At 73.1% G+C, this 112205-nt stretch carries 105 protein-coding genes, 1 tRNA gene and 5 pseudogenes (2 of these 111 running past the window's edge); 66 read left to right on the top strand and 45 right to left on the bottom strand.

The features are described from left to right. Positions 1-2140, bottom strand: partial view of an isoleucine--tRNA ligase gene (gene ileS / locus ACZ60J_RS14230; RefSeq protein WP_469681795.1) — the 5' portion only. It extends 1007 nt beyond the left edge of the window; 2140 of the gene's 3147 nt are visible here — the first part of the coding sequence; it begins with the start codon at positions 2138-2140; its stop codon lies beyond the left edge, outside the window. A 555-nt stretch (positions 2141-2695) separates the two neighbouring features. On the opposite strand from ileS, the gene ACZ60J_RS14225 reads away from it, so the two are divergent. The 5 genes from ACZ60J_RS14225 to ACZ60J_RS14205 all read left to right on the top strand — a co-directional run bounded on the left by ACZ60J_RS14225 (position 2696) and on the right by ACZ60J_RS14205 (position 7617). Continuing rightward, the gene (locus tag ACZ60J_RS14225; protein ID WP_469681794.1) at positions 2696-3562 is read left to right on the top strand and encodes a TraR/DksA family transcriptional regulator; all 867 of its coding nucleotides are present in this window, start codon (positions 2696-2698) and stop codon (positions 3560-3562) included. A 208-nt stretch (positions 3563-3770) separates the two neighbouring features. Continuing rightward, complete coding sequence (gene lspA, locus ACZ60J_RS14220) at positions 3771-4334, top strand: signal peptidase II (protein ID WP_469681792.1); 564 nt, start codon at positions 3771-3773, stop codon at positions 4332-4334. A gap of 63 nt (positions 4335-4397) precedes the next feature. After that, a complete protein-coding gene (locus tag ACZ60J_RS14215; RefSeq protein WP_469681791.1) occupies positions 4398-5339 on the top strand; it encodes an RluA family pseudouridine synthase in 942 nt (313 codons plus the stop codon). A 71-nt stretch (positions 5340-5410) separates the two neighbouring features. Then, complete coding sequence (locus tag ACZ60J_RS14210; protein WP_469682424.1) at positions 5411-5833, top strand: GNAT family N-acetyltransferase; 423 nt, start codon at positions 5411-5413, stop codon at positions 5831-5833. 191 nt (positions 5834-6024) lie between these two features. Beyond that, positions 6025-7617: a Na+/H+ antiporter gene (locus tag ACZ60J_RS14205; protein WP_469681789.1), complete on the top strand. Its 1593-nt coding sequence runs from the start codon at positions 6025-6027 to the stop codon at positions 7615-7617. A gap of 15 nt (positions 7618-7632) precedes the next feature. Here the strand turns inward: ACZ60J_RS14205 and ACZ60J_RS14200 are convergent, their stop codons facing one another. Together ACZ60J_RS14200 and ACZ60J_RS14195 are read right to left on the bottom strand one after the other, a co-directional pair. Further along, a complete protein-coding gene (locus ACZ60J_RS14200) occupies positions 7633-8673 on the bottom strand; it encodes an SDR family NAD(P)-dependent oxidoreductase (protein WP_469681788.1) in 1041 nt (346 codons plus the stop codon). After that, complete coding sequence (locus ACZ60J_RS14195) at positions 8670-9872, bottom strand: UDP-N-acetylglucosamine--N-acetylmuramyl-(pentapeptide) pyrophosphoryl-undecaprenol N-acetylglucosamine transferase (protein ID WP_469681786.1); 1203 nt, start codon at positions 9870-9872, stop codon at positions 8670-8672. Before ACZ60J_RS14195 ends, ACZ60J_RS14200 begins: the two co-directional genes overlap by 4 nt. A gap of 72 nt (positions 9873-9944) precedes the next feature. Here ACZ60J_RS14195 and ACZ60J_RS14190 point away from each other — a divergent pair, with 72 nt between their 5' ends. Continuing rightward, positions 9945-10631 carry a response regulator transcription factor gene (locus tag ACZ60J_RS14190; protein WP_469681785.1) on the top strand — a complete coding sequence of 229 codons (687 nt, stop codon included), beginning with the start codon at positions 9945-9947 and terminating at the stop codon, positions 10629-10631. Next, the gene (locus ACZ60J_RS14185; RefSeq protein ID WP_469681783.1) at positions 10628-12034 is read left to right on the top strand and encodes a sensor histidine kinase; all 1407 of its coding nucleotides are present in this window, start codon (positions 10628-10630) and stop codon (positions 12032-12034) included. Before ACZ60J_RS14190 ends, ACZ60J_RS14185 begins: the two co-directional genes overlap by 4 nt. 244 nt (positions 12035-12278) lie before the next feature. Here the strand turns inward: ACZ60J_RS14185 and ACZ60J_RS14180 are convergent, their stop codons facing one another. Continuing rightward, positions 12279-13307 carry a mechanosensitive ion channel family protein gene (locus ACZ60J_RS14180; RefSeq protein WP_469681781.1) on the bottom strand — a complete coding sequence of 343 codons (1029 nt, stop codon included), beginning with the start codon at positions 13305-13307 and terminating at the stop codon, positions 12279-12281. Between the two features lie 50 nt (positions 13308-13357). Between ACZ60J_RS14180 and ACZ60J_RS14175 the strand changes: the two genes are divergently transcribed. After that, complete coding sequence (locus ACZ60J_RS14175; protein ID WP_469681779.1) at positions 13358-13927, top strand: dienelactone hydrolase family protein; 570 nt, start codon at positions 13358-13360, stop codon at positions 13925-13927. A 72-nt stretch (positions 13928-13999) separates the two neighbouring features. On the opposite strand, the gene ACZ60J_RS14170 is transcribed toward ACZ60J_RS14175, so the two are convergent. The 5 genes from ACZ60J_RS14170 to ACZ60J_RS14150 all read right to left on the bottom strand — a co-directional run bounded on the left by ACZ60J_RS14170 (position 14000) and on the right by ACZ60J_RS14150 (position 19885). Continuing rightward, the gene (locus ACZ60J_RS14170) at positions 14000-14941 is read right to left on the bottom strand and encodes a zinc metalloprotease (RefSeq protein ID WP_469682422.1); all 942 of its coding nucleotides are present in this window, start codon (positions 14939-14941) and stop codon (positions 14000-14002) included. A gap of 222 nt (positions 14942-15163) precedes the next feature. Then, complete coding sequence (locus tag ACZ60J_RS14165; RefSeq protein WP_469681778.1) at positions 15164-16843, bottom strand: alkaline phosphatase D family protein; 1680 nt, start codon at positions 16841-16843, stop codon at positions 15164-15166. Between the two features lie 114 nt (positions 16844-16957). Further along, positions 16958-17755, bottom strand: coding sequence for a DsbA family protein (locus tag ACZ60J_RS14160; RefSeq protein WP_469681776.1), 798 nt, complete (start codon positions 17753-17755; stop codon positions 16958-16960). A gap of 64 nt (positions 17756-17819) precedes the next feature. Next, entirely contained in the window at positions 17820-18509 is a 690-nt protein-coding gene (locus ACZ60J_RS14155; protein WP_469681774.1) for a hypothetical protein, read from the bottom strand. 50 nt (positions 18510-18559) lie between these two features. Further along, positions 18560-19885: a DUF2252 domain-containing protein gene (locus ACZ60J_RS14150; RefSeq protein WP_469681772.1), complete on the bottom strand. Its 1326-nt coding sequence runs from the start codon at positions 19883-19885 to the stop codon at positions 18560-18562. 158 nt (positions 19886-20043) lie between these two features. Here ACZ60J_RS14150 and dnaE point away from each other — a divergent pair, with 158 nt between their 5' ends. Beyond that, positions 20044-23589 (top strand): DNA polymerase III subunit alpha, encoded by a 3546-nt coding sequence (gene dnaE, locus ACZ60J_RS14145; protein ID WP_469681770.1) that lies wholly within the window; start codon positions 20044-20046, stop codon positions 23587-23589. A 94-nt stretch (positions 23590-23683) separates the two neighbouring features. Here the strand turns inward: dnaE and ACZ60J_RS14140 are convergent, their stop codons facing one another. Further along, positions 23684-23854 carry a hypothetical protein gene (locus tag ACZ60J_RS14140; protein ID WP_250743777.1) on the bottom strand — a complete coding sequence of 57 codons (171 nt, stop codon included), beginning with the start codon at positions 23852-23854 and terminating at the stop codon, positions 23684-23686. 244 nt (positions 23855-24098) lie between these two features. Here ACZ60J_RS14140 and ACZ60J_RS14135 point away from each other — a divergent pair, with 244 nt between their 5' ends. The 4 genes from ACZ60J_RS14135 (at position 24099) to ACZ60J_RS14120 (ending at position 28076) form a co-directional block, all read left to right on the top strand. Continuing rightward, a complete protein-coding gene (locus tag ACZ60J_RS14135; protein ID WP_469681768.1) occupies positions 24099-25445 on the top strand; it encodes an NYN domain-containing protein in 1347 nt (448 codons plus the stop codon). Between the two features lie 103 nt (positions 25446-25548). Next, the gene (locus ACZ60J_RS14130; RefSeq protein WP_469682420.1) at positions 25549-26526 is read left to right on the top strand and encodes an ABC transporter ATP-binding protein; all 978 of its coding nucleotides are present in this window, start codon (positions 25549-25551) and stop codon (positions 26524-26526) included. Further along, a complete protein-coding gene (locus ACZ60J_RS14125) occupies positions 26523-27338 on the top strand; it encodes an ABC transporter permease (RefSeq protein ID WP_469681766.1) in 816 nt (271 codons plus the stop codon). Before ACZ60J_RS14130 ends, ACZ60J_RS14125 begins: the two co-directional genes overlap by 4 nt. 51 nt (positions 27339-27389) lie before the next feature. Continuing rightward, positions 27390-28076 carry a hypothetical protein gene (locus ACZ60J_RS14120; RefSeq protein WP_469681764.1) on the top strand — a complete coding sequence of 229 codons (687 nt, stop codon included), beginning with the start codon at positions 27390-27392 and terminating at the stop codon, positions 28074-28076. A 245-nt stretch (positions 28077-28321) separates the two neighbouring features. Here the strand turns inward: ACZ60J_RS14120 and ybaK are convergent, their stop codons facing one another. Genes ybaK through ACZ60J_RS14105 form a run of 3 tightly spaced genes read right to left on the bottom strand, consistent with a single transcriptional unit; the run spans position 28322 to position 31188 of the window. Continuing rightward, entirely contained in the window at positions 28322-28810 is a 489-nt protein-coding gene (gene ybaK / locus ACZ60J_RS14115; RefSeq protein ID WP_469681762.1) for a Cys-tRNA(Pro) deacylase, read from the bottom strand. Positions 28811-28820: 10 nt separating this feature from the next. After that, entirely contained in the window at positions 28821-29558 is a 738-nt protein-coding gene (locus ACZ60J_RS14110; RefSeq protein WP_469681760.1) for an LON peptidase substrate-binding domain-containing protein, read from the bottom strand. Between the two features lie 34 nt (positions 29559-29592). Next, positions 29593-31188, bottom strand: coding sequence for an oxidoreductase (locus tag ACZ60J_RS14105; protein WP_469681759.1), 1596 nt, complete (start codon positions 31186-31188; stop codon positions 29593-29595). A 181-nt stretch (positions 31189-31369) separates the two neighbouring features. On the opposite strand from ACZ60J_RS14105, the gene hisD reads away from it, so the two are divergent. Genes hisD through ACZ60J_RS14060 form a run of 9 tightly spaced genes read left to right on the top strand, consistent with a single transcriptional unit; the run spans position 31370 to position 38391 of the window. Continuing rightward, entirely contained in the window at positions 31370-32692 is a 1323-nt protein-coding gene (hisD, locus tag ACZ60J_RS14100) for a histidinol dehydrogenase (RefSeq protein WP_469681757.1), read from the top strand. After that, entirely contained in the window at positions 32689-33831 is a 1143-nt protein-coding gene (locus ACZ60J_RS14095) for a histidinol-phosphate transaminase (RefSeq protein WP_469681755.1), read from the top strand. Before hisD ends, ACZ60J_RS14095 begins: the two co-directional genes overlap by 4 nt. Further along, a complete protein-coding gene (gene hisB / locus ACZ60J_RS14090) occupies positions 33828-34421 on the top strand; it encodes an imidazoleglycerol-phosphate dehydratase HisB (RefSeq protein WP_031148346.1) in 594 nt (197 codons plus the stop codon). The genes ACZ60J_RS14095 and hisB overlap by 4 nt, the downstream gene beginning before the upstream one ends. Position 34422: 1 nt before the next feature. Beyond that, a complete protein-coding gene (locus ACZ60J_RS14085) occupies positions 34423-34590 on the top strand; it encodes a hypothetical protein (RefSeq protein ID WP_254383598.1) in 168 nt (55 codons plus the stop codon). 5 nt (positions 34591-34595) lie between these two features. Next, positions 34596-35237 carry an imidazole glycerol phosphate synthase subunit HisH gene (hisH, locus tag ACZ60J_RS14080; protein ID WP_469682418.1) on the top strand — a complete coding sequence of 214 codons (642 nt, stop codon included), beginning with the start codon at positions 34596-34598 and terminating at the stop codon, positions 35235-35237. Continuing rightward, positions 35237-35971, top strand: coding sequence for a bifunctional 1-(5-phosphoribosyl)-5-((5-phosphoribosylamino)methylideneamino)imidazole-4-carboxamide isomerase/phosphoribosylanthranilate isomerase PriA (priA, locus tag ACZ60J_RS14075; protein WP_254383600.1), 735 nt, complete (start codon positions 35237-35239; stop codon positions 35969-35971). Before hisH ends, priA begins: the two co-directional genes overlap by 1 nt. Continuing rightward, on the top strand, positions 35968-36372 hold the full coding sequence (locus ACZ60J_RS14070) for a RidA family protein (protein WP_469681753.1): 405 nt from the start codon (positions 35968-35970) through the stop codon (positions 36370-36372). The genes priA and ACZ60J_RS14070 overlap by 4 nt, the downstream gene beginning before the upstream one ends. Continuing rightward, positions 36369-37124 (top strand): imidazole glycerol phosphate synthase subunit HisF, encoded by a 756-nt coding sequence (hisF, locus tag ACZ60J_RS14065; protein ID WP_469681752.1) that lies wholly within the window; start codon positions 36369-36371, stop codon positions 37122-37124. The genes ACZ60J_RS14070 and hisF overlap by 4 nt, the downstream gene beginning before the upstream one ends. Before the next feature lie 28 nt (positions 37125-37152). Beyond that, positions 37153-38391, top strand: coding sequence for an MFS transporter (locus tag ACZ60J_RS14060; RefSeq protein WP_469681750.1), 1239 nt, complete (start codon positions 37153-37155; stop codon positions 38389-38391). 516 nt (positions 38392-38907) lie between these two features. On the opposite strand, the gene ACZ60J_RS14055 is transcribed toward ACZ60J_RS14060, so the two are convergent. Beyond that, positions 38908-39540 (bottom strand): TIGR03085 family metal-binding protein, encoded by a 633-nt coding sequence (locus ACZ60J_RS14055; RefSeq protein WP_469681748.1) that lies wholly within the window; start codon positions 39538-39540, stop codon positions 38908-38910. An 84-nt stretch (positions 39541-39624) separates the two neighbouring features. Here ACZ60J_RS14055 and hisI point away from each other — a divergent pair, with 84 nt between their 5' ends. The 11 genes and pseudogenes from hisI (at position 39625) to lgt (ending at position 48829) form a co-directional block, all read left to right on the top strand. Continuing rightward, entirely contained in the window at positions 39625-40014 is a 390-nt protein-coding gene (gene hisI, locus ACZ60J_RS14050) for a phosphoribosyl-AMP cyclohydrolase (RefSeq protein WP_243330280.1), read from the top strand. A 31-nt stretch (positions 40015-40045) separates the two neighbouring features. Then, on the top strand, positions 40046-41536 hold the full coding sequence (locus ACZ60J_RS14045) for an anthranilate synthase component I (protein WP_469681747.1): 1491 nt from the start codon (positions 40046-40048) through the stop codon (positions 41534-41536). Positions 41537-41550: 14 nt separating this feature from the next. Next, the gene (locus ACZ60J_RS14040; RefSeq protein ID WP_469681745.1) at positions 41551-42225 is read left to right on the top strand and encodes a TIGR02234 family membrane protein; all 675 of its coding nucleotides are present in this window, start codon (positions 41551-41553) and stop codon (positions 42223-42225) included. 96 nt (positions 42226-42321) lie between these two features. Continuing rightward, positions 42322-42573 carry an HGxxPAAW family protein gene (locus ACZ60J_RS14035; protein ID WP_469681744.1) on the top strand — a complete coding sequence of 84 codons (252 nt, stop codon included), beginning with the start codon at positions 42322-42324 and terminating at the stop codon, positions 42571-42573. A 72-nt stretch (positions 42574-42645) separates the two neighbouring features. Beyond that, on the top strand, positions 42646-43116 hold the full coding sequence (locus ACZ60J_RS14030) for a DUF2752 domain-containing protein (RefSeq protein ID WP_469681743.1): 471 nt from the start codon (positions 42646-42648) through the stop codon (positions 43114-43116). A gap of 162 nt (positions 43117-43278) precedes the next feature. Beyond that, entirely contained in the window at positions 43279-44088 is an 810-nt protein-coding gene (trpC, locus tag ACZ60J_RS14025; protein WP_250743801.1) for an indole-3-glycerol phosphate synthase TrpC, read from the top strand. A gap of 8 nt (positions 44089-44096) precedes the next feature. Next, positions 44097-44306: a tryptophan biosynthesis modulator TrpM gene (trpM, locus tag ACZ60J_RS14020; protein ID WP_469681741.1), complete on the top strand. Its 210-nt coding sequence runs from the start codon at positions 44097-44099 to the stop codon at positions 44304-44306. A 196-nt stretch (positions 44307-44502) separates the two neighbouring features. Then, complete coding sequence (gene trpB, locus ACZ60J_RS14015) at positions 44503-45768, top strand: tryptophan synthase subunit beta (protein ID WP_469681739.1); 1266 nt, start codon at positions 44503-44505, stop codon at positions 45766-45768. Then, entirely contained in the window at positions 45765-46577 is an 813-nt protein-coding gene (trpA, locus tag ACZ60J_RS14010) for a tryptophan synthase subunit alpha (protein ID WP_469681737.1), read from the top strand. Before trpB ends, trpA begins: the two co-directional genes overlap by 4 nt. 140 nt (positions 46578-46717) lie before the next feature. Beyond that, a pseudogene (locus ACZ60J_RS14005) lies at positions 46718-47503 on the top strand (DsbA family protein); the annotation flags it as partial. Between the two features lie 339 nt (positions 47504-47842). Further along, positions 47843-48829 (top strand): prolipoprotein diacylglyceryl transferase, encoded by a 987-nt coding sequence (lgt, locus tag ACZ60J_RS14000; RefSeq protein ID WP_469681735.1) that lies wholly within the window; start codon positions 47843-47845, stop codon positions 48827-48829. Between the two features lie 83 nt (positions 48830-48912). Here the strand turns inward: lgt and ACZ60J_RS13995 are convergent, their stop codons facing one another. From ACZ60J_RS13995 to ACZ60J_RS13965, 7 genes and pseudogenes are all read right to left on the bottom strand, one after another. After that, positions 48913-49734: an HpcH/HpaI aldolase/citrate lyase family protein gene (locus ACZ60J_RS13995; protein WP_469681733.1), complete on the bottom strand. Its 822-nt coding sequence runs from the start codon at positions 49732-49734 to the stop codon at positions 48913-48915. Beyond that, entirely contained in the window at positions 49731-50984 is a 1254-nt protein-coding gene (locus ACZ60J_RS13990; RefSeq protein WP_469681731.1) for a CaiB/BaiF CoA transferase family protein, read from the bottom strand. The genes ACZ60J_RS13995 and ACZ60J_RS13990 overlap by 4 nt, the downstream gene beginning before the upstream one ends. Next, entirely contained in the window at positions 50984-51889 is a 906-nt protein-coding gene (gene rbsK, locus ACZ60J_RS13985) for a ribokinase (protein ID WP_469681729.1), read from the bottom strand. The genes ACZ60J_RS13990 and rbsK overlap by 1 nt, the downstream gene beginning before the upstream one ends. Continuing rightward, positions 51886-52941 (bottom strand): annotated as a pseudogene (locus ACZ60J_RS13980) (ADP-ribosylglycohydrolase family protein); the annotation flags it as partial. The pseudogene ACZ60J_RS13980 and the gene rbsK, both read right to left, overlap by 4 nt. A 1265-nt stretch (positions 52942-54206) precedes the next feature. Continuing rightward, the gene (locus tag ACZ60J_RS13975) at positions 54207-55394 is read right to left on the bottom strand and encodes an ADP-ribosylglycohydrolase family protein (RefSeq protein ID WP_469681728.1); all 1188 of its coding nucleotides are present in this window, start codon (positions 55392-55394) and stop codon (positions 54207-54209) included. Next, positions 55391-56836: an ADP-ribosylglycohydrolase family protein gene (locus ACZ60J_RS13970; RefSeq protein ID WP_469682416.1), complete on the bottom strand. Its 1446-nt coding sequence runs from the start codon at positions 56834-56836 to the stop codon at positions 55391-55393. Before ACZ60J_RS13970 ends, ACZ60J_RS13975 begins: the two co-directional genes overlap by 4 nt. Before the next feature lie 467 nt (positions 56837-57303). Continuing rightward, complete coding sequence (locus ACZ60J_RS13965; RefSeq protein WP_469681727.1) at positions 57304-58290, bottom strand: ADP-ribosylglycohydrolase family protein; 987 nt, start codon at positions 58288-58290, stop codon at positions 57304-57306. A 268-nt stretch (positions 58291-58558) separates the two neighbouring features. Between ACZ60J_RS13965 and ACZ60J_RS13960 the strand changes: the two genes are divergently transcribed. From ACZ60J_RS13960 to ACZ60J_RS13950, 3 genes are all read left to right on the top strand, one after another. Next, on the top strand, positions 58559-59290 hold the full coding sequence (locus ACZ60J_RS13960) for a VIT1/CCC1 transporter family protein (protein WP_469681725.1): 732 nt from the start codon (positions 58559-58561) through the stop codon (positions 59288-59290). Between the two features lie 377 nt (positions 59291-59667). Further along, a complete protein-coding gene (gene gltB, locus ACZ60J_RS13955; RefSeq protein ID WP_469682414.1) occupies positions 59668-64209 on the top strand; it encodes a glutamate synthase large subunit in 4542 nt (1513 codons plus the stop codon). After that, on the top strand, positions 64202-65662 hold the full coding sequence (locus ACZ60J_RS13950; protein ID WP_469681724.1) for a glutamate synthase subunit beta: 1461 nt from the start codon (positions 64202-64204) through the stop codon (positions 65660-65662). Before gltB ends, ACZ60J_RS13950 begins: the two co-directional genes overlap by 8 nt. A 275-nt stretch (positions 65663-65937) precedes the next feature. On the opposite strand, the gene ACZ60J_RS13945 is transcribed toward ACZ60J_RS13950, so the two are convergent. Next, a complete protein-coding gene (locus ACZ60J_RS13945) occupies positions 65938-66279 on the bottom strand; it encodes a DUF1330 domain-containing protein (protein WP_469681723.1) in 342 nt (113 codons plus the stop codon). A gap of 204 nt (positions 66280-66483) precedes the next feature. Between ACZ60J_RS13945 and ACZ60J_RS13940 the strand changes: the two genes are divergently transcribed. After that, a complete protein-coding gene (locus ACZ60J_RS13940; protein ID WP_469681722.1) occupies positions 66484-69054 on the top strand; it encodes a molybdopterin-dependent oxidoreductase in 2571 nt (856 codons plus the stop codon). Continuing rightward, a complete protein-coding gene (locus ACZ60J_RS13935; protein WP_469681721.1) occupies positions 69051-70004 on the top strand; it encodes an FAD binding domain-containing protein in 954 nt (317 codons plus the stop codon). The genes ACZ60J_RS13940 and ACZ60J_RS13935 overlap by 4 nt, the downstream gene beginning before the upstream one ends. Before the next feature lie 18 nt (positions 70005-70022). Here ACZ60J_RS13935 and ACZ60J_RS13930 read toward each other — a convergent pair. Then, positions 70023-70216 (bottom strand): annotated as a pseudogene (locus tag ACZ60J_RS13930) (helix-turn-helix domain-containing protein); the annotation flags it as partial. A 183-nt stretch (positions 70217-70399) separates the two neighbouring features. Between ACZ60J_RS13930 and ACZ60J_RS13925 the strand changes: the two are divergent. Both ACZ60J_RS13925 and ACZ60J_RS13920 read left to right on the top strand, forming a co-directional pair. Further along, positions 70400-70624: a hypothetical protein gene (locus ACZ60J_RS13925; RefSeq protein ID WP_469681720.1), complete on the top strand. Its 225-nt coding sequence runs from the start codon at positions 70400-70402 to the stop codon at positions 70622-70624. After that, entirely contained in the window at positions 70621-71709 is a 1089-nt protein-coding gene (locus tag ACZ60J_RS13920; protein ID WP_469681719.1) for a hypothetical protein, read from the top strand. The genes ACZ60J_RS13925 and ACZ60J_RS13920 overlap by 4 nt, the downstream gene beginning before the upstream one ends. Positions 71710-72020: 311 nt before the next feature. On the opposite strand, the gene ACZ60J_RS13915 is transcribed toward ACZ60J_RS13920, so the two are convergent. After that, the gene (locus tag ACZ60J_RS13915; RefSeq protein ID WP_469681717.1) at positions 72021-72476 is read right to left on the bottom strand and encodes an SDR family NAD(P)-dependent oxidoreductase; all 456 of its coding nucleotides are present in this window, start codon (positions 72474-72476) and stop codon (positions 72021-72023) included. A 51-nt stretch (positions 72477-72527) separates the two neighbouring features. On the opposite strand from ACZ60J_RS13915, the gene ACZ60J_RS13910 reads away from it, so the two are divergent. Continuing rightward, positions 72528-72665, top strand: coding sequence for a hypothetical protein (locus ACZ60J_RS13910; protein WP_469681715.1), 138 nt, complete (start codon positions 72528-72530; stop codon positions 72663-72665). A 320-nt stretch (positions 72666-72985) separates the two neighbouring features. On the opposite strand, the gene ACZ60J_RS13905 is transcribed toward ACZ60J_RS13910, so the two are convergent. After that, positions 72986-73453, bottom strand: coding sequence for an SgcJ/EcaC family oxidoreductase (locus ACZ60J_RS13905; protein ID WP_469681713.1), 468 nt, complete (start codon positions 73451-73453; stop codon positions 72986-72988). Between the two features lie 95 nt (positions 73454-73548). On the opposite strand from ACZ60J_RS13905, the gene ACZ60J_RS13900 reads away from it, so the two are divergent. Further along, positions 73549-74043, top strand: a complete 495-nt coding sequence (locus ACZ60J_RS13900) for a MarR family winged helix-turn-helix transcriptional regulator (RefSeq protein WP_469681711.1) — start codon at positions 73549-73551, stop codon at positions 74041-74043. A 109-nt stretch (positions 74044-74152) separates the two neighbouring features. Then, a complete protein-coding gene (locus ACZ60J_RS13895) occupies positions 74153-75691 on the top strand; it encodes a DUF1906 domain-containing protein (RefSeq protein WP_469681709.1) in 1539 nt (512 codons plus the stop codon). 36 nt (positions 75692-75727) lie between these two features. On the opposite strand, the gene ACZ60J_RS13890 is transcribed toward ACZ60J_RS13895, so the two are convergent. From ACZ60J_RS13890 to ACZ60J_RS13875, 4 genes are read right to left on the bottom strand one after another with little or no spacing between them, the layout of a single operon-like run. Further along, a complete protein-coding gene (locus ACZ60J_RS13890; RefSeq protein WP_250744927.1) occupies positions 75728-76249 on the bottom strand; it encodes a pyridoxamine 5'-phosphate oxidase family protein in 522 nt (173 codons plus the stop codon). Positions 76250-76285: 36 nt separating this feature from the next. Then, the gene (locus ACZ60J_RS13885) at positions 76286-77014 is read right to left on the bottom strand and encodes a vWA domain-containing protein (RefSeq protein ID WP_469681707.1); all 729 of its coding nucleotides are present in this window, start codon (positions 77012-77014) and stop codon (positions 76286-76288) included. A gap of 49 nt (positions 77015-77063) precedes the next feature. Beyond that, positions 77064-78251 carry an acyl-CoA dehydrogenase family protein gene (locus ACZ60J_RS13880; RefSeq protein ID WP_469681706.1) on the bottom strand — a complete coding sequence of 396 codons (1188 nt, stop codon included), beginning with the start codon at positions 78249-78251 and terminating at the stop codon, positions 77064-77066. Beyond that, positions 78248-79879, bottom strand: a complete 1632-nt coding sequence (locus ACZ60J_RS13875) for a FadD3 family acyl-CoA ligase (protein ID WP_469681704.1) — start codon at positions 79877-79879, stop codon at positions 78248-78250. Before ACZ60J_RS13875 ends, ACZ60J_RS13880 begins: the two co-directional genes overlap by 4 nt. 96 nt (positions 79880-79975) lie before the next feature. Between ACZ60J_RS13875 and ACZ60J_RS13870 the strand changes: the two are divergent. After that, a pseudogene (locus ACZ60J_RS13870) lies at positions 79976-80389 on the top strand (flavin reductase family protein); the annotation flags it as partial. Between the two features lie 47 nt (positions 80390-80436). On the opposite strand, the gene ACZ60J_RS13865 reads toward ACZ60J_RS13870, so the two are convergent. Next, on the bottom strand, positions 80437-81093 hold the full coding sequence (locus tag ACZ60J_RS13865) for a helix-turn-helix transcriptional regulator (protein WP_469682412.1): 657 nt from the start codon (positions 81091-81093) through the stop codon (positions 80437-80439). Between the two features lie 116 nt (positions 81094-81209). Here ACZ60J_RS13865 and ACZ60J_RS13860 point away from each other — a divergent pair, with 116 nt between their 5' ends. From ACZ60J_RS13860 to ACZ60J_RS13850, 3 genes are read left to right on the top strand one after another with little or no spacing between them, the layout of a single operon-like run. Continuing rightward, the gene (locus ACZ60J_RS13860) at positions 81210-82340 is read left to right on the top strand and encodes an LLM class flavin-dependent oxidoreductase (protein ID WP_469681702.1); all 1131 of its coding nucleotides are present in this window, start codon (positions 81210-81212) and stop codon (positions 82338-82340) included. A gap of 9 nt (positions 82341-82349) precedes the next feature. Next, positions 82350-83081, top strand: coding sequence for an SDR family NAD(P)-dependent oxidoreductase (locus tag ACZ60J_RS13855; RefSeq protein ID WP_469682411.1), 732 nt, complete (start codon positions 82350-82352; stop codon positions 83079-83081). After that, positions 83078-83968, top strand: coding sequence for an alpha/beta hydrolase (locus tag ACZ60J_RS13850; RefSeq protein ID WP_469681701.1), 891 nt, complete (start codon positions 83078-83080; stop codon positions 83966-83968). Before ACZ60J_RS13855 ends, ACZ60J_RS13850 begins: the two co-directional genes overlap by 4 nt. Positions 83969-83972: 4 nt before the next feature. Here the strand turns inward: ACZ60J_RS13850 and ACZ60J_RS13845 are convergent. Beyond that, positions 83973-84044 (bottom strand) — tRNA-Trp (locus ACZ60J_RS13845). Between the two features lie 67 nt (positions 84045-84111). On the opposite strand from ACZ60J_RS13845, the gene ACZ60J_RS13840 reads away from it, so the two are divergent. Both ACZ60J_RS13840 and ACZ60J_RS13835 read left to right on the top strand, forming a co-directional pair. After that, positions 84112-84429, top strand: coding sequence for a hypothetical protein (locus ACZ60J_RS13840; RefSeq protein WP_469681699.1), 318 nt, complete (start codon positions 84112-84114; stop codon positions 84427-84429). 43 nt (positions 84430-84472) lie between these two features. Then, entirely contained in the window at positions 84473-84820 is a 348-nt protein-coding gene (locus ACZ60J_RS13835) for a hypothetical protein (protein WP_469681697.1), read from the top strand. On the opposite strand, the pseudogene lepB reads toward ACZ60J_RS13835, so the two are convergent. From lepB to ACZ60J_RS13810, 5 genes and pseudogenes are all read right to left on the bottom strand, one after another. Next, positions 84816-85529 (bottom strand): annotated as a pseudogene (gene lepB, locus ACZ60J_RS13830) (signal peptidase I); the annotation flags it as partial. The gene ACZ60J_RS13835 and the pseudogene lepB sit on opposite strands and share 5 nt — an antisense overlap. A 90-nt stretch (positions 85530-85619) precedes the next feature. Continuing rightward, a complete protein-coding gene (locus ACZ60J_RS13825) occupies positions 85620-86777 on the bottom strand; it encodes an acetyl-CoA C-acetyltransferase (protein WP_469681695.1) in 1158 nt (385 codons plus the stop codon). Positions 86778-86793: 16 nt separating this feature from the next. Further along, entirely contained in the window at positions 86794-87408 is a 615-nt protein-coding gene (locus ACZ60J_RS13820; RefSeq protein WP_469681693.1) for a TetR/AcrR family transcriptional regulator, read from the bottom strand. Positions 87409-87433: 25 nt separating this feature from the next. Next, positions 87434-88228 (bottom strand): SDR family oxidoreductase, encoded by a 795-nt coding sequence (locus tag ACZ60J_RS13815; protein WP_469681691.1) that lies wholly within the window; start codon positions 88226-88228, stop codon positions 87434-87436. Beyond that, positions 88225-89373, bottom strand: coding sequence for an acyl-CoA dehydrogenase family protein (locus ACZ60J_RS13810; protein WP_469681689.1), 1149 nt, complete (start codon positions 89371-89373; stop codon positions 88225-88227). The genes ACZ60J_RS13815 and ACZ60J_RS13810 overlap by 4 nt, the downstream gene beginning before the upstream one ends. 46 nt (positions 89374-89419) lie before the next feature. Between ACZ60J_RS13810 and ACZ60J_RS13805 the strand changes: the two genes are divergently transcribed. Genes ACZ60J_RS13805 through ACZ60J_RS13795 form a run of 3 tightly spaced genes read left to right on the top strand, consistent with a single transcriptional unit; the run spans position 89420 to position 92402 of the window. Further along, entirely contained in the window at positions 89420-90274 is an 855-nt protein-coding gene (locus ACZ60J_RS13805) for an enoyl-CoA hydratase (protein ID WP_469681687.1), read from the top strand. Next, complete coding sequence (locus ACZ60J_RS13800; protein WP_469681685.1) at positions 90274-91419, top strand: acyl-CoA dehydrogenase family protein; 1146 nt, start codon at positions 90274-90276, stop codon at positions 91417-91419. Before ACZ60J_RS13805 ends, ACZ60J_RS13800 begins: the two co-directional genes overlap by 1 nt. Next, positions 91419-92402 (top strand): acyl-CoA dehydrogenase family protein, encoded by a 984-nt coding sequence (locus tag ACZ60J_RS13795; RefSeq protein ID WP_469681683.1) that lies wholly within the window; start codon positions 91419-91421, stop codon positions 92400-92402. Before ACZ60J_RS13800 ends, ACZ60J_RS13795 begins: the two co-directional genes overlap by 1 nt. Here the strand turns inward: ACZ60J_RS13795 and ACZ60J_RS13790 are convergent. Genes ACZ60J_RS13790 through ACZ60J_RS13780 form a run of 3 tightly spaced genes read right to left on the bottom strand, consistent with a single transcriptional unit; the run spans position 92384 to position 94360 of the window. Beyond that, positions 92384-92767 (bottom strand): YrdB family protein, encoded by a 384-nt coding sequence (locus ACZ60J_RS13790; RefSeq protein ID WP_469681681.1) that lies wholly within the window; start codon positions 92765-92767, stop codon positions 92384-92386. The genes ACZ60J_RS13795 and ACZ60J_RS13790 overlap by 19 nt on opposite strands. A 54-nt stretch (positions 92768-92821) precedes the next feature. After that, positions 92822-93652, bottom strand: coding sequence for a class I SAM-dependent methyltransferase (locus ACZ60J_RS13785; protein WP_469681679.1), 831 nt, complete (start codon positions 93650-93652; stop codon positions 92822-92824). Between the two features lie 54 nt (positions 93653-93706). Next, complete coding sequence (locus ACZ60J_RS13780; RefSeq protein ID WP_469681677.1) at positions 93707-94360, bottom strand: response regulator; 654 nt, start codon at positions 94358-94360, stop codon at positions 93707-93709. A gap of 228 nt (positions 94361-94588) precedes the next feature. Here ACZ60J_RS13780 and ACZ60J_RS13775 point away from each other — a divergent pair, with 228 nt between their 5' ends. From ACZ60J_RS13775 to ACZ60J_RS13755, 5 genes are all read left to right on the top strand, one after another. Then, complete coding sequence (locus ACZ60J_RS13775) at positions 94589-95743, top strand: peptidoglycan DD-metalloendopeptidase family protein (protein WP_469681675.1); 1155 nt, start codon at positions 94589-94591, stop codon at positions 95741-95743. Positions 95744-95878: 135 nt separating this feature from the next. Continuing rightward, positions 95879-96865, top strand: a complete 987-nt coding sequence (locus tag ACZ60J_RS13770; RefSeq protein ID WP_469681673.1) for a sensor histidine kinase — start codon at positions 95879-95881, stop codon at positions 96863-96865. Then, positions 96862-97074: a hypothetical protein gene (locus ACZ60J_RS13765; RefSeq protein ID WP_469681671.1), complete on the top strand. Its 213-nt coding sequence runs from the start codon at positions 96862-96864 to the stop codon at positions 97072-97074. Before ACZ60J_RS13770 ends, ACZ60J_RS13765 begins: the two co-directional genes overlap by 4 nt. A gap of 127 nt (positions 97075-97201) precedes the next feature. After that, positions 97202-97405, top strand: coding sequence for a cold-shock protein (locus ACZ60J_RS13760; RefSeq protein ID WP_112447913.1), 204 nt, complete (start codon positions 97202-97204; stop codon positions 97403-97405). Between the two features lie 120 nt (positions 97406-97525). Next, entirely contained in the window at positions 97526-99214 is a 1689-nt protein-coding gene (locus ACZ60J_RS13755) for a DEAD/DEAH box helicase (RefSeq protein ID WP_469681669.1), read from the top strand. Positions 99215-99328: 114 nt separating this feature from the next. Here the strand turns inward: ACZ60J_RS13755 and ACZ60J_RS13750 are convergent, their stop codons facing one another. From ACZ60J_RS13750 to ACZ60J_RS13730, 5 genes are read right to left on the bottom strand one after another with little or no spacing between them, the layout of a single operon-like run. Next, positions 99329-100261, bottom strand: coding sequence for a tyrosine-protein phosphatase (locus ACZ60J_RS13750; RefSeq protein ID WP_469681667.1), 933 nt, complete (start codon positions 100259-100261; stop codon positions 99329-99331). A 31-nt stretch (positions 100262-100292) separates the two neighbouring features. Then, positions 100293-101399, bottom strand: coding sequence for an NAD(P)H-dependent flavin oxidoreductase (locus ACZ60J_RS13745; RefSeq protein ID WP_469681665.1), 1107 nt, complete (start codon positions 101397-101399; stop codon positions 100293-100295). Between the two features lie 3 nt (positions 101400-101402). Beyond that, entirely contained in the window at positions 101403-102152 is a 750-nt protein-coding gene (locus tag ACZ60J_RS13740) for a CoA-transferase subunit beta (protein WP_469681663.1), read from the bottom strand. Continuing rightward, on the bottom strand, positions 102149-103000 hold the full coding sequence (locus tag ACZ60J_RS13735) for a CoA transferase subunit A (protein ID WP_469681661.1): 852 nt from the start codon (positions 102998-103000) through the stop codon (positions 102149-102151). Before ACZ60J_RS13735 ends, ACZ60J_RS13740 begins: the two co-directional genes overlap by 4 nt. Then, positions 102997-103752, bottom strand: coding sequence for an enoyl-CoA hydratase family protein (locus ACZ60J_RS13730; RefSeq protein ID WP_469681659.1), 756 nt, complete (start codon positions 103750-103752; stop codon positions 102997-102999). Before ACZ60J_RS13730 ends, ACZ60J_RS13735 begins: the two co-directional genes overlap by 4 nt. A 56-nt stretch (positions 103753-103808) precedes the next feature. Between ACZ60J_RS13730 and ACZ60J_RS13725 the strand changes: the two genes are divergently transcribed. Beyond that, positions 103809-104582: an SDR family oxidoreductase gene (locus tag ACZ60J_RS13725; protein WP_469681657.1), complete on the top strand. Its 774-nt coding sequence runs from the start codon at positions 103809-103811 to the stop codon at positions 104580-104582. A gap of 1 nt (position 104583) precedes the next feature. Then, positions 104584-105492 (top strand): SDR family oxidoreductase, encoded by a 909-nt coding sequence (locus ACZ60J_RS13720; RefSeq protein WP_469681655.1) that lies wholly within the window; start codon positions 104584-104586, stop codon positions 105490-105492. An 84-nt stretch (positions 105493-105576) separates the two neighbouring features. Here the strand turns inward: ACZ60J_RS13720 and ACZ60J_RS13715 are convergent, their stop codons facing one another. Next, positions 105577-106764: a hypothetical protein gene (locus ACZ60J_RS13715; RefSeq protein WP_469681654.1), complete on the bottom strand. Its 1188-nt coding sequence runs from the start codon at positions 106762-106764 to the stop codon at positions 105577-105579. A 195-nt stretch (positions 106765-106959) separates the two neighbouring features. Here ACZ60J_RS13715 and ACZ60J_RS13710 point away from each other — a divergent pair, with 195 nt between their 5' ends. The 7 genes from ACZ60J_RS13710 to ACZ60J_RS13680 all read left to right on the top strand — a co-directional run. After that, complete coding sequence (locus ACZ60J_RS13710) at positions 106960-107121, top strand: hypothetical protein (protein WP_469681653.1); 162 nt, start codon at positions 106960-106962, stop codon at positions 107119-107121. Positions 107122-107258: 137 nt separating this feature from the next. Beyond that, positions 107259-108041 (top strand): 2-keto-4-pentenoate hydratase, encoded by a 783-nt coding sequence (locus tag ACZ60J_RS13705; RefSeq protein WP_469681652.1) that lies wholly within the window; start codon positions 107259-107261, stop codon positions 108039-108041. A gap of 7 nt (positions 108042-108048) precedes the next feature. Continuing rightward, complete coding sequence (locus ACZ60J_RS13700) at positions 108049-108939, top strand: acetaldehyde dehydrogenase (acetylating) (RefSeq protein ID WP_469681650.1); 891 nt, start codon at positions 108049-108051, stop codon at positions 108937-108939. After that, on the top strand, positions 108936-109967 hold the full coding sequence (gene dmpG, locus ACZ60J_RS13695; protein WP_469681649.1) for a 4-hydroxy-2-oxovalerate aldolase: 1032 nt from the start codon (positions 108936-108938) through the stop codon (positions 109965-109967). Before ACZ60J_RS13700 ends, dmpG begins: the two co-directional genes overlap by 4 nt. 98 nt (positions 109968-110065) lie before the next feature. Beyond that, positions 110066-111259, top strand: a complete 1194-nt coding sequence (locus ACZ60J_RS13690) for a Rieske 2Fe-2S domain-containing protein (protein WP_469681648.1) — start codon at positions 110066-110068, stop codon at positions 111257-111259. Further along, a complete protein-coding gene (locus ACZ60J_RS13685; protein WP_469681646.1) occupies positions 111259-111489 on the top strand; it encodes a ferredoxin in 231 nt (76 codons plus the stop codon). The genes ACZ60J_RS13690 and ACZ60J_RS13685 overlap by 1 nt, the downstream gene beginning before the upstream one ends. Beyond that, a protein-coding gene (locus tag ACZ60J_RS13680) for a 2Fe-2S iron-sulfur cluster-binding protein (RefSeq protein WP_469681644.1) crosses the window boundary here: on the top strand, positions 111482-112205 show its 5' portion. Its footprint extends 374 nt past the window's final position; 724 of the gene's 1098 nt are visible here — the first part of the coding sequence; the start codon lies at positions 111482-111484; its stop codon lies beyond the right edge, outside the window. Before ACZ60J_RS13685 ends, ACZ60J_RS13680 begins: the two co-directional genes overlap by 8 nt.

Below are 112205 nucleotides of genomic sequence, written 5' to 3'. Positions count from 1 at the left end.
CGCGCTGGGTGTCGTACGCCTCCATCGCCTCGGTGACCTCGGTCGTGAGGGTGTGCAGCTCCGAGAGCAGCCAGCGGTCCAGGACCGTGCGGTCCGCGGGCGCCGGGTCGGAGGCCGAGGGGGCCCAGTTCGACGTGCGGGCGTACAGGGCCTGGAAGGCGACCGTGTTCCAGTACGTGAGGAGCGTCTTGCGGACGACCTCCTGGATGGTGCCGTGGCCGACGCGGCGCGCCGCCCACGGGGAGCCGCCGGCCGCCATGAACCAGCGCACGGCGTCCGCACCGTGAGTGTCCATCAGCTGGATCGGTTCGAGGGTGTTGCCCAGGTGCTTGGACATCTTGCGGCCGTCCTCGGCGAGGATGTGGCCCAGGCAGACCACGTTCTCGTAGGAGGACTTGTCGAAGACGAGGGTGCCGACCGCCATCAGCGTGTAGAACCACCCGCGCGTCTGGTCGATGGCCTCCGAGATGAACTGCGCCGGGTAGCGCTTCTCGAAGACCTCCTTGTTCTTGTGCGGGTAGCCCCACTGCGCGAACGGCATCGAACCCGAGTCGTACCAGGCGTCGATGACCTCCGGCACGCGGACCGAGGTGAGGGAGCAGCCCTCCGCCGTGCAGGGGAAGGTGACCTCGTCGATGTACGGGCGGTGCGGGTCCAGGTCCGACTGGTCCGTGCCCGTCAGGTCGCTCAGCTCCGCGAGCGAGCCCACGCAGGTCAGGTGGTTCTCCTCGCAGCGCCAGATGGGCAGCGGGGTGCCCCAGTAGCGGTTGCGGGACAGCGCCCAGTCGATGTTGTTGTTCAGCCAGTCGCCGAAGCGGCCCTGCTTGACGGAGTCCGGGAACCAGTTGGTCTTCTCGTTCTCCCGCAGCATCGCGTCCTTGACGGCGGTGGTGCGGACGTACCAGGACGGCTGCGCGTAGTAGAGCAGCGCGGTGTGGCAGCGCCAGCAGTGCGGGTAGCTGTGCTCGTAGGCGATGTGCTTGAAGAGCAGGCCGCGCGCGTCCAGGTCGGCGGTCAGCTTCTCGTCGGCCTTCTTGAAGAAGACCCCGCCGACGAGCGGGACCTCCTCCTCGAAGGTGCCGTCGGGGCGGACCGGGTTCACGACGGGCAGGCCGTACGCGCGGCAGACCGCGAGGTCGTCGGCGCCGAAGGCGGGGGACTGGTGGACCAGACCGGTGCCGTCCTCGGTCGTGACGTACTCGGCGTTCACGACGTAGTGGGCCTCGGCCGGGAACTCGACGAGGTCGAAGGGGCGCTGGTACGTCCAGCGCTCCATCTCCTTGCCCGTGAAGGACTCGCCGGTGGCCTCCCAGCCCTCGCCGAGGGACTTCTCCAGCAGGGGGGCGGCGACGACCAGCTTCTGCTCGCCGTCGGTCGCGACGACGTACGTGACGTCGGGGTGCGCGGCCACCGCGGTGTTGGACACCAGGGTCCAGGGGGTGGTCGTCCAGACGAGGAGCGCCGCCTCGCCCGCGAGGGGGCCGGAGGTCAGCGGGAAGCGGACGTAGACCGACGGGTCGACGACCGTCTCGTAGCCCTGGGCCAGCTCGTGGTCCGAGAGGCCGGTGCCGCAGCGGGGGCACCAGGGGGCGACGCGGTGGTCCTGGGTGAGCAGGCCCTTGTTGAAGATCTCCTTCAGCGACCACCACACGGACTCGACGTACTCGGGGTCCATGGTGCGGTAGGCGTCGTCGAGGTCGACCCAGTAGCCCATCCGGTTCGTGAGCTCGGTGAACGCGTCGGTATGGCGGGTCACCGACTCGCGGCACTTGGCGTTGAACTCGGCGATGCCGTACGCCTCGATGTCCTTCTTGCCGTTGAAGCCCAGTTCCTTCTCGACGGCGAGCTCGACGGGCAGGCCGTGACAGTCCCAGCCGGCCTTGCGGGCCACGTGGTAGCCGCGCATGGTGCGGAAGCGGGGGAAGACGTCCTTGAAGACGCGGGCCTCGATGTGGTGCGCGCCGGGCATGCCGTTCGCGGTGGGCGGGCCCTCGTAGAACACCCACTCGGGGCGTCCCTCGGACTGCTCCAGGGTCTTGGCGAAGGTCTTGCTCTCGCGCCAGAAATCGAGGACCGCGTGCTCAAGGGCAGGCAGGTCGACCTGGGCGGGTACCGGGCGGTACTGCGGCGGGTTGGTCATGAGGCTGAACTCTTCCTCCGGCGGGGTGTCACTTCCGTCCGGAGGGACGAGAGCCGAAATGGAGCTGCTCCCGCGGTACCACCCTCCTTGGCCTGCGGACCTGTGGTCCGTCGGCCCCCTCATTGGGGTGCGAAGCCGGTTCTACTCGCCCTACGGGAATCCCGGCGGGCTTTCTTCCGGCGGCTCCGGGGTGATCCTTCGCATCGCGCTCGCCCCCGGGCTCTCACCGTCCCCGGGTCGCTCCTGGCTGCGTCCGACGCTACTCGTCCCCATCCATGCCTCTCGCTGGGCCCAGTGTACGGGCCGGGGGGCCGCTCGGCAGACCGGTTTACGGGGCGTGGCGCGGGGCCCGCGGCAGGGTTCGCGGCAGGGCGCCTGCGGGGGCCGGGATGACCCGAATGGGCTGACGGGCCGGTCCGGGGTGCGGAGGGGGCGGGTGGGGCGGATTACCGGGCTCCCTGCTGGGCACAACGGATGCAGGTTGACCTCGATGGACGCGTGCCCCGTTGCCGCGGGGCCGGAGCCGATTTATCGTTCCGGCACGATTCGCGAGCAATGATCACAGTATGTGAAGGGGCCGCGGCCATGGTGGCGAAGAAGACCGCCGGGAGTACTGCCAAGAAGGCTGTCGGGAAGGCTGCGGAGAAGCCGGAGGAGGAGGTGGCGGCCGCTGGTCCGGAGGCGGCCGCGCCGGTGGAATGGGCCGCGGCCGCGAAGAAGACGGCCGCGAAGAAGACGACCGCGAAGAAGACGGCCGCCACGAAGGCGACTGCCACGACGAAGACGGGTGCCACGGCGAAGGCGGCCGCCGGGAAGGCGCCTGCCGGGAAGACGGCCGCGGTCAAGAAGACGGCCGCGAAGAAGACCACGGCCAAGACGGCCGGGGCCGAGGGGGCGGCGCAGGCCGCGCACGAGACGGGAGCCCGGAAAGTGGTTGCCAAGAAGAGCACCGGCACGGCCAGGAAGACGGCCGCCGCCGCGACCAGCGGGCTGCCCAAGGCGCGGGGTGCGGCGGGCCTGGCGCCCGGCGAGCTCGCCGTACGGCCCGGCGAGGACCCCTGGACCCCGGATGAGGTCGCCGAGGCGCGGGCCGAGCTGGAGAGCGAGGTGCTGCGGCTGCGGGCCGAGCTCCAGGCCTCCGACGCGGCCATTTCCGGGCTGATGAGGGACTCCGGCGACGGCGCGGGCGACGACCAGGCCGACACCGGGACCAAGAACATCACCCGGGAGTCCGAGCTCGCCCTGGCCGCGAACGCCAACTCGATGCTGGAGCAGACCGAGCGCGCGCTGGAACGGCTGGAGTCGGGCACGTACGGCCTCTGCGAGAACTGCGGACAACCCATCGGCAAGGCGCGCATGCAGGCCTTCCCGCGGGCCACGCTGTGCGTGGACTGCAAGCAGAAGCAGGAGCGGCGGCACTGAGCGGAGGCCGGGCACGGGCCCGGCGGGCCCGGGCGGGCCCCCTGCGGGCCTCGTACGGCCTCCCGGCGGTCCCGGCGGGCACCGGCCGGGGCGGCGGCCGGAGGGTGCCCTGACGTACCCTCGTGTCTCGTCAGGGTCCGGGAACCTGGCGGGTCGGTCGGCGCAGTACCGTTCGACAACCTGGTTCGAGCTAGTTCGAGGGACTCACGTGGCAGAGGCGGAGCGCATCATCGGTACGCCGGAGGTCGGGGAAGACGGCAGCCAGCCCGAATCCGCGGCGCCCAAGGGGCGGCGGCGGATCGTCGCGCTGCTCGTCGTGGCGCTTCTCGCCTACCTCGTCGACCTGGGCAGCAAGATGCTGGTGGTCGCGAAGCTGGAGCACCAGCCGTCGATCCAGGTCATCGGCGACCTGCTGAAGTTCGACGCGATCCGCAACCCCGGCGCCGCCTTCGGCTTCGGCGAGGCCTTCACGATCATCTTCACCTGCATCGCCGCCACCGTCATCGTGGTGATCGTGCGGCTGGCGCGGAAGCTCTACAGCCTGCCCTGGGCCATCGCGCTGGGCCTGCTGCTGGGCGGGGCGCTGGGCAACCTGACCGACCGGATCTTCCGCTCGCCGGGCGTCTTCCGCGGGGCGGTCGTCGACTTCATCGCGCCCGCGCACTTCGCGGTCTTCAACCTCGCGGACTCGGCGATCGTGTGCGGCGGGATCCTGATCGTCCTGCTGTCGTTCAAGGGTCTGGACCCGGACGGCACCGTCCACAAGGACTGATCACGGGCTGATCGCGGGCTGATCGCGGGAATGGTCTTCTGCCGAGTCCTGCATACTCGACAGGTGAGTACGATTCCCGAGATCCGCACCCTGCCCGTTCCCGATGGCCTCGAGGGCGAGCGCGTCGACGCCGCCATCGCCCGTATGTTCGGTTTTTCCCGGACGAAGGCGGCCGAACTCGCGGCTGCGGGAAAGGTGCTGGTCGACGGCAGTGTCGTCGGGAAGTCCGAGCGTGTGCACGGTGGCGCCTGGCTCGAGGTCGAGATGCCCGAACCGCCGCGGAAGGTCGAGCTCGTCGCCGAGCCCGTCCCCGGCATGGAGATCGTCCATGACGACGACGACATCGTCGTCATCATGAAGCCGGTCGGCGTCGCCGCCCACCCCAGCCCCGGCTGGACCGGCACCACCGTCATCGGCGGCCTCGCCGCCGCCGGCTACCGCATCTCCACCTCCGGCGCCTCCGAGCGCCAGGGCATCGTGCACCGGCTCGACGTCGGCACCTCCGGCCTGATGGCCGTCGCGAAGTCGGAGCGGGCGTACACCTCGCTGAAGAACCAGTTCCGCGAGCGGATCGTCGACAAGCGCTACCACGCGCTGGTGCAGGGCCACCCCGACCCGATGAGCGGCACGATCGACGCGCCGATCGGGCGGCACCCCAGCGCCGACTACAAGTGGGCCGTGACCCAGGAGGGCAAGCCCTCCGTCACCCACTACGACCTGATCGAGGCCTTCCGCGCCGCCTCGCTGCTGGACATCAAGCTGGAGACCGGGCGCACGCACCAGATCCGCGTGCACATGTCCGCGCACCGCCACCCGTGCGTCGGCGACCTCACCTACGGCGCCGACCCGACCGTCGCCAAGCGCCTCGGGCTCACCCGGCAGTGGCTGCACGCGGTGCGGCTCGGGTTCGAGCACCCGTCGGACGGGCAGTGGGTCGAGTTCGAGAGCACCTACCCGGCGGACCTGCAGAACGCGCTGGACGTGATCCGCAAGGAGAGCGAGTGACCGCGGGCGGTGCCGACGCGGGCGCCGGCGCGGGTTCCGTCGCCGTACGGGTCGTCAGCACGGACGAGGACCTGAAGGCCTGCTTCGCCGTGCGGACCGAGGTCTTCGTGGTCGAGCAGTCGGTGCCGGAGTCGATCGAGTACGACGCGTACGACGAGATCGCGGTGCACGTGCTGGCCGAGGGGCCGGACGGGGTGCCGCTGGGCACCGGCCGGCTGCTGTACGGGCCGCGGGCCCTGGGCAAGACGGGCTCCGCGGAGGTCGGCTCGCTCGGACGGCTGGCCGTCACCCGGTCCGCGCGCGGGCTCGGCGTGGGGGCCCTGCTGGTGCGGGCGATCGAGGCGGAGGCGGTTCGGCTCGGGCTGTCGGCCGTCGACCTCGGTGCGCAGACGCATGCGATGGGGTTCTACGAGCGGCTGGGGTACGAGGCCTACGGGCCGGAGTTCGAGGACGCGGGGATTCCGCACCGGGCGATGCGGCGCGCGCTGCCGTAGCCCGGCCGGGGTGCGCAGCCCTGCGGGGCCGTCCCCCACCCGCCCATCCACCGTTCCCCGGGCTGCGCCCGGACCCTCCGGGGCGCTGCCCCGGACCCCGCGCCTCGAACGCCGGCGGGGCTGGATTCGGCGGGGTTCGACACGCGGTCCGGTCCGCGTCGCCGGGGGTGGCGGGCTGGCAGGGTGTGGGAGTGGATCAGCTCCTGCTGTTGTTCGTGCTGTTGCTCGGGGCCGTGGTGACGGTGCCGCTCGGGGACCGGTTGGGGCTGCCCGCGCCGGTGCTGATGACGCTCGGCGGAGTGGTGCTCGCGCTGGTGCCGGTGGTGCCCAACGTCGACATCCCGCCCGAGTACATCCTGCCGCTCGTGCTGCCCCCGCTCCTGTACGCCTCCGTGCAGCGCACCTCCTGGCGGCAGTTCGCCGCCAACGTACGGCCCATCCTGCTCCTGGCCGTCGCCCTCGTCTTCGTGACCACCGTGGCCGTCGCCTGGACCGCGCACGCCCTCGTGCCGGGGCTCACGATCGCCGCGGCCGTCGCGCTCGGCGCGCTCGTCGCCCCGCCCGACCCGGTGGCCGCCACCGCCGTGGCGGGGTCGCTCGGACTGCCCCGGCGCATGGTGTCGATCCTGGAGGGCGAGGGGCTCTTCAACGACGTCACCGCCATCGTGCTGTACCACGTGGCCATCGCCGCGGCCGTCAGCGGCACCTTCTCCTGGCCCGGGGCGCTCGGGGAGTTCGTGCTGTCGGCCGTCGTGGCCGTCGCGGTGGGACTCGGGCTCGGCTGGGCCGCGAACCGGCTCATGGGGCGGCTCGGCGACGCCACGCTCCAGATCGGGCTGACCCTGCTCGTCCCGTTCGTGGCCTACGTGGTGGCCGAGGAGTTCACCGGCTCCGGCGTGCTGGCCGTGCTGACCACCGCGCTGTTCCTCGCCGAGTACGCGACCGACGCCGACGACGTGCTGGGCCGGCTCGCCGGGCACACGTTCTGGGAGGTCGTCGACATGCTGGTCACCGGCGTCGCCTTCGGACTGATCGGGCTGGAACTGCACAACGTGTTCGGAGCCGCCCGCGGCCGGGGCTGGGAGATGGCCGGCTGGGCGGCGGCGGTGGTCGCCGTGGTGGTCGGCGTACGGCTGGTGTGGCTGCTGCCGGCCGGCTGGCTCGCGAAACGGCTCCACTCGCGGCGCGACTACGAGGAGGAGGTCCCGCTGAGCTGGCGGGAGTCCGTGGTGATGTGGTGGGCGGGCATGCGGGGCGTGGCCTCGGTGGCGCTCGCGCTGGCCATTCCCTTCGAGACGGACGGCGGGGACCCCTTCCCGGCCCGGCAGGAGATCGTCTTCATCGCCTTCGCCGTGATCATGACCACCCTGGTGGTGCAGGGGCTGACCCTGCCCTGGCTGGTCCGCCGGCTCGGCGTGGAGGCCGACTCCGACGCGGAGGCGGAGTTCGCCCGTGCCCTGGCGATCCGCGCCGCCAAGGCCGCGAAGCGGCGGCTGAAGGAGATCGAGGAGGTGGAGGACCTGCCCGAGGACCTGGTGGAGGTGCTCTACCGCCGGGCGTACGACGTGGGCGCCAGGATCAGCCCGGACATGGTCGACGAGGAGCGGCGGGAGGCGTACGCGAAGCGGGTGGAGCGGATCCGCGACGTGCAGCGCATCCAGCGGGAGATGATGTCCGCCGCCCGGCACGAGGTGCTGGCCGCACGCAGCGAACCCGGCGCCGATCCGGAGATCGTCGACCGGGTCCTGCGTCACCTGGACGTACGCAGCCTGCGCAGCCCGTAGGCGCCCACTCGCGGGCTACACCTGGTAGCGGTCCGGGGCGAAGAGGTGGAGGTGGGCGGCGATCCACTCCGAGGTGCGGGTCAGGCCCTCCTGGAGGGAGACCTCGGGCTTCCAGCCCGCCCAGTCGCGGGCCCGGGTGTTGTCCGACAGCAGCCGCTGGACCTCGCTGCCCGAGGGACGCAGCCGGGCCGGGTCGACGACCACCTCCGCGTCCCGGCCCGAGGCCGTGATCAGGGCCCGGGCCAGGTCGCCGATGGAGATCTCCTCACCGGTGCCGAGGTTGACCACCTCGCCCAGGGCCCGGTCGCATTCCGCGACGGCGAGGAAGCCGGCCGCGGTGTCGGTCACGTAGGTGAAGTCCCGGGTGGGGGTCAGGGACCCCAGGCGGACCTCCCGGGCGCCCGAGTGGAGCTGGGCGAGGATCGTGGGGATGACCGCGCGGGCCGACTGGCGGGGGCCGTAGGTGTTGAACGGCCGGACCACCGTCACCGGCAGCTCGAAGGCGTGGTGGAAGGAGAGCGCCATCATGTCGGCGCCGATCTTCGATGCGGAGTACGGGGACTGCGGCTGGAGCGGGTGGCTCTCGGAGATCGGGGCCGTCAGGGCCGTCCCGTAGACCTCGCTGGTCGAGGTGTGGACGAGGCGGCGCACGCCGTGGCGGCGGCAGGCCTCGGCCATGTTCTCTGTACCGGTGACGTTGGTCTGGACGTACGCGCCGGGCGAGGCGTAGCTGTACGGGATCCCGATCAGCGCCGCCAGGTGGAAGACCGTGTCGCAGCCGGCCACCGCGTCGCTGACCCGGCCCGCGTCGCGGACGTCCCCGGCCCACATCTCCACCGGACCGCCCGGATCGGCCAGGTACCGGGCCAGGTGGCCCTTCTCCGCGTACGGCTTGTAGTGCACGAAGGCGCGCACCTTCGCGCCCCGCGCGACCAGCAGGTCGACGAGCGTGGAGCCGATGAACCCCTCGGCGCCCGTGACCAGGACCGTACGGCCGCTCCAGTCGGCTGCCGTGCGCGCCGGGGTGAGGGTGAGGGTGGGCGTGGGCGTGGTCATACGAGCTCCAGGGGAGTGGGGGAGAAGGAGGGGAAGCCGGCGACCCGCAGGACCTGCGAGGCCAGCAGTTCGGCGGCCCGCGCGTGCGGGCCCGGGTCGGCCGCGCCGGCCATCGCCGCCAGCCGCGCCGGGTCGGCCAGCAGCGGGGCGAGCAGGTCCGCGAGGCGTCCGGCCGTGGCCTCGGCGTCCGGCAGCAGCAGGCCGGCGCCCGCGTCGGACAGCACCCGGGCGTTGTGGGTCTGGTGGTCGCCCGGGGCGTGCGGGTACGGGACCAGCACCGCGGGGACCCCGGTCGCGGCGAGCTCCGCCACCGTCGCCGAGCCCGCCCGGCACACCACCAGGTCGGCGGCCGCGTAGACCAGGTCCATCCGGTCCAGGTACGGCACGGCCCGCGCGATCCGCCGCCCGCCCGAGGCGGACAGCCTCGCCTCGGTGTCCGCGTGCACCGCCGGCCCCGTCTTGACCAGCAGCTGCACGTCCTCCCGCGACTGCCACGCCGCCGCCAGCTCGGCCGCCGCCGAGGTCAGCCGTACGGCGCCCAGGCTGCCGCCGTTGAACACCACGAGCCGCCGCCCGTCCGGCACGCCGAGCTCCCACCGGGCGCGGGCGCGCAGGGCCGCCCGCTCGGGGCCCGGCAGTTCGGCGAGGCCCGACAGCGCCGCGGAGATCGGCATCCCGGTGGTCAGCGCCCGGTCCCCGCCCGCCAGGTGCTCCCGGCTGCGGTCGAAGGCCACCGCCATGTGCGGGGTGAGGCGGGCCGCGAACTGGTTGGCCCGGCCCGGTACCGCGTTGGACTCGTGGATGACCGCCGGCAGTCCCGCCAGCCGGGCCCCGAGCACGGCGGGCGCGCTCGGATAGCCGCCCATGCCGACGGCCACGTGCGCGCCCTGCGACCGGATCACGGCCCGCGCCTGCCCGGCCGAGCGCAGCAGCGCCGCCGGGAGGAGGTAGCGCTTGGCGCCCAGCGCCGGGTCGAAGGGGATCATGTCCACGGTGTGCAGGCGGTAGCCGGCCGCCGGGATCAGCTCGGTCTCCAGACCGCGTTCGGTGCCGATGAAGGAGATCGTCGCGTCCGGGACGGCGGCGCGCAGCGCCTCCGCCAGGGCGAGGCCGGGATAGATGTGGCCGCCGGTGCCGCCCGCGCCGATCACGACGGAGAGCGGCCAGCGTGAGGAGGAGTGAGGGGGTGAGGAGGTCATGGACGCAGACTTCCGGTGCGCCCTAAGAAGGTTCTAAGAGGTACTCCCCGAGCATTTGGGAGGCTTTGCGGTATGCAGCGGATTCTGGTGGTGGACGACGAGCCCGAGGTGCGGGCGGCCGTCGAGGACGGGCTCGCCGTCGAGGGGTACGAGGTGCGCGGTGCGGCCGACGGGCTGGCCGCGCTGTCCGAGGTGGCGCTGTGGGAGCCGGACGCGGTGGTGCTCGACGTGATGATGCCGGTGCTGGACGGGCTCGCGGTCTGCCGGCGGCTGCGCGCGGTGGGGGACCGGACGCCCGTGCTCGTCCTCACGGCCCTGGACGCGGTGAGCGACCGCGTCGACGGGCTGGAGGCGGGCGCCGACGACTACCTGGTCAAACCGTTCGCGCTCGACGAGCTCGTGGCCCGGGTACGGGCCCTCCTGCGGCGGGCCGCCCCCGACGATCCGGCCGGAGGGCGGGCGCTCCTCGGGTACGGGGACCTCGTGCTCGACCCCGCCACCCGCACCGGGCGGCGCGGGGAACGGCCGCTGGAGTTCAGCCGCACCGAGTCGGCGCTGCTCGAACTGCTCCTGCGCCACCCCGGACAGGTACTGCCGCGCGAACTCGTCCTGGAACTGGTGTGGGGCCGGGACTTCGGGCCGGACTCCAACTCCCTGGCCGTCTACGTCGGATACCTGCGCCGCAAACTGGAGGCCGACGGCGAGCCCCGGCTCGTACACACCGTGCACGGGGTCGGCTACCGGCTGGACACCGCGTGAGCGGGTGGCGGCGCAGGCGGCCGCTGCGGACCCGGCTCGCGCTGTCCGTCACCGCCGCCGTGGCCTTCGTGGCGCTCGGCGTGTGCACGGCCGCCTTCCTGGAGGGGCGGGCCGCGCTCTACCAGCAGCTCGACCTGAGCCTGGACCAGGCCGCCCGGCTCGCCGCGAAGCAGTACGGGGACTCCCCGCCGGGGACCGCCGCCTGGACCTGCCAGTACCTCGCAGCACCCGCCTGCGTCCAGATCGTGCCGCCCGACCCGCGGAAGGACCCGGCCGGCAAGCAGGAGGCTTACCGGATGCCCGTGACACAGGCCGCCCGGCAGGTGGCCGAGCGGGAGCGGGCCCCCTTCTACACGGACATCGTCGTCGAGGGGCATCCGGCGAGGATGCTGACCACTGACTTCCTCAAGGGCCGTGCCCTCCAGGTCGCCGTACGCTCCGACTCGGTGGAGAGCGGCATCGACCGGGCCGCCCGCAGCCTCGCCGGCACGGCCGTCGCCGGGGTGCTGCTGGCCGCGCTGCTCGGCTACTGGGTCTCGCGGACCGGGCTGGCGCCCGTCACCCGGCTCACCGCCACAGCCGAGCGGATCGCCGCCACCCGGGACCCGAGGCACCGGATCGAACTGCCGGAAGCAGGGCGCGGCCGCGAAGACGAGATCACCCGGCTGGCGGGGAGCTTCAACACCATGCTGGGGGAGCTGGAGCAGTCCGTCACCGCCCAGCGCAGGCTCGTCGCGGACGCCTCGCACGAGCTGCGGACCCCGCTGACGGCGCTGCGGACCAACGCGGAGCTGCTCGCTCGCGGGGACCGGCTGACGGCGGAGCAGCGGGAACGGGCATCGCTGGCGCTCGGGCGGCAGCTGCGGGAGGTGACCGGGCTGGTCAACGACCTGATCGAGCTGGCCCGCGACGAGGAACCGCAGCTGCTGGTGGAACAGGTGCGGCTGGCTCCGCTGGTGGAGTACTGCGTCGGGGCCGCGCGGGCGCACTGGCCCGGGGTGGCGTTCCGGGTGCGGGGGCCGTCGGCGTCGCCGTCGCCGTCGCCGGAGGAGGCCGTGGTGGTGGCGGGGGTGCCGGCGCGACTCAGCCGGCTGCTGGGGAACCTGCTGGACAACGCGGCGAAGTTCAGCCCGGCGGGGGCGGAGGTGGAGGTCGGCGTGGCGGTCCGGGGTGGTGGCGCGGAGGTGACCGTACGGGACCACGGGCCCGGGATCTCGGACGCGGACCTGCCGTACGTCTTCGACCGGTTCTACCGGGCGGGGGCGGCGCGGGCCCTGCCGGGGTCGGGGCTGGGGTTGGCGATGGCGCGGCAGATTGCGCGGGCGCACGGGGCGGAGCTCGTGGCGGAGGCCGCCCCCGGCGGGGGCGCGGTGTTCCGGCTGACCTTCGCCGCCCGGGGCTGAGCGTGGCCCCGGACCCGGACCCGGCCCGGACCCGGACCCGGCCCGGACCCGGACCCGGCCCTGCGGGGCGGAGTCCCCTACCCGCCCTTCCACCGTTCCCCGGGCGCTGCCCGGACCCCGGTCCTCAAGCGCCGGACGGGCTGGAGGGGGTACCGGGCTGCGCCCGGACCCCCCTGGGGCTCCGCCCCAGACCCCGGTCCTCAAACGCCGGACGGCTGGATTTGCTGCGCTCGTGCCCCGGTGTTCAGGCGGTGGGTGGGAGGGGGGCCTCCGTTGTGGCGATGTGGGGGAGGGCGTAGGGGTGATGGGTGTGCAGCCAGGTGATCAGGCGTTCTCGGACCGCGCAGCGGACGGTCCAGACGGCGTCGCCGTCCTTCGCGGTGACCACCGCGCGGACCAGGATCGTCTGCGGGGTGGTGTCCGTGACGGCCAGGGAGCCGGTGCGGCCGTCCCATTCCGGGATGTCCTGCAGGATCCGCTGGAGCTGCTCGCGCATCAGCTCCAGCGGGGCGCTGTGGTCCAGGTGCCAGAACACGGTGCCCGTCATCTGCGCGCCACCGCGCGACCAGTTCTCGTAGGGCTTGCTGGTGAAGTACGCGACCGGCATGGTGATCCGGCGCTCGTCCCAGGTGCGGACGGTGAGGAAGGTGAGGGTGATCTCCTCGACCGTGCCCCACTCCTTGTCCACCACCACCGTGTCGCCGATCCGGACGGTGTCGCCGAAGGCGATCTGGAGTCCTGCGAACAGGTTGCCCAGGGCGGCCTGCGCCGCGATGCCCGCCACGATGCCGAGCACGCCCGCCGAGGCCAGCATCGAGGTGCCGACCGCCCGCATCTCGGGGAAGGTGAGGAGCATTCCGCCGAGGGCCACCACGATCACCACGGCCGTGACCACCCGCTGGATCAGCGTGACCTGGGTGCGGACCCGGCGGACCCTGGCCTGGTCGGAGGCGTCGGCCGCGTAGCGGGCGTACGTGGAGTCCACGACGGCGGTCGTGATGCGGATCAGCAGCCACGCGGCCGCGGCGATCAGGATCAGGGTCAGCGCGTGCCCGGGACCGTCCGCGCGCCGGCGCACCGCCTGCAGCAGGGAGGCGGCCAGGACCAGCAGGAACGGCGGGCGGCAGCGGCGCAGCAGACCCCACAGCGGGGTCTCGCTGTGCCGGGCGTCGGCCCGGCGGAGCAGCCGGTCCAGCACCCAGCCCGCGAGCAGGGTGACGGCCAGGGTGCCGGCGACGGCCGCGACCGGGCGCAGAAGGGAGTCCGTGTCCATGCAGGTCAACGTAACCGGAGGGGGTCGCCCGAAACTGGCACGATGGGGGCATGAACATCATGCTTTTCCATTCGACCTACGGGCTGCGGCCCGCCGTGCTGGAGGCGGCCGACCGGCTGCGCGCGGCCGGGCACCAGGTCCAGGTGCCGGACCTCTTCGAGGGACGCACCTTCGAGACCGTCGAGGAGGGCATGGCCCACCGGGACGAGATCGGCCGTGACGAGCTGCTCAAGCGGGCGGTACTGGCCTCGGCCCCCTACTCCGACCAGGGCCTGGTCTACGCGGGCTTCTCCTTCGGCGGCTCGATCGCCCAGCACCTGGCGCTCGCCGACGAGAAGGCGCGCGGGCTGCTGCTCCTGCACGGGACGGCCGACCTGGAGGAGGGCGCGTACGTCGACGAGCTGCCGGTGCAGCTGCACATCGCCGATCCGGACCCCTTCGAGCCGCACGACTGGCTGACGGCCTGGTACCTGCGGATGCGCAAGGCCGGGGCGGACGTGGAGGTCCACGGCTATCCGGGGGCCGGGCACCTGTTCACCGACCCGGGGCTGGACGACTACGACGCCGAGGCGGCGGAGCAGGCCTGGGCGGTCGCCCTGGCCTTCCTCGACGGTCTGTAGCCGCAGTACATGACGATGGGGCCCCGCGCATGCGGGGCCCCATCGTCATGGGTGCGTCAGGGTGCCGGGGCCTCAGCCGCGGTAGGACGTCCACATGCTCTTCATGCGGGTCACCTGGCCCGCGGTGAACTGGTACATGCACGAGTCGTACGTGTAGTCCATGAAGTTGTGGATCGGGTCGGCTCCGGCAGCCGTGCAGGTGTCACGGCCGGTCGGGCACTCGAAGGCCGCGCTCTTCTCCGCCGGGGTGTCGGAGACCCCGTCGCCGCTGCCCGAGCAGCCGCCCTGGAAGGTGTGGTAGAGCCCGAGCCAGTGGCCGACCTCGTGGGTGGCGGTGTCGCCCTGGTTGTAGTTGGTGGCCGAGCCGCCGGGGATGGAGGTGTTGAGGATGACCACGCCGTCCATCTTGGGCTTGGAGGCGTAGGAGCTGGGGAAGGTGGCCCAGCCGAGCAGGCCGCCGCCGAGGTTGGCGGTGTAGAGGTTCAGCGCGTTCTTGCCGCCCTTGCGCAGGGCGTTCTTCATGTTCTTCTCGGCGGTGGTGCCGTCCGAGACGTTGTACCAGGTCGAGTTGTTGGTGTAGTCGGTCCCGGCGAGGGAGAACTGGAAGCCGGAGTTGACGTTTCCGGTGCCCTGGCCCGCGTAGGCGGCGTTCAGGACCGCGATCTGGCTGTTGATCTGTGCGGCCGTCAGGTTGCCGGCGCTGCCGGACGTGATGACGTGCACGTACACGGGGATGGTGATGACGGCGTCGGCCGCGGTCAGGCTGCGGGGGGCCTTCGAGATCTGGTCCAGCTTCGCCTTGAGGTCGGCGTCCATGGCCTTGGCCTGGGCGTCGGTGAGCTCGTTGGGCTCGGCCGCGTGCTGGTCCTTCGGGCGCGCCACGCGGGCGTTGGCCGCAGCGCCGGACGCGTCCTCGGCGCACACCTCGGCGCCGGTCTTGGGTGCGGCGGACACGACGGTGGGGGCGGCGAGCGGGGTGAAGGCCAGGGTGCCCGTGAGTACGGCGGCACCCATCAGGCGGCGGCGAAGAAGGGGGGATATGCGGGCGACAGCGCGCACGTGTGCTCCTCGCGAGTGGGGGGTCGAGCGGGAGGGATCTCCTCAGCTGGCGGGAATCTTACGTGCGCATGTCAGAAACAGGTCAAGTGGTCTACGTAAAAGATTTGTTGCTTCTGATGACGAAGGGGCGCCTGGTCTACGCCAGGCGCCCCTCCTAACAGGAAATCCGACGGAGTGTCAGCGCACCGGCTGGTCCGCCCGCTCGACCTTCTGGGTCCCGTTCAGCGTGCGGTACGAGCGCGCCCAGGCGGCCGTGGCGTCCTGGCGGCGCTTGTCCGAGACCACGTAGTAGTCCATCTGCGAACGCTCGGCCGTCACGTCCAGCACGCCGTACCCGTGGGCGTCCATGTCCAGCCACTTCACGTGCCGGTTGGCGGCCTTGATGGCCGTTTCCGCGACCAGCGAGACCGTGTCGGCCGGCACGTGCAGCAGGTCGTCGATGTTGTCGGAGGTCACCGACGTCACCACGAACTCCACGCCCGCCGACCGCGACCACGGGTAGGTGGCCGCCGTCACCGGGACGTCGTTCGCCCAGGCCATGTGGATGTCACCGGTCAGGAAGACCGTGTTGCGGACGGAACGGTCCGTCAGGTGGCCCAGCAGCTCCCGGCGGTCGTCCGTGTACCCGTCCCACTGGTCCACGCTGATCGCGAGGCCGCCCGCGGGCAGCCCGAGCAGCTCGGTCAGGGGCCCCAGCAGGTGCGCCGGCAGTGAGCCGAAGGCCACCGGCGAGATCATCACCGAGGTGCCCACCAGCTTCCAGGTGGCCTGCGAGCCGGCCAGCCCGGCCTTCAGCCAGTCCAGCTGGGCGCGCCCGGTGATGGTGCGCGCCGGGTCGTCCACCGCACCGCTGCCGATGCCCGCCTGCTGCGAACGGAAGGTCCGCAGGTCCAGCAGGTGCAGGTCGGCGAGGGTGCCGAACTGCAGGCGCCGGTAGACGGTGCCCTCGGTGGAGGTGCGCACCGGCATCCACTCGAAGTACGCCTGCCGGGCGGCGGCCGCGCGGGCCGCGAAGGAGCCCTCGGTGGCGGGGTCGTGGTTCTCCGCGCCGCCGGACCAGGTGTCGTTGGCGATCTCGTGGTCGTCCCAGATCGCGATGACCGGGTGGGCCTGGTGCAGGGCCTGCAGGTCGGGGTCGGTCTTGTACTTGCCGTGCCGGGTGCGGTAGTCGGCCAGGGTGAGGATCTCGTGCAGCGGCTCGTGCTGCCGTACGACGTACTTCGCCTCGGGGTAGCCGCCGCTCTTGTACTCGTAGATGTAGTCGCCCAGGTGCAGTACGGCGTCCAGGTCGGCCCGCGCGGCCAGGTGGCGGTAGGCGGAGAAGTAGCCGGCCTCCCAGTTGGCGCAGGAGACCACGCCGAAGCGGACGCCGGCGGGCGCGGTGCCGGCGGCCGGGGCGGTGCGGGTGCGCCCGGCCGGGGAGACGACGGCGCCGGCGGTGAACCGGTACCAGTAGGCCGTCTGCGGCCGCAGGCCCCGTACGTCGGCCTTGACGGTGTGGTCGGAGGCGGCGCTCGCGGTGACGGTGCCGCTCGCGACGATCCGGGAGAAGGCCTTGTCCTCGGCGACCTCCCAGCCCACCGCGACGGCGGGGCCCGCGCCGGAGCCCGGTACGGCGCCGGCGGTCGGGGTGACGCGGGTCCACAGCAGGACCCCGTCGGGGAGCGGGTCGCCCGAGGCGACGCCGTGCAGGAAGGAGGGGACGTCTTCGCCGGTGGCGGCGTGGGCTGCTTCGGCGCCCAGCGCGGCGATCGGGACGAGTGCCGCCGTGGCTGCCGCGGCCAGGACGACCGTACGGCGGCGGGGAGCCGGCGCGGTCGCCGATTCCGGGGCGGAAGGGGAGAGTTGACTGGTCACGGATGATCATATTACCGACGGGTACTCGCTCCGGACCAGACCCGTGAAAGCAACGGACGGGCGAACTCTGGGAGTTCGCCCGTCCGTCGGGGTGCTGCGCGAGAGGGGGAGGGGTCAGCCGGCGATGGCCTTGTCGATCGCCGCGGTGAACGCCTCGGGCGTCTGCGGCAGCGGGTCGATCTTCTTGCCGTCCATCTTCAGCGTCGGAGTGCCCGTCACGCCGCTCTTGTCGAAGGTCTTGGACATCTCCAGCGCCCACCGGTCGTAGGTGCCGTCCTCGACCGCCTTCTTGAACTCGGCGTTGCCCTTGAGCGCCGGAACCTGGTCCGCGATCGTCAGCAGGGTGGCGTCCTTGGCGAACTTGTCGTCCTTCTCCTCCGGGTGGTTCGCCGCGGAGTAGAGGGCCGTCTTGTACTCCAGGAACGCCTCGGGGCTGACGTTGAGGGCCGCGCCCAGCGCGCTCAGGGCGTTCTTCGAGCCGGTGCCGGGGAAGCCCTTGTCCAGGAAGGTGGCGCCGACGTACTGGATCTTGTACTTGCCGGCGTCGAGGTCCGTCTTGAGCTGCGGGCCGACCGCCTGCTCGAAGCTCGCGCAGACCGGGCAGCGCGAGTCCTCGTACAGTTCCAGGGTCTTCTTGGCGTCGGCCTTTCCGATGACCACCGTCGTGCCGTTGTCGCCCGAGGTGTTCTTCGGCGCGACCAGGGGCGCGTCGGCGGCCTTCTCCCAGGCGCTCGGCTGGCCGGACTGGACGACGGCGTAACCGACGCCCCCGGCCAGGGCGAGGGCGGCCACCACGCCGCCCGCCACGAACACCTGCCGGCGGACCTTGGCCTTCTTGGCCTGCTGCTCGCGCTCGATGCGAAGCCTCTCGCGGGCCGCCGCCTTGTTCGCCTGGCTGTTGCGTGCGCTCATCGTCTACTCCGTGGGGTGTGGCTCCGTGGTGGAGCCGGCTGTAAGGGGGGACTGTCCTCGTGCGTCAGGCGCGAGTGAACGCGCCGTGTGCGCGAGGAGGTCCCCGCCGTCCCACGGAGTGCACGGGGAAACGGGTACGGGCCACCGTGCTCCGCACCACCGAGAGCGGTGAGCGGCGCACCGGAGCGTGGGCCCGCGCCGCGCGGGCCGCGGCCATCCGCAGCGGCCGGAAGGCGAACGCGGACGCCGCGCCGAGCAGCCGGCCGAGCGCCTGCTCCCCGCGGTACAGCCACAGGGAGGCGAGCAGTCCGACCGATACGTGCGCGCCCAGCAGCAGCCAGGGGGCCCACGGCCCGGGTGCGGCCAGCAGCGCGGCCGGGTCGGCGGGCCCGCCCACCTCGGCCAGCGCCCCGCCCACCGGGGCGCCGCCGCAGAGGTCGGCGAGCCCCATGGCGCGCAGCGGACCCGAGACGGGACCGCCCGCGGGGCCGTAGCAGAGGTGCTGGCCGGCGGTCAGGACGGTGTCGGCGGCCAGCTCCAGCGGGACGAGCAGCCCGGCGATGCGGCCGAGGCCCCGCTCGCGTCCCGCCAGCGCGAAGGCGATCGCGAACACGGCGGCGAAGGCGCCTCCCACCAGGGCGGGAGGCAGCGGTACCCGGGACAGCAGGACGTGCGAGCCGGTCGAGAGCAGCACGACGACCGCGCTGAACAGCGCGGCCCGCAGCCCTCGGAGACCCACCCCGGATATGTCCATCGTCGCGAGTGTGCCATGAGTCCCTGTGAGGACGGGACCTCGGTCCCGGCCTAGGCCAGGATCCGGCCGTTGCGGAAGAGGTCGACGAAGATCTGGTGGTCGGCGCGGGCCCGGGCGCCGTAGGCGTGGGCGAAGTCCACCAGCAGGTCCGCGAAGCCCTCCTCGTCGGAGGCGATGGCCGCGTCGATGGCCCGCTCGGTGGAGAACGGGACCAGCGTCTGGCCGCTCTCCTGCTCGTCCGCGGCGCCGTGCATGGTCGCCGTGGCCCGGCCCAGGTCGGCGACCACGGCCGCGATCTCCTCCGGGTCGTCCAGGTCCGACCAGTCCAGGTCCACCGCGTACGGGGAGACCTCCGCGACGAGCTGGCCGGCCCCGTCCAGCTCGGTCCAGCCGAGCCACGGGTCGGCGTGCGCCTGCAGGGCCCGCTGGGAGATCACGGTGCGGTGGCCCTCGTGGAGGAAGTACTCGCGCACCGACCGGTCGGTGACGTGCCGGGACACGGCCGGGGTCTGGGCCTGCTTGAGGTAGATCACGACGTCGTTCTCCAGGGCGTCGCTGTGCCCCTCCAGCAGGATGTTGTACGAGGGGAGGCCGGCCGAGCCGATCCCGACGCCCCGGCGGCCCACCACGTCCTTGACCCGGTAGGAGTCCGGGCGGACCAGGGACTCGTCGGGCAGCGTCTCCAGGTACCCGTCGAAGGCGGCGAGCACCTTGTACCGGGTGGCCGCGTCCAGCTCGACGGTCCCCGGGCCGGGGGAGAAGCGGCGCTCGAAGTCACGGATCTCGGTCATCGAGTCGAGCAGCGAGAAACGGGTGCGGCGGCGGGCGGCGCGCAGGGCCTCCAGGAGGGGGCCGTCGGCGGTGTCCAAGGTGAAGGCAGGCACCTCGTCGTTCTTGGCGCCGGTGGCCAGCGCGTGGATGCGCTCCCGGTAGGCGGCCGCGTAGATCCGTACCAGCTCGCTGATCTGGTCGTCGCTGAGCGCCTTGGTGTAGCCGAGCAGGGCGACGGAGGCGGAGAACCGCTTCAGGTCCCAGGTGAAGGGGCCGACGTAGGCCTCGTCGAAGTCGTTGACGTTGAAGACCAGCCGGCCCTGGGCGTTCATGTAGGTGCCGAAGTTCTCGGCGTGCAGATCGCCGTGGATCCACACCCGGCCGGTGCGCTCGTCCAGGTACGGGCCGCCGTGCCGCTCGTGCTCCAGGTCGGCGTAGAAGAGGCAGGCCGTGCCCCGGTAGAAGGCGAAGGCCGAGGCCGCCATCTTGCGGAACTTGACGCGGAAGGCCGCCGGGTCGGCGGTGATCAGCTCGCCGAAGGCGGTGCCGAACACGTCGAGTATCTGCTCGGCGCGCTGCTCGTCGGTCGTCTCGGGAACCGCCATGGGGGGTGCCTCCTGGTGGCGCGGGGTGGATCGCATTTCGGACACTGTCGTTGGGTTGTGCAACGCATGACCGTACCCGCCAGTGCCCGTGATCTGTCACCGCGGCCACGTAGGATTCATTGCTGCCGCCCCCTCTCTCCCGCCCGGAGGCCCCCACCGTGACCAAGACGCCGTTCACGCACCTGCACGTCCACACCCAGTACTCCCTGCTGGACGGTGCCGCGCGGCTGAAGGACATGTTCAACGCGTGCAACGAGATGGGCATGACGCACATCGCGATGTCCGACCACGGCAACCTGCACGGCGCCTATGACTTCTTCCACACGGCGAAGAAGGCCGGTGTGACGCCGATCATCGGCATCGAGGCGTACGTCGCCCCGGAGTCCCGGCGCAACAAGCGGCGCATCCAGTGGGGCCAGCCCCACCAGAAGCGCGACGACGTGTCCGGTTCCGGCGGTTACACCCACAAGACGATCTGGGCGGCGAACTCCACCGGGCTGCACAACCTCTTCCGGCTGTCCTCCGACGCGTACGCCGAGGGCTGGCTGACCAAGTGGCCGCGCATGGACAAGGAGACGATCTCCCAGTGGTCGGAGGGGCTGATCGCCTCCACGGGCTGCCCCTCCGGCGAGGTGCAGACCAGGCTGCGGCTCGGCCAGTTCGACGAGGCCGTGCAGGCCGCCTCCGACTACAAGGACATCTTCGGCGAGGGGCGCTACTTCCTGGAGCTGATGGACCACGGCATCGAGATCGAGCGCCGGGTCCGTGACGGGCTGCTGGAGATCGGCAAGAAGCTCGGCATCCCGCCGCTGGTGACGAACGACTCGCACTACACGTACGCGCACGAGGCCACCGCACACGACGCCCTGCTCTGCATCCAGACCGGCAAGAACCTCTCGGACCCGGACCGCTTCCGCTTCGACGGCACCGGCTACTACCTCAAGTCCACGGACGAGATGTACGCGGTCGACTCCTCGGACGCCTGGCAGGAGGGCTGTGCCAACACCCTCCTGGTGGCCGAGCAGATCGACACCACCGGCATGTTCGAGGCCAAGAACCTCATGCCGAAGTTCGAGATCCCCGAAGAGGGCTACACCGAGATCACCTGGTTCCGCGAGGAAGTGCGGCGCGGCATGGCCCGCCGCTACCCCGGAGGCGTCCCCGAGGACCGCCAGCGGCAGGCCGAGTACGAGCTGGACGTCATCATCCAGATGGGGTTCCCCGGCTACTTCCTCGTCGTCGCCGACTTCATCATGTGGGCCAAGAACCAGGGCATCGCGGTGGGCCCGGGCCGTGGCTCCGCCGCCGGTTCGATCGTCGCGTACGCCATGGGCATCACCGACCTCGACCCCATCACCCACGGTCTGATCTTCGAGCGGTTCCTGAACCCCGAGCGCGTCTCCATGCCCGATGTCGACATCGACTTCGACGAGCGCAGGCGCGTCGAAGTGATCCGGTACGTGACCGACAAGTACGGCGACGACAAGGTCGCCATGATCGGCACGTACGGAAAGATCAAGGCGAAGAACGCCATCAAGGACTCCGCCCGCGTCCTCGGCTACCCGTACGCCATGGGCGACCGGCTCACCAAGGCGATGCCCGCCGACGTCCTCGGCAAGGGCATCGACCTCAACGGCATCACCGACCCCTCGCACCCGCGCTACGGCGAGGCCGGCGAGATCCGCTCGATGTACGAGAACGAGCCGGACGTCAAGAAGGTCATCGACACCGCGCGCGGCGTCGAGGGCCTGGTCCGCCAGATGGGCGTGCACGCCGCCGGCGTGATCATGTCCAGCGAGCCGATCGTCGACCACGCCCCGATCTGGGTGCGGCACACGGACGGCGTGACCATCACGCAGTGGGACTACCCCCAGTGCGAGTCGCTCGGCCTGATCAAGATGGACTTCCTGGGCCTGCGCAACCTCACGATCATGGACGACGCCGTCAAGATGGTGAAGGCCAACAAGGGGATCGACCTCGACCTCCTCGGCCTGCCGCTCGACGACCCCAAGACCTTCGAACTGCTCGGCCGCGGTGACACCCTCGGCGTCTTCCAGTTCGACGGCGGGCCCATGCGGTCCCTGCTGCGCCTGATGAAGCCCGACAACTTCGAGGACATCTCCGCCGTCTCGGCCCTGTACCGGCCGGGCCCGATGGGCATGAACTCGCACACGAACTACGCCCTGCGCAAGAACAAGCAGCAGGAGATCACCCCGATCCACCCGGAGCTGGAGGAGCCCCTCAAGGAGATCCTCGGCGTCACCTACGGCCTCATCGTGTACCAGGAGCAGGTGCAGAAGGCCGCCCAGATCATCGCCGGGTACTCGCTCGGCGAGGCCGACATCCTGCGCCGCGTGATGGGCAAGAAGAAGCCCGAGGAACTGGCGAAGAACTTCGTCATCTTCGAGGCGGGCGCGAAGGAGAAGGGCTTCAGCGACCAGGCGATCAAGGCGCTGTGGGACGTCCTGGTCCCCTTCGCCGGCTACGCCTTCAACAAGGCCCACTCGGCCGCGTACGGCCTGGTCTCCTACTGGACCGCCTACCTCAAGGCCAATTTCCCGGCCGAGTACATGGCGGGCCTGCTCACCTCGGTCAAGGACGACAAGGACAAGTCCGCGATCTACCTGAACGAGTGCCGCCGGATGGGCATCAAGGTGCTCCCGCCGAACGTGAACGAGTCGGAGGCGAACTTCGCCGCCCAGGGCGACGACGTGATCCTCTTCGGCCTCACCGCCGTGCGCAACGTCGGCCAGAACGTCGTCGAGTCGATCATCAAGAGCAGGAAGGCCAAGGGGAAGTACTCCACCTTCCCCGACTTCCTGGACAAGGTCGAAGCCGTCGTCTGCAACAAGCGCACGGTCGAGTCCCTGATCAAGGCCGGCGCCTTCGACGAGATGGGCCACACCCGCAAGGGCCTGGTCGCCCACCACGAGCCGATGATCGACAACGTGGTCGCCGTCAAGCGCAAGGAGGCCGAGGGCCAGTTCGACCTCTTCGGCGGAATGGGTGACGAGGGCGCGAGCGACGAGCCCGGCTTCGGTCTCGACGTGGAGTTCTCCGACGTCGAGTGGGAGAAGTCCTACCTGCTCGCCCAGGAGCGCGAGATGCTCGGCCTCTACGTCTCCGACCACCCGCTCTTCGGCCTGGAGCACGTGCTCTCCGACAAGACCGACGCGGGCATCTCCCAGCTCACCGGCGGCGAGCACTCCGACGGCGCCGTCGTCACCATCGGCGGCATCATCTCGGGCCTCCAGCGCAAGATGACCAAGCAGGGCAACGCCTGGGCCATCGCCACCGTCGAGGACCTGGCCGGCTCCATCGAGTGCATGTTCTTCCCCGCGACCTACCAGCTCGTCTCCACCCAGCTGGTCGAGGACACCGTCGTCTTCGTCAAGGGCCGCCTCGACAAGCGCGAGGACGTCCCCCGGCTGGTCGCGATGGAGATGATGGTTCCCGACCTGTCCAACGCCGGCACCAACGCGCCCGTCGTCCTGACCATCCCGACCGTCAAGGTGACCCCGCCGATGGTGACCCGGCTCGGCGAGATCCTGCGCCACCACCACGGCAACAGCGAGGTCCGGATCAAGCTCCAGGGGCCGCGCACCACCACCGTGCTCCGGCTCGACAAGCACCGGGTCAAGCCCGACCCGGCGCTCTTCGGCGACCTCAAGGTGCTGCTCGGGCCGTCCTGCCTGGCCGGCTAGGCACGCCCCGGCAGCCTCCGGCACCCCCGCCCCCGTACGCGGGAAGGCCCGCCCCCGTCGACAGGGGCGGGCCTTTCCGCATGCGGGGGAGGCGTCAGTTGTGGCCGAACTTCTTTTCCCTCTTCTTGCCGGCCATCTGCAGCGGGCTCGGTGCCGCCGAGGTCGAGGGCGCGGGCGACGACTCCATCGAGGTCTTCGCCGGATCCTGCGAAGCCGAGCGGTCCTGTGACTTGGCGGGCTGCTGGCGGTTCTTGTTCTTGGCCATGGGATGCCTCCGTGGGGGATTGTGTGAAGAAGACCTGTGGGGCCAGGGCCGCCTTCACACTCACACAGGGCCGTAAACGGCGCATTTTGGATCATTACCGCGCGTAGTCGGGGCTCCTGCCGGGGAACTCCGGGAGATACGCCACGCCGATGATCGAGTTCCGGCCGTCAAGGCCGTTGCCGTCGGGCAGACTCGGGGAAACCGCGAAAGACACAGAGGACCCCCAGGGAAGAGGGTGGTACGCGTGGACCGCTGCGTCGTCCTGGTGGACGCCGGCTATCTGCTGGGCGCCGCCGCGAGCCTCCTCGCAGGAGAGCCCTCCCGCTCCCGGATCACCGTCGACCATGCGGCCCTCATCCAGGGCCTGCGCGAGCGCGCCGAGGCCGACACCGAGCAGCCCCTCCTGCGGATCTACTGGTTCGACGGCGCACCCGACCGGGTGCCCCAGCCCGAACACCGGCGGCTGCGCGTCATGTCCCGGGTCACCGTCCGCCTCGGCGCCCTGACCCGCAGCGACGGCCGCTGGGCCCAGAAGGGCGTCGACGCGGCCATGCACGCCGAGCTCACCGAGCTCGCCCGCAACCGGGCCTGCTCGGACGTCGTACTCGTCACCGGCGACGGCGACCTGCTGCCCGGCCTGATGTCCGCCAAGGAGCACGGGGTCGCCGTCCACCTGTGGGCCGTCCAGGCCGCCGACGGGGACTACAACCAGTCCGAGGACCTCGTCGCCGAAGCCGACGAACGCCGCGTCCTGGACCGCACCTGGATCACCCGCGCCGTCCGCGCCCGCGACCTCACCGGACTCTGCGCCCCCGCCCCGGCCCCGCGCCCCGAGATCGCCGCCATCCTCTCCGCGCCGCTGCCCGAGGCCGCCCTCGCCGAGGCCGCCCGCGGCAACGGCAACGGAACCCGGCCCGCGGCCCCCGTGGAGCCCGAGGAGGGCGGCGTGCCCGCCACCACCGCGGCCGGCGCCCCGGGCGGCAGGACCGTCCCCACCCCGAAGGACCTCGCGGGCGCCCTGCGCGCCCCCGGACCCGCCGCCACCGCCCCCGGCCAGGCCCTCGGCGCCGCGCCGGCCGGCAGCGCCCTGCGGTGGTCCTCCGACAAGGGGTGGGTCGACCGCGCCGGGCCGCTCGGCGAGCCCGCCGAGACCGCCTCGCTGCCCACCCTCGCCCAGCTCACCTCCGCCGAACAGCGCTGGGCCGACCGCGAGGAGGACATCACCACCGTCGGCGGCGACCCCTTCGAGGTCGGTCAGGTGTTCGCCCGGCGCTGGATGGAACGGCTCCCGGAAACCGTGCACCTCCAGAAACTGGCCACCATGTACCCGCGGATCCCGCACCGGATCGACGGGGAGCTGCTGCGCTACGCCGCCCGGTTCGGACTCCTCGCGCACAAGGACGACCAGATCGACGAGCACGACCGGTACGCCATCCGGGCCGGATTCTGGCGCGAGATCGACGTACGGGCGGCCGCCGAACACGTGGCCGGAACCGGATCCCCGGCCTCCGCGGCCGCCGCCCAGGGGGCTCCCGGAGCCCCCGGTGCGGCCCCCGTCACAGTGGCGCAGACGGCCCCGGCAGCCGAGTAGGGGCCACAACCCCGTAGGCTGCTCCCTCGTGAGTACGGGGACAGCACAGGCAGGATCGCCGCGCGGGAGCAGCACGGCAGGAGCCGCGGGACCGGCTCCCGACGTGGTCTGCACGGTACGCGACCTGGTCAAGACCTATCCCGCGGTACGAGGACGGCGCGGGGCCCCGGCCCTGCCCGAGACCCGTGCCACCGACGGCATCTCCCTGGACGTGCGGCGCGGCGAGATCTTCGGGCTGCTCGGCCCCAACGGCGCCGGCAAATCGACCCTGGTCCGCCAGCTCACCGGTCTGCTGCGGCCCGACTCCGGCTCGGTGAACCTGCTCGGCCACGACCTCGTACGCCACCCCGACCGGGCGGCCCGGCTGCTGTCCTACCTGGGGCAGGAATCCACCGCCCTCGACGAGCTCACGGTCTCGCTGGCCGCCGAGACGACCGGCCGGCTGCGGGGCCTCGGGCTGCGCGAGGCACGGGCCGCCCGGGACTCCGTCCTGGAGGAGCTCGGCCTGACCGGGATCGCCGGACGCCCCCTGAAGAAGCTCTCCGGCGGGCAGCGGCGCCTCGCCTGCTTCGCCGCCGCACTCGTGGGGGAGCGGCCCGTCCTGGTGCTCGACGAACCCACGACCGGCATGGACCCGGTGGCCCGGCGGGCCGTCTGGGCCGCCGTCGACCGCCGCCGCGCCCAGACCGGCGCCACCGTGCTGCTGGTCACCCACAACGTCATCGAGGCCGAGACCGTCCTCGACCGGGTCGCCGTCATCGACCAGGGCCGGGTCATCGCCTGCGACACCCCGGCCGGGCTCAAGGCCGAGGTGTCCGGCGAGGTCCGCCTCGAACTGGTCTGGCGCGAGTCCGCTCCGCTCGGCTTTCCGGAGGTCGCGGAGCTGCGCGAGCGCGCGGTGGAGACGGGGCGGCGCTGGGTGCTGCGGCTCGGGTCCGACGAGGCGCGGGCCGCGGTGGCCGCGGTGACCGGCGGCCCCGCCTTCGCCGCCCTCGACGATTTCACGCTGGCCACGCCGAGCCTGGAGGACGTGTACCTCGCACTGGGCGGACGCACCTCGAAGGGACTGGTGAAGGCATGAGCGCCACCGCCGCCACCACGGACGCCGCCACGGCCGCGGCCGCACCCGTCACCGCCCCGGGCGTACTGGCACCCCGCGCCCGGTTCCTCCCGGCGCTGGCCGCCGTCTACCGGGCCCAGCTGTCCCGCGCGCGGGTCTCGCGGATCCCGCTGCTGTTCGTGGCCACCTTCCAGTCCGTCGGGATCATGATCCTGATGCGGGGCGTGGTCGACGGGGGCTCCGAGGCGCGGGCCGTCGTCGCCGGTTCCTCCGTGCTGGTCGTCGCCTTCGTCGCGCTGAACCTGCTCGCGCAGTACTTCGGCCAGCTCCGGGCCAGCGGCGGGCTCGACCACTACGCCACCCTGCCGGTGCCGCCCGCGTCGGTGGTGCTGGGCGCCGCCGCCGCGTACGCCTCCTTCACGCTGCCCGGCACCCTGGTGACGGCGGTCTTCGGCAGCGTGCTCTTCGGGCTGCCGATGGGCGGACTGTGGATCCTGGCCGCCGTGGTGCCGCTGGCCGGGGCCGCGCTCGCCGGGCTCGGCGCGGCACTGGGACTGCTCGCGCCGCGCCAGGAGCTGGCCACCCTGGCCGGGCAGCTCGGCATGTCGGCGGCGCTGCTCCTGGGCGTGCTGCCGCCCGAGCGGATGCCGGACGTCATCGTCTGGGCGCGGGACCTGCTGCCGTCCACGTACGGCGTGGAGGCCTTCGCCCGCACCTTCGAGCCGCACCCGGACTGGGCGGCGGTCCTCCTCGACCTCGGCGTGTGCGCGGGGGTGGGTGTGCTGTCCCTCACCGTCGCGACCTGGGCCTACCGGCGGGCCGCGGTCCGCTGACGCCCGCCGGGGCCGATCGTTAAATCAAACACTTCCTGGCACGATGTGGGGGTGACCGAAGCCGTGACCCCCTATGACAAGCCCGACCAGCCGCCGTCGGAGCCGTCTTCCGCGCAAGCCCCGGCCGGGTCCGCGCCGGAGCCCGCCTTCTCCCCGTCCGACATCCGCGACGGGGCCGCCATCGCCCTCGTGATCGGCGTGGCCGGCGTGCTCCTCGGGCTGCTGTGGGTCTGGCTCGCGCCGCGCGTGCAGTACGTCTCCAACGGCGAGGCCGTGTTCCTCCGGGACACGGAGAGCGAAGCGCGCATCGGGGCGGACGGGACCTTCCTGCTGCTGTCCGTCGGCTTCGGCGTGCTGAGCGCGCTGGGCGTGTTCCTGTGGCGCCGGGGCGGGGGTGCGGCGCAGGTGGTCGGGCTCGCGGTCGGATCGGTCTTCGCCGCGCTGGTCGGCTGGCGCGTGGGGCTGTGGCTCGGCCCGTCCTCGGACCTGGTGGCGGCCGCGCGGAAGGCGGGGAAGGGGGTTCCCTTCGACGCTCCGCTGGAGCTGCTCGCGCACGGGGCGCTGCTCGGGTGGCCGATGGCGGCCGTCATCGTCCACCTCGGCCTGACGGCGCTGTGGGGTACGCGGGATCCGGCGCCGGAGCTCGCGATGTGGCCTTCGGCGTACTACCAGGCCCCCGCGGAGCCCTCCGCCGCCCCGGCCCCGGACCCGTCCGCCACGGAGCCCCCGCGCCCGTAACCCGGGCCGGGTGGGCCGCGCCCTGCGGGGCTGTCCCCTACCCGCCCTTAGCCCGTTCCCCGGGCTGCGCCCGGACCCCTCCTGGGGCTCCGCCCCAGACCCCGCGCCTCAAACGCCGGCGAGGCTGAACTGTTCCGGCGGAGCCGGACAATCCAGCCCGTCCGGCGTTTGAGGACCGGGTCCGGGCAGTGCCCGGGGAACGGTGGAAGGGTGGGTAGGGGACAGCCCCGCAGGGCACGCCGCCGCTACGCGCGGGCGATCGGGGACAGGGTGGCCGCGGTCAGGGTGGCGAGGGTGGTCGGGGAGAGTTCGACCTCCAGGCCGCGGCGGCCCGCCGAGACGCAGATGGTGGGGAAGCCGGAGGCCGAGGCGTCCAGGACCGTGGGGAGCCGCTTGCGCTGGCCCAGCGGGGAGATGCCGCCCAGGACGTAGCCCGTGGTGCGCTCGGCCAGCGCCGGATCGGCCATCGCCGCACGCTTGCCGCCCACCGCGGAGGCCAGGGCCTTCAGGTCGAGGCTGCCCGAGACCGGGACCACCGCGACCACGAGGGAGCCGTCCACGTCGGCGAGGAGCGTCTTGAAGACCTGCGCGGGGGAGACGCCCAGGGCCTGCGCGGCCTCCTCGCCGTAGGAGGGGTGGGCCGGGTCGTGCTCGTAGGCGTGCACGGTGTACTCGGCGCCGGCCGCCGTCAGGGCCACGATCGCCGGAGTGCCCGCCGGCTTCTTCTTCGCCATGGGTCCTTCGTCAGTTGGGGCTCGTCGGGGCGCGGGTGAGGTCCACGGCCGGGAGCGAGGGGAGATGGCGGATCACGGCCGTCTCGGTGCGCAGCAGCTTCAGCTCCTCCGCGAGGCGGGTCGCCGTGTCCGGGGCCTGGAGCAGCCGCTGCTTCGCCGGGATGTCCAGCACCGCGGCCGCGGCGACCAGGTACGAGACCACCGACGGCTCGTCGGGGAGGTCCATGCCGGTCAGGGACCGTTCGCGGGCCCCCGCGAGCCGCTTCTGATACGTGCGGAACGCCCGCAGCACACCCTCCGCCAGCGCGCCCGCGCCGTCGCCCGTGTCCTCGGGGAGCTCCTCCAGCTCCGCCACCAGGAACGGGCCGGACGCGTCGACGGACAGCAGCCGGACCCGGACGGTGCCGGTGGCCATGACCTCGAAGCTGCCGTCCTCCCGCTCCCGGATCGAGGCCGCGTCCGCGATGCAGCCCACCCGGTGGAAGGCCTGGACCGGGTCCGCGCCGAAACCGGCGGCCGGGCCGCGCTCGGGCACGGCCGTCTGGTCCGGCAGGCCGGGCGCGGTCGGCGCGACCTCGCGGCCGTCGCGGATCGCGACGACCGCGAAACGGCGGGGCTCTTCCTCTCCCGCCTTCAGCAGCTCGCGCATCATGGCGCGATAACGCTCCTCGAAGATGTTCAGCGGGAGCACGAGTCCCGGGAACAGCACCGAGTTCAGCGGGAAGAGGGGCAGGCGAACGGTGGTCACGAGGCACAGGGTAGTGGCCCCGGCCGGAGGACCGTCACCCCCGCCTCAGGACGCGGGAGGCTCCCGCCGCCACGGTCGTGGCCAGGATCCAGCCCAGGATGACCAGGGCCGCCGTGCCCCACTGCCAGGCGCCGTGCAGAATCCACTGGTCCTGCTGGCCGAGGTCGATCACCGGGAGCAGCAGGTCCAGCGCGAACAGCACCGGGTTCCAGTCCGGGTGCTCCTCGGCCTTGAGCGGCGGCGGCTTCCCGTGCACCGCGAAGAGCACCGCCCCGGCCGCCCACAGCACGGCCATCCACAGCGCCGCCCGCCCCGGCCGGTAGCCGTAGACCACCGTCCAGTCCTGGAGGTACCCCCACGCGCGCAGCGCCCGCGGCAGCGTCGACCGCCGACGCCGCTGCTTGGCGATCAGCACCTCGCGGGCGTCCGCGTCCTCCCCGGAGGCCCGCAGGACCGCGGCGAGCCGCTCGTACGGTTCCGGGGAGTACTCGGGGGTGGCCGCCTCGACCCACTGCAGCCGCAGGGCCGGCGGGAAATGGCCCCGGGGCGCGAGGATCTCGTAGCCGAAGCCCTCGATGGACAGCCCGCCCGGGCGGGCCGGCCAGCTCGTGGCCATGTCCACGAGCTTGACCACCTGCGAGCCCGACAGCACCACCCGGCCCCGCTCCGGTCGCTCGCCCACGAACCGCAGCTCCGGGGTGTGGATGCGGCGCAGCGAGACCTCCTGGTCCTCCGTGAGGGTGAACCGGGCCCCGTAGAAGTCCACGGCGTCCCCGAAGCGGCCGTCGTCCAGCCGCAGGCCGCCCCGGCACTCGAAGTGCTGCGCGGGCTCGCCCCGCAGCGGGGTGTAGCCCTGCCCGTAGGGGGGAGTGGAGTCGCCCGCGGTGTAGTCCAGGGCGATGGAGGTCAGGTAGAGGGTGCGCTCGACGGTGAGCTGCGGGGCGTTCAGCGCCCGCTTCGCGGCCGGATTGCTCAGGCGGGCCCCGCGCAGGCTCATCGACACGCCGATCTTGGCGCCGCGCAGGCTCACCTCTCCGTAGGTCCGCAGCAGCTCGCCCTGGAAGTCCTGCGCGACCGACATCCCGTCGGCGGCCAGCGCCCGCCCCTTGCTGTCGCGCTGCACCACCGCCTCGCTGATCAGCAGGTCGGTGCCGATCTGCGCGTCGGTCAGCCGGATCCCGCGCGCCACCCGGCAGCGCGGCAGGTGCAGGTCGCCCTCCGTCTGCAGCCGGGCCGCGTCCAGCCGGGGTATCGCGCAGTTGACCAGGCGCAGCGTGCCGAAGCGGGTCTCCGAGAGCTGCACCTCGCCGTCGAAGCGGCAGGACTGGAGCTCCACGTACGGGGTGACCGTGCCGCCGGACAGGTCGAGGCGGCCGGTGATCCGCACGCCGCGCAGCTTCAGCGAGGCCACCCGGCCCCGCACCGGGTCCGGCCCGTGGAGCAGCAGCAGGGCCACCACCGCCGCGCGCACGCTGCGCTCGGGTCCCCACACCCGGTCGGCGTGCGGATCGTCCCGCTCGGCCGTGCGGGTGCTCAGATCGCAGACGCTGCCGGTCCGGAAGGCGTCCCACATGCGCCGTTCGGGGCCGGTCAGATCGTCCGGATCCCCGTCCGGGCGTACTTCGGCCATGGCGGCCCCCCTCCGCTCGTCCGCACGGCCGAGCCGCGCGGCCCCCCTCCGCTCGTACGCGCGGACGAGCCGCGCGTACTGCACGCTAGAGGGCTGCTGTGACATCGGGAAACGTCCGTGGCCTGTATCAGCCAGTGATACGGACGAACGGTGCCGCGAGGCGGTCTGAGAGAATTGCCAGGTGATCTCTCGTATCGACCTGCGCGGCGACACCCTCCCCGAGGGTGGCGCCCTGCGCGATCTGCTGCCCCGTGCCGAGTTCGACGTAGAAGCCGCCCTGGAGAAGGTGCGGCCCATCTGCGAGGACGTCCACCATCGTGGGACGGCGGCGCTGATCGAGTACGCGCAGAAGTTCGACGGGGTCGAGCTCGAGCAGGTCAGGGTGCCCGCCGAGGCGCTCACGACCGCTCTGGAGCAGCTCGACCCGGCCGTCCGCGCCGCCCTGGAGGAGTCGATCCGGCGCGCCCGGATCGTGCACCGCACCCAGCGCCGCACCGAGCACACCACCCAGGTGGTCCCCGGCGGAACGGTGACCGAGAAGTGGGTTCCCGTCGAGCGCGTGGGGCTGTACGCCCCGGGCGGCCGCTCGGTGTACCCGTCCTCCGTCGTCATGAACGTCGTCCCGGCCCAGGAGGCCGGCGTCGGGTCCATCGCGCTCGCCTCCCCGCCGCAGAAGGAGTTCGGGGGCCTGCCGCACCCGACGATCCTGGCCGCCTGCGCGCTGCTCGGCGTGGACGAGGTGTACGCCGCGGGAGGCGCCCAGGCCGTCGCGATGTTCGCGTACGGGACGGAAGAGTGCCCGCCCGCCAACATGGTGACCGGCCCCGGCAACATCTGGGTCGCCGCCGCCAAGCGCTACTTCACCGGAAGGATCGGCATCGACACCGAGGCCGGCCCGACCGAGATCGCGGTCCTCGCGGACTCCACGGCCGACCCGGTGCACGTCGCCGCCGACCTGATCAGCCAGGCCGAGCACGACCCGCTGGCCGCCGCCGTCCTGGTGACGGACTCCGAGGAGCTCGCGGCCGCCGTCGAGAAGGAACTGGAGCCGCAGGTCGCGGCCACCAAGCACGTCGAGGACCGGATCAAGCCCGCGCTGGCCGGCCGCCAGTCCGCGATCGTGCTGGTCGACAGCCTGGAGGACGGCCTCAAGGTCGTCGACGCGTACGGCGCCGAGCACCTGGAGATCCAGACCGCCGACGCGGCCGCCTGGGCCGCCCGCGTGCGCAACGCCGGCGCGATCTTCGTCGGCCCGTGGTCCCCGGTCTCGCTCGGCGACTACTGCGCCGGCTCCAACCACGTGCTGCCCACCGGCGGCTGCGCCTGCCACTCCTCGGGCCTGTCCGTGCAGTCCTTCCTGCGCGGCATCCACATCGTCGACTACACGCGCGACGCCCTCGCCGAGGTCACCCACCACGTGGTGACCCTCGCCGAGGCCGAGGACCTGCCCGCGCACGGCGCGGCTCTGAAGGCACGATTCGGGTGGAAGGTTCCGCAGGCATGACCGGCACGACCGACAGCACGGAGGGCACGGCCGTCATCGGCATCGACGACCTCCCCATCCGCGACGAGCTGCGCGGCAAGACCCCGTACGGCGCCCCGCAGCTGGACGTGCCCGTCCAGCTCAACACCAACGAGAACCCGTACGGTCTGCCCGAGCAGCTCGTCGCGCGGATCGCCGAGCGGGTCGCCGAGGCCGCCCGCACCCTCAACCGGTACCCCGACCGGGACGCGGTCGAGCTGCGCACCGAGCTCGCCGCCTACCTCACCCGTACCGGCAAGCACCCGGTCGCGCGGGAGAACGTATGGGCCGCCAACGGCTCCAACGAGGTCCTCCAGCAGCTGCTGCAGACCTTCGGCGGACCCGGCCGCTCCGCGATCGGCTTCGAGCCCTCGTACTCGATGCACGCGCTGATCGCGCGCGGCACCGGGACCGACTGGATCTCCGGCCCGCGCAACGAGGACTTCACCATCGACGTGGAGGCGGCCGAACAGGCGATCGCCGAGCACGCCCCCGACGTCGTCTTCATCACCTCGCCCAACAACCCCACGGGCACCGCCGTCGGGGCCGAGACCGTCCTGGCCCTCTACGAGGCCGCGCAGGCGGCCAAGCCGTCCCTCGTCATCGTCGACGAGGCCTACGTGGAGTTCAGCCACCGGGACTCGCTGCTGCCGCTGATCGAGGGCCGCCCGAACCTGGTGGTCTCCCGGACCATGTCCAAGGCCTTCGGCGCCGCCGGGCTGCGCCTCGGCTACCTGGCCGCGCACCCGGCCGTGGTCGACGCCGTACAGCTCGTACGCCTGCCGTACCACCTGTCGGCCGTCACCCAGGCGACCGCGCTGGCCGCCCTGGAGTTCACCGACACCCTGCTCGGCTACGTCGAGCAGCTCAAGGCCGAGCGGGACCGCCTGGTCACCGAGCTGCGGGGGATCGGCTTCGAGGTCACCGACTCCGACTCGAACTTCGTACAGTTCGGCCGGTTCGAGAACTCCCACACCGCCTGGCAGAAGATCCTCGACCAGGGTGTCCTGGTCCGGGACAACGGCGTACCGGGATGGCTGCGGGTCACCGCGGGCACCCCGGCCGAGAACGACGCGTTCCTGGAAGCGGTTCGCGCACTGAAGAAGGAGCAGCACGCATGAGCCGCATCGGACGGGTCGAACGGACCACGAAGGAGACCTCGGTCCTCGTCGAGATAAACCTCGACGGCACGGGCAAGGTCGACGTCTCGACGGGCGTGGGCTTCTACGACCACATGCTCGACCAGCTCGGCCGCCACGGCCTCTTCGACCTCACGGTCAAGACCGAGGGCGACCTGCACATCGACAGCCACCACACCATCGAGGACAGCGCCCTCGCGCTCGGCGCCGCCTTCAAGCAGGCCCTCGGCGACAAGGTCGGCATCTACCGCTTCGGCAACTGCACCGTGCCGCTCGACGAGTCCCTCGCCCAGGTGACCGTCGACCTGTCCGGCCGCCCCTACCTCGTGCACACCGAGCCCGAGAACATGGCGCCGATGATCGGCACGTACGACACGACGATGACCCGGCACATCTTCGAGTCCTTCGTCGCGCAGGCCCAGATCGCCCTGCACATCCACGTGCCCTACGGCCGCAACGCCCACCACATCGTGGAGTGCCAGTTCAAGGCGCTGGCCCGGGCCCTGCGCTACGCCGCCGAGTTCGACCCGCGCGCCGCCGGGATCCTGCCCTCCACGAAGGGCGCCCTCTAGCGTGAACGGGCTCAACACGATCCTGATCTTCCTCGGCCTCTTCCTGGCCGGTGGAGCGTATTCCTTCAAGAAGCAGGACATCTCCACCTCCGTCGTCGTCCTGCTCGGCCTCGCCTCCGTGATGTGCCTGGTCGCCGGAGTGCTGCGGATCCAGGGAATTTGGGAGTGAGCGCTTTGGCCCCCACCAAGAAGGTCGTGGTCTTCGACTACGGCTTCGGCAACGTCCGCTCCGCCGAGCGCGCCCTCGCGCGCGCCGGCGCGGACGTGGAGATCACCCGCGACTACGGCAAGGCCATGGACGCCGACGGACTCCTCGTCCCCGGCGTCGGCGCCTTCTCCGCCTGCATGCAGGGGCTCAAGGACGCGCGCGGCGACTGGATCATCGGCCGCCGGCTGTCCGGCGGCCGCCCGGTCATGGGCATCTGCGTCGGCATGCAGATCCTCTTCGAGCGCGGCATCGAGCACGGCGTGGAGACCGAGGGACTCGACGAGTGGCCCGGCACGGTCGGCCCGCTCCAGGCCCCGATCGTCCCCCACATGGGCTGGAACACCGTGGACGCGCCGGCCGACAGCCAGGCCTTCGCCGGCCTGGACGAGGACGCCCGCTTCTACTTCGTGCACTCCTACGCGGCCCACGACTGGTCGCTGGAAGTCACCAACCCGCTGATCAAGGCCCCCAAGGTCACCTGGGCCACGCACGGCGAGAAGTTCGTCGCGGCGGTGGAGAACGGGGCCCTGTGGGCCACCCAGTTCCACCCCGAGAAGTCCGGCGACGCCGGCGCCCAGCTCCTCACCAACTGGATCGAGACCCTGTGATGACGACGTCGAAGAAGCTCGAACTGCTCCCCGCCGTCGACGTCCGCGACGGCCAGGCCGTCCGCCTCGTGCACGGCGTGTCCGGCAGCGAGACCTCCTACGGCTCCCCGCTCCAGGCCGCCCTGGCCTGGCAGTCGGCCGGCGCCGAATGGCTGCACCTGGTCGACCTGGACGCCGCCTTCGGCACCGGTGACAACCGGGCGCTCGTCGCCGAGATCACCGGCGCCATGGACATCAAGGTCGAACTGTCCGGCGGCATCCGCGACGACGCCACGCTCGCCGCGGCCCTCGCCACCGGCTGCACCCGCGTCAACCTCGGCACCGCCGCCCTGGAGACCCCCGAGTGGGCCGCCAAGGCCATCGCCGAGCACGGCGACAAGATCGCCGTGGGCCTCGACGTACGCGGCACCACGCTCAAGGGCCGCGGCTGGACCAGCGAGGGCGGGGACCTCTACGAGACCCTCGCGCGCCTGGACTCCGAGGGCTGCGCCCGGTACGTCGTCACCGACATCGGCAAGGACGGCACCCTCACCGGCCCCAACCTGGAGCTGCTGACGAACGTCTGCGCCGCCACCGACCGGCCCGTCGTCGCCTCCGGCGGCATCTCCTCCCTCGACGACCTGCGCGCCCTCGCCGGGCTCGTCGGCGCCGGGGTCGAGGGCGCCATCGTGGGCAAGGCCCTGTACGCCAAGGCGTTCACGCTCGAAGAAGCCCTGAAGGTGGTCTCCGCATGACGTCAGAGAACAGCTCCGCCGTCCGCCGCATCTCCTCCGGCGGCCCCTACGAGGACGTCCTCGGCTACTCCCGCGCCGTCCAGCTCCCGAACGGCCTCGTCCTGGTCTCCGGCTGCACCGGGGCCGACGCGGGCGGCCCGTACGACCAGGCGAAGAAGGCCTTCTCCGTGGCCTTCGCCGCCCTGGAGCAGGCCGGTCTCGGCCCCGAGCACGTGGTCCGCACCCGCATGTACCTCACGCACGCCCGCGACGTGGACGAGGTCGGCCGCGCCCACAGCGAGCTCTTCGACAAGGTCCGCCCCGCCTCGACGCTGCTCATCGTCAACGGGTTCGTGGACCCGAGCATGGTCGTCGAGGTGGAGGTCGAGGCCTTCGGCCCCGTCGGGGAGGGCTCCGCATGAGCCTCGCCGTACGGGTGATCCCCTGCCTGGACGTGGACAACGGCCGCGTGGTCAAGGGCGTCAACTTCCAGAACCTGCGCGACGCGGGCGACCCCGTCGAGATGGCCAAGCTCTACGACGCCGAAGGCGCCGACGAGCTGACCTTCCTCGACATCACCGCGTCCTCCGGGAACCGCGAGACCACCTACGACGTGGTGCGCCGCACCGCCGAGCAGGTCTTCATCCCGCTGACCGTCGGCGGCGGCGTCCGCACCGCCGACGACGTGGACAAGCTGCTGCGGGCCGGCGCCGACAAGGTCGGCGTGAACACCGCCGCCATCGCCCGGCCCGAGCTCATCCAGGAGATCGCCGAGCGGTTCGGCCGGCAGGTGCTCGTCCTGTCCGTCGACGCGCGCCGCACGGCCTCCGGCTCCTTCGAGGTCACCACCCACGGCGGCCGGCAGAGCGCCGGCATCGACGCCGTCGAGTGGGCGCACCGGGCGGCCGAGCTGGGCGCCGGGGAAATCCTGTTGAACTCGATGGACGCGGACGGTACCAAGGACGGCTACGACACCGAGATGATCGCGGCCGTGCGCAAGCACGTCACGGTCCCGGTGATCGCCTCGGGCGGCGCGGGCAAGCTCGCGCACTTCCCGCCGGCGATCGCGGCGGGCGCCGACGCGGTGCTCGCGGCGTCCGTGTTCCACTTCGGCGACCTGCGCATCGGGCAGGTCAAGGACGCACTGAGGGAAGCGGGCCACCCGGTCCGCTGAGGTTCGCTTCGCCCGTGGGGGGCCGGTCGTGAACGGGAACGTGTGGCGGGACGGCAACGTCCTGCGCTGGCTGGCCGCCTACGGGGCCTCCCTCGTCGGGGACGGGGTCTACTTCCTCGCCCTCGGCTGGGCGGCCGCCCGGACGGCCGGCCCGGCCGAGGTCGGCCTGGTCATGGCGGTCGGCGCGATACCGAGGGCGCTGCTCTTGCTGGGCGGCGGGGTGGTCGCCGACCGCTTCGGGCCCCGGCTGGTGGTCATCTCCTCCGACGCGGTGCGGTGCGCCGTCGTCCTGACGCTGGCGCTCGTCCTCGCCCTCGGCTCCCCGGGCCTGTGGGTGCTGGTGCTGGTCGCGCTCGTCTTCGGCATCGTGGACGCGCTGTTCATGCCGGCCGTCGGGGCACTGCCGCCGCGGATCGCGGCGCCCGGGCAGCTGGTACGGGTCCAGGGGATGCGCAGCCTCGCGGAACGCGTCGGGCACACCGCCGGGCCGCCGGTGGCGGGGCTGGCGATGGGGCTGGGCGGGCCGGCGTCCGCCTTCGCGGTGGCCTCGGTGCTGTTCGGGGTCTCGCTGGTGCTGCTGATGGCGGTACGGATCGCTCCCCTCCCGGCGCCGGCACCCGGTGCGGTGGCGACGGCTTCCTCCGACGCCCCCGAGAGCCCTTGGCGGCAGCTCCGCTCGGGGCTCGGCTACATCCGGCGGCACGGGCTGATCGGACCCCTGATGCTGTCGGGGGCGCTGAGCCAGCTCGGCACGTCCGCGCCGATGACGCTGGGGCTGATCCTCGTCTCCGAGGAGCGCGGCTGGGGGCCGGGCGGGGTCGGCTGGATCATCGGCGGGATGGGCGCGGGTGCGGCGTCGAGCGCGCTGGTCCTCACCCTGATCCCGAGGTTCCCCCGGGCCGGGGCGGTCCAGAACCTCACCCTGATCGTCGGCTCGGCCGGCATCGGCGGTCTGGTCCTGGCCCCGAGCCTGCCGGTCGCCGTGGCGCTGGCCGTGCTGACGGGGCTCGTCTGCGGGATCTGCGGCGGCCTGGCCATCGCCCTCATCCAGACGGCCACGGATCCCTCGTACCTGGGGCGGGTCAGCTCCGTCATGGCCTTCACGGCGGTCGGGCTGGCCCCGCTGGCCTATCCCGCCTTCGGCCTCGCCGCCGATCTCTGGGGCGTGACCCCGGTCTTCCTGGCGGGGGCGGCGGTCTCCATGGCCGGGGCCATAGTGGGCACCTCGGCCCCCGCGGTCCGCCGCGCGGAACTGGCCCTGGCCTGAGCCGTTCCTTTTTCTGACGCGCCCCTCGCACCGCTCGGCCCTTGCGGGCCTCCCGGGCTTCGCGGCGCTGCGCCGGGCCCCTTCTTGACGCGTCGCTCGCACCGCTGCGCGGGCTTCGCGGCGCTGCGCCGGACTCCGTCCGGCGGTGGCCGGTCGGGGCTGTCGCCCCTGCCGTCCCGGCGCGCGGCCGGTGGGCGGGTGCGGCTCGGTGGGCCCTGCGGGGGCGGTGTCCCCTACCCACCCTTCGCCCGTTCCCCGGGGCTGCGCCCCGGACCCTTGCCGCGTGCGGCGCCGTTGCCGGGGGCCAGCCCCCGGACCCCCGCTCCTCAAGCGCCGGAGGGGCTGGAGTTTCGCCGGAGGCGGCGCCATCCGGCGGCGGAGGCCCATCCAGCCTCGCCGGCGTTTGAGGCGCGGGGTCTGGGGCGGAGCCCCAGGGGGTCCGGGGCGCAGCCCCGGGGAACGGTGGAAGGGTGGGTAGGGGACCTTGCCCCGCAGGGCCCAGCCGGGCCGCCGCGGCTAGATGCCGAGCTGTGCTCGGGTGAGCTGGGCGACGGCCTCCTTCGGGCCGTCCAGTTCCACCGCGGCAGCGTCCTGGCGGCCGAAGCAGAACAGGGTCAGCTCCCCGGGCTCGCCCGTGACCGTCACCACCGGCGCACCCTTGTGCGCCACCGCCGTCTGGCCGTTCGGGCGGCGCAGCACCAGGCCCACCGGGGAGCGCCGGCCCGTCAGGCGGGACAGCTTCTCCAAGCGGGACCAGAGGGAGTCGGAGAAGACCGGGTCCAGGGGGCGCGGGGACCAGTCCGGCTGGGCCCGGCGGACGTCCTCGGCGTGGACGTAGAACTCCACCGCGTTCGCCAGCTCGTCGATCTGCTTCAGCGAGTAGGGGGACAGCTTCGGCGGGCCGGTCCGGATCAACTGGATGAGTTCCTCGTACGGCTTGGCTCCGTACTCCTCCATCGCCTTGTCCAGGCGGGCCTTCAGCACGTTCAGGAGCAGTCCGCCCGCCGCGTCCGGGCGACGCTCCCGGACCACCACGTGCGCGGCGAGCTCCCGTGTCCGCCAGCCGTCGCACAGCGTCGGCGCCTCCGGGCCCGCCGACTCCAACAGGTCGGCCAGCAGCAGTCGTTCACGCTTCGCATGGGTAGACATGCGGGCCAGCCTACGGCTGGAAGCCGCCCGGTGCCTGCCCATCAGGCGGACACGGAGACTTGATCGTCCCCGCGGCCCGGCACAATGGCTCCCATGAGTACGTCCTCCCTCGATCCCGCCATCGCCGCCCGCCTCAAGCGGTCCGCGGACGGTCTGGTCCCGGCCATCGCCCAGCAGTACGACACCGGTGAGGTGCTCATGCTCGGCTGGATGGACGACGAGGCCCTGCACCGCACCCTGACCACCGGCCGCTGCACGTACTGGTCGCGCAGCCGCCAGGAGTACTGGGTGAAGGGGGACACTTCCGGCCACTTCCAGCACGTGAAGTCCGTCGCGCTCGACTGCGACGCGGACACCGTGCTCGTCCAGGTGGACCAGGTCGGGGCGGCCTGCCACACCGGTGCCCGGACGTGTTTCGATGCCGACGTCCTGCCCCTGGCCGGTCCCTCCGGCCCCACTGCCGAAGCCGAATAGCCGAAGCCGATCACGAGTAGGGTCCCACGCCATGGATCTTGAGACGTTCCGCAAGCTCGCGGCCGACCGCCGCGTCATCCCCGTCAGCCGCAAGCTGCTGGCGGACGGTGACACGCCCGTCGGGCTCTACCGCAAGCTGGCCGCAGAACGCCCCGGGACGTTCCTCCTGGAGTCCGCCGAGAACGGCCGCTCCTGGTCGCGCTACTCCTTCGTCGGCGTCCGCAGCGCCTCCACCCTCACCGTCCGGGACGGCGAGGCCCACTGGATCGGCACCCCGCCCGTCGGCGTCCCGACCTCCGGCGACCCGCTGGAGGCCCTGCGGCAGACCGTGGAGGCCCTGCACACCCCCCGGGACCTGGCCTCCGGGATGCCGCCCTTCACCGGCGGCATGGTCGGCTACCTCGGCTACGACATCGTGCGCCGGCTGGAGCGCATCGGCGAGCACACCGAGGACGACCTGCAGCTGCCCGAGCTGACGATGCTGCTCACCTCCGACCTGGCGGTCCTGGACCACTGGGACGGCACCGTCCAGCTCATCGCCAACGCCATCAACCACAACGACCTCGCCGCGGGCGTGGACGAGGCGTACGCGGACGCCGTGGCCCGCCTCGACGCGATGGAGGCCGACCTCGCGCGGCCCGCCCCGTACGCGCCGATGCCGCTGCCCGCCTCCGAGCTGCCGGAGTACTCGGCCCTGTGGGGCGGCCGGAAGTACCAGGACGCCGTGGAGGACGTGAAGGAGCGGATCCGGGCCGGCGAGGCCTTCCAGGTGGTGCCCTCGCAGCGGTTCGAGACCCCGTGCAGCGCCTCCGCGCTCGACGTCTACCGCGTGCTGCGGGCCACGAACCCGTCGCCGTACATGTACCTCTTCCGCTTCGAGAACGGCTTCGACGTCGTCGGGTCCAGCCCCGAGGCGCTGGTCAAGGTCGAGGACGGGCGGGCCATGGTCCACCCCATCGCCGGCACCCGGCACCGCGGCGCCACCCCGCAGCAGGACAACGAGCTCGCCGACGAGCTGCTGGCCGACCCCAAGGAGCGCGCCGAGCACCTCATGCTCGTCGACCTCGGCCGCAACGACCTCGGCCGGGTCTGCGAGCCGGGATCGGTGGAGGTCGTCGACTTCATGAGCATCGAGCGGTACTCGCACGTCATGCACATCGTCTCCACCGTCACCGGCCGCGTCGCCGAGGGCAGGACCGCCTTCGACGTGCTCACCGCCTGCTTCCCGGCCGGCACCCTGTCCGGCGCGCCCAAGCCGCGCGCCATGCAGATCATCGAGGAACTGGAGCCCACCCGCCGCGGGCTCTACGGCGGCTGCGTCGGCTACCTCGACTTCGCCGGGGACTCGGACACCGCCATCGCCATCCGCACCGCGCTGCTGCGCGACGGGAAGGCGTACGTGCAGGCCGGGGCCGGTGTCGTCGCCGACTCGGTGCCCGAGCTGGAGGACGCGGAGTGCCGCAACAAGGCCGCCGCGGTGCTCCGCGCGGTGGCAGCGGCGAACCGCCTCCACGGCGCCTGAGCGCGTAGGGGATAGTGGGGTACGTGAGTGCCGTACCCCCGCCCCGAACCGAACCCGCCGGTGCCGTCGCCGAGCCCGAGGCCCCCTCGGGCCGCGGCGGCCGCCGCAGCGTGGCCGTCGCGCTGCTGCTCGGCGCGCTCGGCGCCACCGTCGTCCTGCTCGCCTCCGGCCGCGTCTGGGCCCGGGGCGTCGCCGCCATCGGCGGCGGCACGCTGCCGGTGACCGCCGACGGGCGGGCCGTCACCGGCCTGCCCGCCGCCCTGGCCATCGTCGGGCTCGCCGCCCTGGTCGCCGTCTTCGCCGTCCGCGGCCGCAGCCGGCTGCTGGTCTCGGCGCTGCTCGCGCTGAGCGGACTGGGCGCGGGGGCGGCCGCCCTGGTCAACGCGGACGGCCGCCGCGCCCTGGACGAGGAGGCGGCGCGTACGACGGCCGACACCGCGGCCCACGTGGCGGGCCTGACCCATACGGCCTGGCCCTACGTGACGGCCGCCGGCGGGGCGCTGATCCTGCTGGCCGGACTGCTCGCGCTGCGCTTCGGGAGCGCCTGGCCCGCGATGGGCGGCCGCTACGAGCGTGACGGCAGCCCGCGGCCCCGCAAGGCGGCCGTGGTGGACCCGGACCGTCCGGAGGACCTGTGGAAGGCTCTGGACCGCGGCGAGGACCCCACCGGTCCGGACCGGACCCCGTGAACGAGGCCGCGGCCTGGTACGGGACAATGACCATCGAACGTTCTGCACAGCACGTGCGGCGTGCGACAGAGCACACCCGAGTACGAGGAGCAACTCATGGCGGGCACTAGCCACGGACACACCCCGGCCGCCTGGACCGGTGTCATCATCGCCTTCATCGGTTTCGCCATCTCCGGCGCCTTCATGGTGCTGGCGAACCCGTTGGGCTTCTGGGCGGGCCTCGTCGTCGTCGCCATCGGCGGTGTTGTCGGCATGGCCATGAAGGCCGCGGGCATGGGTGCGCCGAAGTCCGCGCACCAGGACCTCGCCGAGGTCATCGCCGCGAACCGCGTCGCCGCGAAGGTCTGACGGACCTGACCGGGCAGTAGCCGACAGGCGGGTTTTCGAAAGGCGCGGCCCTGTCGGGCTGCGCCTTTTGTCATGAGCGGAGAGAATCAGCGGGTGGACGCCTCCTCTGGAACGACCGGCCTCGCGCCGCCTCCCGCGCCCGTGTCCCGGGCCGGCCGGCTGGCGCGTCCGGCGCTCACGCTGGCCGCGGCCACCGCGGCCCTGGCGTACGTGGGGACCGTGGACCCGAACGAGCCCGGCCACTACCCGGTCTGCCCGCTGTTCCGGCTGACCGGGGTCCTGTGCCCCGGCTGCGGCGGGCTGCGCAGCGCGCACGCGTTCGCCCATGGCGATCTCGTGACCGCAATCGGGGCAAATGCCCTGGCGGTCGCCGGCTACTTCGTCTTCGCCGGAGTCATGATCCTGTGGCTGGTTCGCGCCTATCGGGGGGCGTCGGGCCCGAGGTTCGCCGTACGGCCGCTGTGCTGGTGGGCGATCGGTGCGGTGGCCCTGGTCTTCTCCGTTGTCCGGAACCTGCCCATGGGCTCCTTCCTGGCGCCCTGAGGTATAGCTGACGTAAAGATTCCGGATGTCCATTTAATGGGACGCCGTCAACCGCGTGCGGAGGGCGAGTCGTCCTGCGGATACCATTTGAACTGCTGACCTTGCAGTTGTACGTGTCTGCAAGGCTGCCGACCGTCATCGACCCGGAAGGGGGCCGCTCGCGTGAGTGTGCTCGACGAGATCATCGAAGGGGTCCGCGAAGACCTTGCCGAACGGCAGGCGCGCGTGAGCCTCGACGAGCTCAAGGAGCGTGCCGCCAAGGCGCCCCAGGCCAAGGACGGCGTCGCTGCCCTGCGCGGCGACAGCGTCAAGGTGATCTGCGAGGTCAAGCGCTCCAGCCCCTCCAAGGGTGCGCTCGCCGCCATCGCCGATCCGGCCGGGCTCGCAGCCGACTACGAAGCGGGCGGTGCGGCGGTCATCTCCGTCCTCACCGAGCAGCGTCGTTTCGGCGGCTCGCTGGCCGACCTGGAGGCCGTCCGCGCCCGCGTGGACATCCCGATCCTGCGCAAGGACTTCATCGTCACGGCGTACCAGCTGTGGGAGGCCCGCGCCTACGGCGCCGACCTCGTGCTGCTGATCGTCGCGGCCCTGGAGCAGGAGGCCCTCGTCTCCCTCATCGAGCGGGCCGAGTCCATCGGCCTCACCCCGCTCGTCGAGGTCCACGACGAGGAGGAGATCGAGCGTGCGGTCGCGGCGGGCGCCAAGATCATCGGCGTCAACGCCCGCAACCTGAAGGACCTCAAGGTCGACCGCTCCACCTTCGAGCGGATCGTCGGCGAGATCCCGGCCCACATCGTCAAGGTCGCCGAGTCCGGCATCCGCGGGCCGCACGACCTGATCGCCTACGCGAACGAGGGCGCGGACGCCGTCCTCGTCGGGGAGTCCCTGGTCACCGGCCGCGACCCGAAGGCGGCCGTGGCCGACCTCGTCGCCGCCGGCGCCCACCCCGCCCTGCGTCACGGGCGGAGCTGACCGCACCCATGGCCCACGACCGCCCCTCCGTCCGCACCCGACCGGGCTCCGGCCCGGCCGGAGTGCCGACGGCGCACGCGCCCCTGGCGCGCGGCTGCCGCCCTCGCGGCTGCCGCGCCCCGGCCCGGCGCGTGCTCGGGCGGCGGGTCCGGTACGTGATCGGCTCCGAGCCCGGTCAGGTCAACGGCATGCGATGGCGGCCCGGAGTCGCGTCGTAACGAGGCCCGCCGGACGGTGTACGCCGTACACCCGCGTCCGCCGGCGCCCCGTCACGGTCCGTACCCCGAGCCGCCGGCTCCGGGACGGGCCGCTCCGCACCCTCGTACGCCCATGCCCCAGCGGGGTGTGCGCCGAGCGGGCGGACGGCGCCATACGGTGAAGACATCCGCGTCGCATCCGTAGGAGTACCTGGGCATGTCCAGCGCCAGCAATTTCTTCATCCCGGACCCCGAGGGTCACATCCCCAACACCGAGGGCTACTTCGGCGACTTCGGCGGCAAGTTCATCCCGGAGGCGCTCGTCGCCGCCGTGGACGAGGTCGCCGTCGAGTACGAGAAGGCCAAGGGCGACCCGGCCTTCGCGGCCGAGCTCGACGACCTCATGGTCAACTACACCGGCCGCCCCAGCTCCCTGACCGAGGTGCCGCGGTTCGCCGAGCACGCGGGCGGGGCGCGGATCTTCCTCAAGCGCGAGGACCTGAACCACACCGGCTCGCACAAGATCAACAACGTGCTGGGCCAGGCGCTGCTCACCAAGCGCATGGGCAAGACCCGCGTCATCGCCGAGACGGGCGCCGGTCAGCACGGCGTGGCCACCGCCACCGCCTGCGCCCTGTTCGGCCTCGACTGCACGATCTACATGGGTGAGATCGACACCCAGCGCCAGGCCCTGAACGTGGCCCGGATGCGGATCCTGGGCGCCGAGGTCATCGCGGTGAAGTCCGGCTCCCGGACCCTGAAGGACGCCATCAACGAGGCGTTCCGCGACTGGGTCGCCAACGTGGACCGCACCCACTACCTCTTCGGCACGGTCGCCGGCCCGCACCCCTTCCCCGCCATGGTCCGCGACTTCCACCGGGTCATCGGCGTCGAGGCCCGCCGCCAGATCCTGGAGCGCACCGGACGCCTGCCCGACGCCGTCGCGGCGTGCGTCGGCGGCGGATCGAACGCCATCGGCCTGTTCCACGCCTTCATCCCGGACTCCGACGTCCGCCTGGTCGGCTTCGAGCCCGCCGGACACGGCGTGGAGACCGGCGAGCACGCGGCGACCCTGACCGCGGGCGAGCCCGGCATCCTGCACGGATCGCGCTCCTACGTCCTCCAGGACGAGGAGGGCCAGATCACCGAGCCGTACTCCATCTCGGCCGGTCTGGACTACCCGGGCATCGGCCCCGAGCACTCCTACCTCAAGGACGCCGGCCGCGCCGAGTACCGCGCGGTCACCGACGACCAGGCCATGCAGGCCCTGCGCCTCCTCTCCCGCACCGAGGGCATCATCCCGGCCATCGAGTCCGCGCACGCCCTCGCGGGCGCGCTGGAGCTGGGCAAGGAGCTCGGCAAGGACGGGCTCCTCGTCGTCAACCTGTCCGGCCGCGGTGACAAGGACATGGACACCGCCGCCCGCTACTTCGACCTGTACGACGCAGAGACCACCGGCAGCACCGAGGGGGAGACCAAGTGAGCGGCACCATCGAACTCCTGTCGGCCACCCTCGCGAAGGCGAAGTCCGAGGACCGTGCGGCCCTGGTCGCCTACCTCCCGGCCGGCTTCCCGACCGTGGACGGCGCCATCGAGGCCGTCAAGGCCGTCATCGCCGGCGGCGCGGACGTGGTCGAGATCGGCCTCCCGCACAGCGACCCGGTCCTGGACGGCGCCATCATCCAGACCGCCGACGACATCGCCCTGCGCGGCGGCGTCAAGATCGCCGACACGCTGCGTACGGTCCGCGAGGCGTACGAGGCGACCGGCGCCCCGATCCTGGTCATGACGTACTGGAACCCCATCGACCGCTACGGCGTCGAGCGGTTCACCGCCGAGCTCGCCGAGGCGGGCGGCGCGGGCTGCATCCTGCCCGACCTGCCGGTCCAGGAGTCCGCGCTGTGGAGGGAGCACGCGGAGAAGCACGGCCTCGCGACCGTCTTCGTCGTGGCCCCCAGCAGCAAGGACGAGCGCCTCGCCACCATCACGGCGGCCGGTTCCGGCTTCGTCTACGCCGCTTCGCTCATGGGTGTCACCGGCACCCGCGAGTCGGTCGGCAACGAGGCGGCCGACCTGGTCCGCCGAACCCGCGCCACCAGCGACCTGCCGGTCTGCGTGGGACTGGGCGTCTCCAACGCCGCCCAGGCCAAGGAGGTCGCCGGCTTCGCCGACGGTGTGATCGTCGGCTCCGCCTTCGTGAAGCTGCTGCTGGACGCGCCGGACCTGCCCGCCGGGCTGGCCGCCGTGCAGTCGCTCGCGGGCGAGCTCGCGGCAGGCGTACGCCGCAGCTGAGGCGTACGCCGGCGCCGACGGGCGGCGCGTTCGATCGTGCAGACGGACCCCTGAGCGGGTTCTGTAGCCCGATCGGGTGGAAGTAGGGGCAGGGAGGCACGAGAGTGCCTCCCTGCTTCGTTTGGCCGAACGTGAGCGACATGAACGACGGTGCGAACCGCGATGCGACGAAACGATCGGCCCGCGAGCGACTCCAGGCGGAGCGCGAGAAGCAGAAGGCGAGGGACAAGCGACGGCGGACCCTCGTCGTGTCGGCGGCGGTGGTCGGCGTCCTCGGGCTGGCGGCCGTCGTCGGCCTGATCGCGGCGAACGCCGGCAAGGGCGGATCCTCCGCCAAGGGCGGCCCGCTGGTCGCCCCGTCCGGGGCCACGGGCAAGGACGCCCTCGCCATCCGGACCGGCAAGGACGAGGCCCCCTCCACGCTGACCGTGTGGGAGGACTTCCGCTGCCCCGCCTGCAAGGCCTTCGAGACCAACTACCGGGAGACCGTCCACGAGCTGGAGGCCAAGGGCCTCCTCAAGGTCGAGTACCACCTCGTCACCCTCATCGACGGGAACATGGGCGGCACCGGCTCCCTCAAGAGCGCCAACGCCGCGGCCTGCGCACAGGACGCCGGGAAGTTCGCCCCGTACCACGACGTGCTCTTCGACAACCAGCCCGAGGAGACCAACGACGCCTTCGGCAAGAACGCCAAGCTGCTGGAGCTGGCTGGGAAGGTCGACGGCCTGGACACCCCCGCGTTCCGCACCTGCGTCGAGGACGGGACGCACGACGCCTGGGTGAACAAGTCGCAGGACGCCTTCCGCGCGGGCAAGTTCCGCGGGACCCCGACCGTGCTGCTCGACGGCAAGGACATCTTCGGGGACCAGGCCAACCCGCTGACCCCGCAGAAGCTGAAGGAGAAGGTGGAGGCGGCCGGCAAGGGCGGATCCGACACCGGTAAGCCCTCCCCGTCCGCTTCCGCTTCCGCCTCGGCGGCGTCCGGGTCCTCGGCCAAGTCCGCGTCCGGGTCGCCGTCCGCCAACGCGTCCGCGGCGGGCTCGGGGAAGGCCTCCTCCGGCCGCTCGGCCAGTCCCTCGGCCTCCGCCTCGGCCCCGTCGGCCCGCTCGGCGGGACGGCCCGCCACGGGCGGTTCGGGCTCGGGCGACGCCTCCGGGGAGCACGCCGGGATGTCCATGGACCACTGAGGGCCGTCTCGATTCGGCAGCAGCTTGCCGGGCGGGTTGCGGTCCCCACCGTCCGGCAAGGTAGCGTCGGGTCTTGCCATGAACCTTGCCTTCATTCCCAGTCCGTCGACGGGCGTGCTCCATCTCGGACCGATCCCGCTGCGCGGCTACGCGTTCTGCATCATCATCGGCGTCTTCGTCGCCGTCTGGCTCGGCAACAAGCGCTGGGTCGCGCGCGGCGGTAAGCCGGGCACGGTCGCGGACATCGCCGTGTGGGCCGTGCCGTTCGGCCTGGTCGGCGGTCGCCTCTACCACGTGATCACCGACTACCAGCTCTACTTCGGCGAGGGCCGAAACTGGGTCGACGCCTTCAAGATCTGGGAGGGCGGCCTCGGCATCTGGGGCGCCATCGCGCTGGGCGCGGTCGGTGCCTGGATCGGCTGTCGCCGGCGCGGCATCCCGCTGCCGGCCTGGGCCGACGCCCTCGCCCCCGGCATCGCGCTGGCCCAGGCCTGCGGACGCTGGGGCAACTGGTTCAACCAGGAGCTGTACGGCCGCGCCACCGATCTGCCGTGGGCGGTGGAGATCAGCGACGGCCCGAACCGGGTCGCCGGGACCTACCACCCGACCTTCCTCTACGAGTCCCTCTGGTGCATCGGCGTCGCCCTGCTGGTGATCTGGGCCGACCGCCGCTTCAGGCTCGGCCACGGGCGGGCGTTCGCCCTGTACGTCGCCGCGTACTGCGTGGGCCGCGGCTGGATCGAGTACATGCGGGTCGACGAGGCCCACCACGTCCTGGGCCTGCGGCTCAACGTGTGGACCTCGATCGTCGTCTTCGTGCTCGCCGTGGTCTACCTGGTGCTGTCGGCGAAGCTGCGGCCGGGCCGCGAGGAGATCGTCGAGCCGGACCGGGACGGGGCCTCCGCGGCCGGAGCCGAGGACGGGGACACCCCGGCCGGTGACGGCAAGGCCGAGGACGCCGACGCCAAGGGCGTTCCCGAGGCCGACGCCGAGCCGAAGGACGCCAAGGCGGAGGCCGGCGCCGAAGCCGACAAGGCAGAGGTCCCCGAGGCCAAGAAGCTCTGACCGGGGTTCCGGTCGAAACGGGAGGGGCGCCGCGCACACCGCGCGGCGCCCCTCCCGTTCGCCGTTCACCGATGCCTCGCCGGTCAGGAGGGTACCGGCGCGTCCCGGCGGGACAGGGCCACGATGCGCTCCGCGCCCGCCAGCATCGCCGGGTCGACGAAGCGGCCGTCGGGCAGGGCCACCGCGCCCGGGGTGCGGCGGGCCGCGGCCACGATCTCCTCGGCGGCGCTGACCTCCGCCGGGCCGGGCAGGTAGGCCCGCTCGATCACCGGGAGCTGGCGCGGATGGATCGCCGCACGGCCCAGGAAGCCGAGTGCGCGGCCCCGGGCGCAGGAGGCCGCCAGTGCCTCCAGGTTCCGGATGTCGGGGAACACCGACTGGGCCGGCGGCGCCAGCCCGGCCGCGCGGGCCGCGACCACCACCCGGGAGCGCGGCCAGTCCAGGCCCGACTCCGCGGTGACGCCCAGGTCGGCCCGCAGATCGGCCTCGCCCAGGGACAGGCCGCGCAGGGCGGGGTGCGCGCGGGCGATGTCGTAGGCCCGTTCCACGCCGATCGCCGACTCCAGCAGGGCGTACAGGGCCACCCCGGGGGTGCGGTCGGCGGTGGAGACGATCTGCTCCGGCGAGGAGATCTTGGGCAGGCGCAGCCCGGCGAGACCGTGGAGCCCTCCGAGGGCGCTGAGGTCGGCGACGCCCCACGGGGAATCCAGCGCGTTGACGCGGACGTGGACGGGCACCGGGTGCCGGTCGCCGAGCAGTTCGGCGGTGGCGCCGCGGGCGTACTCCTTGCGGGAGGCCGACACCGCGTCCTCCAGGTCCACGATGACGGCGTCGGCCCCGGCGTGCAGGGCCTTGAACACCACGTCGGGCCGGTCGCCGGGTACGTAGAGCCAGGTCAGGATCACAGGGCCCCCTCCGTGCGGAGAGCAGTGATCTCGGCCGGGGAGAGGCCGAGTTCGGTGAGGACGGCATCGGTGTCCGCGCCGTGCGGACGGCCCGCCCAGCGGATGGAGCCCGGGGTCTCCGAGAGCCGGAAGAGGACGTTCTGCATGCGGATCGGGCCCAGCTCCGGGTCCTCGACCTCGGTGATGGTGTCCAGAGCCGCGTACTGCGGATCGGCCATGACGTCCCGTACGTCGTGGACCAGCGCGACCGCGGCCTCGGCCTCCTCGAAGGCGGCCGTCACCTCGTCCGCCTTGTGGCGGGCGATCCAGCCGCCGACCGCCTCGTCGAGCACGTCCGCGTGTGCGGCCCGGCCGGAACCCGAGGCGAACCAGGGCTCGGAGATCAGCTCCGGACGGCCCACGAGCCGCATCACGCGCTCGGCGACGGACTGGGCGGAGGCGGAGACCGCCAGCCAGCGGCCGTCCAGACTGCGGTACGTGTTGCGGGGCGCGTTGTTGGTGGAACGGTTGCCCGTGCGCGGCTGGACGTAGCCGAGCTGGTCGTACCAGAGCGGGTGCGGCCCGAGCACGGTCAGGATCGGCTCGATGATCGCCAGGTCCACCACCTGTCCGTGCCCGGTGCGGTCCCGCCCGGCGAGCGCCGCCATCACGGCGTACGCGGTGGTCAGCGCGGCGATCGAGTCCGCGAGCCCGAAGGGCGGCAGGGTCGGCGCCCCCTCCGGCTCCCCGGTGATCGCCGCGAAGCCGCTCATCGCCTCCGCGAGGGTGCCGAAGCCGGGGCGGTGGGCGTACGGGCCCTCCTGGCCGAAGGCCGTCACGCGGGTCAGGATCAGCCGCGGGTTCGCGGCGGACAGCTCGGGCCAGCCCAGACCCCAGCGCTCCAGGGTTCCCGGGCGGAAGTTCTCGATCACCACGTCGGCGGTGGCGACCAGACGCAGCAGGGTGTCCCGGCCGCCCGGAGTCGACAGGTCGAGGGTCACCGTCCGCTTGTTGCGGCCGAGCAGCTTCCACCACAGGCCGATGCCGTCCTTGGCGGGGCCGTGGCCGCGGGAGGGGTCGGGGCGGGTCGGGTGCTCGACCTTGACGACCTCGGCGCCGAAGTCGCCGAGGAGGGTGGCGGCGAGGGGACCGGCGAAGAGGGTGGCGAGGTCGAGGACGCGGAGTCCTTGCAGGGGAGGGGCGGTGGGGGACGCGGTATCGGTACTCACGGGGCGGCTCCGGAGGAGGGGTGCGGCCAGGGGCTCGGGCATCAGCGGACGTCCTGTCCGGCCGCGAACGCGACGACCTCGGCACGGGCCGGCATCGAGTCCTGGGCGCCGGGCCGCTGTACGGACAGGGCGGCGGCCGCCGAGGCCCACTGCAGGGCCGCGGGCATCGGGCGGCCCTCGCCCAGGGCCACGGCGAGCGCACCGACGAAGGTGTCCCCGGCGGCGGTGGTGTCCACGGCCCGGACCCGCGGCGCGGGCAGGACCAGCGACTCGCGGCCGCGGGCGGCGTACAGGACCCCGGCCGCACCGAGGGTGACGACCACCTCCGGCACGTCCTGGAGCAGGGCCGCCGCGGCCAGGTGCACGTCGGTGAGCCCGGTGAGCGCGGCGGCCTCGTGCTCGTTGGGAACCAACAGGTCGACGGCGGCGAGGAGTTCGGACGGAAGCGGCTGGGTGGGGGCCGGGGTGAGGATGGTCCGTACGCCGTGGGCGCGGGCGGCGAGGGCGCCGGCGAGCACGGCCTCCAGGGGCACTTCGAGCTGGAGGAGGAGGGAGTCCGCGGCGCCGATGTGGGCGGCGTCGCCCGGTTCCAGGGAGGTGACGAGGCCGTTGGCGCCGGGGATGACGACGATGCTGTTGCCCCCCTCGTCGTCCACGGTGATGTGCGCGGTGCCGCTGGCGCCCTCGACCGTGCGCAGGGCCGCCGTCCCCACCCCGGCACCGGCGAGCGCGGAACGCAGCCGTACGCCGAACTCGTCGGCCCCGACCGCCCCGATCATCACCACCTCCGCGCCGCAGCGGGCCGCGGCGACGGCCTGGTTGGCGCCCTTGCCGCCGGGGACGGTGCGGAAGGCGCGGCCGGTGACGGTCTCCCCGAGACGGGGGGCCTTGGCGACGTAGGCGACGAGGTCCATGTTGGTACTGCCGAGCACGGCGATGGCCGTCATGAGCGGGCTGCCTCCTGTGCGGTGAGGTGGGCGAGGGTGTCGAAGCCGACTCCGTCGAAGCCGGGGACGGTGGTGGCGAGGCGGTTCTTCAGCGGGGCCCTCCAGCGGTCCGGGATCCCGTCGGGCGAGCCGGCGAGCAGCCCGGCGAGGGCGCCGGCGGTGGCGCCGTTGGAGTCGGTGTCCCAGCCGCCGGACACGGCGCGGCAGACCGAGTGGGCGAAGTCCCCGTCGGCGTGGGTGAGGGCGGCGGCGATCACGGCGGCGTTGGGCACGGCGTGGACCCAGTGGTAGTGGCCGTAGCGGGCGTGGAGCAGGTCCACGACGGTATCGAAGCCGGTGGCGGTCGCGCGTGCGTCCACGGCCGTACGGATGCCGAAGCGGACGGCCTCGGCGAGGCGGGACCGCGGCGATACGACGGCCAGCCCGGCCCGCAGCGCGGCGTGCACGTCGACCCGGCCGGTGGCCGCGGCGGCGGTGGCTGCGGCCACGAACGCGGCCGCGTGGGCGCCGTTCCCGGTGTGGGTGAGGGCGGCGTCCCGGTGCGCCTGGGCCGCGGCGGCGGCCGGGTCGCCCGGGTTGGTCCAGCCGTGGACGTCGGCGCGGATGAGGGCGCCGATCCACTCGCGGAAGGGGTTGTGGTGGGTGGCGGTGAGCGGGGGCTCCAGCCCGAGGAGCAGGTTTCGGTACGCGACCCGCTCGGCGGTGAAGGTCCGGCCGGCCGGGAGCTCGTCGAGCCAGAGCCGGCCGACGTCGGCGGTGGTGAAGCCCTTGCCGTGGCGCTGGAGGAGGAGCAGGCCGAGGAGGGCGTAGTTGAGGTCGTCGTCCTCCGGGGTGCCGTCGATGTTCTCGGCGAGGGAGGTGGGGGCGGAGCGGCGGTTCCAGGGGTGGGCGGCGAGGACCTCCGGTGGTACGCCGCGTTCGGTGAACCAGTCGGCCAGGGGCCAGTTCCCGGCGGCCCGGGCCAGGGCCCGGATCCCGTGCAGCGGCAGCTTCTCCACGGGCTTCCCGAGCACGCACCCCACAGCCCGCCCGAGCCACGCGGCCTCCAGCCTCCGGCGCAGACCGGAGCCGGCGGCGCGGCCCCCTTCGGCTCCGCCGGAAGCCGCCCCTGCGGGGCCCGCCCCGGAGCCGGGCTCGTATCCGGTCCAGGCCCCCGGCACGGTCCTGGGTGCGGGCTGCGCCTCGGTGTCGGGCTCGGCTCCGGGCCTGGGTGAAGACGGGGGCTCCGCCCCGGATGCGGACCCGGGCGGGGTGCGGGAGAGTTCCCCCACCCCGCCCCTTCCCGAAACCGGGGGCAGGCCCCCGGCCCCCTGGGCGGGGGCGTCGCCTGTCGCTCCGGCGGGAGCCGGGCTTGCGGAGCCGGGGCCCGATCGGGGGCTGAAGGCGGACCCGGCCCCGGGCCTGGACGCGGCCCCGGGCTCGGACCCGGACTCGGGCCTGGACCTGGACGCGGCCCCGGGCTCGGACCCGGACCCGGACTCGGGCCTGGACTCGGGCCCGGGCTCGGACCCGGACCCGGACTCAGACCCGGTCCAGGACTCGGGCCCGGGCCCGGGCCAGGACCCGTACTCGGAGCAGGGCTCGGATCCGGGTGGTGGTGTCGGGTCGGGGGGTGTGGGGAGGGTCGACAGGGTGGTCAGGAGGTCGGTGGCCAGGGCTCGGAGTTTTGGTGGGGCCGGGGTCGGAGAGGCACCCGCGCGGGCCGGGGCCAGGTGGCCGCCCGCCGCGAGCCAGACGCGCAGCAACGGCTCCGCCGCCTCGCCGCGGCCGTCTTCGGCGGCCTGCCGGAACTCGTGCCCGACCAGGTCCTCGGGCTGCACCCAGGTGAGCCGGACGGGCCCGGCTCCGGCCTCCGAGGCCGGTCCGGGGTCCAGGGGCTCGCCCCTGGTTTCGGGAGGGGGCGGGGTGGGGGAGATCCCGCCCCCGACCCGGTCGGGGTCACCGGGTCCGGGCGGGCACGAGCCCCCCTCCCGGACCCGGGACGCAGCGGAGGCCGTCGGGCCGGGGCCGGGAAGGGACCCGGGCGGGCCCGAGCCTGCATCCAGGACCCGGGACGCAGCGGGGGTCATCGGGGCGGGGCCGAGAGGGGGTCCGGGCGGGCCCGACCCCGCATCCCCGTGCCGGGACGCGGCGCGGGCCGTCGGGTCGGGGGCGGGAGGGGGCATGGCGGGGGGCTCGGCCCCGACGCGGGACGCAGTGGGGGCCGTCGGGTCGGGGTCGGGAGGGGGCGTGGCCGGGGGCTCGGCCCCGGCGTGGGTCGGGGTGGGGGCCGCCGGGCCAGGGGCGGGCTTTGGGGGCGCCGGGGGCGGGGGCGCGGTCATCGGGGGGCCGTCAGGGTGGTGAAGGCGGCCTCGTGGGCGCGGCGCCGGGAGCGGTCGAGGGCGAAGACCTCGCGCGCGACCGCGGCCAGGGCCGCCGCCGGTGCGTGCAGGTCCAGCCGGCTGGCCTCCGCGACCCGGTCCGCCCAGGCGGGCGGAACCGCCGCCCCGCCCGACAGGGCGCCCGCGATCGCACCGGCCATGGTCGCGATGGAGTCGCAGTCGCGGCCGTAGTTGACCGCGCCGAGCACGGAGGCCTCGTAGCAGCCGTCGGCGACGAGCAGCATGCCCAGCGCCACCGGGAGTTCCTCGATGGAGTGCAGGCGCGAGGGGCGCCGTGCGCCCAGGGACGGCGCGCGGTAGTCCGGGCCGACCGAGTCGTACGGGGCGACCGCCGCCCGCAGCGGGGCCAGTGCCGACTCGAAGTCCCGGTGCCGGGAGGCCACTTCGCAGACCGCCTCGATGGCCGCGCGGGTGCCGTCCTTGGCCAGGGAGAGGGCCGTCTCGACGACGGAGGCCGCCGTCGCACCGGGCACGCACGCCGCAGCCACCGCCGCCGCGAACACGCCCGCCGCCTCCCGCCCGTACGAGGACTGGTGCGCGCCGGTGACGTCCAGCGCCTCCGCGTACGCCCCGGCCGGATGCCCGGCGTTGACGAGGCCGACCGGCGCCATGTACATCGCCGCGCCGCAGTTGACGATGTTGCCGTTCCCGGCCTCCCGCGGGTCCGCGTGGGCGTAGTGCAGCCGGGTCACGATCCACTTCTCGGCGAGGAAGATCCGCTGGAGGGGGAGTGCGTCCGCCTCCAGTTCCGGGATCCAGCGCGGGACCGTCATCAGGTCCGGGACCAAGTGCTCGGCGATCGCGTACGCGTCCAGGTGGTCCCGTACGGTCTCGTAGACCCGGACCAGCGCGTGCGTCATCAGGGTGTCGTCGGTGACGTGGCCGTCGCCCTTGTGGTAAGGGGCGATCGGACGCGCCGTACGCCAGTCCTCGTGCCACGGGCCGACGATGCCGCGCACCCGGCCGCCGTGCCGCTCCACGATCTGTTCCGGGGTCCAGCCCTCCACCGGGCCGCCGAGCGCGTCGCCGACGGCCGCACCGACGAGGGCGCCGGTGATCCGGTCCTCCAGGGCGGGGGAAGTGGTGGTGTCCGGGGTCGTTTCCACGGGGGTCAGGGTCGTCATGTCCGGGGCTTTCCTTGGGGCTTGGGTGAGGTGAGTTCCGTACGGGCCAGCAGCGCGGCCAGTTCGACGAGGTCGGTGCCCGCCAGCCGCGGGAGGGCGCAGCCGGAGAGCGTGCGGCACGCTTCGCGCCAGGCGGCGGGGAGCGAGTCGCCGCCGCCGAGGGCGCCGGTCAGCGCACCGGCGAGGGCGGGGGCGGAGTCCGCGACGCGCGACAGGCAGGCCGCCGCCGGGACCGCCTCGCCGACCCGGCCGCGGGCGGCGGTGGCGAGGGCGAGGGCCACGGGGACGGTTTCCGCGGCGGCGATCCCGTAGCTGTAGACGTGGTCGACGATCTGGTGCTCCAGGAGCGGGACGATGGCGAAGGCTCCGCCGGTCGCGTCCCTCTCGGCGCGGGCGAGCTTCACGGCGTGCCGGGCGTTGCGGCCGATCTCGGTGGACTCCGGGAGCTGGGTGAGGGCGGCGTCCACGGCGGCGTCGGTGTCCGCGGCCGTACAGGTCCCGGTGGAGGCCAGGGCGGTGGCGATGGCGGCGGCCATGGCGCGGGCGCCGTGGACCCCGTCGCCGTCCTGGGTGTAGCGGGCGTCGAACTCGGCGAGGTCCGCGGCGGCGTCGGGGTCCCCGGGATGCACGACGGCGAGGACGCAGGCCCGGATGCAGGCGGCGTCGTCGAAGTAGTGCGGGTTGTCGTGGCCGGTGGCGGGCGGGCGCAGGCCGGCGGCGAGGTTGCCGAGGCCGGCGCGGACGGAGATCCGGGCGCGGAGCGGGAGGACCGCCGACTCCACCTCGGGGGCCCGCTCGGCCGCCGCCGCGACCTCGCTGGCCAGGGCGTTCCAGGCGAGGTCGATGGCGGCGCGCATGCGGCGGGACCGGGAGAGGTCGCTGAGCAGCACCCCGGCGGCGGTGAGGACGGACTCGGCGGCGAAGGCCGCCCACTCGGCGTCGTCGCTCGGGCCGAGGCGGAGCGGTTCCGGTGGCTGGTTGAGGGCGATGGGGACGGGGAGGGTGGTGGTGGCGTTCTGCTCCGCGAAGGTGTCGAGCTCGCGGGTGAGGCGGCGGGTCCATTCGGGCATGCGGCTGGCCCGGTGGCGGGCCGCGGGCCAGCCGGCGGCGTCGCCCGCGGCGAGCCCGAGGAGCAGCCCCTCGATCCGGCGGGGCCCCTCGGGGGCGGCCCCGGGGGCCGCCTGGGGGCGGGGCTGCGGGGTTGGCGGCGGCGTGCCGGATCCCGGCGGGGCGAGTGCCCCGGGCGTGGCCGTACGGGGCTGCGTGTGCGGCGGGGCGAGTGCCCCGGGGACGGTTGCGGGCGTGGCCGTACTGGGCTGCGTGTGCGGCGGGGCCGTGGGTGTCCCGGTGAGGGCTGCGGGCGCGGCTGTACGGGGCTGCGTGTGCTGCGGGGTGTCCGGACCGGCGGGGGCCGGCTCCGGGGCGGGAGGGTTCTCCCCCACCCCGCCCCTTCCCGAAACCGGGGGCAGGCCCCCGGGCCCCCGTACCGCGGGACCGGAGCGGAGGAACTCGGGCACCGGCGGGGCCGGGTCGCTCCGCGGAGGCGGACCGGCCGGGGAGGCGGGCTCCCGGGCCGGGGCGTCCTGCGGGGACGACGGGCTCGTCGCGGCCGGGCCCGCCGAGGTGGCCCGGGGGGCCGGGGCATCCCCGGCGGCCGGATCGGCCGGACTGGCCGGGGCGGCCGGGGCGGCGCCGGTGTCCGGGTCGGACGGGGTGGCCGGGGTAGCCGGAGGGGTGTGGGTGTCCGGGCCGGACAGGGCGGCCGGAGCGGCCGGACTGGCCGGAGTGGCGCCGGTGTCCGGGTCGGCCGAGGCGGCCGGGACGGCCGTAGTGGTGCCGGTGTCCGGGGTGGCCGGAGTGGTGCCGGTGTCCGGGGCGGACGGGGCCGCCGGGGTGGTGGGGGTCAGGGTCATCGGGGGGTCTCGGTTTCCGGGGTGAGGAGGTCCGCGATGTCCAGGACGTGGTAGCCGCGCATCGAGGGGAGGCAGCTTCCGCGGACCGGGCCGATCGCCGAGGACCAGGCGGCCGGGATGGCGGGGGCGCCGGACAGCGCTCCGGCGAGCGCGCCCGCCACGGCCGCCGTGGTGTCCGCGTCGCGGCCCATGTTGACCGCCATGAGGACGGAGGAGGGGAAGTCGCCGCCGCACGCGGCGAACGCGCCGAAGGCCAGGCCGACCGCTTCCGGGGCCAGGTCCGTCCAGGGGTAGCCGCCGATGACCACCGCCGAGCGGACCGCCCGTTCGCCGCGGGGGGCGGCCGTCACGGCCCGGCGCAGGGAGCGGGCCGTCCAGGAGTCCGAGGGGATGACGGAGAGGGCCGCCGAGACGACGGAGGCGGCCGAGCCTCCCGCCATCGCCGCAGCGACCCCCGCGGCGACGGCCTGGCCGCCGTAGATGCCCTCGCCGTCGTGGCTGACGCAGCCGTCGATGGCGACGAGCCGGGCGGCTTCGGCGGGCCGGCCCGCCGCGAAGACCCCGAAGGGGGCGGCCCGCATGGCCAGACCGTCCGACCAGGCGTGCCGGTGCTGGGCGGAGATGGGGGCCGCCAGGCCCCGGCGGAGGTTCTCCAGGGTGCCGCGTTCCGAGAAGCCCGCACCGCGGAAAGGGCCTTCGTCCAGGTCCGCGATCCAGTGGTGCCACGCCCGTTCGACGTGGGCGACCGTCAGCGCCGACCCGTGGCGGGCCAGCAGCAGGCCCGAGAAGATCGCGTACTCCGTGTCGTCCGTGCCCGCCGGGTCGTCCGAGACGAAGCCCTCGATCCGGCCCCACTTGGCCCGGATCTCCGACGGCTTCATGTTCTCCGCGGGGGCGCCCAGCGCGTCACCCACCGCGAGTCCGAGAAGAGCGCCCCGGGCCCGTTCGAGGAGGACCTGCGGATTGCATGCAATCAGCTCCATGGCGCGCCTCTCCACTTGATGGGACCCATATTGAGCCCTTGGGGGATTTGTGCCATGGCATGTGGTTTGTCGCTCGTCGCGAAACACCCGCCGCGGGTCGCCGTCACCCGGTCGCCGTGGCCCAAAACCCCAGGTAAGTACGGCCTTCCTTGCTGGCGGAGGGCAAAAATCGTGCGTAGTTTCGAGGTGTTCAGGGGGAGTGGGTGTCCGCGCGTCGTCCATGGCACAGCTCTGTGCACCCACTCGTACAAAAGGGGAGATAGTCGGCATGTCCATCATTGATATCGAAGCGCCGCTCCACACCGCCCACCGCGACAACCACACCCACCGCGATGTCAACGGCGGATGGCTGCGCCCGGCGGTCTTCGGCGCGATGGACGGACTCGTCTCCAACCTCGCCCTGATGACCGGCGTGGCCGGCGGCGCAGTCGCCCCGCACGTCATCGTGGTCACCGGCCTGGCCGGCCTCGCCGCCGGCGCCTTCTCCATGGCGGCGGGGGAGTACACCTCGGTCGCCTCGCAGCGCGAGCTCGTGCTCGCCGAACTGGACATAGAGCGCCAGCAGTTGCGCAAGCACCCCATCGACGAGATGGAGGAGCTGGCCGAGCTGTACGTCTCGCGCGGCGTCGAGCCGGCGCTGGCCCGCGAGGTGGCCATGCAGCTGTCCCGCGACCCGGAGCAGGCGCTGGAGATCCACGCCCGCGAGGAGCTCGGGATCGACCCGGACGACCTGCCGTCGCCGATGGTCGCGGCCGTGTCCTCCTTCGGGTCCTTCGCGCTCGGCGCGGTGATCCCGCTGCTGCCCTACCTGCTCGGTGCGACGCTCCTGTGGCCCGCGGTGCTGGCGGCGCTGGTGGGCCTCTTCGCCTGCGGCGCGGTGGTGTCCCGGGTCACGGCCCGGTCCTGGTGGTACAGCGGACTGCGCCAGCTCGTCCTGGGTGGCGCGGCCGCGGGTGTGACGTACATCCTGGGAACCTGGATCGGCGGGGCCGTAGGCTGACCGTGCAGGGAGTGAGACACTATGCAGCAGGCAACATAAGTAGTCAGTTACTCGGCGGTTTCGAATCCGTGTCCGCCGGGCACAGACCCCCTGGGCGCCGGGCAATGAGGCCCGCCCCGCACCGGGACCTTCGTCCCGTGTCCCGATGGCAGGACACCTGCGAAAGTCCCCTCTTGCCTGCTCCGTGCAGTGTCCGCATGCTGGAATGACATATCCGCTTCGCGGGATTGTCGTCATCATGTAATCTGCACGAAATTTCGCAGAGGGCCAACGTCGTCCCTCGGCTATGCACATATGCCACGACGACGACGGGAGAGCCGATGCGTTCCGCATCCACGCACTCCGCGACCGGCCTCAGCAACACCGCCTGGTCGCCCATGGACGGTCGCCCCGCCCAGCAGGGCATGTACGACCCGCGCAACGAGCACGACGCCTGCGGCGTCGGCTTTGTGGCCAACCTCACCGGCGAGGCCAGCCACACGCTGGTCGAGCAGGCGCTGACCGTATTGCGGAACCTCGAGCACCGAGGCGCCACCGGCTCCGAGCCCGACTCGGGCGACGGCGCCGGCATCCTCTCCCAGGTCCCGGACGCGTTCCTGCGCGAGGTGGCCGGTTTCGACCTCCCCGAGGCCGGCGCGTACGCCGTCGGCATCGCCTTCCTCCCCGCCGACGGCACCGCACAGGCCGTCGCCGTGGAGCAGATCGAGGCCATCGCCGCCGAGGAGAACCTGACGGTTCTCGGCTGGCGCGAGGTTCCGGTCACCCCCGACCTGCTCGGCAACGGCGCCCGCGCCACCATGCCGGCCTTCTCGCAGCTGTTCGTCAGCAACGGGACCTCGGGCATCGAGCTGGACCGCAAGGCCTTCGTGCTGCGCAAGCGCGCCGAGCGCGAGGCCGGGGTCTACTTCCCGTCGCTCTCCGCCCGCACGATCGTCTACAAGGGCATGCTGACCACCGGCCAGCTGGAGCCCTTCTTCCCGGACCTCTCCGACCGCCGCTTCGCCTCCGCGATCGCCCTGGTCCACTCCCGGTTCTCGACGAACACCTTCCCGTCGTGGCCGCTGGCCCACCCGTACCGCTTCGTCGCGCACAACGGCGAGATCAACACGGTCAAGGGCAACCGGAACTGGATGAAGGCCCGCGAGTCCCAGCTGGCCTCCGGCCTCTTCGGCGAGGGCGCCCTCGAGCGCATCTTCCCGATCTGCACCCCGGACGCCTCCGACTCGGCCTCCTTCGACGAGGTCCTGGAGCTGCTCCACCTCGGCGGCCGGTCCCTCCCGCACAGCGTGCTGATGATGATCCCGGAGGCGTGGGAGAACCACACCTCCATGTCGCCGGCCCGCCGCGCGTTCTACAAGTACCACTCCACGCAGATGGAGCCGTGGGACGGCCCCGCCTGCGTCACCTTCACCGACGGCACCCAGGTCGGCGCGGTCCTCGACCGCAACGGTCTGCGCCCCGGCCGCTACTGGGTCACCGACGACGACTTCGTCGTGCTCTCCTCCGAGGTCGGCGTCCTGGACATCGACCCGGCCAAGGTCGTCAAGAAGGGCCGCCTGCAGCCCGGCAAGATGTTCCTCGTCGACACCGCCCAGAAGCGGATCATCGAGGACGACGAGATCAAGGACGCGCTGGCCGCCGAGCACCCCTACGAGGAGTGGCTCGAAACCGGCGAGATCGAGCTGACGGACCTGCCCGAGCGTGAGCACATCGTGCACACCCACGCCTCGGTCACCCGCCGCCAGCAGACCTTCGGCTACACCGAGGAAGAGCTCCGCATCATCCTCGCGCCGATGGCCCGTACCGCCGGCGAGCCGCTCGGCTCCATGGGTACGGACTCCCCGATCGCGGCCCTGTCCGAGCGCCCCCGGCTGCTCTTCGACTACTTCACCCAGCTCTTCGCGCAGGTCACCAACCCGCCGCTGGACGCCATCCGCGAGGAGCTCGTCACCTCGCTGCTGTCCTCGCTCGGCCCGCAGGGCAACCTGCTGGAGCCGACCGCCGCGTCCTGCCGCAGCGTCACGCTGCCGTTCCCGGTGATCGACAACGACGAGCTGGCCAAGCTCATCCACGTCAACGCCGACGGCGACATGCCGGGCATGAAGGCCGCCACCCTCTCGGGCCTGTACCGGGTCTCCGGCGGTGGCGCGGCCCTGGCCGCCCGCCTCGAGGAGATCCGCGGCGAGGTCGACGCGGCCATCGAGAACGGCGCGCACCTGATCGTCCTCTCGGACCGTCACTCCGACGCCGAGCACGCGCCGATCCCGTCGCTGCTGCTCACCTCCGCCGTGCACCACCACCTCATCGCCACCAAGCAGCGCACCCAGGTGGGTCTGCTGGTCGAGGCCGGCGACGTCCGCGAGGTCCACCACGTCGCGCTGCTCATCGGCTACGGCGCGGCCGCGGTCAACCCGTACCTCGCCATGGAGTCCGTCGAGGACCTGCTGCGCGCCGGTACCTTCCTGTCCGGCCTGGAGCCGGAGCAGGCCATCAAGAACCTGATCTACGCGCTCGGCAAGGGCGTCCTGAAGGTCATGTCCAAGATGGGCATCTCCACCGTCGCCTCCTACCGCGGCGCCCAGGTCTTCGAGGCCGTCGGCCTCGACGAGGAGTTCGTCGCGGCGTACTTCCAGGGCACCGCCACCAAGATCGGCGGCGCCGGCCTGGACGTCATCGCCAAGGAGGTGGCCGCGCGCCACGCCAAGGCGTACCCGGCCTCCGGCATCTCCGCCTCGCACCGCGCGCTGGAGATCGGCGGCGAGTACCAGTGGCGCCGCGAGGGCGAGCCGCACCTGTTCGACCCGGACACGGTCTTTCGCCTGCAGCACGCCACGCGCAACCGCCGGTACGACATCTTCAAGCAGTACACGGACCGGGTGAACGAGCAGTCCGAGCGCCTGATGACGCTCCGCGGACTCTTCGGCTTCAAGACGGAGGACCGGCCTTCGATCTCCATCGACGAGGTCGAGTCGGTCGCCGACATCGTCAAGCGCTTCTCCACCGGCGCCATGTCGTACGGCTCCATCTCCAAGGAGGCGCACGAAACCCTCGCCATCGCCATGAACCAGCTGGGCGCCAAGTCCAACACCGGTGAGGGCGGCGAGGACCCGGACCGCCTGTACGACCCGGCGCGCCGCTCCTCCATCAAGCAGGTCGCCTCCGGCCGCTTCGGTGTCACGAGCGAGTACCTGGTCAACGCGGACGACATCCAGATCAAGATGGCGCAGGGCGCCAAGCCCGGCGAGGGCGGCCAGCTGCCCGGCCACAAGGTCTACCCGTGGGTCGCCAAGACCCGTCACTCCACCCCGGGCGTCGGCCTGATCTCCCCGCCGCCGCACCACGACATCTACTCCATCGAGGACCTGGCTCAGCTGATCCACGACCTCAAGAACGCCAACCCGGTCGCCCGCATCCACGTGAAGCTGGTCTCCGAGGTCGGCGTGGGTACCGTCGCGGCGGGTGTCTCCAAGGCCCACGCGGACGTCGTCCTCATCTCCGGCCACGACGGCGGTACGGGCGCCTCCCCGCTCACCTCGCTGAAGCACGCGGGCGGTCCCTGGGAGCTCGGCCTCGCCGAGACCCAGCAGACCCTGCTGCTCAACGGGCTGCGCGACCGCATCGTGGTCCAGACGGACGGCCAGCTCAAGACCGGCCGCGACGTCATCATCGCCGCGCTGCTCGGCGCCGAGGAGTTCGGTTTCGCGACCGCGCCGCTCGTCGTCTCCGGCTGCGTCATGATGCGCGTCTGCCACCTGGACACCTGCCCGGTCGGCATCGCCACCCAGAACCCGGTCCTGCGCGACCGCTTCTCCGGCAAGCCCGAGTTCGTCGTCAACTTCTTCGAGTTCATCGCGGAGGAGGTGCGCGAGCTCCTCGCCGAGCTGGGCTTCCGCTCGATCGAGGAGGCCGTCGGTCACGCCGAGCTCCTCGACACCAGCAAGGCCGTCACGCACTGGAAGGCGCAGGGCCTCGACCTGGAGCCGCTCTTCTACGTGCCGGAGCTGCCCGAGGGCGCGGTCCGCCACGCCCTGATCGAGCAGGACCACGGTCTGGAGAAGGCGCTCGACAACGAGCTCATCCGCCTCGCCGCGGACGCGCTGAACGCCGACTCGGCCGAGACCGCGCAGCCGGTCCGCGCCCAGGTCGCGATCCGCAACATCAACCGCACGGTCGGCACCATGCTCGGCCACGAGGTCACGAAGAAGTTCGGTGGCGCGGGCCTGCCCGACAACACCATCGACCTGACCTTCACCGGCTCCGCCGGCCAGTCCTTCGGCGCCTTCCTGCCGAAGGGCGTGACCCTCCGCCTGGAGGGCGACGCCAACGACTACGTCGGCAAGGGCCTCTCCGGCGGCCGTGTCGTGGTCCGTCCGGACCGCGGCGCCGAGCACCTGGCCGAGTACTCGACCATCGCGGGCAACACGATCGGCTACGGCGCCACCGGCGGCGAGCTGTTCCTGCGCGGCCGCACCGGCGAGCGCTTCTGCGTCCGCAACTCCGGCGCCCTGGTCGTCTCGGAAGGCGTGGGCGACCACGGCTGCGAGTACATGACCGGCGGCACCGCGGTCGTCCTCGGCGAGACGGGCCGCAACTTCGCGGCGGGCATGTCGGGCGGCGTCGCGTACGTCATCGACCTCGACCCGGCCAACGTCAACGTCGGCAACACGGGCGCGGTCGAGGCCCTGTCCGACACCGACTCCCAGTGGCTGCACGATGTCGTGCGCCGCCACGAGGAGGAGACCGGCTCGACCGTGGCCGCGAAGCTCCTCGCTGACTGGACCGCCTCCGCGGCCCGCTTCAGCAAGATCATCCCGACCACGTACAAGGCAGTGCTCGCCGCCAAGGACGCCGCCGAGCTGGCCGGACTCTCCGAGTCCGAGACCACCGAGAAGATGATGGAGGCGGCGACCAATGGCTGACCCGAAGGGCTTCCTCACCACCCCCCGCGAGACCGCCTGCTCCCGTCCCGTGGCCGAGCGCCTCAAGGACTGGAACGAGGTCTACGTTCCGGGCTCGCTGCTCCCGATCATCAGCAAGCAGGCCGGCCGCTGCATGGACTGCGGCATCCCGTTCTGCCACAACGGCTGCCCGCTCGGGAACCTGATCCCCGAGTGGAACGACTTCGCGTACCGCGAGGACTGGACCGCCGCCTCCGAGCGGCTGCACGCGACGAACAACTTCCCGGAGTTCACGGGCCGTCTGTGCCCCGCTCCCTGTGAGTCCGCGTGCGTGCTCGGCATCAACCAGCCGGCCGTCACCATCAAGAACGTCGAAGTCTCGATCATCGACAAGGCGTGGGACAACGGGGACGTCACCCCGCAGGCGCCCGAGCGCCTGTCGGGCAAGACCGCCGCGGTCATCGGCTCCGGCCCGGCGGGTCTCGCCGCGGCCCAGCAGCTGACCCGGGCCGGCCACACCGTGGTCGTGTACGAGCGCGCCGACCGCATCGGCGGGCTGCTGCGCTACGGCATCCCCGAGTTCAAGATGGAGAAGGTGCACATCAACCGCCGCATCGAGCAGATGCGCGCGGAGGGCACCAAGTTCCGTACCGGCGTCGAGGTCGGCCGCGACATCACCGCCACCGACCTGCGCAAGCGGTTCGACGCGGTCGTCATCGCGGCGGGCGCCACCGTCTCCCGCGACCTGCCGGTCCCGGGCCGCGACCTCAAGGGCATCCACTTCGCGATGGAGTACCTGCCCCTCGCGAACAAGGTGCAGGAGGGCGACTTCATCGAGCCCCCCATCACCGCCGCGGGCAAGCACGTGGTCGTCATCGGCGGCGGCGACACCGGCGCGGACTGCGTGGGCACCGCCCACCGCCAGGGCGCGGCCTCGGTCACGCAGCTGGAGATCATGCCGCGCCCCTCCGAGGACCGGCCGGCCGGCCAGCCCTGGCCGACCTTCCCCATGCTGTACAAGGTCACCTCTGCTCACGAGGAGGGCGGCGAGCGGATCTACTCCGTCTCCACCACCCACTTCGAGGGCGACGAGGACGGCAACGTCCAGGCCCTCCACCTGGTCGAGGTCGCCTTCGAGGACGGCAAGCTCGTCCAGAAGCCCGGCACCGAGCGCGTCCTCCCCGCGCAGCTGGTCACCCTGGCGATGGGCTTCACCGGCACCGACCAGGAGAACGGCCTCACGGGGCAGTTCGGCCTGGCGATGGACGCCCGCGGCAACATCGAGCGCGACGCCTCCTACGCGACCAACGTCGACGGCGTCTTCGTCGCCGGCGACGCCGGCCGCGGCCAGTCGCTGATCGTCTGGGCCATCGCGGAAGGCCGCTCGGCCGCCCGCGGCGTGGACCGCTTCCTGACCGGCACCAGCACCCTCCCGTACCCGGTCAAGCCGACGGACCGCTCGATCACGGTCTGATTCTCGACGCCGTGCTCGCACCGCTCGGCCGCAGGCGGCCTCCCGGGCTTCGCCCGGCTGCGCCGGCCTCCGGCCGTCGGAGCGACGGCTGAGCTCCAAGCGGTACCCCCGGCCCAGGCCGGGACCCCTCATACGGTCCGTACAACGAAGTACGGCACTCGACACAACGCCCGCCACGTCCCCGACCAGGGGTGGCGGGCGTTGTGGCGTTCCGGGGTCGGCAGGGTCACCGCGCCGCCCCGAATCTGTGCCGTGCCGGCCGGTGGTGTGCTCGCTCAGTCGAGGGTCGTTCGCAGCTTGTGGGCTCGTTCGGACGGGTCGTAGTGCGGGCCGACGCCTTCGATCAGGAGGAGGTCGCCCTCGATGTGGTCGGTGCGCAGGTGACGGATGGCCCGGTAGGGCGGAGAGGCGTACCAGGCACGGGCCTCCGCGAGGCCGGGGAACTCGATCAGCACCATGCTGCCGGGCCAGCTGCCTTCCACGACTTCGGCCGGCGGACCGTGGATGACGAAGCGGCCCGCGAAGGGGGTGAGGGTCGCCTGGACGCGCTCCAGGTACTCGACGACGTCGGAGTGGTTCCGGCGGCTGCGGAGATGGGCGAAGCCGTAAGCGGGCACCACGGTGCTCCTTCGTTCCGGGGGTGAGCGGTGACCGCGAACGTAGCCGAGGCCGGGCGGGCGGGGCGATTACCCCGGAGGTCATGGCCGCGGGGGTGAGGCGTGTGCCGAGCTGCGGGGTGGGTGGGGGCGGGTTATCAAGGGGGTGAAGGCGGGCCCGGGTGGTGTGGGGGCGTCGCCACCCGCGGCTGAGGAGTGCGTCTCGTGGAGTTCGAGGTCAATGGCGTTCCGTGCGCGGTGGACGTGGACGGTGATCCGGCTGCCGTGGAGCTGGTACGGGAGCGGTTGGGGCTGACCGGGGCCAAGGTGGTGTGCGGCGGCGGGGTGTGCGGGGCCTGCACGGTGCTGGTCGACGGGGAGCCGCGGGTGGCGTGTCTGACGCCGGCGGTGCGGTTGGCCGGGCGGCGGGTGACGACCGTGGAGGGGCTGGCCGGTCACCCGGTCGGGCGTGCCTTCGCCGGTGAGGACGCCCTGCAGTGCGGTTACTGCACCCCCGGGTTCGTGGTCGAGGCGGCCGCGTTCTTCGAGCGGTGGCGGGCCGCGCACGGGCGGAGCCGGCCGGGGCGGGAGGAGATCGCGGAGGCGCTGGCCGGGCACCTGTGCCGGTGCGGGGCGTACGAGGGGATCTTCAGCGCCGTGGCCGCCGCCTGTGCGGGGGAGTACGACGGCGAGGCGGTGGCCGCCGTCCCGCGCGCCGAGGCGGCCGAGAAGGCCGACGGGTCGGCCCGGTACACCACCGATCAGCGGCCCGAGGGGGTGCTGGAGGGGGTGATCATCCGGTCGCCGCACGCGCATGCGTACGTACGGTCCCTTGAGGCCGGGGACGCGGGGGTGGTGCCCCTGCTGCCGCCCGACGGGGTGGTGCGGTACGTCGGGCAGCCCGTGGCGGCCGTCGCCGCGGCGGACCGGGCTTCGGCGCGGGCGGCCGCCGAGCGGGTCACGGTGGAGTACGAGGTGCTGCCGGCCGCCCTCGACGTGGACCGGGCCCGGGCCGGCGAGGGCCCGCTGGTCTACGAGGACAAGGCGGCGCGGAAGCTGGCGCCCGGATCCGGGGAGGCGCCGCAGCTGACGCCCGCCCGCTGGCGCGGCAACCGGCGGGGCCCGTCCGCCATGAGCAGGCGGCCCGCCACGGCCGTGCGCCGGATCACGGAGGCCCGCAAGAGCAGCCCCGAGCGGGTGGTCGAGGGGCTGTTCACCACCGCCGCGCAGACGCACACCCCGCTCGAACCGCACGCCTGCCTGGCCCGGTGGGAGGAGGGGACCCTCCACATCGAGGTGTCCACGCAGTCGGTGAAGCAGGTGGCCGTCCTCGCCGCCGAGCGGTTCGGCGTGCCCCTCGACCGGGTGGTGGCCCGGGCCGTCCACGTGGGCGGCGGCTTCGGCTGCAAGATGGGACTGACCGCCGACGTGGTCGCCGCGGTGGAGCTGGCCCGGCTGCACGGCGCCCCGGTGCGGGTGGTGCTGGACCGGGACGAGGAGCTCACCGACGGTGGCTACCGGCCCGGCACCCGGATCCGGCTGGCGATGGCCGCGGACGCCTCCGGGGAGCTGAGCGCGCTGGCCATGGACGCGGACACCGACGGCGGGGTCTCGGTCGGCGGCACCGTCGCGGCGCTGGCCCGCTTCATGTACGGCAAGGCCCCGCGCCGGCTGCGGGACTTCGACACCGTCACCCACCGGCCGCCGGGCGCGCCCTTCCGCGGCCCGGGCGGACCCACGATGTGCTGGGCCCTGGAACAGGCCGTCGACGAGATGGCCCACCGGCTGGGAGAGGATCCCATCGCCCTGCGGCGCCGCTGGGACGGCAACCCGAAACGCCATGCGCTGTACGACCTGGCCGCGGCCCTTCCGGCCTGGTCGGGCACCCGCGGCGGTACGGGACGCTTCCGCCGGGGCGTCGGCGTCGCGGCGGCCAACTGGCTGTACTTCCTGGACCCCGCCACCGAGGTCGAGCTCACCGTCGAGGACGGGATCGTCGTCGCCCGCTGCGCCGTGCAGGACATGGGCACGGGCTCGCGCACCGTACTGCGCCGGGCCGTCGCCGAAGGACTCGGCGTCCCCGAGGACAGGGTGCGTGCCGAGGTCGGGCACAGCGACGCCGTCCACGGCCCCACCTCCGGCGGCAGCCGCACCACGCCGTCGATCGTGCCCGCCGCCGCGGACGCCGCGCAGCGGCTGCGCGAAGCACTCGGCGGCGGTGACGGCGACTTCGCCGCCCGGCTCGACGCGGCCGGGGCGCACGGCGTACGGGTCACCGGCCGGCGCCGCCGCGACCGCCGGGGTTTCGTGACCCCCCTCAACCTGACCCTGGGCGGTCTCGCGATCGGCCGCGGCTTCACCGGATCGGTGCAGGTCGCCGAGGTGGAGGTGGACACCCGGCTCGGCCGGATCCGGCCGCTGCGGGTGTGGAGCGGCATCGCCGCGGGCCGCATCCACGAGGAGCGGCTCGCCCGCAGCCAGTGCGAGGGCGCCGTCGTCCAGGGCGTCGGCTACGCCCTGTTCGAGGAGCGGCGCACCGACCCGGCCACGGGCCGGGTGCTGACCGACAACCTGGAGGACTACCGCATCCCCGGCATCGGAGACACCCCCGAGATCACCGTCCACTTCCATCAGGAGGGCTTCGCACACGTCCCGGGCGGCGGAGTGGGCCTCGGGGAGATCGCCACGCTGCCCACCGCGGCCGCCCTGGCCAACGCGGTCCGCGACGCGACCGGCCGGCGCCCGTACGACATGCCCATCCGCCCCGACCGGCTCCTGGAAGGACTGGCCACGTGAGCACCGAGCCCACCCTCACCGACCTCTCGGCCGCCGTCCTGGCGCGCGGCGGGGAGCTGCGCGCCGGCGGCACCGACACCACCGCCCGGCAGCGCTCCGGCATCGCCCCGGGCCCGTTCACCGACCTCGACGCCGCGGGCGGCCTGCGCGGCTGTACGCCGCTGCCCGGCGGCGGGCTGCGGATCGGCGCCCTGACCACCCTCGCCGCGCTGGCCACCGATCCGCGGGTGCGCTCCGGCTGGCCCGCCCTGGCGGTGTCCGCCGGGACCGCGGCGACCCCGCAGATCCGCGCCGCCGGCACCCTCGGCGGCAATCTGCTCCAGCGCAACCGCTGCTGGTACTACCGCAGTCCGCACTTCGGCTGCCTCCAGAAGGGCGGCTCCGGCTGCCCCGCGCGCGAGGGGGACCACCACTTCGGAGTGGTCAGCGGCGACGGCCCGTGCGTCGCCCCGCACCCGTCGACCCTGGCGACGGCCCTGCTCACCTACGACGCCGGGGTCGAGGTCCACGGCGAACCACCCCGCACGGTGGCCGAGTTGTACGGGGACGGCGAGCAGCTCCACCGGGCCGACCACCTGCTGGCACCGGACCGGATCCTCACCGCGGTACTGCTCCCGCCGCCCCTGCCCGGCGAACGGGCCGCCTACCACCGGGCCACCGGCCGCGCCCACGGCGAATGGCCCCTGGTCGAGGCCACCGCCCGGCTCGCGCTCGACGGCGCGACCGTCACGCACGCCGCCGTCGCGGCGGGCGGCGTGGCGCGGGTTCCGCTGCGCCTTCCGGAGGTGGAGGCCGCCCTGACCGGCCGGGAGGCCACCCCCGAGGTCCTCGCGGCCGCGGCCGCGACGGTGCTCGCCCGCTGCCGCCCGCTGCCGCAGACCGGGTACAAGACCACGCTGTTCCGCGACACCGTGCTGGAGGTACTGGAGCGGGCCGCGGCTCCCGCGTAGCGCCGCGCTCCGGCCGGCCTACGCCTGCCGCAGCCGCGCCGTGGCCCGGTAGGCGGACGGGGTGAGGCCCGTGGCGCGGACCAGGTGGGTGCGCAGGGAGTCCGCGGTGCGAGGCCGCTCCGGGCCGCCAGCCGGTCCACGGGCAGGGCGGTGGTCTCCAGGATCTCGCGGGCTCGGTGCAGGCGCTGGTGCAGGAGCCACTGCAGGGGGCCGCGCCTGGCACGTGCCGTCCACCTCGGAGCTGTCCGTCCGGGACCCGGCCTTCCGGCTCGCCGCGGCCGGTGCGCCGGAGCTGCGCCCGAGGGCGGCCTTACCCGCGAGTATTGACTATTAGTCAATTCGGGCCCACGCTCGACCCGAGCCGTCGTGTCGTCTCTGGTGTGGGAGGTCGTCCCGTGCGTACAGATGAGGAAATGGGCCGGTTGAGCGGGGAGTTGGGGGGTGCCCGGCCTCCCGCGTCCTTCGGGGAGCTGGATGCCGGGGAGCTCGCGGGGCTCGCCGAGGCGCTCAACGCGGAGCGGGCCCGCCAGGCCGAAGGCCTGAACCAGGCCGCCGAGGAGGCGCTGGGGCTGGTCCCCGCCCTCGCCCGCGGGGCCGTGCGCAAGGTGCTGTTCCGGTGAGCCGCGCCGAAGTGGAGAAGATCGCCCGGCTGGTGGGCGCGGACGCCGGGGAGCTCGGCTTCCTGCGCGGGCTGCCGGACGAGGACGTACGGGCGTTCCGCGAGCAGGTCAGCGGCGTACTGAACGACGGCGCACCCGAGATGCTCGACCGGATCGCCGCCGCGACCAAGCTGGTGCCGGCCGGGGTGGCGGCCGCCATCTCGCAGAAGGCGCTCGGCCCCCGGCTGGCCGCCGGGGTGGCCGGCCGGCTGGAGTCGGGCCGGGCCGCCGCCATCATCGAGAAACTGCCCGTCCCCTTCACCGCCGAGGCCTGCGGACACCTGGACCCCCGGAAGATCTCCGGGATCGTCGACCGGCTCGACGAGGGGCTCGTCGTCCGCATCGCCACCACCCTCGCCGAGAACCGCGACCACCTCACCATGGGCCGGTTCGTCGGCCACATGCGGGACCAGGTGCTCCGCCGGATCCTGGACCAGGTGGACGACGAGGCGGTGCTGCGCGCCGGCTTCTACGTCGACCAGCCCGAGCGGCTGCCCCGGATCCTGGAGCTCATGGGCGACGACCGGCTCGGCGCGATCGTACGGGCCGCTGCCGCCGGGGGGCTCTGGGAGGAGGCCCTCGGCGTCGCCGCGATGGTCGGCGGCGACCAGCGGCTGCGGATCGCCGAACTCACGGCCCGCCTCGACGCGGCCGAGCTCGACTCGCTCGTCGGGGTCACGCACGCCCAGGGGCTGTGGGAGTCCCTGCTCCCGCTCGTGGCGCTGCTCGGTGAGGAGGACCGGCTCGCGGTGGCCCGGCTGGACTCCCTGCGGGACCCGCTCGTGCTGGCCGGAGTGGTGCGGGCCGTGGTGGCGACCGCCCTGTGGGGAGCGTTCCTGCCGCTGGTCGGCGTACTGCCCGAGGACGCGCGCAAGGTGGTGGCCGATGCGGCGGCCGGGCTGGGCGACGCGGAGCTCGACGGACTGGTGCGCGAGGTCGACAAGCAGGACCTGTGGGAACTGGTGCTGCCGCTCGTCGAGCTGATGGAGGAGTCGGGGAAGGAGCGGATCTTCGCCCTGCCCGCCTTCCAGGAGCAGCAGGAGTAGCGGAACCGGCGCGCTACCGGCCGAGCAGCGCCGGCAGCGTGCGGCGCGGGCGAAGAGGGAGTTCGCACGCCCGGGGACGACGGTGGGGCGGGTGCGGCGCCGGTCCGGGGCGCGCAGGGCGGCACGCACCACGGCTTCCGGGCTCTGCACCAGGGCGGCCGGAGCGTCCTGGTGCCGCCGGGGCGGGGCCGCGGACGTCGGCTCCGCCTTCGCCTCCACCTCCGGGGCCGCGGCGGTGGGGCCGGGGCAGAGGGCCATGACGTGGACGCCGCGGGGGCGTTGCTCGTGCCAGAGCGCTTCGGAGAAGGCGGTCACGAAGGCCTTGCCGGCGCTGTAGACGCGAGGCCGGGGGAGGGGGCGCTGCCGAGGGTGGAGGAGACGTTGACGAGGGCGTCTCCGCGGCGGGCCCCGGAGAGGAAGGCGTGCGCGAGCGTGATGACGGCGTCGCAGCCCAGGTGGGTGGCGGCGAGGGCGTCCCCGGAGTCGGAACCGGCGAAGGGTCCGTGGTGCGCGGTGCCGGCGCTGTTGACCAGCAGGTTGACGGGGCGCCGGCGCAGCTCGGCGGCGACCAGCCCCTGCCCCTCGGGGGTGGACAGGTCGGCGGCCAGGTGGCGGTGACCGGCTCCGAGCTCGTGCGCGAGGGCGCGCAGCCGGTCCTCGCCCCGGGCCACGAGGGTCACGGTCCAGCCGGCCGCGGCCAGTTCGCGGGTGAAGGCGAGGCCGATGCCGGAAGTGGCCCCGGTGACCAGGGCGGTGCGGGCCGTCACTGCTCGGCTCCGGGCACCGTGCCGGGCGACAGCAGGAAGGACCCCCGTTCCATGACCGGCTGCCGCCGGGTGTTCCGGAACGCGGCGATCCGCCACTGGCCGTCGCCCTCGCGGGTCAGCGTGTACGTCTGGACCTGCGACAGCTCCGCCGGCCGCCCGCCCTCGTACGTGTCGCCGCGGCCCTGGTAGTGGGTCCCGACGTACGTCGTGTACGTGGCGTCCGGCGTGAAGAGGGCTCCGGACGCGTCGGCATCGGCGGCCCCCCCAGGCCCCGGCGAGCGAGGCCGGTACGCCGCAGACGGCGTCGCGGTCGCCCGTACGGCCTTCGGTGCCGGACTCCGTGGCGGCGACGGCCGTGCAGGCGGCGGAGCCGGTGACCTCGACCTCCGAGGTGGCGTCGAGCCGCAGGTGGCCGCCGCCGGCCTTGAGGCCGAGGGCGAGCGCGGCGCCGGTCAGGGTGCGCCGGCGGGAGCGGGACGCGGGGCCGGGTGCGGGGGCGCGGTGCACGGTCAGCGCTCGGCGGCCGGGACGAGGCCCGGGGCGAACCGGTAGGACACGGCCTCCATCAGCGGCTTGCGCTTGGTGTTCTGGAAGGCGGCGATCCGCCACGACCCGTCCTGGTCGCGGACCAGGGTGTACGTCTGGATCTTGGTGAGCTTCGCCGGGCGCTTGCCCTTGTAGGTGTCCCCGCGGCCGTTCACCACGGCCGCGTCGGGCCCGTAGAAGCGGACGTCGAGGATCTCGTCCGCCAGCCGGGTGCCCTTGAGGAAGCCGGCGAAGAGGGTGCGGTGGCTGTCCGCAATGTCGCGGCGGCCGCGGTAGAAGGTGCCGACGTAGGTGATGTACGTGGCGTCCTCGGTGAACAGCTCGCCGTAGGCCTCGGCGTCGTGGCGCTCCCAGGCGGCGACGAGCCGGTCGAGCACGGCCCGGACGGAGGCGGTGGCGGAGGCGGGGGACTCGCTGGTGGGCTGCTGCATGACGGACCACTCCCCATTGGCTAGACTGAAGCAGATACTGACTCGGCGCAGTATCTGCATGCGTGCAGATATAAATGTAGGAGGCGATCCAGAGAATGGCAACGGGTGGCGGCGCACCGGACGCGCACACGACCTTCCGGCAGTACCTGGACGCCGTCGGGCTCCAGGGCCTGGCCAGCGCCGAAGCGGCCGGACTGCACACCTCCGAGTGGTACGCGCTCAGCCTCATCACCCTGGAAGGAGGGCTCTCCTCCGGCGAGCTCGCCACCCGCACCGGGCTGACGACGGGCGCGACGACCCGGCTCATCGACCGCCTCGAACGGGCCGGTTACGCCCGCAGGGCCGCCGACCCGGGGGACCGGCGCCGGGTCATCGTGGAGCCCGTACCGGACGCACTGGACCGCATCGAGGACGTGGTCGGACCCGCCCGACGGCACGTCGCGGCCGTGATCGGCTCCTACACCCCGGAGCAGCAGGCCCTGCTCTTCGACTACTTCGCCCGCGCGGCGCCCGCGTTCCGCGCGGCCACGGAAGAGATCCGCGGCGCCACCGCACCCCGCCGGAGCAAGAGCCGCCCGGCAGCCCGGTAGCGGACCGGCGGGACCGGCCGCACCGCCGTGCGGCCGTCCCGTCAACAGGTGGCCGCGGGCTCTCGTGCCTCTGTGTCATCCTCCGGGCCTTCTGGTAACAGTGGGTCACATGCTCCCCTCCCACATGATGTTGAGCTGCCTGCTGGGCGCCGCGCTGCTGGCCCCCGTCCCCCTCGGGGCCGCCGACGGCCGCCCCGCCGAGGGCCGCAGCGCCGACGGCCGCACCGTCGACTACCGCGGGCTGCGCCTCACCGTCCCCGCCGACTGGCGGGTCGTCGACCTCGACCGCAACCCGGACGCCTGCCTTCGCCTCGACGTGCCCACCCTCTACCTCGGACACGCCGGCACCCAGGGCGAATGCGGTGCCGCCCGCGCCGCCGCCCCCCGCTCCGACACCCTGCACCTGGAGCCGCTCGACGGCGCCCCGCCGCGCGCCGACATCCCCACCGTCGGAGGCGACGAGGGCGACCCCCTGCCCAAGGTCCGGGGCGACAGCAACGAGATCCGCTACGCCCTGCGCCGCGCCGGAGTGATGGCGACCGTCTCCTACGGGTCCACCCCCGAGGCCGTCCGCGGGGTCCTCACCCGGGCCCGCGCCCTCGCACCCCCGGCCGCCCCCGGCCCGGTCCCCGTCGATCCGGTCGGCGTGGTCGGCGGGGGTTCCCGGACCACCGTCCAGACGCCCTTCACCGGCGAGGGCTTCGACGCCTGCACGGCCCCGACCCAGCGCACCATGAACGCCTGGCGGGCCGACTCGCCCTTCGGCGCCGTCGGCGTCTACATCGGCGGCCGCGCCCGTGCCTGCGCCCAGCCGCAGCTCACCGCGGGCTGGGTGAGCCGGCAGGCCGAGGCGGGCTGGCACCTCATGCCGATCTGGGTGGGCCCCCAGCCCTGGAACAGCTCCTCCACGGGGCTCTCCACCGACCCCTCCGAGGCCAACGAACAGGGCCGGGCCGAGGCCGAGGGCGCGGCCCACGCGGCCGCGGCGCTGGGCATGGCCGAGGGCACGGTCCTCTACAACGACCTGGAGAACTACACGGACCGCGCCACCTGGGACGCCCCGGTCGTCGCCTACCTCACGGCCTGGACGACGCGGCTGCACGAACTGGGCTACGGGGCCGCGGCCTACGTCGCGGCGAGCTCCGGCGCCAAGGCGCTGAACGCCCACTACGACCAGGCCCCGGAGGCCATGCCCGACGTGCTGTGGGTGGCCCGCTGGAACGGCGCGGCCTCGGTCGCCGACGCCGAGATGGGCCTGCCGGCCGGGACCGACCGGTGGACGGGGGGCCGCCGCGCCCACCAGTTCCGGGGGGACCACGACGCCACGTACGGCGACGTGACGCTCAACATCGACCGGAGCTGGCTGGACGTCGGCGCCCAGACCCCGGCCCCGGCCAAGGCCCCGAAGACCCCGGGCAAGGCCCCGAAGTCTCCCGCCAAGTCCCCGTCCAAGCCCTCGCCGAAGTCTCCGGCCAAGTCCCCCGCCACATCCCCGGCGAAGACCCCGGCCCAGGCGTCCCCGGTGAAGTCCCAGGCCCCGGCCAAGTCTCCCGCCCAGGTCCCCGCCAAGTCCCCCTCGAAACTCCCGGCGGCTGTCCCCGCCAAGACCCCCGCGGTCGTCCCGGCGAAGGCCCCGGCCAGGGTCTAGGGGGCGCCGGGCCGCAAGCCCCTCACGCCCCCGGGCTCAGCCCGCCGCAGGCTCCTCGCGGGCCGGTTCGTCGTCGTTGCCCCGGCGCAGGGTGCGCAGTCCGTGCTCCGGGGTCCACGAGCGGACCACCAGGTCGTCGCCCTCGACCCCGACGTGGACCACCTCGGTCAGCTCGGCGCGGAACAGGTCGAAGGGGTGCGGGGTGTCGTTCTCCTCGGCCTCCTCCGCGTACCGGTGGAGCTCGGGCTGTTCCACGATCTCCACCGCGCGCCCGGCGATCCGCACGTCCCCGTCGGGCATGGTCTCGCCCGGGCCCGGGTTGGTGTGCAGGGCGAAGCGCCCGTCGCGCCGCAGGTCCTTCCCCTTCATCGACCCCGGCATCATGCCCAGCCACAGCTCACCGCCGCGGATCTCGACGTTCAGTCCGGTCGCGCGCGGGGAGCCGTCCTTGCGCAGGGTCGCCAGGACGTGGTGCGGGAACTGAGCGAAGCGGGCCTGGACGGCCGCCGCGAATTCCGGTTCCGCCTTTTCGAATACGGCCCAGTTGTTCGTCGTCATACGCCCATCAAAGCGCGAGGTGATCGCCCCAGCCGGTCAGGCGCGCACGATTCCCGCCGCCCGGGCCGCCGTCAGCCAGGCCGGGAACTCCCCGACCAGGCGGTCGTACAGCTCCGGGTCCGCGACGGTCCGCGGGTCGGGACCGGCGTGGAAGTAGCCCGCGTTGTCCACCACCCGCTTCTGCGGGACGGGCAGTTCGTCGAGCCTCCGCAGGAAGTCGAACTGTGAGCTGCGGGTGTTCCCGAAGCCGACGAACTGCCAGAAGAGCGGCAGCCGGGCCGCCTTGCACAGGTACTTCTCGGCGGCGAGCTTGTTGATCGGGCCGCCGTCGGTCTGGAAGACCACGAGCGCGGGGAGGGCGGATCCCGAGTCGAGGTAGTGGTCGATCACCGCGTCCATCGCCGCGTGGTAGGCCGTCTTGCCCATGTGGCCGAGGCCGGCGGCGATCGCGGTGACCCGCCCCTCGTGGCCGGCCAGGGAGATCTCCTCGACCGCGTCGACCTCGGTGGAGAAGAACACGACCGGCACGCGGGCGTCGTCGTCCAGGTGCGCGGAAAGCCCCAGCACCCGGTCGGCGAGGGCCTGCACGCTGCCGTCGTCGTAGTACGGGCGCATCGAGCCGGAGTAGTCGAGGACCAGGTAGACGGCGGCCCGGCCGCCGTCCAGGCCGTGCTTGCGGAGCGAGGTCCCGGCGCTCTTGTACAGGCTCACCAGCGCCGGGGCGGTCTCTTCGATCTTCCGGAGGTCCATCGCGCTGCCCGTCATGGGCCGAGCGTACGACAGCCCCCGCCCCCCACGCCCCCGGCCGGGTGCTTCACCCGGCCGGGACGAACCCCAGCCGGGCCGCGAGCCGTTCGCGGTGTGCGGCGGGGGAGCCGAAGAGCAGGGCCGATCCGTGGGCCCGCTTGAAGTACGCGTGCGCCTCGTGCTCCCAGGTGATGCCGATGCCGCCGTGCAGCTGGATCATCTCGCCCGCCACGTACGCGCCGGCCTCCGAGCAGGCCGATTTGGCGGCGGCCGCCGCTTCCGGGGCCGCGTCGGCGGCGGCCGCCGCGAGGGCGAGGGAGCGGGCTCCCTCCACCGCGGTGTGCAGGTCGGCGAGCCGGTGCTTGACCGCCTGGAAGGAGCCGATGGGCCGCCCGAACTGCACCCGCTCCTTCGCGTACCGGACCGTCGCCTCCAGCGCCCGCGCCGCCGCCCCCGCCTGCTCGGCGGCGAGCGCCGTGCAGGCCAGGTCCCGGACCCGGGCCAGGACCCCGGCGCCGTCGGCCGAGAGCAGCCGGGCGGGGGTCCGGTCCAGGGTCAGCTCCGCGAGGGGGCGGGTGCGGTCCATCGTGGACCGTACGGTGAAGTCCGCCGGCGCGGCGAGCAGCTCGAACAGCCCGAGCCGGCGCATGCCCTGGCCGGGCGGGACGGGGGTCCCGGGCCCGGTTGCCGCGACTGCCTCGGCATCGGCTCCGGGTCCGGCATGCGGTCCGTCGGAGGGACCCGGACCCGGTTCCAGCCGGGCGAACGCGAGGAGCAGGGGCGGTTCGGCCGGGCCGGCCAGGACGTACCGCTTGGTGCCGGTGAGCAGCCAGTCGGCCCCGGCGGGCGCGGCCCGGGCCGACAGGTCGCCGTCCTCCCACCCGCCCTCCGGGGCGAGCGGGTCGCCGTGGTCCTCCGCCCAGGCCAGGGCGCCGACGAGCGTGCCCTCCGCCAGCTGCGGGAGGTGCTTCGCGCAGGCTTCCCGGTTCCCGGACGCGAGCAGGGCCGCCACCGTCAGCACCGCCGATCCCAGGTACGGTACGGGGCTCAGTGCGCGCCCCAACTCCGCCATGACCACCCCGACTTCGGCCGGCCCGCAGCCCAGCCCGCCGTACTCCTCCGGCACCGCCAGCGCGGCGGCGCCGATCTGCGCCGTCAGCGGAGCCCAGGCCGTGTGGCCGGGGTGGCGGGCCAGGACCGCCCGTACCGCGTCGCGCAGTTCCTCCTGCTCCCTGGTCAGCTGCAGCGGCCTCACGCCGACTCCCCTCGCGCCGTGCGGCGCAGCTCGGTCTTCAGCAGCTTGCCGCCCGCGTTGCGCGGGAGCTCATCCATCCGGGTGAACCGCCGCGGCACCTTGAAGTTGGCCAGCCGTTCCCGGGTCCAGGCGGTCAGCTCCTCGGAGGTGACCGGCCCGGTGGTGACGACGTAGGCCACCCCGACCTCGCCGAGCCGCTCGTCGGGGGCGCCGACGACCGCCGCGTCGGTGATGGCGGGGTGGGTCAGCAGCACGTTCTCCACCTCCGCCGGATAGGCGTTGAAGCCGCCGACCACGTACATGTCCTTCAGCCGGTCGGTGATGGCGAGGTAGCCGCGCCCGTCGAGCACGCCGATGTCCCCGGTGCGCAGCCAGCCGCCGGGCAGGACGGCTTCGGCGGTGGCCGCCGGGTCGTCCAGGTAGCCGGGGGTGACGTGGTAGCCGCGGACCTGGACCTCGCCGGGCTCCCCGGCGGGCAGCACGGCGCCGAGCGGGTCGGTGATCCGTACCTCGGTGTCCGGGAGCGGCAGGCCGACGGTGTGGGCGAGGGTCCGGGCGTCGGCGTCGGTGGGGCAGACGGACACGACCCCGCCGGACTCGGTGAGCCCGTACGCGGTGAACACGTCGGGCGCCCCCAGTTCGGTGCGGATCTCCTCGACGAGGGAGGCGGGCACCGAGGCCGCTCCGGTGCCGGCCAGGCGCAGCGCGGACAGGTCGTGGGCGGCCCGCGCCGGGTGGCGGATCAGGCCGTGGAAGACGGTCGGCGGGCCCATCAGGCAGGTGACGCGCTCGGCGGCCATGCGGTGCAGGATGCGGTCGGTGTCGTAGACGGCTTCGGGGAGCATGGTGACCCCGCGCAGCAGGCAGGCGAGCACCCCGGCCTTGTAGCCGAAGGTGTGGAAGAAGGGGTTGACCAGCAGGTACCGGTCGCCGGGGCGCAGGGTGACGAGGCCGGACCAGGAGCCGTAGAGCCGGACGGTCTGGCCGTGGGTGGTCATGACGCCCTTGGAGCGGCCGGTGGTGCCGGAGGTGTAGAGGATGTCGCTGAGGTCCCCGGGGCGTACGGCGGCCGCGCGCGCGGCGCGCTCCGCGTCGGGGACGGCCTCGCCGGCGCGCAGGTACGCCTCCCAGGAGACGGGCCCGGACGGCCCGTCGGTGCCGGTGTCGTCCTTCCCGTCGCGCCCGTCGCGCCCGTCGCGCAGGATCACCGTCGAGCCGAGCACCCCGAGGTCCTCGCCGGAGGCGTGCAGGTCGCGGGCGTAGTCGGTGCCGAGGAACCCGCGCTCGGTGAACAGGACGCGGGAGCCGCTGCGCCGGATGATGTCGGCGGCCTCCGCGGGCTTGTAGCGGGTGTTGACCGGTACGAGGACGGCGCCGGCGCCGACCGCGCCGAGGGCGGCGGTGATCCAGCGGCGGCTGTTGGGGGCCCAGATCGCGACCCGGTCACCCGGGCGGATGCCGTGGGCGATGGCGGCGCGGGCGGCCGCGGAGATCTCGGCGGCGAGGCGGGTGAAGGTCCAGCGGACCTCTCCGTCGGCGAGCGCCTCGCGCTCCCCGTACGCGGCGGCGGCGTACTCGGGGAGCCGGGCGAGCGTGGCGGGCGGCTGCGGCTGGGGTGGTGGTGGCATCGGACCCTCCCTACTTGACGAGCGAGCGTGGGCGGTATCCAATCACAGCTGTTTCGGTTAGGCATATACCTAGTAGAAATAATCAGGGAGGTTCCCATGAGGGAGGCAGCCATGTCCGACATGAAGTCGGTCCTGTCCAGCTTCTGTACCGGTGTCGCCGTCATCACGGCACGCGGAGCCGACGGTCGTCCCGTCGGGATGGCCGTCCAGTCCTTCTCGTCCGTGTCCCTCGACCCGCCGCTGGTCTGCTTCTGCCCGGCGCGCACGTCCACCACCTGGCCCCGGATCCAGGCGGCGGGAGCCTTCGCCGTCAACATCCTCGCCGCCGACCAGCAGGAGCTGTGCCGCCGGTTCGCCGTCACCGGGGGCGACAAGTTCGCCGGCGTCCCCTGGCGGGCCGGCGGCAACGGTGCGCCCCTGCTGGACGGGGTCCTCGCCACCGTGGAATGCGGCCTGGAGGCCGTCCTGGACGGCGGCGACCACGCCATCGCGCTGGGCCGGGTCACCGCCCTGACGGCGCACCGCGAAGGCGCGCCGCTGCTCTACTTCCGGCGCACCTACGGGCGCTTGCCCGGCGCCGCATCCGGCTCCGGTGCCGGGGCCGGCGCGGGGTTCGCGGTGCGCCCGCTCTCCAGTGCCGCGATGTCGTCGAGCATGGCGGTCGCCAGGTCGCGCTCGGAGGCGTAGTACCGCTCCGCCCACTTGAGGGTGAGCGTCGGGTACGCCCACGAGGCCTCTTCCCGCGCCCCGTCCGCGTCGGCCACCGCGCGCCGCCGCATCTTCTCCGCGAACTCCTGGTGCTGTACGAGGACTTCGCGCATCTGCTCCGGCTCCAGCAGGTGGCCGAGCCACAGCCGCAGCATCGGCCCGTGCTTGAGCACCGGCGGGTCGACGGGCGCCTCGCGCGCCCAGCGCCGTACGGCCGTCATGCCCTCGTCCGTGATCCGGTACACCCGCTTGTCGCGGGTGCCGGTCTCCTGGGCGACCATCCGCGAAGAGGCGTAGCCGGCCTTCTCCAGCCGCTTGAGCTCGCTGTAGATCTGGCTGAAGGACGGGCTCCAGTAGAAGAAGCGCAGGGACCAGTCCGACCACTTCTTCAGGTCGTAACCGGAGAGCTCCTCCCCGAAGGAGAGCAGCCCGAGCACCGCCCAGCTGGTCGCGGGGAGCGTGCGCCCGTTCGTCTCTTCTGCCGCCTCGTTGGTCACGCAGCGCAGTCTACGACCGGTCTTGGCAGCGGCCCTTCCCCCGGTCCAGTATGACTGCTAGAAGTATTCCTATTCGAAATACATCACCGACGTGCCGTGCGCAGCGCACGGCTGGGAGGCACCCCGTGAAGTTCTCGATGATCTTCGAGGCGCAGCTCGTCGACCCGACGCCCGAACGCGAGCGCCAGGTCATCCACGACTGCGTCGAACAGGCCGTGTTCGCCGAGGAGATGGGCTTCGACCGGATCTGGGCCGTGGAGCACCACGCCCTCACCCAGTACGCCCACATGAGCGCCTCCGAGATCTTCCTGACCTGGGTCGCCGCCCGGACCGAGAAGATCCGCATCGGCCACGGCGTCGTCACCATGCCCTTCGGCTACCAGCACCCCGTGCGCGTGGCCGAACGCGCCGCCATGCTCGACGTGCTCTCCGGCGGCCGCGTGGACATCGGCGCCGGCCGCGGAGCCACCCGCCAGGAGATGTCCATGTACGGGGTCCGCCCCGAGGACACCTACCCGCAGATGGAGGAGGCGCTGCGGATCTTCTCCTCCGCCTGGCGCGAGGAGAAGTTCGAGTGGCACGGCTCCATCGACATCGGCCCCGGCGCGGTCCTGCCCCGGCCGGTCCAGGACCCGCACCCGCCGCTCTTCATGGCCTGCTCCAAGCACGACACCCTCAAGCTCGCCGCCGAACTGGGCATCGGAGCACTCGTGATGGGCTTCGCCGGCGCCGACGACGTCCGTACGATGCGCAAGGTCTACGACGAGGCCATCGCCACCCGCAGCGGGGACCGCTTCGTCTCCACCGAGGTCAACGACCACCTCTCCGCGCTCTGCCCCACCATCGTCCTCGACGACGCCGAGCGCGCGCTGCGCCTGGGCACCCGCGGCCAGCGCTTCTTCGCCGAGTCCATCGCCCACTGGTACGGCAACGCCCCGGAGCCCACCGGCTACTCCGAGGACGAGACCGCCGAGGAGCACGTGGCCGCACTGGAGAAGGGCCGCGAGGAACTGGTCGCCAAGCTCCACGAGGCGAACATCCCGGCCCGCCCCGTAGACACCGGCACCTACAACGCCGAGCATGCCTACGGCGATGCCCGAACGGCCATCGCCTACGTCGAGCAGCTGCGCGAGATCGGCGTCGACGAGGTCATGTGCCTGATCCAGATGGGCACCGTCCCCCAGGAGGCCTGCATGGAGACCATCCGCCAGTGGGGCGAGACGGTCATCCCGCACTTCCGCGCCCTGGAGGGCTGACCCGTGAGCCTGAGCCCCTCCCTGGACGGCAAGGTCGTCGTCATCACCGGCGCCGGACGGGGCCAGGGCGCGGCGGAGGCCCGGCTCTGCGCCGAGGCCGGCGCGCGGGTCGTGGTCACCGACATCCGGGAGGAGGAGGGCCGCGCGGTCGCCGCCTCACTCGGCGACCAGGGACTCTACGTCCACCACGACGTGGCCGACGCCGACAGCTGGGCGGCGGTGGTCCGCGAGGCCGTACGCACCTTCGGCACGGTCTCCGCCCTGGTCAACAACGCCGCGCTGTGGCGCACGGCCCACGTGGAGCGCCAGGACCTGGAGGACTTCGAAGCCCTCCTGCGGGTCAACCTGCTCGGGCCCTTCCTCGGCATCCAGGCGGTGGCCCCGGTGCTGCGCGCCGCCGGAGGCGGCTCCATCGTCAACGTCTCCTCCACCGCCGGGCTGGTCGGCATTCCGGGCCACGCGGCGTACGGATCGACGAAGTTCGCCCTGCGCGGGCTCACGAAGTCGGCCGCGCTGGACCTGGCGGGGGACCGGATCAGGATCAACTCCGTGCATCCGGGGGCGATCGACACCCCGATGGTCAGCGGGGCCGTCGCGGGACGGGACTGGTCGCACCTGCCGCTGGGGCGGATCGGGCGGCCCGAGGAGGTCGGGGAGCTGGTCCTCTTCCTCTGCTCGGACGGCTCCTCGTACATCACGGGCGCGGAGTTCGCGGTCGACGGGGGGATGACGGCGCGATGAGCGGCACCGATCGGCTGTCCCCGGCGGCCCGCCTGCTGTGCGACGTGATGGCGGCCGCCTTCCCCGGACCGGGTGACGTGGCGGCCCTGCGGGCGGCGGCGTCCGGAGCGCGGGGCGGGGGAGCGGAGGTGGCCTCGGTCCGGGACGCGGTCGCCGACGGGGTCCCCGTCCGGATCTACGACCCGGCGCCGGGCACCGCGGGCCGCCCCCTCGCCGTGTTCTTCCACGGCGGCGGCTGGGTGATGTGCGGCCTGGACACCCACGACGCGCTGTGCAGGGCCCTGGCCGTGGCCTCGGGCGCGGTGGTGGTCTCCGCGGACTACCGCCTCGCGCCCGAACACCCCTGGCCGGCCGCGCCCGACGACGCGCTGACGGTGCTGGTGTGGGCCCGGGCGCGGGCGGCCGCACTGGGCTGCGACCCCGAGCGGCTGGTCGTCGCCGGGGACTCCAGCGGAGGCAACCTCGCGGCCGTGACGGCCCTGCGGGCCCCCGAACTGGTCGCCGGCCAGCTGCTGTTCTACCCGGCGCTGGACGCCTCGATGGAGCAGCCCTCGGTGGCGGAGTTCGCAGCGGGGTACTTCCACACCGCCGCGCACATGGCCTGGTACTGGGACCAGTACGGCGGCGACCCGGACCACCCCCACGTCTCCCCGCTGCGGGCCCCGGACCTCTCGGGGCTGCCGCGCACCCTGCTGGTCCTGGCGGACTGCGACGTCCTGCGGGACGAGGGCCTGGCCTACGGGCGCCGGCTGGGCGGGGCGGGCGTGGACTGCGGGGTCCACCTGGTCCCCGGGGTCTTCCACGGCTTCCTCGGCCTGCCGCTCCCGGCGGGGGCCGCGGCGATCGGGACGGCGGGCGCGTGGGTGGCGGCGACGCCCGCGAAGTAGGGGGGTGGGGCGGCCGGATTCGAACCGGCGTCCTCCTGCGATGGTGCAGGTGCGTTGCCTCTGCGCTACGGCCCCGCCCTGCCCCGGATCCTAGGCGCGGCCCCGCCGGACGCACACGCGAATATCCCCGGCATGATGTGCGCATGTCGATATCGGCCCCGGGGGCCTTCGCGCGCAACTCCCTCGCCCTCGCAGCGGAGTTCGCCGCCGCCCTGCTGATGCGCGGCTCCCAGCCGCACTGGCTGCCGGTCCTGCTCGGCCTGGTCGCCCTCGTGTCCGGACTGCCGCACGGCACCGACGCCGGCTTCGTCCACCGCACCGCACTCGCCCTCGGCGCGGTGGCGATCGCCCTGTCCGCGGCCCGGGCCCTGGACGCCCCCGACCCGCTGCTCTGGCAGCTCCTGACCGGCGCCCTCGTCCTGACCCAGACGGTCTCCCTGACCCGCCTCTCCCGCACCTGAAAACCGCTGGTCGGGCGCCTTGTCGCCCGCCTACGCTGCGCCCATGTCCCCCACTACGACCCTGTGGCGCCCGACGGGCCCGACGGAACTGGACCTGGTCCGCGAGCTCGACTGGCGCGCCTGGCCGCCGCGGCTGCCGGACCAGCCCATCTTCTACCCGGTCCTGAACGAGGACTATGCGGTCCGCATCGCCAGTGACTGGAACGTGAAGCACAGCGGATCCGGCTACGTGACGCGCTTCGAGGTGGACTCGGCGTTCCTGGAGCGCTACCCGGTCCGGCAGGCCGGCGGGGAGACCATCCTGGAGCTGTGGGTCCCGGCGGAGGAGCTGGACGAGTTCAACGCGCACATCGTGGGCCGCATCGAGCTGGTCAGGGAGTTCCACCGCTGATCCCCGGCTGCCCGAAGGCGTCCGGGACGGGGAGGGTCGACCAGCGGGGCACGGGCCAGGCGACGGCGACGGCGCGGCCGACGACCTCCGACACCGGTACGAAACCGTGGGTCTTCGGGTCGTTCTGGTGGTAGCGGGAGTCCGAGGACTTCTGGCGGTGGTCGCCCATGACCCAGAGCTTCCCGGCGGGAACGGTGACCGGCCCGAACGGCTTGTCGCCGCACGGGGTGTTCCCCGGGAAGACGTACGGCTCGTCCAGCGCCTTGCCGTTGACCTCGACCGGTCCGTTCCCGTGGCATTCGACCGTGTCGCCACCGACCGCGATGACCCGCTTGATCAGGTCCTTCTCGTTGGCGGAGGGCATCAGGCCGATGGCGCTGAGGGCGTTCTGGAGGACGTTGCGCTCCGGGACGGGCTCGCCGTCCAGCCAGTCGCTCGGGTCGTGGAAGACGACGACCTCGCCGCGCTCGGGCTCCGAGCCGAACCAGGGGGTGAGCTTGTCGACCAGGACCCGGTCCCCGCGCTGGAGGGTGTTCTGCATCGAGAGGGAGGGGATGGAGAACGCCTGGAAGAGGAAGGTCTTGATCAAGAACGCCACCACGAGGGCGACGGCGACGAGCAGCGGCAGCTCCTTCCAGAACGGTCGCCGGGAACCGTCCTGCGCGTCGGCTGGGTCGCCCATCGAGGCCTCCGATCGTGTGTCGACCAGGACCACGAAACACGTGGGGCGGTGTGCCGACGGTAAAGGCGGCCCCCGGGAGCGGTGTCCCGGGGGCCGTTTCTGCGGGGAGGGAGGGCGCTACAGCCGCTCGATGATGGTGACGTTGGCCTGGCCGCCGCCCTCGCACATGGTCTGGAGGCCGAACCGGCCGCCCGTGCGCTCCAGTTCGTGGAGCAGGGTCGTCATCAGCTTGACGCCCGTCGCGCCCAGGGGGTGCCCCAGGGCGATCGCGCCGCCGTTGACGTTGACCCGCTCCGGGTCCGCGCCCGTTTCCTTCAGCCAGGCCAGGGCCACCGGCGCGAAGGCCTCGTTGATCTCGACCAGGTCGATGTCGGCGAGGGACATGCCCGTCTTCTTCAGGGCGTACGCCGTCGCCGGGATCGGCGCCGACAGCATGCGGATCGGGTCCTCGCCGCGCACCGACAGGTGGTGGATGCGCGCCCGCGGGCGCAGCCCGTGTTCCCGTACCGCCCGCTCCGAGGCCAGCAGCATCGCCGCCGCGCCGTCCGAGACCTGGGAGGAGACCGCCGCCGTGATGGTGCCGCCCTCCATGACGGGCTTCAGGGTCGCCATCTTTTCGAGGGTGGTGTCGCGGCGCGGGCCCTCGTCCACCGCCACCGCGCCGTACGGCACGATCTCCCGCTCGAAGCGGCCCTCGTCGATCGCGCGCAGCGCCCGCTGGTGGGAGCGCAGGGCGAACTCCTCCATGTCGAGGCGGGAGATGCCCCACTTCTCCGCGATCAGCTGGGCCCCGTAGAACTGGTTGACCGGGGAGTCGCCGTACCGGGCGCGCCAGCCCTGCGAGCCGAGGTACGGGCCCTCGGTCAGGCCCAGCGGTTCCGCTCCCTGCCGCGAGGCGAAGGCGATCGGGACCATCGACATGTTCTGGGTTCCGGCGGCCACCACCAGGTCCTGGGTCCCGGACATGACGCCCTGCGCCGCGAAGTGCACGGCCTGCTGGGAGGACCCGCACTGGCGGTCGATGGTGACGCCGGGGACCTCCTCGGGGAGTCCCGCGGCCAGCCAGGCGGTCCGCCCGATGTCGCCGGCCTGCGGCCCGACGTTGTCGAGGCAGCCCATCACCACGTCCTCCACGGCCGCCGGGTCGATCCCGGACCGTTCGACGAGCGCCTTCAGGACGTGCGCTCCCAGGTCGGCGGGGTGGACCTCGGACAGTCCTCCCTTGCGCCGCCCGACGGGGGTGCGTACCGCTTCGACTATGTAGGCCTCGGGCATCGGAACTCCTCAGGGGTTACGTACGGGTGGCGATTCCGTCCAGGACCATCGACAGGTACTGGCGGGCGATCTCCTCGGGGCTGTGCTGGCCGCCCGGCCGGTACCAGGACGCCGCCACCCACACCGTGTCGCGCACGAAGCGGTAGGTGAGGCGGATGTCCAGGTCGGCGCGGAAGACCCCGTCCGCGACCCCGCGCTCCAGCGTCCCCAGCCACGCCTTCTCGAACTTGACCTGCGAGTCGGAGAGGTAGTGGAAGCGGGGCTGGACCGACAGGGTCCGGGACTCCTTCTGGTAGATGGCGACGGCGGCGCGGTGCCGGTCGATCTCCCGGAACGATTCGGTGACGAGGGCCTCGATGGTCTCCCTGGGTCCGAGACCGGCGGCGAGGACGGTGTCGTACCCCTCCCACAGCTCGGTCAGGAAGGCGGAGAGGATCTCGTCGAGCATCGATTCCTTGGAATCGAAGTGGTAGTAGAGGCTGCCGGCGAGCATGCCGGCGGCGTCGGCGATCTTGCGGACGGTGGTGGCGTTGTAGCCCTGCGCGGCGAAGACCTCGGCGGCGGTGTCGAGGAGTTCGCGGCGGCGTTCGGGCGACGCCGTCACCTGTGTCTTCTTCTTGTTCGTTGGCACGCGCCTATTCTGGTCATACGGCGGCCTAGGCGTGCTGACTGCTGACCGACACCGTCTCGCCCGTCATGTACGACGAGTAGCCGCTGGCCAGGAACACGATGACGTTGGCGACCTCCCAGGGCTCGGCGTACCGGCCGAAGGCCTCGCGGGCGGTGAGTTCCGTGAGCAGTTCCTCGCTGGTGACCTTCACCAGGTGCGGGTGCATGGCCAGGCTCGGCGCGACCGCGTTGATCCGTACGCCGAACTCCGCGGCCTCCAGCGCCGAGCAGCGGGTCAGTGCCATCACCCCGGCCTTGGCGGCGGCGTAGTGGGCCTGCCCGGTCTGGGCGCGCCAGCCGACGACGGAGGCGTTGTTGACGATCACGCCGCCCGTTCCGGAGGCCTTCATCGCGCGCATCGCGGCGCGGGTGCAGCGGAAGGTGCCGTTCAGGGTGACGTCGAGGACGCGGGACCACTGCTCGTCGGTCATGTCGACGAGGTGGGCCGTGCCGCCGAGCCCGGCGTTGTTGACGACGAGGTCGAGGCGGCCGTGGAGCCGTTCGGCGAGCGCGAAGAAGGCGCCCACCTGCTCCTCGTCCGTGACGTCGCAGGGCAGGGAGGCGACCCGGTCCGCGCCGAACTCCGCGGCCAGTGCCTCCTCGCTCTCCTTGAGGCGCCGGGCGTGCGCATCGCCGATGAGGACGCGGGCCCCCTCTTCGAGGAAGCGGCGCGCGGTGGCCCCGCCGATGCCGGCCCCGGCGGCCGCGGTGATCACGGCGGTCCGGCCGGCCAGCAGTCCGTGCCCGGCCACGTACTCGGGTGCGTTGCCCGTCGGGTTCACGCCCGTACCTCCTTGGGAAGGCCGAGGATGCGCTCGGCGACGATGGTGCGCTGGATCTCGTCGGAGCCCGCGTAGATGGTGTCCGAGCGGGAGAAGAGGAAGAGCCGCTGCCAGTCGTCGAGGTCGTACGGGTCCCCGTGCTCCCCGGCCGCGAGCAGCGAGGCGGCTCCGCAGACGTCCATGGCGAGTTCGCCGAGGTCCCGGTGCCAGCGGGCCCAGTACAGCTTGGCCGTGGACGGGGCGACCCCGGGCCGCAGCGCGGAGGCGCGCATGGTCTCCAGGCCGATCCAGGCCCGGACGAGCCGGTCGCGGATCAGCGGATCGGCCATCGCGCCGTTGCGCTTGGCCAGTGCGGCCAGCTCCTCGAGCTCGCGGCGGAAGCCGACCTGCTGGCCGAGGGTGGAGACGCCGCGCTCGAAGCCGAGGGTGGCCATGGCGACGGCCCAGCCGTCGCCGGGCGCGCCGACCACGTGGGCGGCGTCGGTGCGGGCCCCGTCGAAGAAGACCTCGTTGAACTCGGAGGTCCCGGTCAGCTGCACGATGGGCCGGACCTCCACCCCGGGCTGGTCCATCGGGACCAGGAGGTAGGACAGTCCGGCGTGCCGGCGGGAGCCCGGTGCGGTGCGGGCGACGACGAAGCACCACTGCGCCTCGTGGGCCAGGGAGGTCCAGATCTTCTGGCCGTCCACCACCCACGCGCCGTCCACGAGGGCGGCCCGGGTGCGGATGTTCGCCAGGTCCGAGCCGGCGTCGGGCTCGCTGTACCCCTGGCACCACAGTTCTTCCACGGCCCGGATGGGCGGCAGGAAGCGCCGCCGCTGCTCCTCGGTGCCGTGCGCGATGAGGGTGGGGCCGAGGAGCTGCTCGCCTATGTGGTTCACGCGCGCGGGCGCGTCGGCCAGCGCGTACTCCTCGTGGAAGGCGATCTGCTGCGCGGTGCTCGCGCCGCGGCCGCCGTACTCGACGGGCCAGCCCACGCAGGTCCAGCCGTGCGCCGCCATGTGCCGTTCCCAGGCGAGGCGTTCGGCGAAGGCCTCGTGCTCCCGGCCCGGTCCGCCGCGGCCCTTGAGGGCGGCGAACTCGCCGGTGAGGTGGGCCCGTAGCCAACTCCGAACCTCGGTGCGGAACTCCTCGACGCTGCTCATGGCCGTACGTTAACCTACCAAACACTTGTTAGGGAAGGATGCAGCGATGCCCGGAGAGATGTCCGACGAACCCCCCGTGCTCTACGAGCGCCGCGGCCCGGTCGCGTACGTGACCATGAACCGCCCCCGGTACCGCAACGCCCAGAACAGCGCGATGACCTACGCCCTCGACGACGCCTTCTACCGGGCCGCCGACGATCCCGCGGTCAAGGTCGTCATCCTGCGCGGGGCAGGCGAGCACTTCTCGGCTGGCCACGACATCGGCACCCCCGAACGCGACGCCCACCTGCCCTTCGAACGCCGGGCCGGCCTCTGGTGGGACCACTCCGAGCGCACCGGCGCCGAATCCCGCTTCGCCCGCGAATCCGAGGTCTACCTCGGCATGTGCCGGCGCTGGCGCGAACTGCCCAAACCCGTCATCGCCTCCGTCCACGGCGCCTGCGTGGCCGGCGGACTGATGCTCGCCTGGATCTGCGACCTGATCGTGGCCAGCGAGGACGCCTTCTTCGCCGACCCGGTCGTCCGCATGGGCATCCCCGGCGTCGAATACTTCGCCCACCCGTGGGTCATGCCCCCGCGCATCGCCAAGGAATTCCTCTACACCGGCGACCGGATGCCCGCCCGCCGCGCCCACGAGATCGGCATGGTCAACCGCGTCGTCGAACGCGCCGACCTGGCCGGAGCCACCGACCTGCTCGCCCTGCGGATCGCCGAGATGCCCTCCTTCGGACTCGCCCTCACCAAGCGGGCCGTCAACCAGGCCGAGGACCTCCAGGGCCTGCACACCGGCATGGACTCCGTCTTCGGCCTGCACCACCTCGCCCACGCCCACAACGCCGAAACCGCGGCGGACTCGCTCGGCGGCGTCAACATCGCCGCCATGAAGGAGGCGAACAGCTGATGGACCTGAACCACGCGGCGGACGTGGAGGCCTTCCGGGCCGAGGCGCGCGACTGGCTCGCCGCCCACGTGCCCGCCACCCCCCTGCCCTCGCTGGAGACCCGCGAGGGCTTCGCCGCCCACCGGGAGTGGGAGGCGCTCCTGCACTCCGCCCGCTGGGCCGTGGTGTCCTGGCCCGAGGAGTACGGCGGCCGCGGCGTCGACATCGAGCACTGGCTGGTCTTCGAAGAGGAGTACTGGGCCGCCGGCGCGCCCGGCCGGGTCTCCCAGAACGGCATCAACCTGCTCGCCCCCACCCTCTTCGACCACGCCACCGACGAACAGCGCGCCCGCGTCCTGCCCTCCATGGCGAGCGGCGAGACGATCTGGGCCCAGGCCTGGTCCGAACCCGAATCCGGCTCCGACCTCGCCTCCCTCACCTCCCGGGCGGTGCGCACCGAAGGCGGCTGGCTGCTGTCCGGACAGAAGACCTGGTCCTCGCGGGCCGCCTTCGCCGACCGGGCCTTCGGGATCTTCCGCACCGACCCCGACGCACCCAAACCCCACCAGGGCCTCACCTACCTGATGTTCGACCTGCACGCCCCCGGGGTCACCGTGCGGCCCATCGGCCGCCTCGACGGCAAGCCCGCCTTCGCGGAACTCTTCCTCGACGAGGTCTTCGTCCCCGACGCGGACGTCATCGGGGAACCCGGACAGGGCTGGCGGATCGCCATGTCCACCACCGGCAACGAGCGCGGGCTCACCCTGCGCGCCCCCGGCCGCTTCCTCGCCGCCGCCGACCGCCTCGTGGAGCTCTGGCACAGCCACGGTGACCCGGCCGACACCGCCCTGCGCGACCGGGTCGCCGACGCGGTCGTCGGAGCCCGCGCCTACCAGCTGTTCACCTGGGCCAACGCCTCCCGCTTCGCCGCCGGAGAGAAGATCGGCGCCGAGTCCAGCCTGAACAAGGTGTTCTGGTCCCAGTACGACATGGCCCTCCACGAGAGCGCCCTCGACCTGCTGGGCCCCGACGCGGAACTCGCCGACGGGGAATGGGCCGAGCCGTGGATCTTCTCCCTCGCCGGCCCCATCTACGCGGGGACCAACGAGATCCAGCGCGACATCATCGCCGAGCGGCTGCTCGGCCTCCCGAAGGGCCGCCGCTGATGCGCTTCCTGCCGTCCGAAGAACAGTCGGACTTCGCCCGCACCCTGCGCGGTCTGCTCGGCACCTGCGAGGTCCCGGCCGCGGTACGGGCCTGGGGCGCGGGCGACCACGCACCCGGCAGGGCGGTGTGGGCGCGGCTCGCCGATACCGGCCTGTTCGCCCTCGCGGCCGACGAGGCACACGAGGGCCTGGGCCTGATGCCGCTGGAGCTGGCCACCGGCTTCGTGGAACTGGGCCGCGCCGGCGTCCCCGGACCGGTGGTGGAGACCGCCGCAGCCGCCGTACTCCTGACCCGGCTCGGGGACGAGGCACTGGCCAAGCGGTTCCTCCCCGGGCTGGCGGCGGGGGAGACCACGGCCACCCTCGTCCTGCCCGGCGGCGGCCCGTACGCCCTGGACGCCGACGCGGCCACCCACCTCTTCACGGTGTCCCCGGCCGGCGAGCTCCGCCTGGCCGCCGCCCCCGCCGAACTGCGCACCTCCACCGACCCCGCCCGGCGCCTGGCCCTCCCGGACGGCGGCGGCGAACTCCTCGCCACCGGCCCCGCGGTCACCGCGGCCGCCCGCGACGCCGCGCACTGGGCCCGGCTGCTCACCGCCGCCCAGTGCCTCGGCACCGGCGAGGCCCTCCTCGCGCGCACGGTGGAGTACGCGAAGCAGCGCACGCAGTTCGGCACGGCGATCGGCGGCTTCCAGGCGGTCAAGCACCGCCTCGCGGACACCCTGCTCGGCCTGGAGTTCGCCCGGCCCCTGCTGTGGGCGGCCGCGCTCTCCCTGGACCCCGGGGAGATCGCCGCGGCGAAGCTGACCGCGGGCGAAGCGGCGTACGCGGCCGCCATGACCGCGCTCCAGCTCCACGGAGCCGTCGGCTACACCGAGGAACTCGACCTCTCCCTGTGGCTGCGCAAGGCCCGCCCGCTGCGCGATGCCTGGGGGAGCCCCTCGCAGTGCCGCGCGGCGGTGCTTCAGGAGCGGCTGCGGTAGTAGGTCGCCAGGGCGGTGTTCACCACCACGATCACCGTGAACCAGAGGGACGGCAGCCGCTGCCCGAGCGCGAGCAGCGCCAGGGCGGCGGCGCCGAACACCACCACCTTCACCCCGAGCTGCGCGGCGAGCGGGACGGCGTACCGGGCCTTCGGCGCGGCGAACATCCCCCAGAGCACGGCCGCGGCGGCCGGCGCGGCCACGGCGAGGGCGATCGACCCCAGCCGCCCGATGTCACGCGTGAAACCCCACCAGGCGAGCAGGCCCAGCGCCAGCAGTTCCAGGAGGAAGGCGAGGCCCTCGTTGGCGAGGAAGAAGCCCCTGACGGCAGGGGGCGGCGGGGAAGCCGGCGTGGAGGACGTCATGCAGGTCAGCCTCGTGCGCCGACGGCGGAAGGACCCAATCCGCACCGGGCCGTCTCACATGACGGCCACGTGGACGCTCACCACGTAGGGCTCCTCCACCACTCCGTCCGGAAAGAGCGGGTTCAGCCGCTCCCGCTCGGCGTCCAGGAACTCCCGCGTGCCCGCCTCGCCCAGCAGCAGGAACGCGGAGTGGCTGGCCAGGTTCGCCAGGTGGGCCTCCAACGGGATCCGCCGGGACCACGGGACGCTCCGCGTGGCGAAGCCGGAGTCGAGACCGCGCGGAAGCGTCCGGTAGCCCAGCGCCCGGGCGCTCCCGCCGACCGCGCCGGCCCCTCCCGCGACCGCGCCGCCCGGGCCGCCGGCTCCGAAGAAGGCACGGATCCGCTCACCCTGCGCCGCGACCCAGCCGGCCGGACCGGCCGACTCATCCAGGTCGTTCCACCAGATCGCGAGCGCCCCGCCGGGCTTGAGCACCCGGCGGGCCTCGGGCGCGGACCGCGCCGGATCCGTCCAGTGCCAGGCCTGGGCGTACGTCAGGAAGTCGAAGGAGGCCCCGGCCAGCGGCAGCCGGTCCCCGTCCCCGCGCACGATCGGGATCCCCGGCCGGGTGCGCCGGAACTCCGCCGCCATCCCGTCCCCGGGCTCCACCGCCACCACCTCGGCGCCCCGGGCGCGCATCGGCGCCGTCCCGATGCCCGTCCCCGCCCCCACGTCGGCGACCCGGGCCCCGGCGAACCGGCGCCCGGCCAGCTCCTCGACGGCGTCGTACAGCGCCTCGGGATAGCCGGGCCGGTGCTGCCCGTAGAGAGCGGCGGCGCTGTCGAAGGACCGGGCCCGGGAGGGGGGAGCCGTCCGAGGTGTCAGAGGCGTCCGAGGCATCGTCATGGCGCCATTCTTTTCGATCACGCACCTCCCGGCCAGAGCGCCTCGGGGCCGTGGTCAGGCGGCGCGGACCAGCCCGGCCTCGTAGGCGAGGATCGCGGCCTGGGTCCGGTTCGAGAGGTCGAGCTGGGTCAGGATCCGCGAGACGTACGTCTTCACGCTCGCCGGGGACAGGTGCAGCGCCTGCGCTATCTGCAGGTTCGTCCGGCCCTCGCCGACCAGCGCGAGGACGTCCCGCTCGCCGGGGGACAGAGTGGAGAGCTGCTCCGCGTGGTCGGGTGCCCCGGTGCGGGTGTCCGCCCGTTCCAGCAGCACCCGCATCACCCCGGGCGCCAGCGCGCTGCCGCCCGCCGCCACCGTGCGGATGCCGGCGAAGAGCTCCTCGGGACGCAGGTCCTTCAGCAGGAATCCCGCCGCTCCGGCCCGCAGCGCGTCCAGGACCAGGTCGTCCGCCGTGTAGCCGGTGAGGACGAGCACGCGCGGCGGCTCCGGCAGCCGCAGCAGCCGCAAGGTGGCCTCCATGCCGTCGACCTTCGGCATGACCAGGTCCATCAGCACCACGTCCGGCCGGTACGTGCGCGCCAGCGGCACCGCCTCGGCCCCGTCGACGGCTTCCGCGACCACCTCGATGTCGGGCGCGCTCGCCAGCAGGGTCACCAGTCCCGACCGTATGAGGCTCTGGTCGTCGACCACCATCACGCGGATCGTCATGTGACCCACCTCCCCTGAATCCCCGTCTCATTGCGGACATTACCGCCATACCGGGACTTAGGTCCGCCCAACCCTCCCTCCCCAGTCCCCTTTTGCGGCCCCTCCTGTCCTCTTTCGGTGACTTCGGCGACCCCCCGTCCTCCCGGACGGTGGTGACCGAGGCAGAACGCACCACCGCTTCACCCGGTGCACCGGCCTCCGCAATGTCCCCGAAGTCAGGAACTCCGCATGTCTTTCCCCTCCGCTCGCACCCTCGCCGGTCTCGTTGTCGCCGGTATCGCCGCACCCGCCGCCGTGGGTCTCGTGGCACAGCCCGCGTCCGCCGCGTCGGTCGGCACGTGGGACAAAGTCGCCCAGTGCGAGTCCACCAACGACTGGAGCATCGACACCGGCAACGGCTACTACGGCGGCCTGCAGTTCTCCGCCGGCACGTGGGCGGAGTTCGGCGGCCGGCAGTACGCCCCCCAGGCCGACCAGGCCACCAAGGCGCAGCAGATCGCCGTCGCCGAGAAGGTCCTGGCGACCCAGGGCCCCGGAGCCTGGCCCTCCTGCGGCAAGCTCGCCGGCCTCCAGCGCGGCGGCCCGGCCCCCGAGACCCCGGCCGGGGGCGCCGGCACCTCCACCGCGTCCGAGAACGCGGAATCCGCGGCGGCACCGGCCGCCCCGAAGCCCCGGGGCGGCAACAGCCACACCGTCGTCAGCGGCGACACCCTCGGCACCATCGGTTCCGAACTGGGCGTCAGCTGGCAGACCCTCTATTCCGAGAACCGCTCGGTGATCGGGTCCGACCCGGACATGATCTTCCCGGGCCAGCGCCTCGCGTACGGCTCCGGCAGCTCCTCCGGCTCCGCCGACACCTCGGCCACGCCGAAGTCCTCCAGCTCGTCCAGCTCGTCGAGCTCCTCCGGCGACTCCGCTTCCTCCGGCGACTCCTCCGGCTCCGCGGACTCCTCCCGGAGCGGCTCCCGCAGCAGCGGCGCCGCGGGCGTCCTGCCCGTCTCGGGCGGCAGCGTCTCCGCCCGCTACGGCCAGCCGGGCAGCTGGGCCGCCGGCCACCACACCGGCATCGACTTCGCGGTGTCCACCGGCACCCCGGTCCGGGCCGCGGCCGCGGGCACCGTCGTCTCCTCCGGCTGGCAGGGCGCCTACGGCAACGCCGTGGTCATCAAGCACGACGACGGCCGCTACACCCTCTCCGCCCACCTGTCCTCGGCGACCGCCTCCGAAGGCGAGCGCGTCTCCGCCGGCGAGCGGATCGGCCGCTCCGGCAACACCGGCAACTCCACCGGCCCGCACCTCCACTTCGAGGTCCGCTCCAGCAACAGCTACGGCGCCGACGTCAACCCGGTCACCTGGCTGAACGGCCTCGGCGTCTCCCTGTAACGGGCAGACCGGGCCACCCGGAACGCGTCCTCCCGGGATGCCCCTTCGGCGGAAGGAGGGCAACCTGGGGGGACGTTTTGGCATGTTCTGTGCACTTCTGGTGTGCAGTCGGGGAGGGGTGGAGTCATGCAGGCCGTGCCCGGTCGCACCGGACAGCTGCTGGAACGGGGCCTGCGGACCCTGACGGGGGAGAGCAGCGGGGCGCCGGACCCGGTGCGGGCCCGCCGCACCGACAGCTGGCTCGCCCTGCTCTGCGGACTGCTCACCACCCTCAACCTCCACGACGTCCACCGCTTCGGCCTCGTCACCGACTACCCCACCAGTCTGGCCGCCGGCTGGCTCGCGGCCGCCTCCCTGCTCCGGCGCCGCTCCCACCCCTGGATCCCGGCCCTCGCGGCCACCGCCGCCACCGTCGTCTCCGACGACCGCGGCCCCCTCGTCTTCGCCGCCTACGCCCTGGCCGCGTACGGCCGCTCCCACCGCTGGGTCGGGGTCCTGCTCATGGGCGTCGTCTACGCCACCACCCGCGACCTCGTCCTGCCGCTCGGGTACGCCGGGCGCGACCCCGCCTCCTTCGTCCTCGGCTCCATCCTCGTGCCCGCCCTCTACGGGGAGACCGTGCGGCGCAACCGGCACGTCATGACCGCGCTGCGCGAGCGGGCCCGCCAGGCACACGCCGCCGTGGACCAGGCGGCCGACCTGGCCGTGGTCCAGGAACGCACCCGTTTGGCCCAGCGCACCCACGACGGGCTCGGCCACCGCCTCACCGCCCTGACGATGCAGGCCGCCGCCCTGCGCCTGGACGCCGGGGCCGACCCCCGGGTCCGGGAGGCCGCCGGCGCCGTGGAGGAATCGGCGCGGGCCGCGATGGCCGAGGTCAGGGAGGTGCTGGACATGCTGACCGACCCCGCGGGCAGCCGTGCGTACACCTCTCCCGTGGACGTGGGCCGCTTCCTCGGCTCCCTGGCCCGGAACATGCGGGCCACCGGAATGGAGATCACCCACCACACCCAGCCCGGCCTCGGGGCCTTCCCGGCCGCCGACGGGCGGCTGCTGCTGCGGATAGCCCGCGAGGGCCTCACCAACGCGGCGAAATACGCCCCGGCTCCGCCGTTCGGATGAATCTGTACGCCGAGGACGGGGAGGTCCGCCTCGACGTGATCAACACCGCCCCGGAGGGGGAGAGGGTGGTCCTCGACTCCGGTGGGATGGGCATTCCGGGGCTCCGGCGCGCCCTGGCGGAGGTGGGCGGGCAGCTGCGCGCCGGATCCACCCAGGGCGGAGGTCACATGCTCGCGGCGACACTCCCCGACCGACGTGTGCTAGCTTAGAGCTCGTTGCAGTTGTGGTACCCATGAACTTTATGTGCGCCTGACGGGAATGCTCCGACAGGCGCTTTTATTGTTTTGCCGGAATCTCCGGATGGGGCCCTTTGCCGCCTATTCAGGAGATTCAAAAATGGCACTTGGCACCGTGAAGTGGTTCAACTCGGAAAAGGGCTTCGGCTTCATCGAGCAGGACGGTGGCGGCCCGGACGTCTTCGCCCACTACTCGAACATCGCCACCCAGGGCTTCCGTGAGCTCAACGAGGGCCAGCGCGTGTCCTTCGACGTCACCCAGGGCCAGAAGGGCCCCCAGGCGGAGAACATCCTCCCCGCCTAAGGCAGTCAGCACGCCGGGGTCCGCACCGAGTCGGTGCGGGCCCCGGCTTGTCTGCTGTTTCGAACCATTTGATTGCAGCGTTTTCTGCAGTACCTGCCGGTTTCAGGAGGGCTTTCTCGCATGACCAGCTCCAGCTCCGCACGACCCAGCCGCCGCCCCACCCGGGGTCGAGGTGCGGCCCAGGGACGTCCGAAGGCTGGCGCGGGACGGCAGAAGTCCGCCCCCGTAGCCAGGCCCCAAGAATTCACCATGCCCGAACCGCTGACCCCGGCCCTGCCGCCGGTGGACTCGTTCGGGGACATGGACATGCCCGAGGCGCTGCTGAAGACCCTCGCCGCCCAGGGCGTCACCGAGCCGTTCCCGATCCAGGCCGCGACCCTGCCGAACTCGCTGGCCGGCCGAGACCTGCTCGGCCGCGGCCGCACCGGCTCCGGCAAGACGCTGGCCTTCGGCCTGGCCCTGCTGGCCCGCACCGCGGGCCGCCGCGCCCAGCCGAAGCAGCCGCTCGCCCTGGTCCTCGTACCGACCCGCGAGCTCGCGCAGCAGGTCACCGACGCGATGGCCCCGTACGCCACCGCCGTCAACCTGCGCATCACGACCGTCGTCGGCGGCATGTCGATCAACCGGCAGTCCGGCGCCCTGCGCCGCGGCGCCGAGGTGCTCGTCGCCACCCCCGGCCGCCTGAAGGACCTCATCGACCGCGGTGACGCCGACCTCTCCCAGGTCTCCATCACGGTCCTCGACGAGGCCGACCAGATGACCGACATGGGCTTCATGCCGCAGGTCACCGCCCTGCTCAAGCAGGTCCAGCCCGAGGGCCAGACCATGCTGTTCTCGGCGACCCTCGACAAGAACATCGACAAGCTCGTCAAGATGTTCCTCACCGACCCGGTCGCCTTCTCCGTCGACCCGTCCGCCGGCGCGGTCAGCACGATGGAGCACCACGTCCTGTACGTCATGGACGAGACCGACAAGAAGGCCGTGGCCACGCGCATAGCCGCCCGCGACGGCCGGGTGATCATGTTCGTCGACACCAAGCGCGGGGTCGACCGCATGGTCAAGAAGCTCCTCGCCGACGGCGTCCGCGCCTCCGGCCTGCACGGCGGCCGCTCGCAGCCGCAGCGCAACCGGACCCTCGACTGGTTCAAGACCGGCGAGGTCACCGCACTGGTCGCCACCAACGTGGCCGCGCGCGGCATCCACATCGACGACCTCGACCTCGTCGTCAACGTGGACCCGCCGACCGACCACAAGGACTACCTGCACCGCGGCGGCCGTACCGCCCGCGCCGGCGAGTCCGGCAGCGTCGTCACGCTGGTCCTGCCCGACCAGAAGCGCGACATGACCCGCCTGATGTCGGACGCCGGGATCTCCCCGCGCACCGCGCAGATCAAGTCCTCCGACGAGGAGCTCGCGCGCATCACCGGCGCCAAGGAGCCCTCGGGCATCCCGGTCGTCCTGGAGGTCCCGCAGGCCACCCCGCCGCGCCAGCGCTCCACCGGCCAGGCCGGCGGCGGCTCCGGCGGTGGCGCCCGCCGCCGCTCGGGCGGTCCGCGCACCGGCACGGGTGCGGCTCCGGCCGCCGGGGGCGGCCGCGGCCGTCGTACCGGCGGTGGCGGCACCGCCGGGCAGGCTCCGGCCTCCGGCTCCGGCCAGGCCCGCCGCGGCCAGGGCGGTCAGGGCGGCTCCACGGCCGGTTCCGGCGAGCGCGGCCGACGCACCGGAGGCGCCCCCTCCGGTGGTGCGGCCGCCGCATCGGCGCGCAGCCGCGTCGGCGGCGCCGGCCAGGGCCGCCGACGCGCCGTCTGATCAAGGGCATCGCGAAGGACATCGCGTAGGAACCACTGCGCCGGGCGGCACGTACCGCCCGGCGCAGTGGTGTTTTCCGGGGCCGGGCCGGGGTCCCGGCGGGCCCCGGCGCCGCTAGCGGACCATCTTCAGCTGGAGCTTCACCAGGGTCCGCAGGTCCAGGCCGAGCCCGTCGGTGAGGTAGCCGTAGAGGCTGCCGTAGTCGGCCTCCATCTGCGCGGTCGCCGCGTCCAGGTAGTCCTGGCGGACCTCCTGGAGCGGGATCAGCAGATCGGGGTTCTGCATCATGCCGGACTGCTTCAGACCCGCCCGCACCTTGGCGTCGTACGCCCCGCGGATGGTGTTCGTGGCCAGGTAGTCGCGCTCCGCCGACTGCTTCGGGACGGCGAGCGCGCTCAGCAGGACGTACGTCATCCAGCCCGTCCGGTCCTTGCCCGAGGTGCAGTGGTACAGCAGCGGGCCCTGCTTGCCGTCGGCGATCTCGCGCAGGGTCGCCGCGAACTGCGCACGGCTCTCCGGGCTGGTCACGAACGTGCGGTAGACGTCGCGCATGTACGCCTCCGCGCGCCCGCCGCCGAGCATCTGCTCCTGCCTGGCGGGGTCGCGGCTGCCGATGGCGGCCATCAGGAACCCGTACAGGCCCTGGTCGTTGACGGAACGGGTGGTGGTGGCCAGGCCGGCGGGCAGCCGGTCGGCGCCGTCGTACTGGACCTCCATCGCAATGCGGAAGTCGAGGACCTTCGTGAGGCCCAGACCGGAGACCGTGGTGAGGTCGGCGTCGGTCAGCTTGCCCAGGGCGTCGGATCGGTAGACCAGGCCCTGGCGGACCTGGCCGCCGGTCCAGGTGCGGTAGCCGCCCACGTCGCGGAAGTTGACCGCGCCCTGGAGCGGGATCTGGCGAATCGTTTCCGTCGGCTGTGCGGGCCGGTGGTGACGCGAGACGGCGGCACTGTCGGCCGGCGCGGCGTACGCGGAGGCTGGCAGGGTCCCGATGGCGAGGGCGGAAGCGAGCACCGCGGTCGCCAGGCGGATTCGGGCACGGCTCATCTGGGGCAACTCCTGTAACGGAGAAGGGGAATCACCCTGGTGGTGGCAGGGTGCCGAGCGAGTGAGGGGGGAGGGGGAGACGCTGTGGGGGAGTGAGGCCCTGCAGCCGTTCCAGCACGGCGTGGGCCTCGGCCATGACGCGGGTGACGAGCTCCGCACAGGACGGCAGATCCTCGATCACGCCCGCGACCTGGCCCGATGCCATGACACCGAGGTCCGTACGGCCCTCGACCATGGACGCCTTGAGGAGCATGGGGGTGTTCGCGGCGAGCAGCACCTGGCTCCAGGACAGGTCCTTGCCGTGTTTCATCGCGAGGCCGTCCCGGACCATCTCCGCCCAGGTCAGACCCGAGAGCTTCTTGAAGCCGGCCGCGTGCCGCACTGCCTTGACCAGTGCCTTCGCCCGCCCGGCCCGCTCCAGGGAAGCGACCAGCTCGCTGCGCAGCATCCGGTGCGGGAGCCCGTCCACGGCCGTGGTGACGGTGACGTCCTTCACGGTCGCCTTCAGGTACTCGGCCTTCACCGCGTCCGGGACCGTCGAGTCGGAGGTCAGCAGGAAACGGGTGCCCATCGCGATGCCCGCGGCCCCGTAGGACAGCGCCGCCACCAGCCCGCGGCCGTCGCTGAAACCGCCCGCCGCGATCACCGGGATGTCCACCGCGTCGACCACCTGCGGCAGCAGCACGGTCGTGGCCACGTCGCCGGTGTGGCCGCCGCCCTCGCCGCCCTGCACGATCACGGCGTCCGCGCCCCACGCCGCGACCTTCTCCGCGTGCCTGCGGGCCCCGATCGAGGGGATCACGACCACGCCCGCGTCCTTGAGCCGAGCGATCAGCTCCCTGGACGGGGCGAGCGCGAAGGAGGCCACCCGCACGCCCTCGTCGATGATCAGCTGCGCCCGCTCGGCCGCGTCCCCGGCGTCCGCGCGCAGATTGACCCCGAACGGGGCGTCCGTACGGGACTTGACCTCGTGGACCGCCGCCCGCAGCTGCTCCATCGTCATGGTCGCCGAGGCCAGGATGCCGAGCGCGCCCGCACCGGCCGCCCCCGACACCAGACGCGGACCCGCCACCCAGCCCATGCCCGTCTGCACGATCGGATGCTCGACCCCGACCAGCTTGGTGAATGCCGTCTCCATCGGTCAGACCCGCACTTCCCGGTCGCGCAGGCCCTTGGGGTCGATGACCTCGCGGATCAGCCGCAGCTCCTCCGCGGTCGGCTTGCGGGTGTACGGGACCTCCGCGGGGAGGTCCAGCTCGAAACCGGTGGCCGCCCGGACCTGCTCCACGGTGACGCCCGGGTGCACGGAGGCCAGGCGCATGGCGTGGTCGGGGCCGGCGAAGTCGAAGACGCCGAGATCGCTGACCACGCGGGGAAGCCGGTGGAACCGGGTCATCCCGGCCGCCGCGGCACGGTCGTAGCCCACGCCGCTCACCATGTCGACGCGCTCGACGAACACCCGGGTGGAGTGCTTGGGGATCCAGTAGCTCACCGGGTTGTTCAGGGTGTTCACCGGGGCGCCGCGCACTCCGAGGAGCTGGCGGGCCGGCTGCTCCCAGTCGCCGATGCAGGAGATGTTCTGGTTGCCGAACCGGTCGATCTGGCTGGCGCCCATCATCACGTGCCGGCGGCCTCCGGTGACCATCGTCAGGTGACGGCGGTACGGGAGCCAGCCCTCCGCCGAGCCGTCGAGCCCGACCAGCATGGCTTCGCCGTCGGTCAGCAGCAGGTCGGGGGAGAACGTCCGCTTCGCCAGCCGGGCCCCGAAGGAGGGCACCAGGCCCATCGGGCTGGCCAGCACCTCGCCGTTGTCCCGCCAGGCTTCGGCGCAGGCGATCACGCAGTACTCGGCGCGGGTGACGGCCGTGGCCGTGGTGGAGGTCGTGCTCACTTCTGCTCCTCGTGCCAGGCCTGGACGGCCGACTGGTAGGCGTGCTCGCTGCCGCCGGAGAGGAAGCGCTCGGCGAACTCGGGCCAGGGTGTGGTCGCGTACAGCTTCTGGAAGGCCTCGTCGCGGCCGTAGTCGGGGGCGCAGGAGGTGAAGTGCGCACCGTTGGGGGTCTCCACGACCCCGGTCACCGAGTGCCGGCTGACGAGCAGGGACTGCGGTGGCCCGGACTTGGAGAGCTCCGCGGTCTCCACGATCTGCTCGCAGGAGACGTAGGCGGCGTCGGCGGCCTCGCAGAAGAGGTCGTCGAAGTACGGGTCCGGGCCCAGGTACTGGGCGTTGCCGAGCCGGTCGGCGCGGTTGAGGTGGACCAGCGCGGCGTCCATGCGCAGCGCCGGGACCGCCACGAACTCCTCCCCGTCGGCGTACGGGGAGGTGACGGTGCGCAGCTCGGGGTTGACGCGCATGACGTCGGAGCCGAGGCCGGAGCGGACCGGGAAGAACGGCATCCGGTTGACGGCGGCGTGCAGGCCCCACATGAACATCGCCTCGTCGAGCTCGGTGAGGGCGAAGGCGCCGCTCTCGCGGGCCGCCCGGTAGTGCGGCTCCAGCGGGATGGAGTCGAGGGTGACGAAGGGGGTGACCAGCCTGCGGATCCGGCCCGCGGCGGCGAGGAGGCCGACGTCGGGGCCGCCGTACGAGATCACGGTGAGATCGGTGATCTCGGAGCGGAGCAGTGCCCGCACCAGGGCCATGGGCTTGCGCCGCGAGCCCCAGCCGCCGATGCCGACGGTCATCCCGCTGCGCAGTCGGCCGACCGCCTCGTCGGGGGTCATGGTCTTGTCGGTCATGCGCTCTGTCCCTCTTCCTTCCCGAAGGTGTCCCGGACCCGGTCGGCCACGCCGCTGAGGTTGGCCTCGAAGGTGAAGCCCTGCTCGAAGCGGTAGCTGCGGCGCACGTCCACGGGGTCGATGCCGTTGATGGCGGCCTTGGCGAGACGGATGAGGTACCCGTCCTTCTTCGCGATCTCGGCGGCCAGCTCCAGGGCGGCCGCCCGCAGTTCGCCCGCGGGGACCACCTTCCACACCGAGCCGTGCGCGTGCAGTTCGGCCGCGGTGGCGGTGCGCGAGGTGTAGTACAGGGTCCGCATCATGTGCTGCGGGACGAGCCGGGCCAGATGGGTGGCGGCCCCGAGGGCGCCCCGGTCCAGTTCCGGCAGTCCGAAGGTGGCGTCCTCGGAGGCGACGATGGCGTCGGCGTTGCCGACCAGGCCGATCCCGCCGCCGAGGCAGAAGCCGTTCACGGCCGCCACGACGGGGACCTCGCACTCGTAGACGGCGGCGAAGGCCTCGTAGCAGCCCCGGTTGGCGCCGATCAGCGAGGCGTGGCCGGTGTCGCGCTGCATTTCCTTGATGTCGACGCCCGCGTTGAAGCCGCGGCCCTCGGCGGCCAGCACCACGCACCGGACCTCCGGGTCGCGGCCGGCCGCGCGCAGGGCGTCGGCCAGGTCGTACCAGCCCTGTACGGGCAGTGCGTTGACGGGTGGGAAGTCGACTGTGACGAGTGCGATGCCCTTGTCGGGGCTTGAGGTGGAGACACCCATGAGCGGATCAGCTACCTTTCCACCAAACATTTGTTAGGTGAGGAAGGTAGCAGCCGATGGAGCTCAACGGGAGGGTTGTCGTCGTCACCGGCGGAACCCGGGGCGTCGGCGCCGGGATCGCGCGGTCGTTCCTCGCGGCGGGGGCCGAGGTCGTCGTCTGCGCGCGCCGGCCACCGGAGGAACCGCTGGAGGTGGCGGGCCGCTCGGCGTCCTTCACCGCCGTCGACCTGCGCAATCCGGCCGCCGTGCAGGACTTCTTCGACGCCGTCGCCCGGCGCCACGGGCGGCTCGACTGCCTGGTCAACAACGCCGGCGGAACCCCGTACCGGCTGCTGGGGGAGGGCGAGGCAGAGCGCCACGCGCGGGTCGTCGAGCTCAACCTGATCGCCCCGATGACCGCCTCGGTCGCCGCGTACCCCCGGCTCCGGGAGAGCCGGGGCTCGATCGTCATGATCGGCAGCGTCAGCGGGACCCGGCCCTCGCCGGGCACCGCGGCCTACGGGGCGGCCAAGGCGGGCCTGGAGAACCTGGCCCGCTCCATGGCCGTGGAATGGGCCCCCGAGGTACGGGTCAACTCGCTGGTCCTGGGCATGGTGCGGACCGAGCTGTCCCACCTGCACTACGGCGACGAGAGCGGGATCGCGGCCGTCGGCGCGACCGTACCGCTCGGACGCCTGGCCGAACCCTCCGACGTGGGCGAAGCGGCCGTCTTCCTGGCCTCCGGCCGGGCGGCCTACGTGAGCGGGGCGAGCCTGCTCGTGCACGGGGGCGGCGAACGGCCGGCCTTTCTGGACGCGGCAAACGCGAACCACTCGAACAAGGAGAGCTGACATGGGACTTGCCGAAGGCCGTGTGGTCATCGTGACGGGCGCCGGACGGGGGCTGGGCCGCGCACACGCGCTGGCCTTCGCCGCGGAGGGGGCCCGGGTCGTGGTCAACGACCTCGGCGTCGGCCTGGACGGGCTGCCGGGGCCGGAGAGCCCGGCGGCGCAGGTCGTCGCCGAGATCCGGGCGACGGGCGGGGAGGCGGTGGCCCACGGCGGGGACATCGCGACGAGGGAAGGCGCGGCGTCACTGATCGAGACGGCCGTCTCCTCCTTCGGGCGACTGGACACCCTGGTCAACAACGCCGGGTTCCTGCGCGACCGGATGCTCGTGAACCTGGACGAGGACGACTGGGACGCCGTGATGCGGGTCCACCTGAAGGGGCACTTCCTGCCGCTGAAGCACGCGGCGGCGTACTGGCGGGCCGAGGCGAAGGAAGGCCGCCAGGTGGCCGCGCGGGTCGTGAACACCTCCTCGGGAGCGGGGCTGCTGGGCTCCGTCGGCCAGGGCAACTACAGCGCCGCCAAGGCCGGGATCCTGGGACTCACCCTCGTCTCGGCGGCGGAGATGGGCCGCTACGGGGTCCAGGTCAACGCGATCGCCCCCGCGGCCCGGACCCGGATGACGGAGCAGACCTTCGCGGACACCATGGCCGCCCCGGAAGCCGGGGCCTTCGACGCGATGGCCCCGGAGAACGTCTCCCCGCTGGTCGTCTGGCTCGGCTCCGACGCCTCCGCCGGGGTCACGGGCCGCGTCTTCGAGGCGGAGGGCGGCCGCATCACGGTCATGGAGGGCTGGCGCCCCGGCCCCACGGCCGACTGCGGCGCCCGCTGGACCCCGTCGGAGGCGGGGGAGACGACGACGAAGCTCCTGGCGGCATCGGAGCGGCCGCAGCCGGTGTACGGGGCGCGGTAGCCGGAGCCCGGAGCCCGGAGCCCGGAGCCCGGAGCCCGGAGCCCGGGGCCCAGGGCAAAGGGCCGGCCGTCCGCGGCCGCGGGGTCAGAAGCGGAACCAGCGCCGCCGGGGAGCCGAAGGTGCGGGATTCCACGAGATGTCCCCGGCCGCGGGCAGCTCACGGGCCTGGAACACGCCGGAAGCGGCGACCTCCGCCAGGCCCGTGTGGCGCTGCCTCAGCCCCTTGATCAGATGGCTCCGCTGCTCGGTCCGGCCGGTCTCCTCAAGGAGCTTCACCAGCAGGAGGAGCTCGCCCACCGCTGCCCGCGCACCCGTCTCGACGAGGACCTGGTCCCCCCAGTGCTCCAGGATGCTCATGGAGATGCTCTGTGCGAGTCCGACCGTCCGGACGGGCTTCGTCAGCGCGAGGATCTCCTTGGCCCTGCGCTGGGCCGCGATGAAGCGGCTCAGACGGGTGCGCTCCAGCAGGCGGCCGATCTCCTCGAAAGCGTCGTACAGCTCGGGCAGGTGAGCCACGGGCAGGTCACGCGCCGCCAGCGACAGCAGCTGGTCGGCCTGCCAGTCCGCCCCCTCGTCCCGGAGTGCGACAACGGCGCGCGCCACCGTCGAAGGCGCCCCCGTCCACGGGATCGCCGCGTTCCCCCGCCACACCTCGATCTCCGCGCTGGTCTCCCGCTGCGCCTGCGCACCGCGCTCGGTGTCCGCCTGGAGCAGACGCAGCTCGGACTCGTGCTGGCGCACGAGGTCCTCCAGCTCGTCGAGGCGCTGCCCGACCCGGCCCAGCTCCTCCTCCAGCTCCTGCACCTGCTGCTGGGTGCCGTCCGCCCGGGCGAACGCGTCGGCGAGGCTCCCGTCGAGGTGAGCGCGGTGCTCACGCCCCCGTTCGAGCTGCTCGCGCAGGCCGGCCAGGTCCCGCGCGGTCTGCACGCGGTGCTCCTCCAGCGCGATGCGGGAGGCCTCCTCCCTGTACTCGCGCGCCACCAGCGGACCCTTGGTCCGGGCGGCGGTGTAGAGCAGGTTCCACCCCTGCGCGATCCGGTCCGGGTCCACGGCCTGCCGGGTGGCCAGCAGCCGGTACAGGGCCGGGAGCAGCGGGGGCCTCGGCAGGTCGGATCCGCTCAGGTAGCGGGAGAGCCTGCTGGCATCCACCGCGGCCTCGGGCTCGGCCTCCTTGAGCCACTTCACGATGTCCGAGGAGGACATCCCCAGGTCCTCCCGCAGATCTCGCAAGTGCTGCGCGAACGCGGCCTCCTCCTCGCTCAGCCCCGTCAAGGGGACTAACCGCTGCGGAGGTTGTCCCCCGCGGATACTCACCGGCAGCTCTGACATGGACCTTCTCCCTCTTGCGGGGCGCGCAAGTTGCGGCCGGTCGCGCAAGACCGCCTTGCAGCGTCGCCAACACCGTGCCCGGGACGTCCCCTTGGACCAGCGGCCCGCCGCGGGGCCGGGAAGAAGGAGAACACCACCATGCCGCGAACCCTACGCACAGCCGACCGCGAGGCACCTCCGTTCCTGGAGATCCGGGTCCGGGGGTTCCATCTGACCGTCGAACGGATCCCGTACCGCCTCCTCACCGTGCTCACCACGCTCGGGGGAACCTTCGCGGGGGTGGCCTGGTACCCCCGGTAGTCCCTCCCGCCGGGCCGGGCCCCCCGAAGGGGCCCGGCCCGAAGGCCTTCCCGCTCAGCGGGAACGGGACCTCCCGCCCGGCCCCGGCCCCGGCCTACCGTCTGCCGCACCACACACCACCTCAGCCGGGAGGCACCATGCTGAACGACCCCCTCCGGCGCGAGGCCGCCGCACGGCTGCGCGGGGCGGAGCTGCACCGGGCGCCCGTACCGCCGCTGACCGGGCTGTACGAGGGCATCGACACCGAGGACGCCTACGAGATCCAGCTCCTCAACATCCGCCACCGCCTCGCGGCCGGCGACCGCGTCACCGGGCACAAGGTCGGACTGTCGTCCCCCGTCATGCAGGCCATGATGGGCGTCGACGAACCCGACTACGGGCACCTGCTGCAGTCCATGGAGCTGTCCCAGGACACCCCGGTGCCGGCGGCCGCGTACTGCGCGCCGCGCGTCGAGGTCGAGGTCGGCTTCGTGCTCGGTGCCGATCTCCCCGGCGAGGGCTGCACCGTCGCCGACGTCCTGGCCGCCACCGAGCGGGTCGTCCCGGCCCTGGAGCTCATCGACAGCCGGATCGCCGACTGGCGGATCGCCATCGCCGACACCATCGCCGACAACGCCTCCTCCGCCGGATACGTCATCGGGGAAGGACGTGATCCGCGCGGCCTCGACCTGAAGGCCGTCGACGCCACCCTGACCAGCGGATCCGACACCCTGGCGAGCGGCCGCAGCGACGCCGTGCTCGGCGATCCGGCCGCCTCCGTCGCCTGGCTGGCCCGTACCGTCGCCCGCTTCGGGGTCCAGCTCCGCAAGGGCCACCTCATCCTGCCCGGGTCCTGCACCCGCGCCGTGGACGTCGCCGCCGGGCGCACCTACACCGCCGACTTCACCGGGCTCGGCCCGGTCTGTCTCTCCTTCTCATGAGGTGAACGTGAAAGCCACCGCCGCCATCGTCGGCTCCGGGAACATCGGAACCGACCTGCTCTACAAGCTCCTGCGCTCCCCGCACATAGAACCCCGCTGGATGATCGGCGTGGACCCCGACAGCGAGGGCCTCGCCCGGGCCCGCCGCGCCGGACTCGACGCCTCCCACGAGGGCGTGGACCGGCTGCTCGGCCGGGGCGAGCTGCCGGACATCGTCTTCGAGGCCACCTCGGCGTACGTGCACCGAGCCAACGCCCCGCGCTACGCCGAACTCGGCATCAAGGCGATCGACCTGACCCCCGCCGCCGTCGGTCCCGCGGTCGTCCCGCCCGCGAACCTGACCGCCCACCTCGACCGCGCCAACGTCAACATGATCACCTGCGGCGGCCAGGCCACCATCCCCATGGTGTACGCCGTCTCCCGCGTGGTCCCCGTCGCCTACGCGGAGATCGTCGCCTCGGTGGCCTCCGTCTCGGCCGGCCCGGGCACCCGCGCCAACATCGACGAGTTCACCCGTACCACCTCCCGGGGCATCGAGGAGATCGGCGGCGCCGCCCGCGGCAAGGCCGTCATCATCCTCAACCCCGCCGATCCACCGGTCATCATGCGCGACACGGTCTTCTGCGCGATCCCGGCCGACGCCGACCGCGAGGCCATCGCGGCCTCCGTCCAACAGATCGCCGAGGACGTGGCCTCGTACGTACCCGGCTACCGGCTGCGCACCGAGCCGCAGTTCGACGACCCCTCCCCGCTCAACGGCGGCATGGCCCGGGTCGCGATCTTCCTGGAGGTGGAGGGCGCCGGCGACTACCTGCCGCCCTACGCCGGAAACCTCGACATCATGACCGCCGCCGCCACCAAGGTCGGCGAGGAGTTCGCCAAGGGGATGACGCCGTGAACGCCACCTACTCCGACACCCTCGACATCCGGATCACCGACTCCTCCCTGCGCGACGGCTCGCACGCCAAGCGGCACCAGTTCACGGGCGAGGACGTACGGTCGATCGTCTCCGCCCTCGACGGCGCCGGGGTCCCCGTCATCGAGGTCGCGCACGGCGACGGACTCGGCGGGTCCTCCTTCACCTACGGCTTCTCGAAGACCCCCGAGCAGGAGCTCATCAAGATCGCCGCCGAGACGGCGCGCCACGCGAAGATCGCCTTCCTGATGCTTCCGGGCCTCGGCGTGAAGGACGACATCCGCGCCGCGCACGCCAACGGCGGCCGGATCTGCCGGATCGCCACCCACTGCACCGAGGCCGACATCTCCGTCCAGCACTTCGGTCTCGCCCGCGAGAGGGGTCTGGAGACCGTCGGCTTCCTGATGATGGCCCACTCCACCACCCCCGAGAACCTGGCCCGGCAGGCCCGGATCATGGCCGACGCCGGCTGCCAGTGCGTGTACGTGGTCGACTCGGCCGGCGCCATGGTCATGGACGAGGTCACCGACCGGGTCGCGGCGCTCGTCGCCGAGCTCGGCGACGACGCCCAGGTCGGCTTCCACGGCCACGAGAACCTCGGCCTCGGCGTGGGCAACTCGGTCGCCGCCGTCCGCGCCGGCGCCCTCCAGATCGACGGGTCCACCCGGCGCCTCGGTGCGGGAGCCGGGAACACGCCCGTCGAGGCCTTCGCCGCCGTCTGCCAGAAGATGGGCATCCGCACCGGCATCGACGTCCTGAAGATCATCGACGCGGCCGAGGACGTGGTCCGCCCCGTCATGGAAGACGAGTGCACCCTCGACCGCATGGCCCTGCTCATGGGCCACGCCGGCGTCTACTCCAGCTTCCTCAAGCACGCCTACCGGCAGGCCGAGCGGTACGGGGTCTCCGGCGCGCAGATCCTCCTGCGGGCGGGCGAACGCCGCCTCGTCGGCGGCCAGGAGGACCAGCTCATCGACATCGCCGTCGAACTTGCCGCCGAAGCCCGCTAGGCCGTCCCTTTCGGATCTTGCCGGGCCCCCACCCCCACACCCCACCCCCACACCCCATCCCCGCGCAGTACACCCACGACGAAGTGGAGGGCCACCCCATGGCCGCAACGACCGCAGCCGACGAAGCACCCCGCGTCATCGAAGCCGCCGCACTGCCCGCGAGGTTCGCGCGCGGCTGGCACTGCCTCGGCCTCGCCGCCGCCTTCAAGGACGGAACCCCGCACGAGGTGGAAGCCTTCGGGACCAAGCTCGTCGTGTTCCAGGGGCAGTCCGGGACGGGAGCAGCCGACGGCGAGGGCCAGGGCGGCGAGCGCCGCGACGGTGAGCTCAGCGTCCTCAACGCCTACTGCCCCCACATGGGCGGCAACCTCGCCCACGGCACCGTCAAGGGCGACACCGTCGCCTGCCCCTTCCACGACTGGCGCTGGTCCGGAGACGGCCGCTGCGCCGCCATCCCCTACGCCCGCCGCGTCCCCCCGCGCGCGCGGACCCGCGCCTGGACCTCCCTGGAACGCAACGGCCAGCTCTACGTCTGGCACGACCCGGAGGGCAACCCGCCGCCGCCCGAGGTCACCATCCCCGTCATCGAGGGCGTCGGCGACCCCGAATGGAGCGACTGGAGCTGGAACTCCCTGCGCGTCGAGAACTCCAACTGCCGAGAGATCGTCGACAACGTCGTCGACATGGCGCACTTCTACTACGTGCACTACGCCTTCCCGCACTACTTCAAGAACGTCTTCGACGGTCACGTCGCCACCCAGTACATGGAGTCCACCCCGCGCGGCGACGTGGACCTCGGCACCCTCTCCACCGGCGGCGGCCTGCGCTCGGACGCCTCGTACTACGGCCCCTCCTACATGATCGACAAACTGTGGAGCGACATCGGCGGCGGCGTCGAACTCGAATCGGTCCTCATCAACTGCCATTACCCGATCGACGAGAACAGCTTCATGCTCATGTACGGCACCATCGTCAGGAAGCTCCCCGGAATGAGCGACGAACAGGCCGCCGACGCCGCCCGCCTCACCTCCGAGGGCCTCGCCGTCGGCTTCGAGCAGGACGTCGAGATCTGGAAGAACAAGACCCGCATCGACAACCCCCTCCTCACCGAGGAAGACGGCCCCGTCTACCAGCTCCGCCGCTGGTACGAGCAGTTCTACGTGGACGCCGCCGACGTCAAGGACGAGATGGTCCGCCGCTTCGAGTTCGAGATCGACACCGCCCGCGCCACCGCCGCCTGGAAGGCCGAGGTCGCCGAGAACCTCGCCCGCCGCGCGGCCGGGACCCCGTGATGACCCCCGTCGCCTGCGGGGAGTGCGCCGCCGTGGTGCTGTGCGAGAAGTTCAGCCCCGCCCACACCCAGGTCCAGTGGACCGAGGAGGCCGCAGCGGTCTGCCCGCGCATCGCGGCCGAGGTCGCAGGGGGGCGGCCCAGCGCCCGCGTCCGCTCCTGCGAGGCCCTGCGCGCGGGCATCGAAGCCGCCGTCCTGGCGGGCCGCCTGGAGGTGCCGGCCGATGTCTGACACCGACGGCCCTACGAAGTCCCGCGCCGCGGGGGTACGGAGCCCGGCCCCGGCTGCCGCCCCGGGCGGAGCCGGAGGCAGGCTGCCGGTCCGCGTCACGGACCGCATCCAGGAGACCCCCGAGGCGGTCTCCCTCGTCCTCGACGCGGAACTCCCGTACCGCCCCGGGCAGTTCCTCACGCTCCGGGTGCCGGGCGGCGAAGCCCGCTGCTACTCCCTGGCCGGCTCCCCGCACGCGGGGGACCCGCTGCGCATCACCGTCAAACGGGTCCCCGGCGGCATCGGCTCCGGCTGGCTCTGCCAGGACGTGCGCATCGGCGACGAGCTGGAGATCCTGCCCCCCGCCGGCACCTTCACCCCGCCCGACCTGGACCGGGACCTGCTGCTGGTGGCGGGCGGCAGCGGGATCACCCCGGTGCTGTCGATCGCGAAGTCGGCGCTCGTGGCCGGCCGGGGCCACGTCGCGCTGGTGTACGCCAACCGCGACCCCGGCTCGGTGATCTTCCGCGACGAACTGTGGGGGCTCGCCGAGGAACACCCCGGGCGGCTCACCGTCGTGCACTGGCTGGAAACCCTCCAGGGACTGCCGGCCGCCCCGCAGCTGGGCCCGCTCGTGGCCCCGTACGCGCACCGCGAGACCTACCTGTGCGGGCCCGCTCCGCTGATGGACGCGGCGGAGACGGCGGTGCGCTCCGCGGGCGGACAGGCGCGCGCGA

This window comes from Streptomyces sp. NPDC104226 (assembly GCF_055584085.1).
This window is presented reverse-complemented; position numbering and strand designations above follow the sequence as displayed.

Coding starts and splice junctions, on each gene's coding strand:
- ACZ60J_RS13840 (WP_469681699.1), top strand. CDS start 84,112: ATGTCGATATCGGCCCCGGGGGCCTTCGCGCGCAACTCCCTCGCCCTC.
- ACZ60J_RS13750 (WP_469681667.1), bottom strand. CDS start 100,261: ATGAGCCGTGCCCGAATCCGCCTGGCGACCGCGGTGCTCGCTTCCGCC.
- ACZ60J_RS14030 (WP_469681743.1), top strand. CDS start 42,646: ATGAGCGGAGAGAATCAGCGGGTGGACGCCTCCTCTGGAACGACCGGC.
- ACZ60J_RS14045 (WP_469681747.1), top strand. CDS start 40,046: ATGGATCTTGAGACGTTCCGCAAGCTCGCGGCCGACCGCCGCGTCATC.
- ACZ60J_RS13805 (WP_469681687.1), top strand. CDS start 89,420: ATGCCCGGAGAGATGTCCGACGAACCCCCCGTGCTCTACGAGCGCCGC.
- hisI (WP_243330280.1), top strand. CDS start 39,625: ATGGCTCCCATGAGTACGTCCTCCCTCGATCCCGCCATCGCCGCCCGC.
- ACZ60J_RS13960 (WP_469681725.1), top strand. CDS start 58,559: ATGTCCATCATTGATATCGAAGCGCCGCTCCACACCGCCCACCGCGAC.
- ACZ60J_RS14195 (WP_469681786.1), bottom strand. CDS start 9,872: ATGACCTCCTCACCCCCTCACTCCTCCTCACGCTGGCCGCTCTCCGTC.
- priA (WP_254383600.1), top strand. CDS start 35,237: ATGACGACGTCGAAGAAGCTCGAACTGCTCCCCGCCGTCGACGTCCGC.
- ACZ60J_RS14155 (WP_469681774.1), bottom strand. CDS start 18,509: ATGGACATATCCGGGGTGGGTCTCCGAGGGCTGCGGGCCGCGCTGTTC.
- ACZ60J_RS13720 (WP_469681655.1), top strand. CDS start 104,584: ATGGGACTTGCCGAAGGCCGTGTGGTCATCGTGACGGGCGCCGGACGG.
- ACZ60J_RS13780 (WP_469681677.1), bottom strand. CDS start 94,360: ATGACGATCCGCGTGATGGTGGTCGACGACCAGAGCCTCATACGGTCG.
- ACZ60J_RS13885 (WP_469681707.1), bottom strand. CDS start 77,014: ATGACGGGCAGCGCGATGGACCTCCGGAAGATCGAAGAGACCGCCCCG.
- trpM (WP_469681741.1), top strand. CDS start 44,097: ATGGCCCACGACCGCCCCTCCGTCCGCACCCGACCGGGCTCCGGCCCG.
- ACZ60J_RS13690 (WP_469681648.1), top strand. CDS start 110,066: ATGGCCGCAACGACCGCAGCCGACGAAGCACCCCGCGTCATCGAAGCC.
- ACZ60J_RS13730 (WP_469681659.1), bottom strand. CDS start 103,752: ATGGGTGTCTCCACCTCAAGCCCCGACAAGGGCATCGCACTCGTCACA.
- ACZ60J_RS14095 (WP_469681755.1), top strand. CDS start 32,689: ATGACCGGCACGACCGACAGCACGGAGGGCACGGCCGTCATCGGCATC.
- ACZ60J_RS13835 (WP_469681697.1), top strand. CDS start 84,473: ATGTCCCCCACTACGACCCTGTGGCGCCCGACGGGCCCGACGGAACTG.
- ACZ60J_RS13950 (WP_469681724.1), top strand. CDS start 64,202: ATGGCTGACCCGAAGGGCTTCCTCACCACCCCCCGCGAGACCGCCTGC.
- hisB (WP_031148346.1), top strand. CDS start 33,828: ATGAGCCGCATCGGACGGGTCGAACGGACCACGAAGGAGACCTCGGTC.
- ACZ60J_RS14190 (WP_469681785.1), top strand. CDS start 9,945: ATGCAGCGGATTCTGGTGGTGGACGACGAGCCCGAGGTGCGGGCGGCC.
- ACZ60J_RS13965 (WP_469681727.1), bottom strand. CDS start 58,290: ATGGAGCTGATTGCATGCAATCCGCAGGTCCTCCTCGAACGGGCCCGG.
- ACZ60J_RS13785 (WP_469681679.1), bottom strand. CDS start 93,652: ATGACGATGCCTCGGACGCCTCTGACACCTCGGACGGCTCCCCCCTCC.
- rbsK (WP_469681729.1), bottom strand. CDS start 51,889: ATGACGGCCATCGCCGTGCTCGGCAGTACCAACATGGACCTCGTCGCC.
- ACZ60J_RS14140 (WP_250743777.1), bottom strand. CDS start 23,854: ATGGCCAAGAACAAGAACCGCCAGCAGCCCGCCAAGTCACAGGACCGC.
- ACZ60J_RS13710 (WP_469681653.1), top strand. CDS start 106,960: ATGCCGCGAACCCTACGCACAGCCGACCGCGAGGCACCTCCGTTCCTG.
- ACZ60J_RS13685 (WP_469681646.1), top strand. CDS start 111,259: ATGACCCCCGTCGCCTGCGGGGAGTGCGCCGCCGTGGTGCTGTGCGAG.
- ACZ60J_RS13775 (WP_469681675.1), top strand. CDS start 94,589: ATGTCTTTCCCCTCCGCTCGCACCCTCGCCGGTCTCGTTGTCGCCGGT.
- ACZ60J_RS14125 (WP_469681766.1), top strand. CDS start 26,523: ATGAGCGCCACCGCCGCCACCACGGACGCCGCCACGGCCGCGGCCGCA.
- ACZ60J_RS13725 (WP_469681657.1), top strand. CDS start 103,809: ATGGAGCTCAACGGGAGGGTTGTCGTCGTCACCGGCGGAACCCGGGGC.
- gltB (WP_469682414.1), top strand. CDS start 59,668: ATGGACGGTCGCCCCGCCCAGCAGGGCATGTACGACCCGCGCAACGAG.
- ACZ60J_RS13755 (WP_469681669.1), top strand. CDS start 97,526: ATGACCAGCTCCAGCTCCGCACGACCCAGCCGCCGCCCCACCCGGGGT.
- ACZ60J_RS13765 (WP_469681671.1), top strand. CDS start 96,862: ATGAATCTGTACGCCGAGGACGGGGAGGTCCGCCTCGACGTGATCAAC.
- trpB (WP_469681739.1), top strand. CDS start 44,503: ATGTCCAGCGCCAGCAATTTCTTCATCCCGGACCCCGAGGGTCACATC.
- ACZ60J_RS13795 (WP_469681683.1), top strand. CDS start 91,419: ATGCGCTTCCTGCCGTCCGAAGAACAGTCGGACTTCGCCCGCACCCTG.
- ACZ60J_RS13850 (WP_469681701.1), top strand. CDS start 83,078: ATGAGCGGCACCGATCGGCTGTCCCCGGCGGCCCGCCTGCTGTGCGAC.
- ACZ60J_RS14035 (WP_469681744.1), top strand. CDS start 42,322: ATGGCGGGCACTAGCCACGGACACACCCCGGCCGCCTGGACCGGTGTC.
- lgt (WP_469681735.1), top strand. CDS start 47,843: ATGAACCTTGCCTTCATTCCCAGTCCGTCGACGGGCGTGCTCCATCTC.
- ACZ60J_RS13800 (WP_469681685.1), top strand. CDS start 90,274: ATGGACCTGAACCACGCGGCGGACGTGGAGGCCTTCCGGGCCGAGGCG.
- ACZ60J_RS14225 (WP_469681794.1), top strand. CDS start 2,696: ATGATCACAGTATGTGAAGGGGCCGCGGCCATGGTGGCGAAGAAGACC.
- ACZ60J_RS13910 (WP_469681715.1), top strand. CDS start 72,528: ATGACCGGCTGCCGCCGGGTGTTCCGGAACGCGGCGATCCGCCACTGG.
- ACZ60J_RS13745 (WP_469681665.1), bottom strand. CDS start 101,399: ATGGAGACGGCATTCACCAAGCTGGTCGGGGTCGAGCATCCGATCGTG.
- ACZ60J_RS13905 (WP_469681713.1), bottom strand. CDS start 73,453: ATGCAGCAGCCCACCAGCGAGTCCCCCGCCTCCGCCACCGCCTCCGTC.
- ACZ60J_RS13890 (WP_250744927.1), bottom strand. CDS start 76,249: ATGACGACGAACAACTGGGCCGTATTCGAAAAGGCGGAACCGGAATTC.
- ACZ60J_RS14160 (WP_469681776.1), bottom strand. CDS start 17,755: ATGAGCGCACGCAACAGCCAGGCGAACAAGGCGGCGGCCCGCGAGAGG.
- ACZ60J_RS13810 (WP_469681689.1), bottom strand. CDS start 89,373: ATGAGCAGCGTCGAGGAGTTCCGCACCGAGGTTCGGAGTTGGCTACGG.
- ACZ60J_RS13760 (WP_112447913.1), top strand. CDS start 97,202: ATGGCACTTGGCACCGTGAAGTGGTTCAACTCGGAAAAGGGCTTCGGC.
- ACZ60J_RS13790 (WP_469681681.1), bottom strand. CDS start 92,767: ATGACGTCCTCCACGCCGGCTTCCCCGCCGCCCCCTGCCGTCAGGGGC.
- ACZ60J_RS13875 (WP_469681704.1), bottom strand. CDS start 79,879: ATGCCACCACCACCCCAGCCGCAGCCGCCCGCCACGCTCGCCCGGCTC.
- ybaK (WP_469681762.1), bottom strand. CDS start 28,810: ATGGCGAAGAAGAAGCCGGCGGGCACTCCGGCGATCGTGGCCCTGACG.
- ACZ60J_RS14170 (WP_469682422.1), bottom strand. CDS start 14,941: ATGGGTGCCGCCGTACTCACGGGCACCCTGGCCTTCACCCCGCTCGCC.
- ACZ60J_RS14055 (WP_469681748.1), bottom strand. CDS start 39,540: ATGTCTACCCATGCGAAGCGTGAACGACTGCTGCTGGCCGACCTGTTG.
- ACZ60J_RS13895 (WP_469681709.1), top strand. CDS start 74,153: ATGCTCCCCTCCCACATGATGTTGAGCTGCCTGCTGGGCGCCGCGCTG.
- ACZ60J_RS13990 (WP_469681731.1), bottom strand. CDS start 50,984: ATGCCCGAGCCCCTGGCCGCACCCCTCCTCCGGAGCCGCCCCGTGAGT.
- ACZ60J_RS14070 (WP_469681753.1), top strand. CDS start 35,968: ATGACGTCAGAGAACAGCTCCGCCGTCCGCCGCATCTCCTCCGGCGGC.
- ACZ60J_RS14200 (WP_469681788.1), bottom strand. CDS start 8,673: ATGACCACGCCCACGCCCACCCTCACCCTCACCCCGGCGCGCACGGCA.
- ACZ60J_RS13900 (WP_469681711.1), top strand. CDS start 73,549: ATGGCAACGGGTGGCGGCGCACCGGACGCGCACACGACCTTCCGGCAG.
- ACZ60J_RS13825 (WP_469681695.1), bottom strand. CDS start 86,777: ATGCCCGAGGCCTACATAGTCGAAGCGGTACGCACCCCCGTCGGGCGG.
- ACZ60J_RS13705 (WP_469681652.1), top strand. CDS start 107,259: ATGCTGAACGACCCCCTCCGGCGCGAGGCCGCCGCACGGCTGCGCGGG.
- ACZ60J_RS14180 (WP_469681781.1), bottom strand. CDS start 13,307: ATGGACACGGACTCCCTTCTGCGCCCGGTCGCGGCCGTCGCCGGCACC.
- ACZ60J_RS14105 (WP_469681759.1), bottom strand. CDS start 31,188: ATGGCCGAAGTACGCCCGGACGGGGATCCGGACGATCTGACCGGCCCC.
- hisF (WP_469681752.1), top strand. CDS start 36,369: ATGAGCCTCGCCGTACGGGTGATCCCCTGCCTGGACGTGGACAACGGC.
- ACZ60J_RS13975 (WP_469681728.1), bottom strand. CDS start 55,394: ATGACGACCCTGACCCCCGTGGAAACGACCCCGGACACCACCACTTCC.
- ACZ60J_RS14175 (WP_469681779.1), top strand. CDS start 13,358: ATGAACATCATGCTTTTCCATTCGACCTACGGGCTGCGGCCCGCCGTG.
- ACZ60J_RS13735 (WP_469681661.1), bottom strand. CDS start 103,000: ATGACCGACAAGACCATGACCCCCGACGAGGCGGTCGGCCGACTGCGC.
- ACZ60J_RS14150 (WP_469681772.1), bottom strand. CDS start 19,885: ATGGCGGTTCCCGAGACGACCGACGAGCAGCGCGCCGAGCAGATACTC.